The organism is Mesorhizobium sp. M0051 (genome assembly GCF_040323235.1).
GTDB lineage: Bacteria > Pseudomonadota > Alphaproteobacteria > Rhizobiales > Rhizobiaceae > Mesorhizobium.
In genome coordinates, this window is record NZ_JAMYUT010000019.1 from 1 (window position 1) to 111552 (window position 111552).

General features: G+C 63.1%; 110 protein-coding genes, 2 tRNA genes, 1 other RNA gene, 1 pseudogene and 2 riboswitches (1 of these 116 only partly in view). Of the genes and pseudogenes, 41 read left to right on the forward strand and 73 right to left on the reverse strand.

Features of this window, described 5'->3' with window-relative positions; translation table 11 throughout:
• Positions 1 to 162 precede the first annotated feature (162 nt).
• The 3 genes from NKJ90_RS19680 to NKJ90_RS19690 all read right to left on the reverse strand — a co-directional run bounded on the left by NKJ90_RS19680 (position 163) and on the right by NKJ90_RS19690 (position 2683).
• Positions 163 to 930, reverse strand: coding sequence for a CbtA family protein (locus NKJ90_RS19680; RefSeq protein ID WP_023757165.1), 768 nt, complete (start codon positions 928 to 930; stop codon positions 163 to 165).
• 15 nt (positions 931 to 945) lie between these two features.
• On the reverse strand, positions 946 to 1125 hold the full coding sequence (locus NKJ90_RS19685) for a CbtB domain-containing protein (protein WP_023757164.1): 180 nt from the start codon (positions 1123 to 1125) through the stop codon (positions 946 to 948).
• A gap of 36 nt (positions 1126 to 1161) precedes the next feature.
• Positions 1162 to 1358, reverse strand: a riboswitch (cobalamin riboswitch).
• Positions 1359 to 1483: 125 nt separating this feature from the next.
• Positions 1484 to 2683 carry an MFS transporter gene (locus tag NKJ90_RS19690; RefSeq protein ID WP_023757163.1) on the reverse strand — a complete coding sequence of 400 codons (1200 nt, stop codon included), beginning with the start codon at positions 2681 to 2683 and terminating at the stop codon, positions 1484 to 1486.
• Positions 2684 to 2907: 224 nt separating this feature from the next.
• Here NKJ90_RS19690 and NKJ90_RS19695 point away from each other — a divergent pair, with 224 nt between their 5' ends.
• Together NKJ90_RS19695 and NKJ90_RS19700 are read left to right on the forward strand one after the other, a co-directional pair.
• On the forward strand, positions 2908 to 3906 hold the full coding sequence (locus NKJ90_RS19695; RefSeq protein WP_023757162.1) for a heparan-alpha-glucosaminide N-acetyltransferase: 999 nt from the start codon (positions 2908 to 2910) through the stop codon (positions 3904 to 3906).
• Positions 3903 to 4379, forward strand: coding sequence for a methyltransferase family protein (locus NKJ90_RS19700; RefSeq protein ID WP_023757161.1), 477 nt, complete (start codon positions 3903 to 3905; stop codon positions 4377 to 4379). The genes NKJ90_RS19695 and NKJ90_RS19700 overlap by 4 nt, the downstream gene beginning before the upstream one ends.
• Before the next feature lie 38 nt (positions 4380 to 4417).
• On the opposite strand, the gene NKJ90_RS19705 is transcribed toward NKJ90_RS19700, so the two are convergent.
• The gene (locus NKJ90_RS19705; RefSeq protein WP_023757160.1) at positions 4418 to 5593 is read right to left on the reverse strand and encodes an ROK family protein; all 1176 of its coding nucleotides are present in this window, start codon (positions 5591 to 5593) and stop codon (positions 4418 to 4420) included.
• 114 nt (positions 5594 to 5707) lie between these two features.
• Between NKJ90_RS19705 and NKJ90_RS19710 the strand changes: the two genes are divergently transcribed.
• The 5 genes from NKJ90_RS19710 to NKJ90_RS19730 all read left to right on the forward strand — a co-directional run bounded on the left by NKJ90_RS19710 (position 5708) and on the right by NKJ90_RS19730 (position 12209).
• Entirely contained in the window at positions 5708 to 6979 is a 1272-nt protein-coding gene (locus NKJ90_RS19710) for an ABC transporter substrate-binding protein (protein ID WP_023757159.1), read from the forward strand.
• 117 nt (positions 6980 to 7096) lie between these two features.
• Positions 7097 to 7981: a carbohydrate ABC transporter permease gene (locus NKJ90_RS19715; protein WP_023757158.1), complete on the forward strand. Its 885-nt coding sequence runs from the start codon at positions 7097 to 7099 to the stop codon at positions 7979 to 7981.
• Entirely contained in the window at positions 7981 to 8832 is an 852-nt protein-coding gene (locus NKJ90_RS19720; RefSeq protein ID WP_023757157.1) for a carbohydrate ABC transporter permease, read from the forward strand. The genes NKJ90_RS19715 and NKJ90_RS19720 overlap by 1 nt, the downstream gene beginning before the upstream one ends.
• A 67-nt stretch (positions 8833 to 8899) precedes the next feature.
• Positions 8900 to 10039 carry an ABC transporter ATP-binding protein gene (locus NKJ90_RS19725; RefSeq protein WP_023757156.1) on the forward strand — a complete coding sequence of 380 codons (1140 nt, stop codon included), beginning with the start codon at positions 8900 to 8902 and terminating at the stop codon, positions 10037 to 10039.
• 25 nt (positions 10040 to 10064) lie between these two features.
• Positions 10065 to 12209 (forward strand): beta-galactosidase, encoded by a 2145-nt coding sequence (locus NKJ90_RS19730; RefSeq protein ID WP_023757155.1) that lies wholly within the window; start codon positions 10065 to 10067, stop codon positions 12207 to 12209.
• A gap of 41 nt (positions 12210 to 12250) precedes the next feature.
• Here the strand turns inward: NKJ90_RS19730 and NKJ90_RS19735 are convergent, their stop codons facing one another.
• The 3 genes from NKJ90_RS19735 to NKJ90_RS19745 form a co-directional block, all read right to left on the reverse strand.
• Positions 12251 to 12637 carry a MerR family transcriptional regulator gene (locus NKJ90_RS19735; RefSeq protein WP_006203215.1) on the reverse strand — a complete coding sequence of 129 codons (387 nt, stop codon included), beginning with the start codon at positions 12635 to 12637 and terminating at the stop codon, positions 12251 to 12253.
• Between the two features lie 113 nt (positions 12638 to 12750).
• A complete protein-coding gene (gene mgtE, locus NKJ90_RS19740) occupies positions 12751 to 14148 on the reverse strand; it encodes a magnesium transporter (protein WP_032906921.1) in 1398 nt (465 codons plus the stop codon).
• A gap of 215 nt (positions 14149 to 14363) precedes the next feature.
• Positions 14364 to 14448 (reverse strand) — tRNA-Leu (locus tag NKJ90_RS19745).
• Positions 14449 to 14626: 178 nt separating this feature from the next.
• Here NKJ90_RS19745 and lipB point away from each other — a divergent pair.
• Positions 14627 to 15370, forward strand: coding sequence for a lipoyl(octanoyl) transferase LipB (gene lipB, locus NKJ90_RS19750; RefSeq protein WP_023757153.1), 744 nt, complete (start codon positions 14627 to 14629; stop codon positions 15368 to 15370).
• A 21-nt stretch (positions 15371 to 15391) separates the two neighbouring features.
• Here the strand turns inward: lipB and NKJ90_RS19755 are convergent, their stop codons facing one another.
• The 24 genes from NKJ90_RS19755 to NKJ90_RS19870 form a co-directional block, all read right to left on the reverse strand.
• Entirely contained in the window at positions 15392 to 16639 is a 1248-nt protein-coding gene (locus tag NKJ90_RS19755) for a site-2 protease family protein (RefSeq protein WP_352486627.1), read from the reverse strand.
• 406 nt (positions 16640 to 17045) lie between these two features.
• Positions 17046 to 17729: an ABC transporter ATP-binding protein gene (locus tag NKJ90_RS19760; RefSeq protein WP_023757151.1), complete on the reverse strand. Its 684-nt coding sequence runs from the start codon at positions 17727 to 17729 to the stop codon at positions 17046 to 17048.
• On the reverse strand, positions 17726 to 19012 hold the full coding sequence (locus NKJ90_RS19765) for a lipoprotein-releasing ABC transporter permease subunit (RefSeq protein ID WP_023757150.1): 1287 nt from the start codon (positions 19010 to 19012) through the stop codon (positions 17726 to 17728). The genes NKJ90_RS19760 and NKJ90_RS19765 overlap by 4 nt, the downstream gene beginning before the upstream one ends.
• Positions 19009 to 20337, reverse strand: coding sequence for a proline--tRNA ligase (proS, locus tag NKJ90_RS19770; protein WP_023757149.1), 1329 nt, complete (start codon positions 20335 to 20337; stop codon positions 19009 to 19011). The genes NKJ90_RS19765 and proS overlap by 4 nt, the downstream gene beginning before the upstream one ends.
• 633 nt (positions 20338 to 20970) lie before the next feature.
• Positions 20971 to 21255, reverse strand: coding sequence for a DUF1467 family protein (locus NKJ90_RS19775; RefSeq protein ID WP_023757148.1), 285 nt, complete (start codon positions 21253 to 21255; stop codon positions 20971 to 20973).
• Positions 21252 to 21656 (reverse strand): methylmalonyl-CoA epimerase, encoded by a 405-nt coding sequence (gene mce / locus NKJ90_RS19780; RefSeq protein ID WP_023757147.1) that lies wholly within the window; start codon positions 21654 to 21656, stop codon positions 21252 to 21254. Before mce ends, NKJ90_RS19775 begins: the two co-directional genes overlap by 4 nt.
• A gap of 108 nt (positions 21657 to 21764) precedes the next feature.
• A complete protein-coding gene (locus tag NKJ90_RS19785) occupies positions 21765 to 23435 on the reverse strand; it encodes a ribonuclease J (RefSeq protein ID WP_352486631.1) in 1671 nt (556 codons plus the stop codon).
• A 118-nt stretch (positions 23436 to 23553) separates the two neighbouring features.
• Positions 23554 to 24375: a biotin--[acetyl-CoA-carboxylase] ligase gene (locus NKJ90_RS19790; protein ID WP_352486633.1), complete on the reverse strand. Its 822-nt coding sequence runs from the start codon at positions 24373 to 24375 to the stop codon at positions 23554 to 23556.
• Positions 24376 to 24380: 5 nt separating this feature from the next.
• Positions 24381 to 25817, reverse strand: coding sequence for an NADH-quinone oxidoreductase subunit NuoN (gene nuoN / locus NKJ90_RS19795; RefSeq protein WP_023757145.1), 1437 nt, complete (start codon positions 25815 to 25817; stop codon positions 24381 to 24383).
• 18 nt (positions 25818 to 25835) lie between these two features.
• Positions 25836 to 27341, reverse strand: a complete 1506-nt coding sequence (locus NKJ90_RS19800; protein ID WP_023757144.1) for an NADH-quinone oxidoreductase subunit M — start codon at positions 27339 to 27341, stop codon at positions 25836 to 25838.
• A complete protein-coding gene (gene nuoL / locus NKJ90_RS19805; RefSeq protein ID WP_023757143.1) occupies positions 27341 to 29314 on the reverse strand; it encodes an NADH-quinone oxidoreductase subunit L in 1974 nt (657 codons plus the stop codon). Before nuoL ends, NKJ90_RS19800 begins: the two co-directional genes overlap by 1 nt.
• A 10-nt stretch (positions 29315 to 29324) precedes the next feature.
• The gene (nuoK, locus tag NKJ90_RS19810) at positions 29325 to 29633 is read right to left on the reverse strand and encodes an NADH-quinone oxidoreductase subunit NuoK (protein ID WP_019858930.1); all 309 of its coding nucleotides are present in this window, start codon (positions 29631 to 29633) and stop codon (positions 29325 to 29327) included.
• A gap of 1 nt (position 29634) precedes the next feature.
• A complete protein-coding gene (locus NKJ90_RS19815) occupies positions 29635 to 30255 on the reverse strand; it encodes an NADH-quinone oxidoreductase subunit J (RefSeq protein WP_023757142.1) in 621 nt (206 codons plus the stop codon).
• Between the two features lie 232 nt (positions 30256 to 30487).
• Positions 30488 to 30979: an NADH-quinone oxidoreductase subunit NuoI gene (nuoI, locus tag NKJ90_RS19820; RefSeq protein ID WP_013531098.1), complete on the reverse strand. Its 492-nt coding sequence runs from the start codon at positions 30977 to 30979 to the stop codon at positions 30488 to 30490.
• On the reverse strand, positions 30979 to 32022 hold the full coding sequence (gene nuoH / locus NKJ90_RS19825) for an NADH-quinone oxidoreductase subunit NuoH (protein ID WP_023757141.1): 1044 nt from the start codon (positions 32020 to 32022) through the stop codon (positions 30979 to 30981). Before nuoH ends, nuoI begins: the two co-directional genes overlap by 1 nt.
• 2 nt (positions 32023 to 32024) lie before the next feature.
• On the reverse strand, positions 32025 to 34106 hold the full coding sequence (nuoG, locus tag NKJ90_RS19830) for an NADH-quinone oxidoreductase subunit NuoG (RefSeq protein ID WP_352486637.1): 2082 nt from the start codon (positions 34104 to 34106) through the stop codon (positions 32025 to 32027).
• Between the two features lie 73 nt (positions 34107 to 34179).
• On the reverse strand, positions 34180 to 34875 hold the full coding sequence (locus NKJ90_RS19835; protein WP_023757139.1) for a helix-hairpin-helix domain-containing protein: 696 nt from the start codon (positions 34873 to 34875) through the stop codon (positions 34180 to 34182).
• Between the two features lie 102 nt (positions 34876 to 34977).
• Positions 34978 to 36282 (reverse strand): NADH-quinone oxidoreductase subunit NuoF, encoded by a 1305-nt coding sequence (gene nuoF / locus NKJ90_RS19840; RefSeq protein WP_023757138.1) that lies wholly within the window; start codon positions 36280 to 36282, stop codon positions 34978 to 34980.
• 10 nt (positions 36283 to 36292) lie between these two features.
• A complete protein-coding gene (locus NKJ90_RS19845; RefSeq protein ID WP_023757137.1) occupies positions 36293 to 37582 on the reverse strand; it encodes an NADH-quinone oxidoreductase subunit E in 1290 nt (429 codons plus the stop codon).
• A complete protein-coding gene (locus NKJ90_RS19850; RefSeq protein ID WP_023757136.1) occupies positions 37583 to 38773 on the reverse strand; it encodes an NADH-quinone oxidoreductase subunit D in 1191 nt (396 codons plus the stop codon).
• 48 nt (positions 38774 to 38821) lie between these two features.
• Positions 38822 to 39211 (reverse strand): four helix bundle protein, encoded by a 390-nt coding sequence (locus NKJ90_RS19855; RefSeq protein WP_031259544.1) that lies wholly within the window; start codon positions 39209 to 39211, stop codon positions 38822 to 38824.
• Positions 39212 to 39232: 21 nt separating this feature from the next.
• A complete protein-coding gene (locus NKJ90_RS19860) occupies positions 39233 to 39835 on the reverse strand; it encodes an NADH-quinone oxidoreductase subunit C (protein WP_023757134.1) in 603 nt (200 codons plus the stop codon).
• A 4-nt stretch (positions 39836 to 39839) separates the two neighbouring features.
• Positions 39840 to 40421, reverse strand: coding sequence for a NuoB/complex I 20 kDa subunit family protein (locus NKJ90_RS19865; protein WP_023757133.1), 582 nt, complete (start codon positions 40419 to 40421; stop codon positions 39840 to 39842).
• The gene (locus tag NKJ90_RS19870) at positions 40412 to 40777 is read right to left on the reverse strand and encodes an NADH-quinone oxidoreductase subunit A (RefSeq protein WP_010910112.1); all 366 of its coding nucleotides are present in this window, start codon (positions 40775 to 40777) and stop codon (positions 40412 to 40414) included. The genes NKJ90_RS19865 and NKJ90_RS19870 overlap by 10 nt, the downstream gene beginning before the upstream one ends.
• Positions 40778 to 41095: 318 nt before the next feature.
• Between NKJ90_RS19870 and NKJ90_RS19875 the strand changes: the two genes are divergently transcribed.
• The 8 genes from NKJ90_RS19875 to NKJ90_RS19910 all read left to right on the forward strand — a co-directional run bounded on the left by NKJ90_RS19875 (position 41096) and on the right by NKJ90_RS19910 (position 51436).
• Positions 41096 to 42295 carry a winged helix-turn-helix domain-containing protein gene (locus NKJ90_RS19875; protein ID WP_023757132.1) on the forward strand — a complete coding sequence of 400 codons (1200 nt, stop codon included), beginning with the start codon at positions 41096 to 41098 and terminating at the stop codon, positions 42293 to 42295.
• A gap of 28 nt (positions 42296 to 42323) precedes the next feature.
• Positions 42324 to 42528, forward strand: a riboswitch (cobalamin riboswitch).
• A gap of 39 nt (positions 42529 to 42567) precedes the next feature.
• Complete coding sequence (locus NKJ90_RS19880; RefSeq protein WP_023757131.1) at positions 42568 to 43002, forward strand: DUF1636 family protein; 435 nt, start codon at positions 42568 to 42570, stop codon at positions 43000 to 43002.
• Positions 42999 to 44036: a cobalamin biosynthesis protein CobW gene (cobW, locus tag NKJ90_RS19885; protein ID WP_023757130.1), complete on the forward strand. Its 1038-nt coding sequence runs from the start codon at positions 42999 to 43001 to the stop codon at positions 44034 to 44036. The genes NKJ90_RS19880 and cobW overlap by 4 nt, the downstream gene beginning before the upstream one ends.
• 18 nt (positions 44037 to 44054) lie before the next feature.
• Positions 44055 to 47804 (forward strand): cobaltochelatase subunit CobN, encoded by a 3750-nt coding sequence (locus tag NKJ90_RS19890; protein WP_023757129.1) that lies wholly within the window; start codon positions 44055 to 44057, stop codon positions 47802 to 47804.
• Positions 47801 to 49285 carry a precorrin-3B synthase gene (gene cobG / locus NKJ90_RS19895; RefSeq protein WP_023757128.1) on the forward strand — a complete coding sequence of 495 codons (1485 nt, stop codon included), beginning with the start codon at positions 47801 to 47803 and terminating at the stop codon, positions 49283 to 49285. The genes NKJ90_RS19890 and cobG overlap by 4 nt, the downstream gene beginning before the upstream one ends.
• A 2-nt stretch (positions 49286 to 49287) precedes the next feature.
• Positions 49288 to 49920, forward strand: coding sequence for a precorrin-8X methylmutase (locus NKJ90_RS19900; protein ID WP_023757127.1), 633 nt, complete (start codon positions 49288 to 49290; stop codon positions 49918 to 49920).
• Positions 49917 to 50675, forward strand: coding sequence for a precorrin-2 C(20)-methyltransferase (locus tag NKJ90_RS19905; RefSeq protein WP_023757126.1), 759 nt, complete (start codon positions 49917 to 49919; stop codon positions 50673 to 50675). Before NKJ90_RS19900 ends, NKJ90_RS19905 begins: the two co-directional genes overlap by 4 nt.
• Positions 50672 to 51436 carry a precorrin-3B C(17)-methyltransferase gene (locus tag NKJ90_RS19910; protein WP_023757125.1) on the forward strand — a complete coding sequence of 255 codons (765 nt, stop codon included), beginning with the start codon at positions 50672 to 50674 and terminating at the stop codon, positions 51434 to 51436. Before NKJ90_RS19905 ends, NKJ90_RS19910 begins: the two co-directional genes overlap by 4 nt.
• Here NKJ90_RS19910 and NKJ90_RS19915 read toward each other — a convergent pair.
• Positions 51400 to 52176 (reverse strand): cobalt-precorrin-6A reductase, encoded by a 777-nt coding sequence (locus NKJ90_RS19915; protein ID WP_023757124.1) that lies wholly within the window; start codon positions 52174 to 52176, stop codon positions 51400 to 51402. The genes NKJ90_RS19910 and NKJ90_RS19915 overlap by 37 nt on opposite strands.
• A 1-nt stretch (position 52177) precedes the next feature.
• Here NKJ90_RS19915 and NKJ90_RS19920 point away from each other — a divergent pair, with 1 nt between their 5' ends.
• The 8 genes from NKJ90_RS19920 to NKJ90_RS19955 all read left to right on the forward strand — a co-directional run bounded on the left by NKJ90_RS19920 (position 52178) and on the right by NKJ90_RS19955 (position 58869).
• Positions 52178 to 53419 (forward strand): bifunctional cobalt-precorrin-7 (C(5))-methyltransferase/cobalt-precorrin-6B (C(15))-methyltransferase, encoded by a 1242-nt coding sequence (locus NKJ90_RS19920; RefSeq protein ID WP_023757123.1) that lies wholly within the window; start codon positions 52178 to 52180, stop codon positions 53417 to 53419.
• The gene (locus NKJ90_RS19925; RefSeq protein WP_023757122.1) at positions 53416 to 53802 is read left to right on the forward strand and encodes a cobalamin biosynthesis protein; all 387 of its coding nucleotides are present in this window, start codon (positions 53416 to 53418) and stop codon (positions 53800 to 53802) included. The genes NKJ90_RS19920 and NKJ90_RS19925 overlap by 4 nt, the downstream gene beginning before the upstream one ends.
• A complete protein-coding gene (cobM, locus tag NKJ90_RS19930) occupies positions 53799 to 54563 on the forward strand; it encodes a precorrin-4 C(11)-methyltransferase (protein ID WP_023757121.1) in 765 nt (254 codons plus the stop codon). The genes NKJ90_RS19925 and cobM overlap by 4 nt, the downstream gene beginning before the upstream one ends.
• Positions 54560 to 55378 (forward strand): uroporphyrinogen-III C-methyltransferase, encoded by an 819-nt coding sequence (cobA, locus tag NKJ90_RS19935; RefSeq protein WP_023757120.1) that lies wholly within the window; start codon positions 54560 to 54562, stop codon positions 55376 to 55378. Before cobM ends, cobA begins: the two co-directional genes overlap by 4 nt.
• Positions 55375 to 56688 carry a cobyrinic acid a,c-diamide synthase CobB gene (locus NKJ90_RS19940; RefSeq protein ID WP_023757119.1) on the forward strand — a complete coding sequence of 438 codons (1314 nt, stop codon included), beginning with the start codon at positions 55375 to 55377 and terminating at the stop codon, positions 56686 to 56688. The genes cobA and NKJ90_RS19940 overlap by 4 nt, the downstream gene beginning before the upstream one ends.
• Positions 56689 to 56691: 3 nt before the next feature.
• On the forward strand, positions 56692 to 57468 hold the full coding sequence (gene cobS, locus NKJ90_RS19945) for an adenosylcobinamide-GDP ribazoletransferase (RefSeq protein WP_352486640.1): 777 nt from the start codon (positions 56692 to 56694) through the stop codon (positions 57466 to 57468).
• Positions 57469 to 57507: 39 nt separating this feature from the next.
• Complete coding sequence (gene cobT, locus NKJ90_RS19950) at positions 57508 to 58518, forward strand: nicotinate-nucleotide--dimethylbenzimidazole phosphoribosyltransferase (RefSeq protein WP_352486641.1); 1011 nt, start codon at positions 57508 to 57510, stop codon at positions 58516 to 58518.
• 63 nt (positions 58519 to 58581) lie between these two features.
• Complete coding sequence (locus tag NKJ90_RS19955) at positions 58582 to 58869, forward strand: hypothetical protein (RefSeq protein ID WP_023757116.1); 288 nt, start codon at positions 58582 to 58584, stop codon at positions 58867 to 58869.
• A gap of 116 nt (positions 58870 to 58985) precedes the next feature.
• Here NKJ90_RS19955 and NKJ90_RS19960 read toward each other — a convergent pair.
• Positions 58986 to 59061, reverse strand: a tRNA-Lys gene (locus tag NKJ90_RS19960).
• Positions 59062 to 59167: 106 nt separating this feature from the next.
• On the reverse strand, positions 59168 to 60076 hold the full coding sequence (locus NKJ90_RS19965) for a PhzF family phenazine biosynthesis protein (protein ID WP_023757115.1): 909 nt from the start codon (positions 60074 to 60076) through the stop codon (positions 59168 to 59170).
• Between the two features lie 101 nt (positions 60077 to 60177).
• Here NKJ90_RS19965 and NKJ90_RS19970 point away from each other — a divergent pair, with 101 nt between their 5' ends.
• The 5 genes and pseudogenes from NKJ90_RS19970 to NKJ90_RS19990 all read left to right on the forward strand — a co-directional run bounded on the left by NKJ90_RS19970 (position 60178) and on the right by NKJ90_RS19990 (position 63772).
• Entirely contained in the window at positions 60178 to 61470 is a 1293-nt protein-coding gene (locus NKJ90_RS19970; RefSeq protein ID WP_023757114.1) for an efflux RND transporter periplasmic adaptor subunit, read from the forward strand.
• A 4-nt stretch (positions 61471 to 61474) separates the two neighbouring features.
• Complete coding sequence (locus tag NKJ90_RS19975; protein ID WP_023757113.1) at positions 61475 to 62188, forward strand: ABC transporter ATP-binding protein; 714 nt, start codon at positions 61475 to 61477, stop codon at positions 62186 to 62188.
• A gap of 104 nt (positions 62189 to 62292) precedes the next feature.
• Positions 62293 to 62855 (forward strand): annotated as a pseudogene (locus tag NKJ90_RS19980) (ABC transporter permease); the annotation flags it as partial.
• Positions 62856 to 63086: 231 nt separating this feature from the next.
• Positions 63087 to 63401: an ABC transporter permease gene (locus tag NKJ90_RS19985; RefSeq protein ID WP_352486659.1), complete on the forward strand. Its 315-nt coding sequence runs from the start codon at positions 63087 to 63089 to the stop codon at positions 63399 to 63401.
• A gap of 131 nt (positions 63402 to 63532) precedes the next feature.
• Complete coding sequence (locus NKJ90_RS19990; RefSeq protein ID WP_023757112.1) at positions 63533 to 63772, forward strand: hypothetical protein; 240 nt, start codon at positions 63533 to 63535, stop codon at positions 63770 to 63772.
• Here NKJ90_RS19990 and NKJ90_RS19995 read toward each other — a convergent pair.
• A complete protein-coding gene (locus tag NKJ90_RS19995) occupies positions 63769 to 64485 on the reverse strand; it encodes a hypothetical protein (protein WP_023757111.1) in 717 nt (238 codons plus the stop codon). The two genes, NKJ90_RS19990 and NKJ90_RS19995, sit on opposite strands and share 4 nt — an antisense overlap.
• 7 nt (positions 64486 to 64492) lie before the next feature.
• Complete coding sequence (locus tag NKJ90_RS20000; protein WP_352486642.1) at positions 64493 to 65605, reverse strand: endonuclease/exonuclease/phosphatase family protein; 1113 nt, start codon at positions 65603 to 65605, stop codon at positions 64493 to 64495.
• Positions 65606 to 65795: 190 nt separating this feature from the next.
• On the opposite strand from NKJ90_RS20000, the gene NKJ90_RS20005 reads away from it, so the two are divergent.
• A complete protein-coding gene (locus NKJ90_RS20005; RefSeq protein ID WP_023757109.1) occupies positions 65796 to 66392 on the forward strand; it encodes a BA14K family protein in 597 nt (198 codons plus the stop codon).
• Positions 66393 to 66474: 82 nt separating this feature from the next.
• Here the strand turns inward: NKJ90_RS20005 and ilvC are convergent, their stop codons facing one another.
• On the reverse strand, positions 66475 to 67494 hold the full coding sequence (gene ilvC / locus NKJ90_RS20010) for a ketol-acid reductoisomerase (protein WP_023757108.1): 1020 nt from the start codon (positions 67492 to 67494) through the stop codon (positions 66475 to 66477).
• Between the two features lie 19 nt (positions 67495 to 67513).
• Complete coding sequence (locus tag NKJ90_RS20015) at positions 67514 to 68170, reverse strand: TetR/AcrR family transcriptional regulator (RefSeq protein ID WP_023757107.1); 657 nt, start codon at positions 68168 to 68170, stop codon at positions 67514 to 67516.
• 153 nt (positions 68171 to 68323) lie between these two features.
• On the opposite strand from NKJ90_RS20015, the gene NKJ90_RS20020 reads away from it, so the two are divergent.
• Positions 68324 to 68758 (forward strand): anthrone oxygenase family protein, encoded by a 435-nt coding sequence (locus NKJ90_RS20020; RefSeq protein ID WP_023757106.1) that lies wholly within the window; start codon positions 68324 to 68326, stop codon positions 68756 to 68758.
• Positions 68759 to 68787: 29 nt separating this feature from the next.
• On the opposite strand, the gene NKJ90_RS20025 is transcribed toward NKJ90_RS20020, so the two are convergent.
• Complete coding sequence (locus NKJ90_RS20025; RefSeq protein WP_023757105.1) at positions 68788 to 69246, reverse strand: MarR family winged helix-turn-helix transcriptional regulator; 459 nt, start codon at positions 69244 to 69246, stop codon at positions 68788 to 68790.
• 144 nt (positions 69247 to 69390) lie between these two features.
• On the opposite strand from NKJ90_RS20025, the gene NKJ90_RS20030 reads away from it, so the two are divergent.
• Complete coding sequence (locus NKJ90_RS20030; protein ID WP_023757104.1) at positions 69391 to 70119, forward strand: glutathione S-transferase family protein; 729 nt, start codon at positions 69391 to 69393, stop codon at positions 70117 to 70119.
• A gap of 120 nt (positions 70120 to 70239) precedes the next feature.
• On the opposite strand, the gene NKJ90_RS20035 is transcribed toward NKJ90_RS20030, so the two are convergent.
• Positions 70240 to 70650: a winged helix-turn-helix transcriptional regulator gene (locus NKJ90_RS20035; RefSeq protein ID WP_023757103.1), complete on the reverse strand. Its 411-nt coding sequence runs from the start codon at positions 70648 to 70650 to the stop codon at positions 70240 to 70242.
• Between the two features lie 135 nt (positions 70651 to 70785).
• On the opposite strand from NKJ90_RS20035, the gene NKJ90_RS20040 reads away from it, so the two are divergent.
• The gene (locus NKJ90_RS20040; protein ID WP_352486643.1) at positions 70786 to 71679 is read left to right on the forward strand and encodes an SDR family oxidoreductase; all 894 of its coding nucleotides are present in this window, start codon (positions 70786 to 70788) and stop codon (positions 71677 to 71679) included.
• Positions 71680 to 71744: 65 nt separating this feature from the next.
• On the opposite strand, the gene NKJ90_RS20045 is transcribed toward NKJ90_RS20040, so the two are convergent.
• From NKJ90_RS20045 to NKJ90_RS20055, 3 genes are all read right to left on the reverse strand, one after another.
• Positions 71745 to 73664 (reverse strand): potassium transporter Kup, encoded by a 1920-nt coding sequence (locus tag NKJ90_RS20045; protein ID WP_352486644.1) that lies wholly within the window; start codon positions 73662 to 73664, stop codon positions 71745 to 71747.
• A gap of 171 nt (positions 73665 to 73835) precedes the next feature.
• On the reverse strand, positions 73836 to 75746 hold the full coding sequence (locus NKJ90_RS20050) for a potassium transporter Kup (protein WP_352486645.1): 1911 nt from the start codon (positions 75744 to 75746) through the stop codon (positions 73836 to 73838).
• Between the two features lie 98 nt (positions 75747 to 75844).
• A complete protein-coding gene (locus tag NKJ90_RS20055) occupies positions 75845 to 76585 on the reverse strand; it encodes a pyridoxine 5'-phosphate synthase (protein ID WP_023757100.1) in 741 nt (246 codons plus the stop codon).
• Positions 76586 to 76721: 136 nt separating this feature from the next.
• Between NKJ90_RS20055 and NKJ90_RS20060 the strand changes: the two genes are divergently transcribed.
• Positions 76722 to 77147 (forward strand): SpoIIAA family protein, encoded by a 426-nt coding sequence (locus NKJ90_RS20060; protein WP_023757099.1) that lies wholly within the window; start codon positions 76722 to 76724, stop codon positions 77145 to 77147.
• Here NKJ90_RS20060 and NKJ90_RS20065 read toward each other — a convergent pair.
• The 12 genes from NKJ90_RS20065 to NKJ90_RS20120 form a co-directional block, all read right to left on the reverse strand.
• Positions 77140 to 78267, reverse strand: coding sequence for an ATP-dependent DNA helicase (locus NKJ90_RS20065; RefSeq protein ID WP_023757098.1), 1128 nt, complete (start codon positions 78265 to 78267; stop codon positions 77140 to 77142). The two genes, NKJ90_RS20060 and NKJ90_RS20065, sit on opposite strands and share 8 nt — an antisense overlap.
• Positions 78268 to 78454: 187 nt before the next feature.
• On the reverse strand, positions 78455 to 78814 hold the full coding sequence (locus tag NKJ90_RS20070) for a nitrile hydratase accessory protein (protein WP_023757097.1): 360 nt from the start codon (positions 78812 to 78814) through the stop codon (positions 78455 to 78457).
• Positions 78801 to 79460 carry a nitrile hydratase subunit beta gene (gene nthB, locus NKJ90_RS20075; protein WP_023757096.1) on the reverse strand — a complete coding sequence of 220 codons (660 nt, stop codon included), beginning with the start codon at positions 79458 to 79460 and terminating at the stop codon, positions 78801 to 78803. The genes NKJ90_RS20070 and nthB overlap by 14 nt, the downstream gene beginning before the upstream one ends.
• Positions 79457 to 80062, reverse strand: a complete 606-nt coding sequence (nthA, locus tag NKJ90_RS20080) for a nitrile hydratase subunit alpha (RefSeq protein ID WP_023757095.1) — start codon at positions 80060 to 80062, stop codon at positions 79457 to 79459. The genes nthB and nthA overlap by 4 nt, the downstream gene beginning before the upstream one ends.
• A gap of 80 nt (positions 80063 to 80142) precedes the next feature.
• Positions 80143 to 83304, reverse strand: a complete 3162-nt coding sequence (locus NKJ90_RS20085) for an efflux RND transporter permease subunit (RefSeq protein WP_352486646.1) — start codon at positions 83302 to 83304, stop codon at positions 80143 to 80145.
• A complete protein-coding gene (locus NKJ90_RS20090) occupies positions 83301 to 84575 on the reverse strand; it encodes an efflux RND transporter periplasmic adaptor subunit (RefSeq protein ID WP_023757094.1) in 1275 nt (424 codons plus the stop codon). The genes NKJ90_RS20085 and NKJ90_RS20090 overlap by 4 nt, the downstream gene beginning before the upstream one ends.
• A 219-nt stretch (positions 84576 to 84794) precedes the next feature.
• Positions 84795 to 85115 (reverse strand): addiction module antidote protein, encoded by a 321-nt coding sequence (locus NKJ90_RS20095; RefSeq protein WP_023757093.1) that lies wholly within the window; start codon positions 85113 to 85115, stop codon positions 84795 to 84797.
• Positions 85115 to 85402: a type II toxin-antitoxin system RelE/ParE family toxin gene (locus NKJ90_RS20100; protein ID WP_023757092.1), complete on the reverse strand. Its 288-nt coding sequence runs from the start codon at positions 85400 to 85402 to the stop codon at positions 85115 to 85117. Before NKJ90_RS20100 ends, NKJ90_RS20095 begins: the two co-directional genes overlap by 1 nt.
• Before the next feature lie 67 nt (positions 85403 to 85469).
• The gene (locus tag NKJ90_RS20105; RefSeq protein WP_023757091.1) at positions 85470 to 86066 is read right to left on the reverse strand and encodes a LysE family translocator; all 597 of its coding nucleotides are present in this window, start codon (positions 86064 to 86066) and stop codon (positions 85470 to 85472) included.
• Positions 86067 to 86179: 113 nt separating this feature from the next.
• The gene (gene ilvN / locus NKJ90_RS20110; RefSeq protein ID WP_023757090.1) at positions 86180 to 86752 is read right to left on the reverse strand and encodes an acetolactate synthase small subunit; all 573 of its coding nucleotides are present in this window, start codon (positions 86750 to 86752) and stop codon (positions 86180 to 86182) included.
• An 84-nt stretch (positions 86753 to 86836) separates the two neighbouring features.
• Positions 86837 to 88618, reverse strand: coding sequence for an acetolactate synthase 3 large subunit (locus NKJ90_RS20115; protein ID WP_084025073.1), 1782 nt, complete (start codon positions 88616 to 88618; stop codon positions 86837 to 86839).
• Between the two features lie 257 nt (positions 88619 to 88875).
• Positions 88876 to 90093, reverse strand: a complete 1218-nt coding sequence (locus tag NKJ90_RS20120; RefSeq protein WP_245266385.1) for a DUF6600 domain-containing protein — start codon at positions 90091 to 90093, stop codon at positions 88876 to 88878.
• Positions 90094 to 90453: 360 nt separating this feature from the next.
• On the opposite strand from NKJ90_RS20120, the gene NKJ90_RS20125 reads away from it, so the two are divergent.
• On the forward strand, positions 90454 to 92256 hold the full coding sequence (locus tag NKJ90_RS20125) for an NAD(P)/FAD-dependent oxidoreductase (RefSeq protein WP_023757087.1): 1803 nt from the start codon (positions 90454 to 90456) through the stop codon (positions 92254 to 92256).
• A gap of 74 nt (positions 92257 to 92330) precedes the next feature.
• Here NKJ90_RS20125 and NKJ90_RS20130 read toward each other — a convergent pair whose 3' ends face one another.
• The 3 genes from NKJ90_RS20130 to NKJ90_RS20140 are packed head-to-tail and all read right to left on the reverse strand — an operon-like array spanning position 92331 to position 93779.
• Positions 92331 to 92858, reverse strand: a complete 528-nt coding sequence (locus tag NKJ90_RS20130) for a GNAT family N-acetyltransferase (RefSeq protein ID WP_023757086.1) — start codon at positions 92856 to 92858, stop codon at positions 92331 to 92333.
• A 44-nt stretch (positions 92859 to 92902) separates the two neighbouring features.
• Positions 92903 to 93211 carry a hypothetical protein gene (locus NKJ90_RS20135; protein WP_023757085.1) on the reverse strand — a complete coding sequence of 103 codons (309 nt, stop codon included), beginning with the start codon at positions 93209 to 93211 and terminating at the stop codon, positions 92903 to 92905.
• A gap of 4 nt (positions 93212 to 93215) precedes the next feature.
• Positions 93216 to 93779, reverse strand: a complete 564-nt coding sequence (locus NKJ90_RS20140; protein WP_023757084.1) for an XRE family transcriptional regulator — start codon at positions 93777 to 93779, stop codon at positions 93216 to 93218.
• A 155-nt stretch (positions 93780 to 93934) separates the two neighbouring features.
• Here NKJ90_RS20140 and NKJ90_RS20145 point away from each other — a divergent pair, with 155 nt between their 5' ends.
• Positions 93935 to 95767 carry an ATP-binding protein gene (locus NKJ90_RS20145; protein ID WP_023757083.1) on the forward strand — a complete coding sequence of 611 codons (1833 nt, stop codon included), beginning with the start codon at positions 93935 to 93937 and terminating at the stop codon, positions 95765 to 95767.
• 224 nt (positions 95768 to 95991) lie between these two features.
• Here NKJ90_RS20145 and NKJ90_RS20150 read toward each other — a convergent pair whose 3' ends face one another.
• Complete coding sequence (locus NKJ90_RS20150) at positions 95992 to 96783, reverse strand: GGDEF domain-containing protein (protein ID WP_023757082.1); 792 nt, start codon at positions 96781 to 96783, stop codon at positions 95992 to 95994.
• A gap of 130 nt (positions 96784 to 96913) precedes the next feature.
• Positions 96914 to 97858: a tRNA (adenosine(37)-N6)-dimethylallyltransferase MiaA gene (gene miaA / locus NKJ90_RS20155; RefSeq protein ID WP_352486649.1), complete on the reverse strand. Its 945-nt coding sequence runs from the start codon at positions 97856 to 97858 to the stop codon at positions 96914 to 96916.
• Here miaA and serB point away from each other — a divergent pair.
• Together serB and NKJ90_RS20165 are read left to right on the forward strand one after the other, a co-directional pair.
• Entirely contained in the window at positions 97848 to 98735 is an 888-nt protein-coding gene (gene serB / locus NKJ90_RS20160; protein ID WP_023757081.1) for a phosphoserine phosphatase SerB, read from the forward strand. The two genes, miaA and serB, sit on opposite strands and share 11 nt — an antisense overlap.
• Entirely contained in the window at positions 98732 to 99307 is a 576-nt protein-coding gene (locus tag NKJ90_RS20165) for a GNAT family N-acetyltransferase (protein WP_023757080.1), read from the forward strand. The genes serB and NKJ90_RS20165 overlap by 4 nt, the downstream gene beginning before the upstream one ends.
• Positions 99308 to 99353: 46 nt before the next feature.
• On the opposite strand, the gene NKJ90_RS20170 is transcribed toward NKJ90_RS20165, so the two are convergent.
• The 6 genes from NKJ90_RS20170 to NKJ90_RS20195 form a co-directional block, all read right to left on the reverse strand.
• On the reverse strand, positions 99354 to 100871 hold the full coding sequence (locus NKJ90_RS20170) for a DegQ family serine endoprotease (RefSeq protein ID WP_023757079.1): 1518 nt from the start codon (positions 100869 to 100871) through the stop codon (positions 99354 to 99356).
• A gap of 190 nt (positions 100872 to 101061) precedes the next feature.
• Positions 101062 to 101250, reverse strand: coding sequence for a DUF2065 domain-containing protein (locus NKJ90_RS20175; protein WP_023757078.1), 189 nt, complete (start codon positions 101248 to 101250; stop codon positions 101062 to 101064).
• A 6-nt stretch (positions 101251 to 101256) separates the two neighbouring features.
• Positions 101257 to 102225 carry a protease modulator HflC gene (gene hflC / locus NKJ90_RS20180; RefSeq protein WP_023757077.1) on the reverse strand — a complete coding sequence of 323 codons (969 nt, stop codon included), beginning with the start codon at positions 102223 to 102225 and terminating at the stop codon, positions 101257 to 101259.
• Entirely contained in the window at positions 102225 to 103346 is a 1122-nt protein-coding gene (hflK, locus tag NKJ90_RS20185; RefSeq protein WP_023757076.1) for an FtsH protease activity modulator HflK, read from the reverse strand. The genes hflC and hflK overlap by 1 nt, the downstream gene beginning before the upstream one ends.
• A gap of 167 nt (positions 103347 to 103513) precedes the next feature.
• A complete protein-coding gene (locus NKJ90_RS20190; protein WP_023757075.1) occupies positions 103514 to 104032 on the reverse strand; it encodes a dihydrofolate reductase in 519 nt (172 codons plus the stop codon).
• A complete protein-coding gene (locus NKJ90_RS20195) occupies positions 104032 to 105048 on the reverse strand; it encodes a DUF4424 domain-containing protein (protein WP_023757074.1) in 1017 nt (338 codons plus the stop codon). The genes NKJ90_RS20190 and NKJ90_RS20195 overlap by 1 nt, the downstream gene beginning before the upstream one ends.
• Positions 105049 to 105178: 130 nt before the next feature.
• Here NKJ90_RS20195 and cobF point away from each other — a divergent pair, with 130 nt between their 5' ends.
• A complete protein-coding gene (gene cobF, locus NKJ90_RS20200) occupies positions 105179 to 105964 on the forward strand; it encodes a precorrin-6A synthase (deacetylating) (RefSeq protein WP_023757073.1) in 786 nt (261 codons plus the stop codon).
• A 52-nt stretch (positions 105965 to 106016) separates the two neighbouring features.
• On the opposite strand, the gene NKJ90_RS20205 is transcribed toward cobF, so the two are convergent.
• From NKJ90_RS20205 to modA, 4 genes are all read right to left on the reverse strand, one after another.
• Positions 106017 to 106358, reverse strand: coding sequence for a winged helix-turn-helix domain-containing protein (locus NKJ90_RS20205; RefSeq protein ID WP_023757072.1), 342 nt, complete (start codon positions 106356 to 106358; stop codon positions 106017 to 106019).
• Positions 106359 to 106439: 81 nt separating this feature from the next.
• Positions 106440 to 107552 (reverse strand): molybdenum ABC transporter ATP-binding protein, encoded by a 1113-nt coding sequence (gene modC / locus NKJ90_RS20210; RefSeq protein ID WP_352486653.1) that lies wholly within the window; start codon positions 107550 to 107552, stop codon positions 106440 to 106442.
• Entirely contained in the window at positions 107549 to 108253 is a 705-nt protein-coding gene (gene modB / locus NKJ90_RS20215; protein ID WP_023757070.1) for a molybdate ABC transporter permease subunit, read from the reverse strand. Before modB ends, modC begins: the two co-directional genes overlap by 4 nt.
• A gap of 26 nt (positions 108254 to 108279) precedes the next feature.
• The gene (gene modA, locus NKJ90_RS20220) at positions 108280 to 109071 is read right to left on the reverse strand and encodes a molybdate ABC transporter substrate-binding protein (protein WP_023757069.1); all 792 of its coding nucleotides are present in this window, start codon (positions 109069 to 109071) and stop codon (positions 108280 to 108282) included.
• On the opposite strand from modA, the gene NKJ90_RS20225 reads away from it, so the two are divergent.
• Positions 109034 to 109267, forward strand: coding sequence for a hypothetical protein (locus NKJ90_RS20225; protein WP_156938472.1), 234 nt, complete (start codon positions 109034 to 109036; stop codon positions 109265 to 109267). The two genes, modA and NKJ90_RS20225, sit on opposite strands and share 38 nt — an antisense overlap.
• Before the next feature lie 39 nt (positions 109268 to 109306).
• On the opposite strand, the gene NKJ90_RS20230 is transcribed toward NKJ90_RS20225, so the two are convergent.
• Positions 109307 to 110101, reverse strand: a complete 795-nt coding sequence (locus tag NKJ90_RS20230) for a thymidylate synthase (protein WP_023757067.1) — start codon at positions 110099 to 110101, stop codon at positions 109307 to 109309.
• Positions 110102 to 110260: 159 nt separating this feature from the next.
• Positions 110261 to 110572 (reverse strand): DUF2853 family protein, encoded by a 312-nt coding sequence (locus NKJ90_RS20235; RefSeq protein WP_023757066.1) that lies wholly within the window; start codon positions 110570 to 110572, stop codon positions 110261 to 110263.
• Between the two features lie 168 nt (positions 110573 to 110740).
• Here NKJ90_RS20235 and ssrA point away from each other — a divergent pair.
• Positions 110741 to 111100: a transfer-messenger RNA gene (ssrA, locus tag NKJ90_RS20240) on the forward strand.
• A gap of 142 nt (positions 111101 to 111242) precedes the next feature.
• Here the strand turns inward: ssrA and NKJ90_RS20245 are convergent.
• Positions 111243 to 111552, reverse strand: partial view of a multidrug effflux MFS transporter gene (locus tag NKJ90_RS20245; protein ID WP_023757064.1) — the final stretch only. The gene runs 896 nt beyond the window's last position; 310 of the gene's 1206 nt are visible here — the last part of the coding sequence; the start codon falls outside the window, past its right edge; it ends in the stop codon at positions 111243 to 111245.

Below are 111552 nucleotides of genomic sequence, written 5' to 3' on the forward strand. Positions count from 1 at the left end.
GGGGGGGGGGGGGCCGGGGGGTGCCCCGCGTCCATCTACTCTTCCGGGGCGGCCCCGGCGTCTATTTGGGCCCCGCCCGCGCCCCGGGCGGGCGGTGGGTGGGGGGCGGGGGCGCCGCGCCCGCCCCCCCCACCGCCGATGAGGAAGGTCAGTGCCTTGCTGTCAGGCAAAGCTGTCGCGCAGGCTGGTCGCGGTGCCGGTGAAGCGGCCGCGGACCACGCCGACGACCGCGCCGAGCACCAGCCAGAACACCAGATTGGTCACTGTCACCGCCACCACGAACTGGTGGTGCAGGCCTTCGGGGATCGCCGTCTCGTAACTGCCGGGCTGCGGCGCGCCGACGATGTGCGGAGCGACGATCAAGGCCACAGCCAGGATCGCCAGCGGCAGCGACTTGCGGAAGGCGATCAGGCCGAGCCCGGCCGCGGTCATCGCTACGGTAGCCCACCACCAGATCTGGCGCTCGGTCAGATCGGCCGCTGGCATGGCCGGCAGTTCCGGCGGCAGGCCTAGGCCCGGCGCCAGCGTGAACACGGCAAAGCCGGCCAGCCCCCAGAAGACGCCCTGGCGCCAGCCACCGATGCCGCCGGCGAATTCGGAAACCGCGACCAGGATCAAGGCGAAGCCGATGCCGGTGACGATGTTGGCAAGCACGCTGAAGGCGAAACGTTCGAAACCGTCTGCCGGCGCCCAACCCTCGTCTTCGGCGGCCGGGGCGGCTTCCGCTGCCGGAGCGGCTGTGCTCATGGCATTGCTATCCGTTGGGGCCGGAACGGCATGGTCATGGTGATGCCCGCCGCCGGCCTGTTCGTAGACTTCCGCCTTCACGATCAGCGGCACGGTGGCGTAGGCCTGCATGCAGGCGAGAACGACACCGGCCACGAGCCCTGCGATCGCCGCAATGAACACGACGTTGCGAAACAGGTTCATGATGTCAGATCCTCGTCAGTGGCAGGGAAACGCCATCGAGTGGCGATAGTCGTGAGCCGCATTGTGGACCGCATCGATATGCGAGAAGCCGACAAAGCCCATCACGAAAACGCCGAGCAGCGCAGCAAGCGCGAGCTGCATGAAGCGCGACTGCGAGGAGACGGAGGCGCCGAGGGAGACGGAAGCAGTAGTCATGTCTTGTCCTTTCGCCCTCCACCCGAGGGCATCGAAGTCAGTTTCCTGTCGCCGGCAGGTCTCCTGGCTCGCGGATCAGCGCCCTTCCCCACCTTCCCGAAGAAGAAATCTTCAGTGGCATATGGAGAGGACTACCGCACACAGTTGCGGGGGCAGCCACGGCATTGGGCGAAACTCGCCCTCACCGCATTCCCTCTTGGCTCCAAAATGGAACCGACGACATTGCCGACTATAGGCAGAATCGTCGCCTCCAGCAAACCAAATTCCGGCGGCAACCATCGCGAATGCGTCGTGCCAGTGAGGGCCTCCGCTGCCGCAGGCACCTTGGCATGCGGCACTTCCACCAAAGCCCTGAAGATCAAAGCGATTTCGGCAGATAGCGCCACGTCACGAAGCCGCAGACCGCAGCCAGCAGGCCCAGCGTGACGAACACCGAGCCTAGGCCGAAAAACGCCAGCACCACCGAATAGACCAGCGGCGGCGTCAGTTCGGAAAAGTCGAGATAGGTCCGGTAGACCGCCGCCATCTGCGATCTTTCATAGGAGCGCACCGAGCGCATGAAGGCGGTCGAGCCGAGTGCGTCGAGCGCGATGGTGAAGAAGGCGCCGCCAAGCAGGAAGGCGCCGGTGAGCAGCGGCACGGTCTCGCCGACGAAGCCTGCCGCCAGCAGCATGGCCGACATGGCGAAATAGGCAAATGTCATCGTCCTGCGGCCGCCGAAGCGCTTTCCCGCCTTGCCCCAGAAGATGGCCATGAACAGCAGCGCGTTGCCGGCCGAAACCAGCACGCCGCCGGCCAGCTTGCCTTCGCCGGTGATGACCATGAACAATGGCCCATAGACGAAGAACGTCGTCCAGAAACAGGAGCGGCCGAAAGCGATCAGCCAGGCCAGTCTGAGCCTGGGCTGGGCGACGAAGCGGCCGATATTGGCGAGCGGGTTGACCGGGCGCGTCTGGCCCGGGCGGATCGACGGGTTCTCGCCGAGCCGGTAGGTCCAGAACAGCGCCAGCAAGGCCAGGGCGAAGATCGCCACGGCGCCATGCGCGGCATAGATGCCGAAGTGGGTGTAGAGGAAGATGCCGAGCGTCGGCCCGCCGGTCCACGCCAACATCGACCACGCCATGCGCAGCGATTCGGCCTGCATGAACTCGGTCTTGCGGATATGGTCCATGATGTAGAGGTTGAGCGTGATCGACAGCGCGCTGGCGCCCATCACGCGGCACAGCATGCCAGCCAGTTGCCCGGCAAGCGTATGGGTGACGAAGAACAGCGAGCCGATGGCCAGCAGGCAGGCGCCTGCCGTGTACACCCAGCGGCGGGCAAAGCGGCGGATCAGCATCGGCATGAACAGCGTCACTGACAGGCCGAGCATCGCCACGACGGTGTAGAGGATCGAAACGACCTGCTCGTTGTGCAGGATCTCGTAGGCCTGGATAGGGATGACGCTCGACACCGTGGCGCGGGCGAAGGATTCGACCGCATAAAGCGAGGCAAAGGTGCGCGCGTCCGCGGCCTTGAGGGCCGGCAGCCAGATCGGATGGCGCACATGGGTGGACATAGCTCTCCCCGAAGCAGATTTGCCGGGCCAAATCTGCGGTGGCGATGCCGACACCAATATGAGGAAACCGACGCACATCAGGCAAAAAGCGAAGTTGGCCAAAGGCTTTCCGCCACTGGCCTAAAGCGGCGCCTGATCCTGTCCGCGTTGTCAGACGCCCGGCCTTCTTTTGCCCGGTGCAACCGTGATAGTCGTTCTGCCTGGCTGAATCAGAATGCGAGACCATGACCATTCAAACGCCGACCGCACCCGTCCAGGATCGACCAAGGCGCATCGTCGTCATCGACATCGTGCGCGGCATCGCGCTGATCGCCATGGCGAGCTACCATTTCACCTGGGATCTGGAATTCTTCGGCTACACCGATCCGGGCCTCACCGCCTTTGGCTGGTGGAAGATCTACGCGCGCTGCATCGCCTCGACCTTCTTGTTCCTGGTCGGCGTCAGCCTGTACCTCGCCCATGGCAAGAAAATCCGCTGGAACGGCTTTTGGAAGCGGTTCGCCATGGTCGCCGGAGCCGCGATCGCGATTTCGATCGTCACCCGCATCGCCACCCCGGACGGTTTCATCTTCTTCGGCATATTGCACGAGATTGCGCTGGCCAGCCTGCTCGGCCTGCTGTTTCTTCGCCTGCCGGCTTTGCTGACCATGGTGGTTGCCGCGCTGGCCGTCGCGGCGCCGGTCTATTTGCGCTTCGAGGCCTTCGACCATCCATGGCTGTGGTGGGTCGGCCTGTCGGCGATCAATCCGCGTTCCAACGACTACGTTCCGCTGTTCCCGTGGTTCGGCGCCGTGCTTCTGGGCATAGGCTCCACCAGGCTTGCTGCGGGCGCGGGTGTCTTGACGTGGCTGGCGAACCTCAAGACTGGGCGCTGGGCCAACCCGCTGGTCTTCATCGGCCGGCACAGCTTGGCCTTCTACCTGATCCACCAGCCATTGTTGATCGGCTGCGTGTGGGTGTTCTCGCAGATCATGCCGGCACAGGTCGAAACCCCGCAGGTGAATTTCCTCAAAACCTGCCAGCTGTCCTGCGAGCAGTCGCGCGACACCGAGTTCTGTTCCAGCTACTGTGTCTGCATGCTCGATACGCTTGAGGGCGAGGCGACGCTTGATCGGCTCTACAACAACGACCAGACTGCGGAATGGAAAGCACACTTGTCCGACCTTGCCGGCATGTGTACCGCCAAAACCGACAGCAAGTTGATGGAGGAAGGGGTCAAATGACCGAGCAACAGCCGAAGGCGGGGCTCATACCGTGGCCGCCGCTGATCTACATCGCAGCCATCGCCATCAGCATTGCCCTTGGCCTGCTCTACCCCCTGCCCTGGATCGGCGACCTCCTGGGCGATATTCTTTTCGCGGCCGGCTGGGTGGCCCTGTTCGCCGTCGCCGCACTCTGGCTTACCGCGATCCGCACCATGATCCGGGCCAAGACCACGCTCAACCCCAACGCGGTGCCCGATCACCTGGTCACGTCAGGTCCCTTCGGCATCACCCGCAATCCGATCTATCTGGCCAACACGCTGCTGTTGATCGGCGTCGCCTTTGTCTCGGGGATAGCGTGGTTCCTCCCGCTGGCGTTCATCGCGGCCTTCGCCACGCAGAAGATGGCCATCGAGAGCGAGGAAAAGGTGCTGGCGGCGAAGTTCGGCAAGAAATACCGCGACTACGCGAAACGCGTGCGACGCTGGATTTGAGCAAGCCTTACCGCGGGCGTCGGAATTCGAGATATTGCCTATACGGCCGCGACTTCTCCAGGCCTGCTTTCGAAATCAAACAGCCGCTGGGTAGCGAGGGCGGCGGCGCCCCGCGCCCACGAATCGTCTGCCCAGTCCGGCGTGATCGGCGGTGGAGTCCACATTGCGTAACGCCGTAGCGCGTCGCGCATGGGCTCGAAGAGGTAGTCGCCGAAGCTCACCGCTTCGCCGCCGCCGACAATCACCTCCGGATCGATGATGTTGCAGAAGCTGCCCAGAAACCTGCCAATGCCTTCGCCCGCTTCGCGCAGCAAATTCACGGCCACCTCGTCACCGGTCTTGGCCGCTCTGACCATGTCGTAGCGGTCAACGTCGGCTGAGAGGCCCTTCGTCTCACGCCACCGCTTCACCAATGCTGGTTCGGAGAAGAACGTCTGAAGACATCCGCGGCGGCCACACTCGCATTGCGGCCCGTTTGGATCGTAGATGGAGTGCCCGATTTTGCCCGCGGCCCCGTTCGCGCCGTGATGGACCGAACCATCGATCACCACCGCGCAACTGATCCCGGCGCCGATGGCCAGCGCGCCGACAGTGCGGTGATGCCGGCCGAGACCGAACAATTGCTGCGCCAGCGCGAAAGCGTTGGTATCGTCGTCGGCCCACACAGGCACATTGACGAGATCGGCCAGCATGGCCGCTATCGGCACGTCGGTCCAATTGAACCGGTGACTGAGCCGGCAGACGCCATGGTCGATGACCCCGGGCACGGCGATGCCGATGCCGCTGAGCTGCGCCCCGGTTGGCGCGGCCCGATCGGCAAGCAACTGGCTGACAGCGGCGGCGCAGGCTTCTACCGTGCTTCGTGGCGACTGATCGGGCACAGCGACGCGTTTGGAGACAAGCGGTGTCGTGGCCAGGTCAGTCAGCACGCAATCGATCGCACCGACCATCAGCTTGAACCCGACGACAAGGCGGCCGGCATAATTGATGTTGATCGGGATTGGCCGCCGCCCCGGCGCTCCAACGCTGGCCTCTCCCTCCATCAGAATGTTCTCGTGCAACAGGTCGGTGACGACGAACGTCACCGCCGCCGGGCTTAGTCCGGTGATCGCGGCAATCTCGGCACGACTGATCGCCCCTTCCCTTCGCAGCAGGTTGAGAATCAGCCGGCGATTGATCGAGCGCGACGTCTGCTGGTCGCCTTTCAGTTTCATTCTTCCCTCATTGTTAATTTTGTAAATTAAATATTGACCGGCTCCATCTGCATACGCTACGACTCGCCGTGGTTCAATTGGAATCCGGCTGTTCTCAGGGAGGAGATAAAAGCCATGACCATCACCGCTACAATGCTATCCACGACAAGACGCCGATTCCTGAAGGGCACGGGCGCGGCGCTCGCTGCATCTGCCACCGGAAGCCTCTGCTTGCCGGCCCTGGCGCAGGCGCAGGAAATCACCATCATTTCCAATCTCAGCAACGCCGGGCAACGCGACATCCTGCACAGGCTGGCAGCCGAATACGAGGCGAAATCCGGCGCCAAGATCACCATCAACAACATGGACCACGAGGCGCACAAGACGGCGATCCGCAGCTATTTGGTCGTCGGCGCCCCCGACATCTGCTTCTGGTTCTCCGGCAACCGCATGAAGGCCTTTGTCACCAAAGGCCTGTTCGACGACATCTCCGATCTGTTCGCCCGCGAGAACTACAAGAGCGTGCTCGGCGCCACGACAAATGCAGTCACGGTCGGCGACAAGCAGTATGGCCTGCCGATGGGCGGCCTGCTTTGGGGTCTGTTCTACCGCAAGGATGTTTTTGCCGAACACAATTGGACGCCGCCGAAGACGTGGACCGATTTTCTCGCCTTTGGCGAGGCCGCGAAATCCGCAAGCATGATCCCGATGAGCATGGGTACCAAGGAGCTTTGGCCCGCGGGCGGCTGGTTCGACCATATGAACCTGCGCATCAACGGCCTCGACAAGCACATCGCCCTGATGGACGGGAAGGTCCAGTACACCGACCCGATGCTTACGCCCGTCTTCGACAAATGGAGCGAGCTGATCAAGGCCGGGTTCTTCTCGCCGAACCACAGTTCCTTCGGCTGGGAGCAGGCCGGCGCCGCCCTGGCGCAGAAGAAGGCCGCCATGATGGACCTTGGTGGTTTCGTCAGGTCCGCCTTCCCGGAGGCAGACCTCCCGCAGCTCGCCTACGCGCCGTTTCCCGAAATCATCCCCGGTGTCGCCAGATATGAGGATTTTTCGGTCAACTCCGTTCATGTTCCGGCCAACGCCAAGAACAAGCAAGGCGCGCGCGACTTCCTCGCCTATTTCTACAAACCGGAGAATCTCGGAGCCTTCCTCGCCGCCGAGGGAGCGATCCCGCCGCGCAACGACTGCCCACCCAGCAACGACCCGCTGGTCAACGCCGCCGTGGAAGAGCTGAAGAAAGTGGTCGGCACGTCGCAATACTACGATCGCGACACCGATCCGGACATGGCCCAGGAAGGCATGACCGGGCTTCAGGAATTCATGGTCAAACCCGAACGGCGCGATCAGATCCTCGAACGGCTGGAAAAGACCCGCAAGAGAATATTCAGCTGATGCTGTCGCTCAAAAGCGCGCAGCGGTTTTGAGACAAATTGAACGCAGCTTAGTCCTCCCGGACTTGACGGGCGCCGCTTGCCCTGGCGGCCCCGTCTCCTTTTTGGATGAATTCCCATGCCCCGCTTCTGGCGCAGACATCGTCATTGGTTGACGCCGGCATTGTTCCTTCTGCCGGGCCTCATCCTGTTCAGCCTGGTGATCCTTGCCGCCTCCGTCGAGACGGTCTGGATTTCGCTGCACGAATGGGACGGTATCGGCGCCAAGACCTGGGTCGGCCTCGCCAACTATGCCGAGTTGGCCGAGGACCCGCAATTCTACGTCTCGCTGAAGAACAACGTCATCTGGTTGCTGATCTTCATGCTGGCGCCGCCGATCGGTCTCGCGCTGGCGCTGATCGTCAACCAGCAGATCCGCGGCATGCGCATTCTGAAGTCCCTGTTCTTTGTCCCTCTGGTGCTGGCTACGGTGACCGTGGGTGTCGTTTTCGGCTGGGTCTATGATCCCACCTTCGGCTTGCTGCAATTGATCTTCGGCCTGTTCGGTGCCACCGCGCCGGCGCTGCTTTCCGACGAGAATTTCGCCACTTTCGCGGTCGCCGCCGCAGCTCTCTGGCCGCAGATCGCCTTCTGCATGGTTCTGTTCCTGGCGGGGCTGAACAACCTCGACGAGGATCTGATCGGCGCCGGACGCGTCGACGGAGCACGCGGCTGGCGCATGCTTCGCCACGTAGTCCTGCCGCAGTTGTCGCAGGTCGGCTTCATCGCCATCGCGGTGACGGTGATCGGTGCGCTGCGCTCCTTCGACATGGTCGCCGTCATGACCACCGGCGGTCCCTACGGCTCATCGACTGTGCTCGCCTACCAGATGTACGAGGAATCGATCTTTTCCTATCGCTTCGGCTATGGCGCGGCGATCGCCACGGTGCTCTTCGTGATTATGAGCGCCTTCATCGCCTGGTACCTGCACGGCCTCATCAAGGCCGAACGGAGCAATGCCTGATGTATCCGCGCCCGATCCCCGAAGACGCCAAGATCAAGCGCGGGCTCTACGTCGGCGGCGTGACGCTGGTCGTCGCGCTGTGGCTGCTGCCGCTGATTGCCGTCATGCTGACCTCGATCCGCTCCAATGAGGAATTGATGGCAGGCAATTACTGGGGCTGGCCACAGAAGTTCAGCCTGATCGAGAACTACACGGCGGTCTTCGAGCAGACCGCGATGCTGCGCTTCTTCCTCAACAGCCTGCTGATCACCATCCCCTCGGTGATCGGCGTGCTGATCTTGTCGACGTTGACCGGCTTCGTGCTGTCGCGCTATCCGTTCCGCGGCTCAAATCTCATTTTCGCGCTGTTCGTCGGCGGCAATTTCCTGCCGGCCCAGGTCATGATGATCCCGGTGCGTGACCTCATGGTCAGGCTCGGCCTCTACGACACGGTCTACGCGCTGATCGTATTCCACATCGCCTTCCAGACCGGCTTTGCGACGCTGTTCATGCGAAACTTCATCGCGGCACTGCCGGGCGAATTGTTCCAGGCCGCGCGCGCCGAGGGCGCGTCGCCCTTCCAGGTGCTGCGCCATGTGGTGGTACCCCTGGTACGACCGGCGCTGGCGGCGCTGGCCATCCTCACCTTCACCTTCATCTGGAATGATTATTTCTGGGCGATCGTGCTTACCCAGAGCGACGCCGTCAAACCCGTCACAGCCGGGCTGAACAATCTGCGCGGCGAATGGACGTCCGCCTGGAACATCGTCTCGGCGGCAACGATCTTCGTCGCCCTGCCGCCCGTGGTCATGTTCTTCCTGATGCAGAAGCACTTCATCAGCGGCCTCACCATGGGGGCGGTCAAGGGATGATTTTTGTTCGAGGAATTCAGGCCGCACCGTACGGACGCAACCGGTCAATACAGAAAGGCGGCGCGCGATGAGCAGCGTGGAACTGCGCAAGGTCGACAAGCACTACGCCGGCTATCACGCCTTGAAGGCGGTCGACCTGAGGATCGAAAAGGGCGAGTTCGTCGTCATGGTCGGGCCCTCCGGTTGCGGAAAATCGACATTGCTGAAGACGATCGCCGGGCTTGAGACCATCAACTCCGGCCAGGTCGTGATCAACGGGCGCGACGTCACCAGGGAAGAGCCCGGCGATCGCGGCATCGCCATGGTCTTCCAGTCCTATGCACTCTATCCGCACATGACCGTGGCCGAGAACATGGGCTTCGGCCTGCGGATGGCGAAACGCCCGAAGGCGGAGATCGACGCCGCCGTCAAGCGCGCCGCGCAGATACTTCGCCTCGAGGAGCAACTGGACAAGCGCCCGAAGCAATTGTCGGGCGGGCAGCGCCAGCGCGTCGCGATCGGCCGCGCCATAACGCGCTCGCCTGAAGTCTTCTTGTTCGACGAACCGCTGTCGAACCTCGACGCCGCGCTCCGCACGCAGATGCGGGTCGAGCTTTCCAGCCTTCACGCCCAGCTCGGATCGACCATGGTCTACGTCACTCACGACCAGATCGAGGCCATGACCATGGCGGACCGGATCGTGGTGCTGAATAAAGGGCGAGTCGAGCAGGTCGGCTCTCCTCTCGAACTCTACGCCAATCCGGCGAATATCTTCGTCGCCGGCTTTCTCGGCGCGCCGCGCATGAACTTCATCGAAGCGAGGGTGGAAACCGTCGGTGCGGGCGAGATCACGCTGACGGCGGCCGGAATGCCGGCGCTTGCCTTTGGCGGCATCGACGGCCTTTCGGCAGGCGACGCGGTGACCGTCGGGATCCGGCCGGAAAATCTGCACCTGGTCGAAGCGGCGAATGCACGCCAGGCATCGTTCCCAGGCCAGGTGCGATTGGTCGAACATCTGGGCCGGGAAACGGTTCTTTACCTCGACGCCTCTCCTCTTCAGGCGACCAATTCGGACAGCGGCACAGGCAATTTCACGGTCCAGCTCAACAAGGTGTCTCCGATCAGCGTCGGGGCCCAGCTCACCGCTGGCTTCGATCTCGCCGATGCCTATCTCTTCGGACCCGATGGCCGCACGCTGACGCCGCGAAAACCCGTCCCCGCAACCTGACCCCCGAATCCAAGAGTATCCTTGTATGCAGCGCAACAAGCCCGCCCCGCTTTCGGTATGGCGACCACTCAACCTCGACCGCTTCCTGCTGGGAGCGCCGCATTATCCCGAACATGTCGACGAAAGCAGCTGGCGGCGCGATGCCGAACGTATGGCTGCAGCCGGCGTCAACACGGTCCGGATGGGCGAGTTCGCCTGGCACATCTTCGAACCCTACGAAGGCAAGGTCGACTTCGGCCTGTTCGACCGCGCGATCGAGGTTCTCGCGAACGCAGGGATCGACACCATCATGTGTACGCCTACGGCCACGCCGCCGCGCTGGCTCACCGCCAACTATCCGGAGGTGCTGCGTGTCGATGTGAGCGGCCGCCCCGCAAGCCACGGATCGCGCCAACATGCCGACACCACCAGCCCGGTGTTCCGCGGCCATAGCCGGCGCATCACGCGCGCCATGGCCGAACACTACAGGGACAATCCCCGCGTCATCGGCTGGCAGACCGACAATGAGCTCAATACGACCGTTTCAGAATCGTTCGCGCCGGCGACACGGCTGGAATTCCAGAAATTCCTCCAGCACAAATACGGTGCGATCGGCGCGCTGAATTTCGCCTGGGGCGGCCATTTCTGGGCGACCGCCTACGACGATTTCTCGCAGATCGACCTGCCGCGCCCGCTGATGCCGTCCTATCCGAGCCCTGGGCATGTGCAGGACTACCACCGGTTCCTGGCCGCGGCGACGGCGGCTTTCCAGCACGACCAGGTCGAGATCCTGCGCGCCACCAATCCGGACTGGTTCATCTTTCACAATCTTGGCCAGCTCGCCGACATCGATTTCCGCGGCCAGTTCGGGCAAGACCTCGATTTCATCGGCTTCGATATCTATCCGATGCTGTACGACGAGATGAGGCGCACCGGTGGACATGCGGCCACCCAGGCGCTGCATCTCGACATCTGCCGCGCATACACCGGCAATTACATCGTGCCGGAGCAGGCTTCCGGTTTCGGCAGCCAGCCGGGTTTTTCGACAATGACGCCGGAGCCGGGAGAGATGCGCCGCATGGCAATGACGTCCGTGGCGCGCGGCGCTGACGGCATAATGTTTTTCCGATGGCGCCCTGCCCATTTCGGTGCCGAGATCTACTGGATGGGGGTCATCGATCACGACGATGTGCCGCGTCGCCGCTACGACGAGGCAAGCCGCTTCTTCCATGAGATCGCCGCCATCAAGGACCAGATCCTCGGCACCGTCGTGCGCATGGACCTCGGCATTGCCAGCGCCGATTTCGACAACCAGGAGGCGCACAAGACCTATCCTATGGGATTACCGAGCCCGCTCGAAGACGCCACGCTGTTGCATCGCTACTGCTACCAGAATGGCATTGCCTGCGGCTTCATCCACCCTGAGGACGATCTGTCACGGCTCAAGGCGCTCTATGTTCCGCATTGGGTGATGTGGAAGCAGGAATGGACTGCCCCGGTCGAGACGTTCGTCCGCAACGGCGGCACGCTGATCCTGTCGGCGTTGACCGGCACCCGAGACGAGAACAACCACATTGTGCGCGAGCAAGCACCCGGGCGCGAGCTTTCGGCGTTGAGCGGCGTCAGGGTCACCGAATTCGGCCGCCTGGTTCCGGAGGGCGGCACTGGGCTGTTCCCCTTGTTCCGGCAGGCCGCGATGGGCGCCTACGTGCCTCCGTCACCACTGCCGTCTTCGTCGGCAGAGCGCAAATATCGCTTCACCCTGGGCAACAGGCAGTTCGAGGCAGCCCACCTCTACGAGCTGCTCGAGGTCGAGCCGGACGCCGAGGTGCTGGGCACATGGTCGAACCGTTTTTGCGCCGGACAGCCGGCCATCACCTCTCGCCAACTCGGCCAGGGTCGCGTCGTCTATGTCGGCACCTATCTGACGCCCGAGCTTGCCGAAGCAATCGCCGATGTCGTTCTGGCCAAGGCCGGCGTGGTGCCCTTGCTGCCGGAACTGCCGGCCGGGGTGGAGGTGTCCATGCGCGAAACCAACGACCGTCAACTGATGTTCGTTTTGAATACCAGGGATACTTCCATCACCGTGCCGAACGTACCGCTGGGTATCGATCTCTTGACGGGCCGACCGGTTGGCGGCGATATTGAACTCGAAGCCTATGGCTGCGCGGTTGTGTCGCTCGCGCTGTGAGAAGACGCAGATTTGCCGGAACGACCGCGATCATTGGCCATTCAGGTGTTGACGCCAAGCTCCACCAACCGCTCGACGCAGGACTCTTCGGCCTGGTCGAGTTCGGCGAGCGTTTCCTCGAGGTCGCGACGCTTCTGCCTGAGGTCCTCGCGCTTTTCCTCGATGCGCTTGATCATCAGCTTGAGTTGACCGACCTCGCCGGGCGGCTCCTTGTACATCTGGATGATTTCGCGGATTTCGTTGATCGAAAAACCAAGTCTCTTGCCGCGCATGATTTGCCGGATGAGGTGGCGATCGGAGGGGCGAAACAGTCGTGTGCGGCCACGCCGCACCGGCTGCACCAGTCCTTCATCCTCATAGAAGCGCAGCGTCCGCGTCGATACGTCGAACTCGCGAGTCAACTCGGTGATCGAATAATATTCCCGCATTGTCACTCCCACACGCCGGAATCCCGACCAAACCCATGCCATGCCGGAATCGACATGGCGCCCCGCGCTAGCCTCGCACGGCGTTTACGTAAAAGTCAATTGAAGGGCGCACCTCAACGCACACCGAACCACCATGTGGCGATGCCCAGAAACGCAAAGAAGCCGACGACATCGGTAACCGTGGTGACGAAGACCGCAGAAGCGACCGCCGGATCGATCTTGAAACGGTCGAGCAGCAGCGGGATCAGGATGCCGGCGAGCGCGGCCACGAACATGTTGATGATCATCGCCGCCGCGATGATGCCGCCCAGATTGGGATCGCGGAACCAGGCTGCCGCGACGACACCGATCAGGATGGCGAAGATGATGCCGTTGATGAAGCCGACCCCCATCTCGCGGCGAATGATGCGGCTGGCGTTGTAGATGTCGAGATCCCTGGTCGCCAGCGCCCGCACGGTGACGGTCATGGTCTGCGAGCCGGCGTTGCCGCCCATGCCCGCGACGATCGGCATCAGCACCGCCAGTGCCACGATATGTTCGATCGTGCGGTCGAACAGGCTGATCACCGACGCCGCCAGGAACGCGGTCAAAAGGTTGATCAGCAACCACGGAACGCGCGAGCGCGAGGTCGAAAAGATACTGTCGGAGAGCTCTTCGTCGCCGACGCCGCCCATGCGCATCAGATCTTCCTCGGCCTCCTGCTGGATGACGTCGACGACATCGTCGATGGTCAGCACGCCGACCAGCCGCTCGTTCTCGTCGACGACGGCGGCCGACAGAAGATCGTACTGCTCGAATTCCCGCGCCGCCTCTTCCTGATCCATGGTGGCGGGAATGGCGTGCCGCGTCTCATGCATCACCTCCTCGACCTTGACCGAGCGCTTGGTGCGCAGGATCTGGTCGAGGTCGATGGCGCCAAGCAGCTTGAAGCTCGGATCGATGACGAAGATCTGGCTGAAACGCTCCGGAAGGTTGTTGTCCTCGCGCATGTAGTCGATGGTCTGACCGATCGTCCAGAACGGCGGCACCGCGACGAACTCCGTCTGCATGCGGCGGCCGGCGGTCTCTTCCGGATAATCGAGCGAGCGGCGCAGCCTGATCCGCTCGGTGAACGGCAGCTGCGACAGGATCTCGTCCTGGTCTTCCTGGTCGAGATCCTCGAGAATGTAGACCGCGTCGTCGGAATCGAGTTCCTGCACCGCCTGGGCGATCTGCGCATTGGGCAGATTGTCGACGATCTCCATGCGGATCGCCTCGTCGACCTCGGTCAGCGCGGAGAAGTCGAAGTCGGCGCCCAACAGTTCAACCAGCGCGCGGCGCTGGTCGGGGTGCAGCGCCTCGAGCAGGTCGCCGAGTTCCGATTGGTGCAGGTCGTCGACTTCACGCTTCAGCGCGAGCGTGTCGCGATCGGCGATCGCAGCACCGATCTGGGCCAGGAAGGACGAAAGAACGGCGCCGTCCTCGCCATAGATATCGGCTTGGTGTTCCTCGGCGGCCCTGGCGCCGGTCATCCGTTCGTCCTGGCCTTCCACCAGCGCCTCCCGCCATCGCAATCCCGGAAAAGGTGCAAATCAGGTCTAGAACATCGGGCCCAAAAGTGGAAACCGGTTTTGGGAGAATCCGATGTTCAATGAGGAAATGGCGTAAAGCGCGGGAATATCAAACGAAATGCGCCCTGCCCGCAGCAGGCGGAGGCTGGCACAAATCGGATTCTGGGAAGAGAAACTGGTGCGGTCGAGAAGACTCGAACTTCCACGGGTTGCCCCACAGCGACCTCAACGCTGCGCGTCTACCAATTCCGCCACGACCGCACGTGGTAGAGCCGGAACTGACCGGCTCGCGGCGTGTAGCAAATCGTTTCCGGCGAAACAAGTGCGCGGCACGCAATAATGTCAGGCGATTGGCATAACGTTCCACAGGATGGCAATGCAGGGCCGAACTGGACGTTTCGCCGGATTGGCGCCATATGAGGGCAACACGAGATACGTCATGCCAGAACGAAGCCAGATCGCCACGTCGTTCCTGCCGCTCCCCGGGTCGGCACCGGTCGAATGGCGCGTCGAACCGGGCCTCACCGCCTACCCCGATGCGCTTGCATTCATGGAGGCGCGCGCCGAGGCGATCCGCAGCGGCGCCGCCGGCGAAATGGTCTGGCTGGTCGAACATCCGCCGCTTTACACGGCCGGCACCAGTGCCCGCGGCGAGGATCTGATAGACGCCAACCGCTTCCCGGTGTTTGAAGCAGGACGCGGCGGCGAATACACCTACCATGGACCGGGCCAGCGGGTTGCCTATGTCATGCTCGACCTGAAGCGACGACGCGAGGATGTGCGCGCCTTCGTCGCCGCGCTCGAACAGTGGATCATTGGCACGCTCGCAGCCGTCAACGTGCATGGCGAGCGCCGCGAGGACCGGGTCGGTGTCTGGGTTGTGCGTCCAGATCGCCCTTCCCTGCCGGACGGCTCGCCGGCCGAGGACAAGATCGCGGCAATAGGCATCCGGCTGCGACGCTGGGTGAGCTTTCACGGCATCGCCATCAATGTCGAACCGGATCTCGACCATTTCAGTGGCATCGTGCCCTGCGGCGTGCAGGACCACGGCGTCACCAGCCTCGTCGACCTCGGTCTTCCCCTGACAATGGCCGACCTCGATCTCGCGCTGAAATCCGCCTTCGAGGATGTCTTCGGTCCCGCCACGGCATTGCCTGTCGAAGCCGCACGCAAGGCGGGTTGATTCTTCCTGATCCGGCACGGCTCAAGTTAGCTGAGCTGAGGCCCACAAGACGCCGTAGCCATGGATGGCGAACACCGCCAGCAGCGCCGCCGCCATGGCGAAGCGGTCGACGGTGCGGATCGGCTTCAGCTCGTGGCGCGGCTTGAACCCGCTGCTCATCGTCAGCAGGCTGAGAATTGAAAACACCGCCCCTGTAGCGAGCAGAAAGTTGGAGGAAAAGCCGGCCTGCCAACCCACCGCCAGAAAGGCCGAGAGCAGGAAGAACGAGGCCAGCGCCAGCACGATGGGCCCCGGACAGATCTGGCGCAGCACCTGGCCGCCGTCGAACTTCCACACCGGCACAAGATTGGCGATATTGAACAGGGCGGCGAAGCCAGCCAGCGTCGCCAGCAGCCCAGCCGCCAACCGATGCCCTTCCGCGCCGGCAAAGGTGCTCGCAGCGATTGCGATCGGTACCAGGAAGGCGGAGAAGCCGGCGCCCATCAGCGCCACGAAGGCGACCTCGAAACGGCTGTCATACGGCCGCCCACCGATGGCGATGCCACCGAGCAATGGAATGAAGATCATCCGTGCCCTGTTGTGGCCCATCAGCCGAAATGCAGCCATGTGACCGAGCTCATGCAGGGCGACAACCGACGTCAGGATCGCGGCCAATGCCAGCCCGCCGAAATGAAGCCCGAAGAACGGCCACAGGATCAGCGCGGAAAGACCGGCGAAGCCGACCTGGCTGAGCGGATGCTCGAACCAGCCGCCCTTGCGATACTGCCCGGTCCGCGCCCAGCGCTGCAGCTTGGAGAGTTCGCGGCGCATGGCGAAATAGCGGAACACCAGGAAGGCAACGCCGCGATAGCGATCGGTCTGGCTGAGCGTCACCCGCGTGCCGTTGCCCTCGGAAACAAGTTCGGCGGTTTCGCGATAATCCTTCCAGAACGAAGCGTCGAGCGCGGTGTCCTCGATGACGCGCATCGAAAAGCGGCATCCCTCTACGACGTCTTCAAACCGCGACTTGCGCTCGATCGGCTTGCCATCGCGGCCTTCCCAGGACAGCATGATTCGAGCCACGCCCTCGCCGTCCGGCCCTTCGGCCGAGAGTATCTCACCGGACCAGCCGGCATCGCTGCCGAGCGGCCACAGCGCCTGCCAGAGACGTTGCCGGTCCATCGCCACCAGACGAGACAGCCGGACCGTGCGCAAACCAAACGGCACGGTCATCAAGAGAAAGATCAGCCCGAGATTGCTGGCCAGAATGGCCGTGACGATGGGCGACACTTGGACGTTGCTCCCCTGTCTTTCAGATCACCCTATCGTCGCGGCGGCAAGAAAGGCTTAACGGGCGCAACGGTCTTGAGCGCGCAGGATCCGCGGCGCCGAATGCCGCCAAAATCACATGGCTCCGATCCAGATTGCCATGGAAACGAGGAAAGTGCTCATGCAAACCAGTGAGATGACATCCTGAACCAGATCGGTCATAACTCTCTCCTGTTGTTGATATGTTCGTATTTTGTTCTAGTTTTGTTCAAATGTCAACGTGCACAATCCGGCTGTCTCCGAAATTTTCGGGAGGTCGGATCGGCAGGGTTAAGAAAAGGTTGACGGGCGTGCGAGGGTGGCCCGGCGCCGACCAGGGCCCGTCGAGATTCAGATCAGGCCGGCATTATCTGAGTATCGCCGTGCCCTAGAGCGGCACCACTTTGCCGTCGGCCAGCGTGACGCGCCGGTCCATGCGCGACGCCAGCTCGTGATTGTGGGTGGCGATCAGCGCCGCGAGGCCCGATTGCTTGACCAGCGCCGCCAGCGCCTCGAACACATAGGAGGCGGTGACCGGGTCGAGATTGCCGGTCGGCTCATCCGCCAGCAGCACCAGCGGCGCATTGGCAACGGCGCGGGCAATGGCGACGCGCTGCTGCTCGCCGCCGGAAAGCTCGGACGGCCGGTGCGACGCGCGCTTGCCGATCTGCATGTAGTCGAGCAGCTGTGCCGCACGCTCCGCCGCTTCCTTGCGGCTCAGCCCTTTGATGAGCTGCGGCATCATGATGTTTTCCAGCGCGGAAAACTCCGGCAGCAGATGATGGAACTGGTAGACGAAGCCGACATCGTTGCGGCGGATCGCCGTGCGGTCGTCGTCGGAGAGGCGTCCGCAGGCGCGGCCGGCGAGGATGACGTCGCCGGCATCGGGGCGCTCCAAGAGGCCGGCCGTGTGCAACAGCGTCGACTTGCCGGTGCCCGACGGCGCCACCAGCGCCACCATCTCGCCGCGCTTCAGCGAGAAATCGGCGCCGTTGAGAATGGTGAGCTTGCGCGGCCCCTGGACATAGTGCCGCTCGACGCTCTTCAACTCGATAATGGCCTCGGCCATCACTCGTACCTCAAGGCTTCGACGGGATCGAGGCGCGCGGCCCGCCATGCTGGAAAAACCGTTGCCAGGAATGACAGGCCGAGCGCCATCAGGATGACATAGGTCGTCTCGCGCGGATCCATCTTCGCCGGCAGCTGGCTGAGGAAATAGAGCTCCGGGTTGAACAGCACCTTGCCGGTCATCCAGGAGAAGAACTGGCGGATGGATTCGATGTTGGTGCAGATCAGCACGCCGAGCAGCACGCCCGCGAGCGTGCCGGTCACGCCGATCGCTGCCCCAGTCATCAGGAAGATGCGCAGGATGGCGCCGCGCGACGCTCCCATGGTGCGCAGGATGGCGATGTCGTGGCCCTTGTCCTTCACCAGCATGATCAGGCCGGAAATGATGTTGAGCGCCGCCACCAGCACGATCAGCGTCAGGATCATGAACATGACATTGCGCTCGACCTGCAGGGCGGAGAAGAACGTCTCGTTGCGCTGGCGCCAGTCGACCATGTCGATCGGCCGCTGCGCTGCCGCCTCCACCTTCGGTTTCAGCGCATCGACGTCATCGGGATTGTCGACATAGATCTCGATCGTTTGCGCCCGGCCGTCCATGTTGAAATAAAGCTGCGCCTCGGAGAACGGCATGTAGACGATGGACGTGTCATATTCCGACATGCCGACTTCGAAGATCGCCGAGATCTTGTAGCCCTTCATGCGCGGCGTCGTGCCAATCGGGGTCACATCGCCGTCCGGCGAGATCAGGGTGATGGTGTCGCCGAGCGTCAGGCCGAGATTCTCGGCCATGCGCTTGCCGATGGCCACGCCCTCGCCCGTATCGAAATCGGCGATCGAGCCCTGCTTGATGTTGCCGGCAACGATGGCGATCTTGCCGAGATCCTCGCCGCGGATGCCGCGCACCAGCGCACCGGTTCCGCCGCCGACATTGCCCTGTGCCAGCACCTGGCCATCGATCAGCGGGATGGCGTATCTGACGCCTGATACACCGTTGATGCGGCCGGCGACTTGGGCATAATCCTCGAGCGGCGAATCGAGCGGCTGCACGATGAGATGACCGTTGACGCCGAGGATGCGTGTCAGCAGCTCCGCCCTGAAGCCGTTCATCACCGCCATCACCACGATCAGCGTGGCGACCCCCAGCATGATGCCGAGGAAGGAGATCGACGCGATCACCGAGATCACCGTCTCCTTGCGCCGCGAGCGCAAATAGCGCCAGGCGACCATGCGCTCGAAAATGGAAAAAGGCCCGGCGCCCGCCGATCTTGCCGCCACCGCTTCGCTCATGCGGCGATACCGAAGCGCTTTTTCGCATCCGCGATCGGCAGCGTCTCGCGCTCGCCGGTCCTGCGATTCTTGATCTCGATCTCGCCGGCAGCCACGCCGCGCGGTCCGACGATCACTTGCCACGGCAGGCCGATCAGGTCGGCGGTGGCGAACTTGCCGCCGGGGCGCTGGTCGGTGTCGTCATAGAGCACGTCCTTGCCGTCAGCGACGAAAGCGGCATGCAGCTCGTCGCAGACGCGGTCGCACTCGGCGTCGCCCGCCTTCATGTTGATCAGCCCGATGTCGAACGGCGCCACCGCCTCCGGCCAGATGATGCCGTTGTCGTCATGGCTCGCTTCGATGATCGCCGCGACAAGGCGCGACGGACCGATGCCGTAGGAGCCGCCGGAGACGAAATGATCCTTGCCGTCGGGGCCGGTCACCTTGGCGCCCATCGGCTTGGAATATTTGTCGCCGAAATGGAAGATGTGGCCGACCTCGATGCCTCGAGCCGAAACCTTGTCGTTCTCGCCGATCTTTTCCCAAGCCGCCTCGTCATGCATCTCGTCGGTGGCGGCGTAAGGCGTCGTCCACGTCTTGACGATGTCGCCGATCTCGGCGTCGTTGGTGAAGTCGGTCTTCTCTCCCGGCACATCGAGCGAAAGATAGTCGCGATGGCAGTAGACCTGGCTCTCGCCGGTATCGGCAAGGATGATGAATTCATGGCTGAGGTCGCCGCCGATCGGTCCGGTGTCGGCCCGCATCGGGATAGCCTGCAGGCCCATGCGCGTAAACGTCCTGAGATATGACACGAACATCCTGTTGTAGGCCGCCTTGGCGCCCTCGAAGTCGAGGTCGAACGAATAGGCATCCTTCATCAGGAATTCCCTGCTGCGCATGACGCCGAAGCGCGGCCGCACCTCGTCGCGGAACTTCCACTGGATGTGGTAGAGATTGAGCGGCAGGTCCTTGTAGGATTTCACATAGGCGCGGACGATCTCGGTGACCACTTCCTCATTGGTCGGACCGTAGAGCATGTCGCGGTCCTGCCGGTCCTTGATGCGCAGCATCTCCTTGCCGTAGTCGTCGTAGCGGCCGCTTTCGCGCCACAGATCGGCCGACTGGATGGTCGGCATCAGGATTTCCAGCGCACCGGCACGATTCTGCTCCTCGCGGATGATGCGGCAGACCTTGTCCAGCACCCGCTTGCCGAGCGGCAGCCACGAGAAACTGCCCTGCCCCTGCTGGCGGATCATGCCGGCGCGCAGCATCAGCCGATGCGAGACGATTTCAGCCTCGCGCGGATTTTCTTTCAGGATAGGCAGGAAATAGCGCGACAAACGCATGGACTGGTCCGTGAGTGAGGATCGCCGCGCGGGAATCGGCGCGGCACGGGCTTGCTTGCCCCGGCTTCATAGCCATTTCATGGCGGAATGGAAACCCGGACGCACCGGTCCGAAAATCGGAAATTGATTTTCAAAAATACGGCGCTGCTGCGAGTAAAACTGTTGCACTGTCCTTCGCGGATCGGGCAAACGCGCGGCGTTCCAAGGCGCCGTGATTGCGCCGCGCGCCTTACAGGTCGTTTCCCAAGCAACGCCTGCCGCACTATTGTGCAGCGCAGCACGAGAATGCCCGTTTCAAGGCAAAATTCTTCGTGACATTTTCATTCGCGTTAGGCTAATGTGCCCTCATAACCGAGAGGGTAGAAAAAAATCTGCTCTCCTACGCGGTCAAAGTCTTGGGAGGATGCGATCTAGGCGCGGTTACTCGCTGCCACCGGAAACCGGAAACAGATCGGACGCGTTTAAATTGCAAGGCCTTGTGCCTTGCATTTTTTTTGTGCAATCACCCGCTTAGCGCAACGAGTTGCCAAACTACCTTACCTTGCGGCAGCACTCGCGCAGCCGCAAACGGCACGGCATTCCTGTTCGGAACGCGCAGGATTCCAACTGGTAAAAACGCCCTTGCGGGGCGGTTTATTTGGTTGGGGTTTGGTTGAATTCCGGCACGATGTGCGGGATGTCGTTGAGGCTATATCCCAACCCATGCGTCAGGCCATAAAAAATGCCTATGAGGACGGCCGTGGCGAGGGTGGTGCGGATCACGGCGCGCAGCATATGGGGACCGCGCGGCGCGCTCGGAACCGTGCCCAGCGTCACATCATGATCGTCATCCTGCGTCTTCACACTGAACGGCAGCACGGCAAACAGCACCACCCACCAGGTCGCGAAAAAAAGGGCGGTGAACGAAACCCAGCTCATGATTGCTCCAGTTCGATCAGCGTGCCGAAGAAATCCTTCGGATGCAGGAACAGCACCGGCTTGCCGTGCGCGCCGGTTTTCGGGTTGCCGTCGCCGAGCACACGGGCGCCGGCAGCCTTGAGACGGTCACGCGCGGCCAGGATGTCGTCGACCTCATAGCAAAGATGATGCATGCCGCCGGAAGGGTTCTTCTCCAGGAAGGCAGCGATCGGCGACCCCTCGCCCAACGGCTCCAGAAGCTCGATCTTGGTGTTGCCGACATTGACGAACACCACCGTGACGCCATGCTCCGGCAGCGCCTGCGGCTCCGTCACTTCAGCGCCAAGCGTGTTGCGATAGGCGGCGACGGCAGCAGCCAGATCCGGCACGACAAGCGCGACATGGTTCAGGCGTTCGAGCATAGGTTTTCCTCAGGGCAATAGGCAGTAGGCAGTAGGCAGTAGGGAATGGTGATAGATCTGCATCTTTGTCATTTTTCCTCTGCTGCCTAATGCCTACTGCCTACTCCCTCATCTCGTCACAAACACCGTCACCAGCGGCTTCTTGCCCCAGGCTTCGTTGGCTGCGCCGCGCACGGCGCGCCGGACCGCTTCCTGCACAAGGTCGAGGTCTTTTCGGCGCTGACGGGGGATCGAGTCCACAGCGCCGATTGCCGCATCGATCATCAGGTCCTCCAGCGTCTCGCCACGGCCGTCGGCCTCGGCGACGCCGATGGCGACCAGGTCGGGATCGCCGGCAAGCTCATATTTGTCGTCGAGCACGACATTGACCGCGACATGGCCGGCAAACGATAGCTTGCGCCGGTCGCGGATGCCCATCGCCTGATCGGTGCCGATCAGCCTGCCATCCTTGTAGATGCGGCCGAACGGCACCTGGTCGATGATGGTGGCGGGACCGGGAGCAAGCCTGAGCATGTCGCCGTCGCGCACCTGCGCCACCTGGCCGATGCCCGAAGTCGACATCAGCGACCCCTGCCCCACAAGATGCGCCGCTTCGCCATGCACGGGAACGCCGATCTGCGGTCGAACCCATTCGTACATCTTGCGCAATTCGCTGCGCCGCGGATGGCCGGAGACATGCACCAGCGCGTCGCCGTCCTCGATGATCTTGATGCCGAGGTCGATGAGGCGGTTCTTGATCTCGAGGATCGCCTTCTCGTTGCCTGGAATGGTGCGCGAGGAAAACACCACCGTGTCGCCGGCTGTAAATGATACCGATTTCATCTCGTCGCGCGATAGCTTGGCCAATGCGGCAAGTGGCTCGCCCTGGCTGCCGGTGCAGATGATGACGAGGTTTTCGCGCGGGATGAAACCGAAATCCTCCTCGGCGATGAATTCCGGCAGCCCGTCCATATAGCCGAGTTCGCCGGCGACATCGATCACCCGCTTCAGCGAGCGGCCGAGCACCAGGCACTGGCGGCCGGCATCGCGCGCCGCCCTGGCGATGGAGACGATGCGGCCGACATTGGAGGAAAATGTGGTGACGGCAACACGGCCCTTGGCAGACTGGATAACACCTTTCAGTCCTTCGCCGACCGCGACTTCCGACGGCGACTCGCCTTCCCGCAGCGCGTTGGTCGAATCGCAGATCAGCGCCAGAACGCCCTTGTCGCCATAGGCGCGGAAACGCGCCTCGTCGGTCTTCGGCCCGATCGTCGGCTCCGGATCGATCTTCCAGTCACCGGTGTGGATGACGGTGCCGGCCGGCGAGGTGATCGCCAGCGACATCGGCTCGGGAATAGAGTGCGCGACCGGAATGGCCTCGATCTCGAACGGACCGACGGTGAATTTCTCACCTGCTCTGTAGATCGTCACCGGTATTTTCGGAGCCCCCTGCTCGCCTTGCCGCTTGGCTTCGAGCAAGCCGGCGCTGAACGGCGTCATCCACACCGGCGCCTTCAGCTTCGGCCAGGTGTCGAGCAGCGCGCCATAATGGTCTTCATGCGCATGGGTGATGACGATGCCGCGCAGATTGGCGAGGTTCTCCTCGATAAAGCGCGTATCTGGCAGCACGAGGTCGACCCCGGGGAGGGTGGCATCGGGGAAGGTCACACCGACATCGATAACGATCCACTCGCGCGCGCTCGGCGGACCGTAGCCGTAAAGAGCGAAGTTCATGCCGATCTCGCCAACGCCGCCGAGCGGCACGAAGACAAGGTCGGCGTTTTCCGCTTTCGCCATGATTTTTTCCTTCCTGGTCCTCAGACCAAGTCCATAAAGCAATTCCAGGAAAAGTGTCTAACGATTTTCCCACAGGAATTGCATGAAAACAAACACTTAGAGCCGCTAGCGAACGACCCTAGACGCGGGCAGACGCGACCGCGCCGAAATGCACGTCGCCGGCGGCAATCGTCAGAACAGAACCTTCATCGTCGCGGATCACGAAACGGCAGTCCTCGTCAATGGTTTCAAAGATCCCACGCACGACATTACCGTCAATTCTGACAGCAACCTGCCCACCGAGCCCCGCCGCGCGAGCCAACCAGCGTCGCCTGACGGCCGCAAGTCCGCGCCCCCCGTCCCACAACCGGGCATTCTCGCTCCAGGCATCCGACAGCGCCAGGAACAGTGTTTCCGCATCGCATGTCGCGCCCAGCGCGCGCAATGATGTTGCCGGATAGGGCAAATCCTCAGGGTATGCCACCACATTCACGCCGATGCCGACCGCCACCGCGAAACGGCCGCCTTCCAGGATCGCCGATTCCAGCAGGATGCCGGCCAGCTTGGCGCCGGAGGCAAGCACGTCATTCGGCCATTTCAGCTCGAAACGGTTCTTTCCCTCACTGCCGCCGTCGAGGCCGATGGCAATCCGGCCCTTCGGCACCACGGCGTCGAGCGCATCGGCCAGCGCCAGCCCGGCGACGAAACCCAGCGTCGCGGCAAGGCGAAGCTCGGCATTGGTGATGACGAGCAGCGTCGCCGCCAGATTGCCTTCGGGGGTCGACCAGACGCGGCCACGTCGTCCACGCCCGCTTTCCTGTTTCTTGGAAACAACCCACAGCCTGCCCGGGTCACCCGCCCTTGCGTGGTCCAGCGCCAGCGCATTGGTGGAGCCGACGCTGTCATGCGCCTCGAGCCGGAACCCTTCCGACGCCGAGGTTGGAGCCAGCCGAAACGCCATGCCGTCTAGAAAAACGTCTTGGCGGCGGCTTCGGCATAGGTGCCGATCGGTCCGCCGATCAGCACATAGAACAGCACGAAGGCGCCGGAGACGCCGAGCACGACACGCAATTCGCTCGCCATCGGCACGAAACCGCCGACAGGTTCGTCGAACCACATGATCTTGATGATGCGCAGATAATAATAGGCGCCCACGACAGAGGCCAGCACGCCGATGATCGCCAGCGCGTAGAGATTGGCATTGATGGCGGCGAGGAAGACGTACCATTTCCCCCAGAAGCCGGCGAGCGGCGGAATGCCGGCGAGCGAGAACATCAGGATGGTCAGGATCGTCGCCATGATCGGGTTGGTCGACGACAGGCCGGCCAGATCGCTGATCTGCTCGACATTGCCTTCCTTGCGCCGCATGGCGAGAATGAAGGCGAAGGTGCCGAGCGTCATCACCAGATAGATCAGCATATAGATGGCGACGCCGCGCACGCCGGCCTGGCTGTTGGCGGCAAGGCCGACCAGCGCGTAGCCCATATGGCCGATCGAGGAATAAGCCATCAGCCGCTTGATGTTGGTCTGGCCAATCGCGGCGAAAGCGCCGAGCGCCATCGACGCGATCGAGATGAAGACGATGATCTGCTGCCAGTCGGCGGCGATCGGCTTGAACGCGCCCATGGTGACGCGCACGATCAGCGCCATCGCCGCCATCTTCGGTGCCGCCGCCAGGAAGGCCGTCACCGGCGTCGGGGCGCCCTCATAGACGTCGGGCGTCCACATGTGGAACGGCACCGCCGAGATCTTGAAGGCAAGGCCGGCCAGCACGAAGACGAGACCGAAGACGAGGCCGAGCTGGCGCTCGCCGCTGCCCAGTGCCGTTGCGATCTCCTGGAAGCCGGTGTTGCCGGTGTAGCCGTAGACCAGGCTGATGCCATAGAGCAGCATGCCCGACGACAGCGCCCCGAGGACGAAATATTTGAGGCCGGCCTCGGTCGAGCGCAGATTGTCACGATTGATCGCGCACAGCACATAGATCGCCAACGACTGCAGTTCGAGGCCGAGATAGAGGCCGATCATGCCGTTGGCGGAGATCATCAGCATCATGCCGAGCGTGCAGAGCAGGATCAGCACCGGATATTCGAACTTGTCGAACCGTTCCGCCTTGGCAAAGCGCATCGACATAACCAGCGTCACCGCCGAGCCGACCAGCGCCAGCACTTTCATGAAGTGGGCGAAGGTATCCTGGATGAATGCATTGCCGTAGGCGCTGCCCTGCCCGGTTTGGAAGATCAGCCAGGCTCCGGCGATCACCAGCACGGCGACGGCAATGCCAGTCACCGTGTTGGCTGTGTTGGCGCGCGAATAGGCCCCGACCATCAGCAGCGCCAGGGCGCCGACGGCAAGGATCAACTCTGGCGTCGAGAGCGACAGGCTGGAGAGAAGGTCCGGCGTCATGTTTCGCAAAACCTCTGGTCAGTTCGCCGCCGCGGTCTGCGCGGCGCCGATGGATGCAGTGACATTGGTGACGAGCGACTTGACCGATTCAGCCGTCGCGTCGAAGACGGGTGCGGGATAGACGCCGAAGAAGATGACCAGCATGACCAGCGGGTAGATGATCAGCTTCTCGCGCGGCGACAGATCCAGCAGGTTTTTCAGGCTGTCCTTGGTCAGCGCGCCGAAGATCACCCGGCGATAGAGCCAGAGCGCGTAGGCGGCCGACAGGATGACGCCGGTGGCGGCGAAGAACGCCACCCAGGTGTTGACCCGGAACACGCCGAGCATGGTCAGGAACTCGCCGACGAAGCCGCTGGTGCCGGGCAGGCCGACATTGGCCATGGTGAAGATCATGAACACGGCGGCGTATTTCGGCATGTTGTTGACCAGGCCGCCATAGGCGTCGATCTCGCGCGTGTGCATGCGGTCGTAGATAACGCCGACGCACAGGAACAGCGCGCCGGAGACGAGGCCGTGGCTGAGCATCTGGAAGATGGCACCCTGCACGCCTTCCTGGTTCATGGCGAAGATGCCCATGGTGACGAAGCCCATATGGGCGACCGACGAATAGGCGATCAGCTTCTTCATGTCCTCCTGCATCAGCGCCACCAGCGAAGTGTAGATGATGGCGACGACGGAGAGCACGAAGACCAGCGGCGCGAACATCTCGGACGCCAGCGGGAACATCGGCAAGGAGAAACGCAGGAACCCGTAACCGCCCATCTTCAAGAGGATAGCTGCCAGGATGACCGACCCCGCCGTCGGTGCCTCGACGTGCGCGTCCGGCAGCCAGGTATGCACCGGCCACATCGGCATCTTCACCGCGAAAGAGGCGAAGAAGGCGAGCCATAGCCATGTCTGCATGTTGGCCGGGAAATTGTGCGTCAACAGAGTGGGGATGTCGGTCGTGCCGGACTGGTAGAACATCGCCATGATGGCGAGCAGCATCAGCACCGAGCCGGCCAGCGTGTAGAGGAAGAACTTGAACGACGCATAGACGCGCCGCTTGCCGCCCCAGACGCCGATGATGATGAACATCGGGATCAGGCCGGCTTCGAAGAAGACGTAGAACAGCACGATATCGAGCGCGCAGAACACGCCGATCATCAGCGTTTCGAGCAGCAGGAAGGCGATCATGTAGGCTTTGACGCGCTTCTCGATCGATTCCCACGACGCCAGGATGCAGAGCGGCATCAGGAAGGTCGTCAGGATGACGAACAGCATCGAGATGCCGTCGACGCCCATATGGTAGGAAATGCCGGAGTCGAGCCAGGCAACTTTCTCGACGAACTGGAAGCCGGACTGCGAATTGTCGAAACCGGTCCAGATCAACAGCGAGATGACGAACGTGAACGTCGTCGTCAACAGAGCGATCGCGCGGATGTTGCGGCGCGCGTTTTCACTGTCATCGTTGATGAACAGGATGAGCAGCACACCAACCAGCGGCAGGAAGGTGACCAGCGAGAGGATTGGCCAGGCGGTCATCAGAGCATCATCCAGGTGACGAGTGCGGCAACGCCGATCAGCATGGCGAAGGCATAGTGGTAGAGATAGCCGGTCTGCAGCTTGACCACGCGGTTGGTGACATCGACGACCCGCGCCGAGATGCCATCCGGGCCGAGGCCGTCAATGACGGCGCCGTCGCCGGTCTTCCACAGGAAATGGCCGAGGCGCTTGGCGGGCCGCACGAACAGGAAGTCGTAAAGCTCGTCGAAATACCATTTGTTGAGCAGGAAGGCATAGAGCCCGCGATGGTGGGCAACCAGATTGACGGGCATTTCCGGCGAGCGGATGTAGAACTTCCAGGCCACCGCGAAGCCGATCAGCATGGCGATGAACGGCGACAGTTCGACCCACAGCGGCAATTCGTGGATCTCGTGCAATATGTGGTTGTCCGGCAGCGTGAACAGCGACGCCTTCCAGAACTCGGCATAGCCTTCACCGATGAAGGCGCCGTGGAAGATAATGCCGGCAAACAGCGCGCCCGCGGCCAGGATGAACAGCGGCACCAGCATCACCGGCGGCGATTCATGGACGTGGTGCATCACCTCATGGCTCGCCCGCGGCTGGCCGTGGAAGGTCATGAAGATCAGCCGCCAGGAGTAGAAGGAGGTGAAACAGGCGGCGATGACCAGAAGGATGAAGGCCATGCCGGCGACCGGGTTGTGGCTGGCAAAGGCGCTCTCGATGATAGCGTCCTTGGAGAAGAAGCCGGCGGTGCCGATGACCGTCACCGGAATGCCGACGCCAGTCAGGGCCAGCGTGCCGATCACCATCATCCAGTAAGTGGTCGGGATCAGCGTCCGCAAGCCGCCCATCCTGCGCATGTCCTGCTCGTCGGAAACGGCGTGAATGACGGAGCCGGAGCCGAGGAACAGCAGTGCCTTGAAGAAGGCATGCGTGAACAGGTGGAAGATCGCCGCGCCATAGGCGCCGACGCCGAGCGCCACGAACATGTAGCCGAGCTGCGAACAGGTCGAATAGGCGATGACGCGCTTGATGTCGTTCTGCACAAGGCCGACCGTCGCCGCGAAAAAGGCGGTGAAGGCGCCGATGAAGGTGACAACCATCAGTGCCGAATGCGACAGTTCGAAAAGCGGCGACAGGCGCGCCAGCATGAATACGCCGGCCGTCACCATGGTGGCGGCATGGATCAGTGCGGAAACCGGCGTCGGGCCTTCCATGGCGTCCGGCAGCCAGGTGTGCAGCGGCACCTGCGCCGACTTGCCCATGGCACCCATGAACAAGAGCAGGCAGACGATCGTCATGGCCGCCTGCTTGTCCAGCGCATAGCCAAGGAAGGTCAGCACGGCGGCGCCTTGTGGCGCGCCTTCGGCCGGAACGAACGTAGCCGCATTGGCGAAGATAGTGCCGAGATTGACCGAGCCGAACAGCACGAACAAGCCGAAGATGCCGAGCGCAAAGCCGAAATCGCCGACGCGGTTGACGACGAAGGCCTTGATCGCCGCGGCATTGGCCGACGGCTTCTTGTACCAGAAGCCGATCAGCAGGTAGGAGGCGAGACCGACCCCTTCCCAGCCGAAGAACATCTGCACCAGATTGTCCGCCGTCACCAGCATCAGCATGGCGAAGGTGAACAGCGACAGATAGGCGAAGAAGCGCGGGCGGTTCGGATCGTGGTGCATGTAGCCGATCGAGTAGATGTGGACCAGCGCCGACACGGTGTTGACCACCACCAGCATCACCACCGTCAGCGTGTCGATCCGCAGCGCCCAGGACGCTTCCAGTCCGCCCGACTGGATCCAGCGCAGCACGGGCACGGTGAACACCTCGCTATGGCCGAAACCGACGGTGAAGAACGCGATCCACGACAGCACGGCCGCGATCACCAGGAAGCCGGAGGTGATGTATTCGGACGCCTTGGCGCCGAGCGACGTGCCGAACAGGCCGACGATCAGGAAGCCGAGCAGCGGAAGGAAGACGATGGCCTGATACATGGTGGTTCCGTCAACCCTTCATCATGTTCACGTCTTCGACCGCGATCGAGCCGCGGTTGCGGAAGAAGACGACGAGAATGGCAAGTCCGATGGCGGCCTCGGCCGCCGCCACCGTCAGCACGAACAGCGCGAACACCTGGCCGACCAGATCGCCAAGTGCAGCCGAAAAGGCGACGAAATTGATGTTCACCGCAAGAAGGATCAGCTCGACCGACATCAGGATGACGATGACGTTCTTGCGGTTCAGGAAGATGCCGAACACGCCGAGCGTGAACAGGATCGCCGATACGGTCAGGTAATGCGCGATGCCGACAACCATCTCAGAGCCCCTCGCCTGTCTTGACCTTGCGGATTTCCATGCCCGTCGCCGGCGTGCGGCCGACCTGGGCTGCGATCGACTGCCGCTTGATCCCCGGTTTGTGGCGCAGCGTCAGTACGATGGCCCCGATCATGGCGACCAGCAGGATGAGGCCCGAAATCTGGAAGTAATAGAGGTAGTCGGTATAGAGGATGTCGCCGAGTGCGGCCGTATTTGTCCGCGCCGCGAGATCCGGGATCGGCTTCGAGACCGTCGAGGCGAGCTGCGGCGCGAATGTATAGCCGCCGAGCACGACGATCAGCTCCGCTGCCAGGATCAGCCCGACCAGCGCGCCGATCGGCGCGTATTGCAGGGCGCCTTCCTTCATCTCGGCAAAATCGACGTCGAGCATCATGACGACGAACAGGAAAAGTACCATGACCGCGCCGACATAGACGACGAGCAGGATCATCGCCAGGAACTCGGCCCCGGTCAGCATGAACAGGCCGGCAGCGTTGAAGAAGGTCAGTATCAGGAACAGCACCGAATGCACGGGGTTGCGTGACGAAATGACCATGAACGCCGACGCCACCGCGACAAAGGCGAAGAGGTAGAAAAAGGCCGCCTCTAGTCCACTCAGCATTGGGGTTCCCCCAGGTTCCTGTCCGAACAGGACGCTCGTCCTGTTTCGATCTTTGCCACCGCCTCCGGTCGGCAAGTTGCGTGTTCCTAGCCCATGTTCCGATCGGGTTGAAAGACCCGAGCGAAAGAAACATGCGCCACTCAAAATTCCTGAGGATGATCAGGTCCGAAAAGTCTGCAACTTTTCGGGATCATCCTCTGGCCGAGGCCTCGCCCCGTCAATGCGTCAAATATCAGCGGTACGGCGAGTCCAGCGAGATGTTGCGCGCCAGTTCGCGCTCCCAACGGTCGCCATTCGCCAACAGCCTGTCCTTGTCGTAGTAGAGTTCCTCGCGCGTCTCCGTCGCGAATTCGAAATTCGGCCCCTCGACGATGGCATCGACCGGGCAGGCTTCCTGGCAGAAGCCGCAATAGATGCACTTCACCATGTCGATGTCGTAACGCACCGTGCGGCGCGTGCCGTCATTGCGGCGCGGCCCGGCCTCGATGGTGATCGCCTGAGCCGGGCAGATGGCCTCGCACAATTTGCAGGCAATGCAGCGTTCCTCGCCATTGGGATAGCGGCGCAACGCGTGCTCGCCCCGGAAGCGCGGGCTGGTGGGCCCCTTCTCGTGCGGATAGTTGATCGTCTCCTTCGGCGCGAAGAACTGGCGCATCGACAGGAAGAAGGCGCTGACGAAATCCTGCAGCAGCAGCGATTTTGCGGCTTGGGAAAGAGCGGACATCACGCAAACCCCGTGATCTTGAGGACGGCGGCGGTGGCGACCACCATGAACAGCGAGATAGGCAGGAACACCTTCCAGCCAAGCCGCATCAGCTGGTCGTAGCGATAGCGCGGCACGAAGGCCTTCACCATGGAAATGCCGAAGAACACGAAGCAGACCTTCAGCACGAACCAGATGACGCCCGGCACCCAGGTGAACGGCGCGAAATCGAAGGGCGGCAGCCAGCCGCCGAGGAACAGGATGGTGGCCAGCGCGCACATCAGTACGATGGCGACATACTCGCCGAGGAAGAACAGCAGGAACGGCGTCGACGAGTACTCGACCATGTGCCCGGCGACCAGTTCCGATTCGGCTTCCACCAGGTCGAAAGGCGGACGGTTCGTCTCGGCCAGTGCCGAGATAAAGAAGATGATGAACATGGGGAACAGTGCCAGCCAGTTCCAATCGAGGAAGGTGTTGGGCAGGCCAAGCCGCGTACCAAGCCCGTCATGCTGCGACAGCACGATTTCGGACAGGTTGAGCGAGCCGGCAGTGAGCAGCACGGTGACGATGACGAAGCCGATCGAGACTTCGTAGGACACCATCTGCGCGGCCGAACGCAGCGCGCCGAGGAACGGATATTTCGAGTTGGACGCCCAGCCGCCCATGATCACGCCATAGACCTCGAGCGAGGAAATGGCGAAGACATAGAGGATGCCGACATTGACGTTGGCGATCGCCCAGCCCTGGCTGACCGGGATGACCGCCCAGGCCGAGATCGCCAGCACGGCCGAGACCAGCGGCGCCAGCAGGAAGACGCCCTTGTTGGCGCCGGACGGGATCACCGGTTCCTTGAAGACGAATTTCAGCAGATCGGCGAAGGCCTGCAGCGTGCCCCAGGGGCCGACGACGTTCGGGCCGCGGCGCAATTGCACCGCCGCCCAGATCTTGCGATCGGCGTAGAGGATGTAGGCGACGAAGATCAAAAGCACGACGATCAGCACGACCGACTTCAACAGGATCAGCAGCGCCGGCAGCACGTAGAAGGAGAAGAAAGTGTCCATGCTTATTCCGCCGCCTGCTTGAAGCCGCTCTTGGCCAGCGCCGAGCATTCCGCCATCACGGCCGATGCCCGCGCGATCGGGTTGGTCAGGTAGAAATCCTTGACCGGCGAGGTGAAGGTGCCCTTGTTCAGGCGCCCGCCGAGCTTGGCCACTTTGGCGATGTCCTCGGCATTGCCGGCCGCGACCTGATCGATGCGGGCCAGGTGCGGGTATTCTCCGTAGAGTTTTGCGCGCAGTTGCGGCAGCGAATCGAACGACAGTTTCTTGCCCAGTACATCCGACAGGGCCCGCAGGATCGCCCAGTCCTCGCGCGCTTCGCCCGGCGCGAAGCCGGCGCGGTTGGTCTGCTGCACGCGGCCCTCGGTGTTGACATAGGTGGCCGACTTTTCGGTATAGGCGGCAGCCGGCAGGATGACATTGGCGCGGTGTGCGCCCTGGTCGCCATGCGTGCCGATATAGACGACGAAGGCGCCGCCGGTCTTGGCCATGTCGATCTCGTCGGCGCCGAGCAGGAACAGCAGCTCCATGTCGCCCAGCATGCCGGCAACATTCTTGCCGCCCTCGCCCGGCACGAAGCCGAGATCGAGGCCGCCGACACGTCCGGCCGCATTGTGCAGTACGGCAAAGCCGTTCCAGTCCGCGCGAGCAGCGTTCACAGCGGCGGCTAGTTTTGCCGCCTGGCCGAGCACGGCCGCGCCATCGGCGCGCGCCAGCGCGCCCTGGCCGACGATAACAAGCGGACGTGTCGCCTTCTTAAGCACCTGGAAGAACTTGCCGTTGCCGTCCGCCAGATCCTTCAGCGAATCCGGGCCGGCGCCCAGCTGTTCGTAGTCATAGCGCGTGTCGCCGACATCGCCGACGACACCGACCGGCAAATTGCCGATCCGCCAGCGCTTGCGGATGCGGGCGTTGAGCACCGAGGCTTCGTAGCGCGGGTTGGCGCCGATGATCAGCACCGCATCGGCCTGCTCGATGCCTTCAATGGTCGGGTTGAAGATATAGCTCGCACGGCCAAGCGCCGGATCGAGGGCGGCACCGTCCTGGCGGCAGTCGATATTTCTTGAACCGAGCGAGGCCATCAGCAGCTTCAGCGCGTAGATTTCCTCGACCGCGGCGAGATCGCCTGAAATGGCGCCGATTTTCTCGGGAGCGGTCTTCGACACCTCGTCCTTGATCGCGGCGAACGCCTCGGCCCAGCTTGCCGGAACCAGCTTGCCGTCCTTGCGCACATAGGGGCGGTCGAGGCGCTGCGTGCGCAGGCCGTCCCAGATGAAGCGGGTCTTGTCGGAAATCCACTCCTCGTTCACCGCTTCGTTGACGCGCGGCAGGATGCGCATCACTTCGCGGCCCCGGCTGTCGACGCGGATCGCCGAGCCGACCGCGTCCATCACGTCGATGGATTCGGTCTTGGTCAGTTCCCACGGCCGCGCCTGGAAGGCGAAGGGTTTCGAGGTCAGCGCGCCGACCGGACACAGGTCGATGACATTGCCCTGCAGCTCCGAGGTCATCGCGCTTTCGAGATAGGTGGTGATCTCGGCGTCCTCGCCACGGCCGATCAGGCCGAGTTCGGAGATGCCGGCGACTTCCGTGGTGAAGCGGACGCAGCGCGTGCAATGGATGCAGCGGTTCATCACCGTCTTGACCAGAGGCCCGATATACTTGTCTTCGACCGCGCGCTTGTTTTCATGATAGCGCGAGGAATCGACGCCGAAGGCCATCGCCTGGTCCTGCAGGTCGCATTCGCCGCCCTGGTCGCAGATCGGGCAATCCAAAGGATGGTTGATCAGCAGGAACTCCATCACGCCTTCCCTGGCCTTCTTGACCATCGGCGTGTTGGTGAAGATTTCCGGCGCCTCGCCATTCGGGCCGGGGCGCAGGTCGCGCACGCCCATGGCACAGGAAGCCTGCGGCTTGGGCGGTCCGCCCTTCACCTCAATCAGGCACATCCGGCAATTGCCGGCGATCGACAGCCGCTCATGGAAGCAGAAGCGCGGCACTTCCGCGCCAGCGTCTTCCGCCGCCTGCAGCAGCGTGTAGTGGTCGGGTACAGTGATCTCTTTCCCGTCGACCTTGAGCTTTGCCATTCGCCTCAAACCCCTGCGGAGTTCCCGCAATCTCTTTTTCCGGGCGTGGTCGAGACCACACCGGGCATTTCATTCACTTCGTGACGGCGAGCGCCGCCGCTTGGGCCGTCCACTCGTCGCGACCGATACGGCCGCCGAGCGACAGATAGTCCTCGACCCAGGCAACCTCTTGCGGCGTCCATGCCGCGATCTGGGCATACGTCCAGATGCCCAGGCCGTTGAGAACCTTTTCCAGCTTGGGACCGATACCCGATATGGCCTTGAGATCCGCCGGTTCTGCCGGCTTTTCCATCGCCTTGGGCTGTCTGAAATCCTCTGGCATCAGCACATCGGCGGCGTCGCCGGCCGCCGGGACGGCATTCGCCGCCGGCACTGCAGTGGCGGCTTCCTTCGCGGCAATGTCCGTGACTTCCTGGGCAAAGGACTGCGCTTCGGCAATCATGGTTTTCGCCGTCGCGCGCGCCCTGGTGGAGGACGGGCTCGGATCGTCGAACTGCGCGACGCGCGCCTCGAAATCATCGACGATCGGCTGCAGCAGCCGTTGCGAGGCCTCAGCCGCCCCCGAAAGCGCGCCCAGCCAGACGCCGAACGCGTGATTGGCGAACCCGAGGCCAAGCGCCGACATCGCCGCCGCACCCGCCACGGGGTGCACGAGAAGGTTGATGGCACTGGCCATCTCCTTCGGCATCATCCTGGTCAGGTCCTGGTTCATCTTCTCGAGCTGGTCCAAATTGGGCATCAGTGGATTGGGTGTCGAATACGGCGCCATAGATTCTCCTGGTCGTTTCTTCGTTCGCCCGCCCCGGTTGTCTCAGATCAGGCACTTGCCCGTATTTCGCTTCGGGCTCTCGCCCGCATTCAAAAAATTCTTCTATTCCGCCGCCACCATAACCGGCTCGGCCCGGTGCGCGTTGCGCGAAAACTCGTCGATGCGCCGCTCCACCTCGCCGCGGAAATGCCGCATCAGGCCCTGGATCGGCCATGCCGCCGCATCGCCCAGCGCGCAGATCGTGTGACCCTCGACCTGCTTGGTGACGTCGAGCAGCATGTCGATCTCGCGCTTCTGCGCCTCGCCGCGCACAAGGCGCTCCATCACCCGCCACATCCAGCCCGTGCCTTCGCGGCACGGCGTGCACTGGCCGCAGCTCTCGTGCTTGTAGAAGTAGGAAAGCCGAGCGATCGCCTTCACGATATCGGTCGACTTGTCCATGACGATGACAGCCGCCGTACCGAGGCCGGACTTGAGGTCGCGCAATGCGTCGAAATCCATCGGCGTATCTATGATCTGCTCGGCCGGCACCAGCGGCACTGATGCACCACCGGGAATGACCGCCAAAAGATTGTCCCAGCCGCCGCGGATGCCGCCGCAATGCGTCTCGATCAGCTCGCGGAACGGGATCGACATCGCCTCTTCGACCGTGCACGGATTGTTGACGTGGCCGGAGATGCAGAACAGCTTGGTGCCGACATTGTTGGGCCGGCCGAAGGACGAGAACCACGCCGCACCGCGGCGCAGGATGGTTGGCGCAACGGCGATCGATTCGACATTGTTGACCGTGGTCGGACAACCATAAAGGCCGACATTGGCCGGGAATGGGGGCTTCAGCCTGGGCTGGCCCTTCTTGCCTTCGAGGCTTTCGAGGAGTGCTGTCTCCTCGCCGCAGATATAGGCGCCGGCGCCGTGGTGCATGTAGATTTCGAAATCGTAGCCGGAGGTGTTGTTCTTGCCGATCAGCTTGGCCTCATAGGCCTCGTCGATGGCGCGCTGCAGCGCCTCTCGTTCACGAATGAACTCGCCGCGCACGTAGATGTAGGCGGCAATCGCGCCCATCGCGAAACCGGCGAGCAGGGCCCCCTCGACTAGCGTGTGCGGGTCATTGCGCAGGATGTCGCGGTCCTTGCAGGTGCCGGGCTCGGACTCGTCGGCATTGATGACGAGATAGCTCGGCCGGCCGTCGCTCTGCTTGGGCATGAACGACCATTTGAGGCCCGTCGGAAAGCCTGCGCCGCCGCGGCCGCGCAGGCCCGACGCCTTCATCTCGTTGACGATCCAGTCGCGTCCCTTCGCGACGATGCCCGGCGTGTTGTCCCAGGCACCGCGCGCCTGCGCGCCAGCCAGCGACTTGTCGAACAGGCCGTAGATGTTGGTGAAGATGCGATCTTTGTCCTGAAGCATTTTTCGTCCCTCAGACCGGCTTCTTGCCGAAGACGCGGATGTATTCGGCGACGCCGCCCTTGGCGAGCGCCTTGGCCTGCTTGACCCAGTCGTCACGCTCGATGCGGCCTTGGAAGGAGAGATAGCCGTCCACCCACTCACGCTCGACCTTCTTCCACGATGCGATCTGCGCGAAAGTGAAAATGCCAAGGGAATGCAGGATGCCTTCGATCTTCGGCCCGACGCCCGAGATCAGCTTGAGGTCGTCGACCAGTGCCGGCCTGTCGATGCCGGCTGGACGGTTCTTGTCCTCCAGCGACGGCTTGGAAGGCTTGGCGGCTTTCGCCGCCGGCACTTTGACTTCCGGTGCTTTGAAGGCGGTCGCCGGCTCGGCTTTGTTCTTCGGGCCGCTGCGCTGCTTGGAAACCTGCTCGACCTCGGGGTCCGCCTTGTTGGCATTGGCGGCCGAATGCAACGGTGCCGAAACGCTCGCCGCCTTTTCAACGGCCGGCGCCACTTTGACCGGCGAAGGCGATTTCAGCGCCGGGCTGGTTTCCGGCGCATCGGTTTTCGGCTTGCTGGCCTTCGACGGCGCAACCGGAGCGTCAGCTGCTACTGGCGCGACCGTGGCGATGATCGCATCAGGCGCCGCCTTGGCGGCCTTGGCCGCCTCCCTGGCCTCCCTATCGCGGGTCGACTTGAGAATCGCCTTTTCGCTCTTCAGGCTGGTGAGGCCGGAGGCCGGCTCCGAGCCCGTGCGGCCGTTCTGCGGCCCCGGCGTTACCGAGGCGCCCTTGCCCGCATCATAGAGGTCGATGATCTCGGCCAGCCGTTCGGGGGTGAGGTCTTCGAAAGTATCCTTGAACACCATGACCATCGGCGCGTTGACGCAGGCGCCGAGGCATTCGACCTCTTCCCACGACAAGGTGCCCTTGTCGTTGGTGTGGAACTGGTCGTGATGGATCTTTGACCGGCAGACATCCATCAGCGCTTCCGAGCCGCGCAACATGCAGGGCGTGGTGCCGCAGACCTGGATATGCGCGCGCGTGCCGACCGGGTTCAACTGATATTGGGTGTAGAAGGTCGCCACCTCGAGGCCACGGATACGGGGCATGCCGAGCATGTCGGAGATCGTCTCGATCGCCGCCTTCGTCACCCAGCCTTCCTGCTCCTGCGCCAGCATCAGAAGCGGGATGATGGCCGACGGTTCGCGGCCCTTCGGGTACTTCTTGATCCATTGCTTCGCCGCGGCCGCATTCGCGCGGTTGAAGGCGAAGGATGCTGGCTGGACGCTGGCTTCTGCGAGACGGCGGACTGACATTTAGCGATCGACCTCACCAAACACGATGTCGAGGGAGCCAAGAACGGCGGTGACGTCGGCCAGCATGTGGCCGCGACAGAGGAAATCCATGGCCTGCAGATGCGCGAAGCCGGGCGCGCGCAGCTTGCAGCGGTAGGGCTTGTTGGAGCCATCGGAGATCAGATAGACGCCGAATTCACCCTTCGGCGCCTCGACCGCCGCATAGACCTCGCCGGCCGGCACGCGATAACCCTCGGTGTAGAGCTTGAAGTGGTGGATCAGCGCTTCCATCGAGCGCTTCATCGCCTGACGCTTGGGCGGCACCACCTTGCCGTCGAGGTTCGACACTGGACCGGTGCTTTCCTTGCCCAGCAAGAGATCGACGCACTGGCGCATGATTTTTGCAGACTGGCGCATTTCTTCCATGCGCACGAGGTAACGGTCGAAGCAGTCGCCGTTCTTGCCGATCGGAATGTCGAAATCCATTTCCGAATAGCATTCATAGGGTTGCGACTTGCGCAGATCCCAAGGAGCGCCCGAGCCGCGCACCATGACTCCGGAAAAACCCCAGGCCCAGGCATCGGCCAGCGTTACGATGCCGATATCGACATTGCGCTGTTTGAAGATGCGATTGCCGGTCAGCAACTGATCGAGGTCGTCGATCGACTTCAGGAACGGGTCAATCCACTTGCCGATATCCTCGACCAGATTCTGCGGCAGGTCCTGATGGACGCCGCCAGGACGGAAATAGGCGGCGTGCATGCGCGAACCGGAGGCGCGCTCATAGAATACCATCAGCTTTTCGCGCTCGACGAAGCCCCACAGCGGCGGAGTCAGCGCACCGACGTCCATCGCCTGCGTCGTCACATTGAGGATGTGCGACATGATGCGGCCGATTTCGCAGTAGAGCACGCGAATCAGCTGCCCGCGCTTCGGCACGTCGATGCCGAGCAGGCGCTCAGCGGCCAGCGCGAAAGCGTGCTCCTGGTTCATCGGCGCGCAATAGTCGAGCCGGTCCAGATAGGGGATCGCCTGCAGATAGGTCTTGGCCTCGATCAGCTTTTCCGTGCCGCGGTGCAGCAGCCCGATATGCGGATCGACGCGGTCGACGACTTCGCCGTCGAGTTCCAGCACGAGGCGCAAAACACCATGCGCCGCAGGATGTTGCGGGCCGAAATTGATGTTGAAATTGCGGACGGAGGTTTCAGCCATGGATCGCCCTTGGCGATGAGTGAATGGTGAATGGTGAATGGTGAATGGTCATGCGCGTGCGCCATCCTGGTCCAGCGACCGGACGAACGAAACCAGCCTCTTGCCGAGTTTTGTGTAATTCGGTTCCAGCTTCGCCGCCTGCTCCTGGGACAACAACCCGATCCGTATGCACAGCATGGTATGTGTCTCCAATTCCTTCAACGAGCCTTGTGCGATGCGAAGAAACTGAATGAACGTTCGCCGCTGCGCGCGACCAAACCCCTCCGCGATATTTGCCGGGATTGAGACCGCGCATCGTCGCATCTGGGAGGTGATCCCATACAATTCCTCGCGCGGAAACGCGCGCGTCAAAACATAGATTTCCTCGGCGATATCCATCGCCTCTTGCCAGACGATGAGATCGCGATAGTCGCGTATAGTTTCCGGCGTCTTGTCCATTCACCATTCACTATTCGCCATTCACTGTTTCGCTTTTTCGTCCCCGGGAAGAACGTAATCCGTTCCCTCCCACGGGCTCAAAAAGTCAAAGTTCCTGAATTCCTGCTTCAGTTCCACAGGCTCGTAGATGACCCGCTTGGCCTCGTCGTCGTAACGCACCTCGACGAAACCGGTCAGCGGGAAATCCTTGCGCAGCGGATGGCCTTCGAAGCCGTAGTCGGTCAACAGGCGCCGCAGATCGGGATGGCCGGAGAACAGCACGCCGTAGAGATCGTAGGTCTCGCGCTCGAACCAGTCGGCACCGGGGAACACGCCGGTGATCGACGGCACCATGGTTTCCTCGTCGGCCTGCACCTTGACGCGGATGCGCACATTCTGCTTCGGCGACAGGAGATGATAGACGACGTCGAAGCGCTTGGCGCGTGACGGATAGTCCGCACCGCAGATGTCGATGATCGAGATGAACTGGCAGCGCGCATCGTCGCGCAGGAAGGTCATGACCTCGACCAGATCGCGCGGCTCGACGCGAATGGTAAGCTCGCCATAGGCGATATCAGCGTCATTCACGCGGTCGATCAGCTTCTCGCCGAGATAGGTCGACAGTTCGCTCAGGGATGCGGTCATGGATTTACCGTTCGATCGTGCCGGTGCGGCGGATCTTCTTCTGCAGCAGAAGAATGCCGTAAAGCAGCGCTTCGGCGCTCGGCGGGCAGCCGGGCACATAGATGTCGACCGGCACGATGCGGTCGCAGCCGCGCACCACCGAATAGGAATAGTGGTAGTAGCCGCCGCCATTGGCGCATGAGCCCATCGAGATGACGTAGCGCGGCTCCGGCATCTGGTCGTAGACCTTGCGCAACGCCGGCGCCATCTTGTTGGTCAGCGTGCCGGCGACGATCATGATGTCGGACTGGCGCGGAGACGCGCGCGGCGCGACGCCGAACCGCTCCGAGTCATAGCGCGGCATCGAGGTGTGGATCATCTCGACCGCGCAGCAGGCAAGACCAAAGGTCATGAACATCAGCGAACCGCTGCGCGCCCAGGTGATCAGCGCCTCTGTCGACGTAACGAGAAAGCCCTTGTCGGCCAGTTCGTTGTTGATCTCGAGGAAGAAGGGATCGTCTCCCCCTACCGGCCGGCCGGTATTGGGATCGAGGATACCTTTAGGCTTCGGCGCGACGAGGGTGCCTGAACTGTCGTTCAATCCCATTCCAGCGCTCCTTTTTTCCATTCATACGCAAAGCCGATGGTCAGCACCGCCAGAAACACCATCATCGACCAGAAGCCGAGCATTCCGATCTTCGAGAACGACACCGCCCACGGAAAAAGGAAGGCCACTTCCAGGTCGAAGATGATGAACAGGATCGACACCAGGTAGAATCGGATGTCGAACTTCATGCGGGCGTCGTCGAACGAGTTGAAACCGCACTCGTAGGCGGAAAGCTTTTCGGGATCGGGGTTGCGGTAAGCCACCAGGAAGGGTGCGGCCAGCAGCGCCAGGCCGACAACCAGCGCCACGCCGATGAACAGGACGATGGGCAGGTATGAGCTCAAGAGTGCGTTCATGCTCGGCTTTCCGTTGGCGCCAATCCACGTTGATTACAGCACCGGACCCTAATGCGGAAGCGTGACAGTTTAACCGCTGAACCGTTTTAAGGGCCTATGCTGCAACGCGGCGAGGGTTAGCGCAGCACTTCCAGCGAAGCAAGTCAAACCTTGTTCAAAACACTGACCTGGACGGCTTATCGCGGCAAACTGGTCCGATCCGCTCCTGTTTGATTTCCTTCGCCTTTTACTCCACTTTTCTCTCCTGACATGGTTGCCGCCAAAACCCTGCTAGCATTGTCCGGAATCACCCATCATCGCCCTCAGAGTGACGCCTGCATGAAGGAAAAGATCTCGCTCCCCATGGCCCGGCGCATCGCGCTTGCAGCCCAAGGTTTTCTCGATCCCCGCCCAACAGCTACGCCCGACCGCCGCCATTTTGCCCGCGTGCTGGCTCGAACCGGTCTGCTGCAGATCGATTCCGTCAGCGCGGTGGTGCGCGCTCATTATATGCCGCTCTATTCGCGCCTTGGCCCTTACCCTCTCGCCTTGCTCGACAATGCGGCCATGACGCGCAAGCGCACGGTCTTCGAATATTGGGCGCATGAGGCCTCTTTCCTGCCGGTCGAGACATACCCGCTGATGCGCTGGCGCATGCAACGGGCCGAGCGCGGCGACGAAATGTATCTGGGCCTCGCCAAATGGGGTCGCGAGCACGCCGCCTATGTCGAAGAGATCTACCACCAGGTCGTCGAGCGCGGCCCGACGGCCGCCTCCGCGCTCGAGGGCCAGAAGGGCTCGGGCGGCTGGTGGGGCTGGAGCCATGCCAAGCATGCCTTCGAATGGCTGTTCTGGGCCGGACGCATCACCACGGCGCACCGTCGCGGTTTCGAACGCTTCTATGACCTGCCGGAGCGTGTGCTGCCGCAGGCGATCCTCGATCTTCCGGTTCCGGCCGCCGAGGACGCGCACCGCGAATTGCTGCGCATTTCGGCCCGCGCCCACGGCATCGCGACATCAGGCGATTTGCGCGACTATTTCCGCCTCTCGCCGGCCGACATGAAAGGCCGGCTGGAGGAATTGGTTGAAACAGGCGAATTGCTGCCGGTGCGCGTCGAAGGCTGGGACAAGCCGGCCTATCTTCACAAGGATGCCCGTCTGCCGCGCAAGATCGAGGCCCGCGCCCTGTTGGCACCGTTCGATCCGGTCGTCTTCGAACGCTCGCGCACGGAGCGGCTGTTCGATTTCCACTACCGCATCGAAATCTACACGCCGGCCGACAAGCGGCAATACGGCTATTATGTCCTGCCGTTCCTGCTCGGCGACAGGATCGTCGCGCGCGTCGACCTCAAGGCCGACCGGCCGGCCAGTGCCCTGCGCGTCCATGCGGCCTATGCCGAGCCCGGCGCGCCGCCTGAAACCGCTGCTCAGCTCTTCGAGGAATTGAAGCAGATGCAGGGCTGGCTTGGCCTTGAGCGCATGGAAGTGACGCCCGCCGGTGACTTGGGTCCGGCGCTGGCCGCCATCGCCGTGTCGTAAGCCGCGTTGACACCGCCGCCTGCAAAAGCCTAAATCCGGTCCAGACGGTCTCCTCTCTTCAAAGGGAGGAGCTAAGAGGGAATGCGGTGCGGGACGAAATCCCAAATCCGCGGCTGTCCCCGCAACTGTAAGCGAAGAGCCAAGGCCGAAAGCCACTGGGGTGATCCCGGGAAGGCGGCTACCCAAGGCGATGACCCGCGAGCCAGGAGACCTGCCGTCTGCGACTATAGAATCCGATCGTCCGGCGGGTTTCCGGGCAAGGAGCACGATCTTTGGACCACGACAGCAGTTTTTCGGCTGGCACAGCGGATGTTTCGTCCGGCCATGATGATGCCTTGGCTGGCGTCACCGTGATCGTCTGCGCCTCCTGCCGCGATGAAACCGGCTCCGACGCCCATCCCCGCGCCGGCGAACTGCTGGCGGACGACACGCGCCGCGCCGCGACGGGCGACAACATTCGCATCAGCAGCGTTGAATGCCTCGGCAATTGCAAGCGGCGGCTCAGCGCCGCCATCCTGCGCGACGGCTGCTGGAGCTATGTCTTCGGCGACCTGACACCAACCAGCGGCGCCGATCTGGTCACTGGAGCCAAACTCTTCGCCACTTCGACGGACGGCCTGATCCCATGGCGCGGCCGCCCCGATAGCCTGAAGCGCGGCCTTGTTGCCCGCATCCCTCCCCTCGACCTGTTGAAGGACCTGAAATGACCGCTTCCGTCTCCCGCGTCCCCTGCACCGTCGTCACCGGCTTTCTCGGCGCCGGCAAGACGACGCTGGTCCGCCATCTCCTGGAAAACGCCGGCGGCAAGCGTATTGCCATCATCGTCAACGAGTTCGGCGACATCGGCATCGACGGCGAGATCCTGAAGGGCTGCGGCATCGACACCTGCCCCGAGGAAAACATCGTCGAACTGGCCAATGGCTGCATCTGCTGCACCGTCGCCGACGATTTCGTGCCGGCGCTCGACCAGATCCTCGCGCTGACTCCGAAGGTCGACCACATCCTGATCGAGACTTCCGGCCTCGCTTTGCCCAAGCCGCTGGTCCAGGCTTTCCAGTGGCCGAGCGTGAAAAGCCGCGTGACCGTTGATGGCGTCATCGCCGTGGTCGACGGGCCGGCATTGGCCGAGGGACGCGTCGCCAACGACATGGAGGCACTCCAGGCGCAGCGCGCCCAGGACGAGACGCTCGACCACGACGACCCGGTCGAGGAAGTGTTCGAGGACCAGATCGCTTGCGCCGACCTGATCATCCTGTCGAAAAGCGACCTGATGGACGCCACCGGCACCGCCCGCGCCAACGCCATCATCAACGAACACTCCGCCCGCGCGGTGAAGATCGTGCCGACGTCGCATGGCAAGGTGGATCCCTCCGTGCTGCTCGGCCTCGGTCTCGCGGTCGAGGACGATATCGAGAACCGCAAGTCCCATCACGACGGCGCCTTCGACCATGAGCATGACGACTTCGATACGTTCACCGTCGACATTGCCTCGATCGCCAATCCGGACGAATTGGCGAAACGCGTCGCCACGGCTGCCGAGGAAGAGAACGTGCTGCGTGTGAAAGGCTTCGTCGAGGTCGGCGGCAAGCCGATGCGGCTGCTGCTGCAGGCCGTCGGGCCGCGCGTCAACCACTACTATGACCGCGCCTGGACGGCGCAGGACGACCGCCGCTCGCGCCTCGTCGTGATCGGCCTCAAGGGGCTGAACCGCCCGGCTATCGAGCGTATACTCGCCGGCTGATTTCGGACACAGGTTGCGATGCACATCCTAACCACGACATCCGCCTCGCTCGACGACCTCGCCGAGCCGGTCGATCTGCGGCAGGCCCCGGCGGATATCGTGGCCCTGTCCTTCACCGACAGCGACCTCGCCGGACTGGCGGCAGCGTGGAAGGCTGACGCCGACCGCCTGCCCTCGATGCGGCTGGCGGCTCTGCGCGACTTGCGCCATCCCATGTCCGTCGACCTCTGGGTCGACAGCGTCGCCCGTCACGCCAAGATCATCCTCGTCCGCATCCTCGGCGGCTACGACTGGTGGCGCTACGGCTGCGACCAGCTTGCCTCGGCTGCCCGCGACCGCGGAATAAAGCTGGCGCTGCTGCCAGGCGAATGCCGCGACGAGGATCTGCGCCTGATCGAAGCCTCGACGCTGCCGCGCGAGGAACTCGACGGCTTGCTCGATTATTTTCGCGAGGGCGGCCCGGCGAATATGAGCGCGTTGGTGCGAAGGTTGGCGCGGCTGGCTGGGCAGGATGAGCCTGTCGTCGAGCCGGTCGCGGTCCCGAAGGCTGGGTTTTACGAGCCCGCACGCGGAGTTGTGGAGAAGCCGGACGCATCGAATGTTGGCGTTCCTTCACACCCCCCTCTGTCCTGCCGGACATCTCCCCCGCAAGGGGGGAGATCGGACTTCATCAAAGCCGGCGCTTCTCTCGCTTCATTGGAAACTGAGGCATCTACAACCTCGACAATTGGCGAAATCATCGATGACAAAGCAATCTCCCCCCTTGCGGGGGAGATGTCCGGCAGGACAGAGGGGGGTGTGACGGAACTCGACGTTGACAACGTCAACGCCCCAGTCGTGCCTATCTTGTTCTACCGTTCGATGCTGCTGGCCGCCGATGTCGCGCCCATCGACGCCCTGTTTGAGGCGCTCCGCCAGCGCGGCATCGCCCCGGTCCCCATCTTCGTCTCCAGCCTCAAGGATCCGGCATCCCTGGCGTTCGTGGAAACCGCGCTCCCCGCACTAAAACCCGCCGCCCTCATCACCGCTACCGCTTTCGCGTCCGGCGCGGAGCCCGGCATCGAAACCCTGTTCGACCGCGCCGGCGTGCCCGTCTTCCAGGTCATCGTCGCCACCACCCGACGCGACATCTGGCAGAACAACCAGCGCGGCCTCGCCCCCGCCGACCTTGCCATGCATGTCGTGCTGCCCGAGCTCGACGGCCGCATCCTCGCCGGCGCCATTTCCTTCAAGGGCGAAAGCGAGATCGATCCCGCGCTTGGCCATCGCGCCTTCGCCAACCGGCCTGAAGCGGATCGTGTGGCGCAAGTCGCGGACCGCGTCGCGGCCTTCATCCGCCTGCAGCAGACGCCACGCGCCGGGCGCAAGCTCGCCGTCCTGATCCCGGATTATCCGAGCGCCCCCGGCCGCACCGGCTACGCCGTCGGCCTCGACGTGCCGTCCAGCGTGTTGGCGATGCTGCATGACCTCAAAGAACAGGGCTATGGAGTTGACGGAATTCCGGAGACGCCGCGTGGGTTGCTAGGGCTTCTTGAAGGTAGCAAAGATGGGCTGGGGCTGGAGGATTATCTGGACTTCTCCAAGAGCCTGCCGGCTGCGGCTGTCGCTGCCATGGAGGCGGCTTGGGGGAAGGCAGAAGGCGAGACAGGTTGGTGTGAGGCACCCCCCTCTGTCCTGCCGGACATCTCCCCCGCAAGGGGGGAGATTGGCAGTGCCGTCGCCTGCACCTCTCCTCCAACGTTTGAGATTAGCGAAAGCGCAGATGACAGGTCAATCTCCCCCCTTGCGGGGGAGATGTCCGGCAGGACAGAGGGGGGTGCTCAGGCGCCTACCTTCGCCAAATTCCCCTTCCGTGCCGCCACCTTCGGCAACATTACCGTGGCACTCGCCCCCGACCGTGGCCGCTCGACCGACCGCCGCGCCGACTATCACGACCCGACGCTCCCGCCGCGCCATGCTCTGATCGCCTTCGGCTTGTGGCTGCGCAAATCGCTCGGCGTTCATGCGCTGGTCCATGTCGGCGCGCATGGCACGCTGGAATGGCTGCCGGGCAAGACGGTTGCCCTGTCGGAAAACTGCTTTCCCGAGATCGTCACCGGTCCCTTGCCCGTCATCTATCCGTTCATCGTCTCCAACCCCGGCGAAGCGGCACAGGCCAAGCGGCGCATTGCCGCCGTCACCCTTGGCCATCTGCCGCCGCCACTGACCGGTGCCGGGCTGGACGAGAATCAACATAAGCTCGAGCGGTTGGTCGACGAATATGCCCAGGCCGACGGGCTCGACCGCCGCCGCCGTGACCGCCTGGCCAAGCTGATCGTCGACGCCGCGCAGAAGACCGGCCTCGCCTCCGAAGCCGGCGTCGCAACGACCGACGCGCCCGACGAAGCGCTGCGCCGCATTGACGCCTGGCTCTGCGACCTCAAGGATTTCGCCATCAAGGACGGGCTGCACATCTACGGCCGCGCCCCCGAGGACGAGCCCGACGCCATGCGCCGCCAAAGTGCTGACGCGGAGAAGGCGGCATTGCTAGCGGCGCTCGATGGCCGCCACGTCAAGGCCGGTCCGGCCGGCGCGCCCGCGCGGGGACGCTCGGACGTCTTGCCCACCGGCCGCAACCTGTTCACGTCGGACCCGCGCACCATGCCGACGCCGACCGCCTATGATCTGGGCCGAGCGGCAGCGGAGGAGGTAGTACGCGGTTACATGCAATCGCATGGCGACTGGCCGCGCTCGCTGGTCATCGATCTCTGGGGCTCGGCTTCGCTGCGCACCGGCGGCGAGGAGATCGCGCAAGGGCTGGCGCTGATGGGCTGCCGGCCGCAATGGGACCCTGCGACCGGCCGTATCACCGGCATCGAAGTGCTGCCGCCGGCCACGCTTGGCCGCCCACGTGTCGACGTCACCTGGCGCATATCAGGCCTGTTTCGCGACATGTTCCCGACCCAGATCGCACTGATCGATGCCGCCGCCAACGCCGTTGCCGCGCGTGACGAGGAGGATTCGGAAAACCCGCTCGCGGCGAGGACCCGCGCCGATGGCAAGGTCAGCCCACGCATTTTCGGCACCTCGCCCGGCACCTATGGCGCCGGCGTCGAGGATCTTTTGTCCTCCGGCGATTGGGGAGTGCGCGAAGAGGTCGGCCGCGCCTATCTCGACGCGACCTCGCATGCCTATGGCGGCGCCGAGGGCGAAGGCATCTCGGCCCCTGGCGCCTTCGAGGGTCGCATCGCCGAAGCGGATCTTCTCGTCCACACCGGCGACGATCCAGGCCGCGACATTCTCGAAGGCTCCGCCGATGTCGCCTTCATCGGCGGCTTTTCGGCAGCCCTCGCAACGTTGGGCAGGAACGCCGACGTCATCGTGCTCGACACCACGGACCCGCAAAAACCGAAGCCGCGCTCGGTTGGCGAGGCGGTGGCCCGCGTCGTGCGCGCCCGCGCCGTCAATCCGCGCTTCATATCGGGCCAGATGCGCCACGGCCCGCGTGGCGCCTCCGAATTCGCCGAGACCGTCGACCGGCTGGTCGGCTTCGCCGAAACCACTCATGCCATATCGGGAACGCTGATCGAGGCCGTTCATGATGCGTATGTCGGCGATCCAGCCGTCCGCGCTTTCATCCTGCGCGAGAACCCCGCCGCCGCAAAAGTCATCGCCGAGCGCTTGCTGTCGGCGCGCCGGCGTGGCCTCTGGCATCCCTTGCGCAATTCCATAGACGACGATCTCACGGCCCTGATTGCCGAGGCGGAAGCGCTTGGGGTGGCGGCATGAACGCCTTCTCACGTCGTGGCGCCTGCCCAGCTCTGTCGGCACCTATGCAGACCGGCGACGGCTTGTTGGTGCGGCTCAACCCGGTCGCGGGAGGATTGTCGCCGAAGTTTTTGATCGGACTGGCCGAATCCGCATTGCGGCTTGGCAATGGCATCATGGAAGTTACCGCGCGCGGCAGCCTGCAGATACGCGGCCTGACGGCGGAAAGCGCAACCGTGCTGGCGGCGGAGGTCGATGCGCTGGGAATCGCGGTGCGCACCGGCGTGCCGGTCGAGACCGGGCCGTTGGCCGGCATCGATCCTCAGGAGATCGCCGATCCCCTGCCATTGGCGCAACGGATCAGGGCAGCGGTCGAAGAGGCCGGGCTGACGCAACGGCTCGGCCCGAAGATTTCGGTTGTCGTGGATGGCGGCGGACAACTGACGCTGAATGCGGTGACGGCCGACGTCAGGCTTGTTGCGATGCGGACCGATGCGGGAGTTCGCTGGCAGGTGTCTGTCGCGGGCGATGGGCAGAATGCGAAGCGGCTTGTCGCGGTGGAAGATGATACGGCACACGATATTGCTGTTGCCGTGCTCAGGATGGTTGCCGAGAAAGGCCGCGAGGCGCGCGCGAGGGATTTGTCGGAGAGGCAGTTGGCTTCTCTCGCAGGTTGGCATTCTATGGCGCCCCCCTCTGTCCTGCCGGACATCTCCCCCTCAAGGGGGGAGATTAGCAGCTTCGCTGTCCGCGCCCGCAGTTCAACATTGGTGATTGGCGAAAGCAAAGACGGGAGCGCGATCTCCCCCCTTGAGGGGGAGATGTCCGGCAGGACAGAGGGGGGCGCCGTAGAGCACTCTCGCCGGCCAATTGGCTTCTTCAACTTAAGCCACGCCATCGCCCTCGGCATCGGCCTCCCCTACGGCAGCATGCCAGCCGACAAGATCATCACCCTTGCCCAAAACGCCCTCACCCTCGGCACAACCGAAATCCGCCTCGCCCCCGGCCGCGCCCTGCTTCTCCTCGGCCAACCAACAGCCGCCAGCCAGCCCCTCCAAGACACCGCCGCCACCCTCGGCTTCGTTACTTCCCCCGCCGACCCGCGCACCCGCATTGCCGCTTGTCCTGGCACGCCGGCCTGCGCCTCCGGCCGGATCGCCACGCGCGACATCGCCGAGACGATCGCCGCCGAAAACGCCGACATTCTCGACTTCACACTGCATATTTCAGGCTGCGCCAAGGGCTGCGCCCACGCAGGCAAGGCAGCCCTCACTCTGGTCGGCGGCGAAAACGGAGCCGGACTTGTCGTGAACGCGACGGCAAAGGCTCTTCCTGCCGGCTACAGGCCGGGCTATGACGCCGCGCGCGGCATCAGCCGCGTCGCGGCAATGATCCGCAGCGCACGATATCAAGGCGAGACCGCCGCTGCTTGCCTGACAAGGCTCGGGCCGGCCGCTATCGCCGAGGCTTACCGACAGGCCCGAACTTACCAACAGGAATGAGCATGGCCGCCTACGACTATATCCATGACGGCACGGCGATATACGAGCGCTCCTTCGCGATCATCCGCGCCGAGGCTGATCTGTCGCGCTTCTCCGAAGCCGAGGCCGATGTCGCCGTCCGCATGATCCATGCCTGCGGCCAGGTCGAAGCATCAGGTCGTTTTGTGTTCTCCACGGATTTCGTTGCCGCCGCGCGCGCCGCTTTGGCGGCGGGCGCGCAGATTTTCTGCGACGCGGAAATGGTCTCGCATGGCGTTACCCGCGCCCGGTTGCCGGCCGGCAACGAGGTGATCTGCACCTTGCGTGACCCGCGCACGCCCGACATCGCCAAAGCGATCGGCAACACCCGTTCCGCCGCCGCGATCGACCTGTGGGGCGAGCGCATGGCGGGGTCAGTGGTCGCCATCGGCAATGCGCCGACCGCGCTGTTCTATTTGCTGGAAAAACTGCGCGACGGCGCGCCGAAGCCGGCGGCCATCATCGGCATGCCGGTCGGCTTCGTTGGTGCGGCCGAATCCAAGGATGCTTTGGCCGAGAATTCCTATGGCGTGCCATACGCCATTGTTCGCGGCAGGCTCGGCGGCAGCGCCGTGACCGCCGCGGCGGTCAATGCGTTGGCGAGGCCGGGCCTGTGAACGCACTCCCAAAAGGTCGTCTCGTTGGCGTCGGCACCGGTCCCGGCGACCCTGAGCTGCTGACGCTAAAGGCCGCGCGGGTCTTGGCCGAGGCGGATGTCGTGGCGTACTTCGCCAAGCGCGGCAACAACAGCAACGCACGCGCCATCGTCGAAGCGCAGTTCCGGCCCGAGATGACGGAATTGCCGCTGCTCTATCCCGTCACCATAGAGATCGACAAGGATCACGACGACTATCGGTCGCAGATCACGGCATTCTACGAGGACTCGGCCGAGAAGGTCGCCGAACACCTTCAGGCAGGCAGGATGGTTGCCGTGCTGTCAGAGGGCGACCCACTTTTCTACGGCTCATACATGCATCTGCATGTGCGGCTCGCCCATCGCTTTCCAACCGAGGTCATTCCTGGCGTCACCGCCATGTCCGGCTGCTGGTCGCAGACTGGTGTCCCGATCGTCCAGGGCGATGATGTGCTGACGGTTCTGCCGGGCACGATGAGCGAGTTCGAGCTGACACGCCGGCTGGCCGACACAGATGCCGCCGTCATCATGAAGGTCGGCCGCAACCTGCCCAAGATCAGGCGGGCTCTGGAAGCTACCGGCAAGCTGACGCGCGCCGTCTACGTGGAGCGCGGCACCATGGCTGGCAGTGTGTCCATGAAGCTTGCCGACAAGCAGGATGACAAGGCGCCCTACTTCGCCATCGTGCTGGTCGCCGGCTGGTCCGGCCGCCCCGGCGCCCTGGGAGGCAAAGCATGAGTGGCCGTCTCACCGTCATCGGCCTTGGCCCCGGCAATGCCGATCAGGTCACGCCGGAAGCCAGCCGCGCTGTCGCCGAGGCCAAATTCTTTTACGGCTACAAACCCTATCTCGACCGGCTGGAACTGCGCTCGGATCAGACCCGCGTCGCTTCCGACAATCGCGAGGAGCTCGCCCGCTCCAAGGATGCATTGGTCAAAGCCGCCGAGGGCCACGATGTTGCGGTCGTCTCCGGCGGCGATCCCGGTGTGTTCGCCATGGCGGCGGCCGTCTGCGAGGCGATCGAGGCTGGCCCGGCCGAATGGCGCGCGGTCGATGTCGCCGTCGTGCCCGGCATCACCGCCATGCTCGCGGTTGCCGCCCGTATCGGCGCCCCGCTCGGCCATGATTTCTGTGCCATCTCGCTGTCCGACAATCTGAAGCCGTGGGAGCTGATCGAGCTGCGCCTGCTGGCGGCGGCCGGTGCCGGCTTCGTCATCGCGCTCTACAACCCGATCAGCAAGGCGCGGCCCTGGCAGCTCGGCCGCGCCTTTGAATGCCTGACCGCGATCCTGCCCGGCACCACGCCAGTGATTTTCGGCCGCGCCGCCGGCCGCCCGGACGAGCGTATCGAGGTCTACCTGCTGGCCGATGTCGAAGCTGAAAAGGCCGACATGGCGACCTGCATCATCATCGGTTCGCCGGAAACCCGGATCATCAGGCGCGCGGAGAAGCCGGCGCTGGTCTACACGCCGCGTTCGGCAGCGGGCTCGACAAAATGATCGACCCCAAATTGATCAACAATGGCGGTCAGCGCTTCGACGGTTTCAGCCGAAGGGACATCCGGCAGATCAGGCCGTCGGACCATGACCACGTCGAGGCCAAGCGCCCGCGCCGCAGCGATCTTGCCGTATGTGGCCGCGCCGCCGCTGTTCTTGGACACGACGACTTCGATGCGATGCTTTTCGAGCAGCGCGCGCTCATCGGGCTCGCGAAACGGGCCACGGGCCAACAGATATTCGGCATCAGGCACGGCCAACGTGGGCTCGACCGGATCGACACTGCGAATGAGATAGTGGTGCTGGGGCGCGGCTTCGAAAACCGCAACCTCTTGCCGGCCGAGCGCAAGGAAGACACGGCGCGGCAACGGCCCAAGCGCCTGCGCGGCATCGCCAAACGTATCGACCAGCGTCCAACGGTCGCCTTCGACAGGCTCCCAGCCAGGGCGTCGCAGGGCAAGGATCGGCACGCCGGACGCGCGTGCGGCTTGCGCGGCATTGGCGGAGATCTGCGCCGCATAAGGATGCGTGGCGTCGATCATCAGGTCGACGCGCATCTCCCTGAGATAGGCGGCCAATCCATCGGCACCGCCAAAGCCTCCGGTTCGCACCGGCACGCCCTGTTCGACAGGGCTCTCGGTACGGCCAGCCAGCGACAGCGTGACCGAGGCACGCGCCGCCAGTTTTCCGGCCAGTTGCCGGGCTTCAGCGGTGCCGCCGAGGATCAGAATACGGTGGGTCATCATGCCTGCTGAGCGTCCGCACGGTGCCAGGGTCAACTCACGATGGCTCACCATCGTCGGTATCGGCGAGGACGGTTTAGCGGGTCTCGGCGACGAGGCCAAGCAGCGGATTGCGCAGGCGGAGATCATCTTCGGCGGCAAGCGGCACCTGGCGTTGGTCGCATCCTTCGCCAAGGGCGAAGCGCGCCCCTGGCCGGTTCCATTCGATGCCGAGATGGCCGACGTGCTGGCGCTTGCCGGCAAAAACGTCTGCGTGCTCGCCTCCGGCGACCCCTTCTTCCACGGCGTCGGCGCCACCCTCGCCCGCAAGGTCAAGCCCCAAGAGATGCATGTCATTCCCGCCCCGTCGGCCGTTTCACTGGCGGCCGCCAGGCTTGGCTGGGCGCTGCAGGACATCGAGACCGTGTCGCTGCATGGCCGACCGATCGACCTGATCCGGCCGCTGCTGCAGCCGGACGCCCGCATCCTGGCGCTGACCTCGGATGCCGAAGCCCCTGCGGCAATCGCTCGCCTGCTCACCGAACTCGACTTCGGTGCCTCGCCGCTGACTGTCCTGGAGGCGCTGGGCGGGCCAAACGAGAATTGGCGCACGGCCCGCGCCGACGCCTTCGACCTCGAAAACATCAATCCACTCAACGTGCTGGCTATCGAGATTGATCCTAGCCCGCAAGCGCGCGTGCTGCCGCTCACATCAGGCCTTGCCGATCATCTGTTCGACCATGACGGCCAGATCACCAAGCGCGAAATCCGTGCCGTCACCCTGTCGGCTCTGGCGCCGAGGCGTAGCGAATTGCTGTGGGACATCGGCGCCGGCTCCGGTTCCATCGGCATCGAATGGATGCTGGCCCACCCCTCGATGCGCGCCATCGCCATCGAGGCCGACCCGATCCGCGCCGCCCGCATCGGCCGCAACGCGACCGCCTGTGGCGTTCCCGGCCTTGTCGTGGTGGAAGGCAGCGCGCCCAAGGCGCTTGCCAGGCTGGAGACACCTGACGCGATCTTCATCGGCGGTGGCGGCAGCGACACCGGCGTCTTGAACGCCGCCATCAAGGCCTTGCGCGCCGGCGGCCGCCTCGTTGCCAATGCGGTGACGCTGGAGATGGAAGCCCTGCTTCTTGCCCAGCATACAAAGCTCGGCGGCGACCTTACCCGGATCGCCATATCCCGCGCTTCGCCCGTCGGATCGATGCAGGCATGGCGGCCGGCCATGCCGGTCACCCAATGGAGTTGGGTGAAGCCATGATGGTCGCGGGCATCGGCAGCCGAAAAGGTGTACGCGTCGAGGACGTGCTTGCCGCGATAGAAACCGCCCTGGAAGCGCATGGGCTGGCGATGACGGCTCTTTCGGCGCTGGCGACTGCCACGCTGAAGAAGGATGAAGAAGCCATCCCTGCCGCTGGCCGCGCGCTGCGTCTTCCAGTCATCGTCGTCGATGACTCAGCGCTCCAGGCCGCCTCGCCGGAAACGCTCAGCCATTCCGACCTCTCGCAGGATCTGGCCGGCACGCCATCGGTTTCCGAGGCATCCGCCCTTGCCGTCGCCGGCAAAGGCGCCAGACTGCTTGGCCCCCGCACGGTGCTCGGCCCGGTCACTTGCGCCATCGCCATCAGCGGAGACGCGCCATGACCGTTCATTTCATCGGTGCCGGCCCGGGCGCCGCCGACCTCATCACACTGCGTGGCGCAAGGCTTCTGGCCAGATGCCCGGTCTGCCTCCATGCCGGTTCAATCGTGGCGCCCGAGCTTTTGCAGCACTGCGCGCCGGGGACAAAACTGATCGACACCGCGCCGATGTCGCTTGATGAGATCGAGGCCGCATTTCTGGACGCCCATAATACCGGCCATGATGTCGCCCGCCTGCATTCCGGCGACCTGTCGGTGTGGAGCGCCGTTGCCGAGCAGATCCGCCGGCTGGAAAAGCATGGCATCCCCTACACGCTGACACCGGGCGTCCCCTCCTTCGCCGCCGCTGCCGCAGCACTTCGCCGCGAACTGACCATTCCCGAAGTTGCGCAAAGCCTGGTGCTGACTCGCGTCTCCGGCCGCGCCTCAAAAATGCCGCCCGGCGAGACGCTGGCGGGCTTCGGCCGCACCGGCGCCACGCTCGCCATTCATCTGGCTATCCACGCCATCGACCGCGTCGTCGCGGAGCTGACGCCGCATTATGGCGGCGACTGCCCGGTAGCGATCGTCTTCCGCGCCTCCTGGCCGGACGAACGCGTGCTGACCGCCACGCTGGCGACCATCGAAGCGCAGCTCGCCGCCGACCCAATGGAGCGTACGGCAATCATCTTCGTCGGCCGTTCGCTGGCAGCGGAAGGTTTTGGCGAAAGTTCATTGTACGACGCGCACTATCAGCGGCGTTTTCGCGGGCGGGACGGATTGTGAGCGGCAGCACCAAAGATACCGGCGAGAATGCCACGCTCGAAAAAGCCTTGTCGCGGCTGAATTTCAAACCGCGCCGGCTCGAGCCAGGCCATGTCTGGCTGGCCGGGGCCGGTCCCGGCGACCCTGGCTGCCTGACGCTGGAAGTGCTGGCGGCGTTGGCCGAGGCGGATGCCCTGGTCTACGACGCGCTGGTCTCACCAGATGTCGTCGCCGTTGCCGAAAATGCCGAGCTTTTCTTTGCCGGCAAGCGCGGCGGCAAGCCGTCGATGAAACAGGACGACATCACCGCCCTCTTGGTGCGGCTGGCGCGCGCTGGCCGTCGCGTCGTCAGGCTGAAGGGCGGCGATCCCTATATTTTCGGCCGTGGCGGCGAAGAGGCTCTGGCGCTCGCGCGGGAAGCTATCCCGTTTCGCGTCCTGCCCGGCCTGACCTCGGGGCTCAGCGCGCTGGCCGCCACCGGCATCCCGGCCACCATGCGCGGCATCAACAAGGCCGTGATCCTGGCCACCGGCCATGCCGCCGGCACCGATGACGATCTCGACTGGGCGGCAATCGCCCGCACCGGCCAGCCTGTCGTCGTCTATATGGGCATGGCCAATCTGCCGCTGATCGCCGCGGCGCTGCTCGATGGCGGGCTGGCGCCGTCGACGCCGGCGGCGGTGATCGTCGCCGCAACGACACCGCAGGAGCGGACGGTCGTCGCCACGCTGGCCACCATTGCCGAGGAAGCCGCTGCCGCCGGCCTTGCCTCGCCGGCGCTGATCGTCGTCGGCGGCATCGTCGCCATGCGCGCGGCACTGGCGGGGAACGCATGACGGCTCGCGCCATCATCATCGGCGCGCCGCGCTCGGGCTCTGGCAAGACCAGCGTCACCATCGGCATCCTGCGCGCGCTCACCCGGCGCGGGCTGAAGGTGCGGGGCGCCAAATCCGGTCCCGACTATATCGACCCAGGCTTCCACACCGCAGCCACCGGGCTTTCCGGCGTCAATCTCGACAGCTGGGCGATGCCGCCGTCGCTGCTCAACGCATTGGCAGCGCAGGCAGCCGACGACACCGATTTCGTCATCCTCGAAAGCGCCATGGGACTGTTCGACGGCATTCCGGCTTCGCAGGGGCGCAGCGGTTCGGCAGCCGACCTGGCGCGGCTCTACGGCCTGCCGGTGCTGCTGGTGCTCGATGTGTCCGGCCAGTCGACCACCGCGGCCGCCGTCGCCAAGGGCTTTGCCACCTATGATGCGGACGTGCGCATGGCCGGCGTCGTGCTCAACCGGCTGGGCAGCGAGCGGCACCGCCGGCTGTCCGGCGATGCCATCGAGGCGATCGGCCTGCCGGTCGTCGGCGCTATCCTGCGCGATCCGACCCTCAACCTGCCTGAGCGCCATCTCGGTCTTGTGCAGGCCGGTGAATATGACGACCTGATGGCACATCTCGACCGGCTTGCCGACATGGCGGAAAAATCGCTCGACCTCGACGCCATTATGGCCCTGGCGACACCCCTTACCCCGGCGCCCGGCGGCTTCGCCGACGCGCTGGCACCGCCCGGTCAACGCATTGCGCTGGCCGAAGATGCCGCCTTCACCTTCCTCTATCCGCATGTCGCCGCCTACTGGCGCAAGTCGGGTGCCGAAATCGTCCCGTTCTCTCCGCTCGCCGACGAGGCACCCGATGAAGATTGCGACGTCTGCTGGCTGCCCGGCGGCTATCCCGAGCTTCACGCCGGCCGGCTCGTAGCCGCCGCAAATTTCCGCGCCGGAATGGCAAGATTCGCCGCGACGAAGCCCATCCATGGCGAGTGCGGCGGCTTCATGGTGCTTGGCGAAGCGCTCGAGGCCGCCTCCGGCGAAACGCATGCGATGCTTGGCCTGCTCGGCCATTCCACCAGCTTTGCCAAGCGCAAGATGAACCTCGGCTACCGCGAGGCCCGGTTGCGTGCCGATTGTCCGCTGGGCTCAGCTGGCGCGCTGATCCGCGGCCACGAATTCCACTATGCGCAAATGACCGCCATCGGTAATGACGAGCCGTTGGCCGACCTTGCCGACGGCCAGGGCAATCCGATCGGCGCCTCGGGCTATCGGCGGGGCCATGTCAGCGGTACCTTCTTCCACGCCATAGCGAAGGGCTAGAGCATGAGGCTCCGAAACATCAGTCTGTCGCCTCGGCAGGTCCTCGACGACATCGCGCTTTGCCTGGTCTTCTTCACCCGTCTGCCGCTGCCCGTGTTCGATTTTCGCGGCCGCAGCCTTGCCGCAGCGATCTGGGCCGCACCGGTCACCGGCCTCGTCGTCGGCCTGATCGGCGCCATCGTCTTTGCCACGGCGGAACGGTTTGGCCTTGCCATAGCTCCGGCGGCCGCCCTTGCCCTTGCGGCTACCCTGCTCACCACCGGCTGCCTGCATGAGGACGGGCTGTCCGATGTTGCCGACGGCTTTGGCGGCGGCAAGTCGCGCGGCAAAAAACTCGAGATCATGCGCGACAGCCGCATCGGCGCCTATGGTGCTGCGGCGCTGGCTCTGTCGCTGCTGATCCGCTGGAGCGTCCTTTCGCAACTCGTCGACCCCACACAGGCGCTCTTCGCCCTCGTGGCCGCACACGCGGCCTCGCGCGGTCTGCTCGGCGCCTTCATGCATTTCTTGCCGCCGGCCCGGGCCGATGGCCTGTCGGCCGACGCCGGCGCCGTCTCGCGGGAAGCCGCCATGGCCGGCGCCGTGGTCGGTGCGATCCCGCTGCTCCTGCTCGGGCTGGGAGGCGCCGTTTTTGCGCTCATCCTGCTCGGCCTTTTGTTTGCCGCGTTCTGCGCCCTTTGCCTCAACCAGATCGGTGGCCAGACCGGCGACACGATCGGTGCCTTGCAGCAGGCGAGCGAAATCGCGGTGCTTCTCGTCGCTTCAGTAGCCCTTTCCTGATTCCCTTTGACCTGATTCTCTTTTGGAGACTTTGCCCCCATGCCCTTCAAATCACTCGATGGACTGCGCGCCGCTTGCCTCGAGCTGCCGGCTGGCAGCGACGCCGCGGCCAATGCCGTTGCGCGCCGCCAGGACACCCTGACCAAGCCGCAAGGCAGCCTCGGCCGGCTGGAGACGATCGCTGCATGGCTGGCGCGCTGGCAGAGCCGCGACATGCCAAAACTCGATCGCGTCAAGGTTTTCGTCTTCGCCGGCAACCATGGCGTCACCGCGCAAGGCGTGTCGGCCTATCCTTCCGAGGTCACCGTGCAGATGGTGGCGAACTTCGCCGGTGGCGGTGCCGCCATCAACCAGCTCGCCCGCATGGCTGGCGCCGAACTCGACGTCATTCCGCTCGATCTCGACCAGCCGACCGGCGACTTCACTCAAATGCCGGCGATGGATGAGAAAGCCTTCCTCGCCGCCGTGTCGGCCGGCTACGACGCGATGACCAAAGACCTCGACCTCGTCTGCTTCGGCGAAATGGGCATCGGCAACACCACGCCGGCCGCCGCCATTTCAGCCGCGCTGTTCGGCGGTGGTGCTGAAAAATGGACCGGGCGCGGTACCGGCGTCGACGACGCCGGCCTGAGGCGCAAGGTGGTCGCCATCGAAACCGGCCTGAAGCGCCACGCCGATTCTCTTTCCGACCCACTAAACGTCGCAGCCAATCTTGGCGGACGCGAACTCGCCGCCATTTTCGGCGCCACGCTGGCCGCCCGCCATCTGGGCATACCCGTGCTGCTCGACGGCTTCGTCTGCACCGCCGCCGCGGCCCCACTGGCAAAGCTGCATCCGACGGGGCTCGCCCACACGATCGCCGCGCACGTTTCGGCTGAATCGGGCCATCGTGGCCTGCTCGAAGCGCTCGGCCTGCCGCCGCTGCTCGACCTTGGCATGCGGCTCGGCGAAGGCTCCGGCGCGTGTCTGGCCGTCAACATCGTCCGTTCAGCGCTGGAGTGCCATACCCATATGGCGAGCTTTGCCGAGGCGGGTGTTTCGGAGAAGTAATCGTCGATTTCCCTGCTCAAGGCATACAAGCCAAGGGAACAGTAGTGTCGCCGGCGTCTTCCAATGGCCGGGATTCTCAAATATATCTTGCGGATGAAGAAACTTCATCCTGCCGCAGCTGCAGTGTTTATCGCCGGGGCGGTCGCCGCTGTACTCCGTCACAGCAGCTATTCAAGTCATGGCCCGATCGATACCGGCATTTTCGTTGTCTTCCTGGTCTTCTTCTGGTGGCTCATCAGCGATTTCTCAGGCGGGGAAGGTGGAGCTGATGTCAACGAAACTGCAAGCGCGAAAGAAAGTATTGCATTTCGATTCGGCAGGTTTCTGAGCCGCATTTCTCGACGCGGTTAGATCAGATCGCTTGAGGCCCACCATTGCTGGTTAAATATCGGGGCCAGACCATTGGCCCGAGACACGGTCAAACGCGTCTCGCTTTCAGGGTCTTTCCACCAATTTTTCGAAGAATTTGGTGGGTGCGCACAGGATTGAACTGTGGACCCGCTGATTAAGAGTCAGCTGCTCTACCAACTGAGCTACGCACCCACTCGGCCGGCAAAAACCGGCGTTGGCGGGCATATAGCCGCCACCATCGGTCATGTCCAGCCCTGCCGGAGTCATTTCCCGACAAATCGCTTTCAGCCCATCGCGATCAAACGAACAGCTTGCCCTCCGCCACCTTCACGGCATTGCCGCCGATGCGTGCGGAGGCCAGTTTTCCGCCTTCCACGTTCAATTCGAGGCGAATTCGCGATGGCCTGCCCATCTCCAGCCCCTGCTCGATCCACAGCTGCCAAATGCCGTCGGTCGGCGCGTCGAAATGCATGATGGCGCCGGCAAAAGCCGCTGCCGCCGAACCCGTCGCCGGATCTTCATACGATGGCGTGCCGGGCACGATCATGCGCACATGGAAGGCGCTTTCGTGGTTCACCGTCTCGCGGCAATAGACATACGGGCTGGCGAAGGCCCAATCGCTCTTGCGCGGCGCCAGTTCCGACCAGGCCTGGTTGTCCAGCCGGATTCGCCCCGCCGCCTCGAGATTGGCAACCGGAATGGTGACGTAAGGCACGCCCGCCGACCAGAACGCGACGCGATGATTCTCGAAGCCGATTTCGTGCGGCGTCAGGCCAAGGGCCGCACCGATAGCCTCCGGATCGGCCTCCAGCTTCAGCGGCTCCGGCAGCTTCGCCAGATCGAACTCGGCAAACGTCGCTCCATCATGCTTGCTGACTGCACAACGCACCGGGCCGATGTTTTCCTCCAGCACGAAGATGCCAGCGCCGCCCTCTTCCGCCAGTTCGGCCAGCGCTATCGCCGAACCCACTGTTGGGTGGCCAGCGAACGGCATTTCATAGTCGGGCGTGAAGATACGGATACGGTTTTTATGCTTGGGATTGTTCGGCGGCAGCACGAAAACCGATTCCGACAGGTTGAATTCGCGGGCGATTGCCTGCATCGCGGCCGTGTCCAATCCCTTGCTGTCCAGCACGACGGCCAAAGGATTGCCGGCCAGTCGCTCCGTCGTAAACACATCGTAAAGCAAGTAATTCCGGGTTTTCATTCCTGCCTCAATCCAAACATGGGCGAAATTTAATTTGATATTCGAACCATCAAGCCTGATCTGTGCACAGATCGGGACATTGCGCATTATAGGGGTCCAGCGTGGACCAGATTGTCAATCTGCCAAAGACGGAATCGGATACCACCATCGAGACGGCGCTCGGGCTGGACAAGCAAGGTTTGCGCAAGTCGCGCCGGCGCGGCTGGCTCTATGCCCTGCTGGCGCTGATCGTGCTCGCCGGCGGGCTTGGCGCCTATCAGTGGTATGCCGGCACGCCGGCCAGGATCGATTACACCACGGTGCCCGCCGCCAAGGCCGACCTCACCGTCGCGGTGTCGGCGACCGGCACGCTGCAGCCGCTCACCCAGGTCGACATTTCCAGCCAGCTCTCCGGCATCATCCGTTCGGTGTCTGTCGAGGAGAACCAGCGGGTCAGGAAGGGCGACGTGCTGGCAGCGCTCGACACCGCCAAGCTGCAGGTCCAGATCGAACGGGCTGAGGCCTCCGCCAAGGGTGCGGCGGCCAATGTCGAGGACGCCACGGTAACGCTCGCCGAAAACGAAAAGGCGCTTGTCCGCGCGGCGGCTTTGACCAAGCGCGGCATGGCGACCGACCAGTCGCTCGAAGCTGCGACCGCGACGCGCGACCGTTCCAAGGCGGCACTCGACAGCGCCACCGCCAATCTCGCCATCGCCAATGCCGATCTGAAATCGCAGCAGACCGACCTTGCCAACAGCACGATCTATGCGCCGATCGACGGCATCGTGCTGACGCGCTCGGTCGATCCCGGCCAGACGGTCGCCTCCTCCCTGCAGGCGCCGGTGTTGTTCATCATCGCCGCCGATCTCAGGAACATGGAACTGGTGGCTGCGGTCGACGAGGCAGACATCGGCGCGGTCAAGACAGGCCAGCATGCCCGTTTCACCGTCGATGCCTTTCCGGATCGGCCATTCGATGCCGAGATCCGCGACATTTCCTATGCCTCGGTGACCACCGACGGCGTCGTCACCTACAACGCGCGGCTGGAAGTCGACAACGACGAGTTGTTGCTGCGACCCGGCATGACCGCCACCGTTTCGGTCGTCACCAAACAGGCCAAGGGCGTGCTCACCGTGCCGGCCACGGCCTTTCGCTATCGGCCCACGGCGCCTGCCGCCCGCACGTGGAACCTGAGCGATCTGTTTACCGGCCGCATGGGTCGCCCCGGCGGCAATCGCCAGAGCCAAGCCCCGACGCCGCCCACCGACGGCTCGCGCACGCTCTACGTGCTGGAGAATGGGCGTCCGCGCCCGGTCAACGTCAAGATCGGCTCCACCGACGGCGAACTGACCGAGATCATTTCGGGCCTGGACGAAGGCGCTCAAGTCATCACAGCGTCGCAGCAGCGGAGCTGACACCGTGGCCGCGGGCGCGACCCTCATCACCTTCGACAAGGTCTGGAAAAGCTATGGCCAGGGCGAGGCCAGGGTGCATGCGCTGGCCGGCGTCGACCTTGCCATCCGCCGCGGTGAATTCGTCGCCATCATGGGGCCGTCCGGCTCCGGCAAGTCGACTGCGATGAACATCATCGGCTGCCTCGACACGCCGACGGCCGGAACCTATTCCTTCATGGCCATCGACGCCGGGCGGCTCGACCGCAACCGCCGCGCCATGCTGCGCAACCTCTATGTCGGCTTCGTCTTCCAGGGCTACAACCTGCTGGCCCGCACCACGGCGACGGAAAATGTCGAACTGCCGCTGATCTATCGCGGCGTCGCCGCCCGCGAACGCCGCGACCTTGCCATGCAGGCGTTGGCAGAGGTCGGCCTTGTCGGCCGCGAGCACCACACGCCGGCGGAACTCTCCGGTGGCCAGCAGCAGCGCGTGGCGATCGCCCGCGCCATCGTCACCCGCCCGACGCTGCTCGTCGCCGACGAGCCGACCGGCAATCTCGACACCGCACGTACGCACGAGATCATGGAATTGCTGACCCGGCTGAACAAGGAGCTTGGCCTGACCATCGCCATGGTCACCCACGAGGCCGACGTCGCCGGCTATGCCGAACGCACAATTCGCTTCCTCGACGGGCATGTCGCCTCCGACACCATGAAGATCGAGGTGGCACAACCATGATCTGGGAAACCGTCCGTCTCTCGCTCCGCTCGATCCGTCGCAACGTGCTGCGCTCATTCCTGACCTTGCTCGGTATCGTCATCGGCGTTGCCGCCGTTATCGCGATGCTGACCATCGGCTCTGGCACCACCGAAAAGGTCAAGGCCGACATCTCCAAGCTCGGCAGCAATCTGCTGGTCGTCCGCTCCGGCCGTCCGGCCGGCCCCGGAGGCCCGGGTGGGCTCGACCAGGTGGTGCGTCCGCTGGCCGAAAAGGACCTGGCGGCGCTCGTTGCGCATCTGACCGGTGCGCGCGCCATTTCACCGGCCTCGCAAAAGCAGGTCCGCGTCATCTTCGGCACCGAGAGCCTGACCTCGGGCGTCACCGGCACCGACAGCGCCTATCTCGACGCCCGCGACTGGAAGCTGGTGTCCGGCCGGCCGTTCAGCGATTCCGAGACCCGCTCGGGCACCGGCGTGTGCTGATCGGCGAGACGGTGCGCCAGCAATTCTTCGGCGCCGGCGACCCCGAGGGCGAGATCATCCGCGTCAACCGCACCTCCTGCAAGATCGTCGGCCTGCTCGAGCCCAAGGGCTATACCGGCTTCGGGCAGGACCAGGACAACGTCGTCCTGATGCCGCTGCATGCCTATCAGCGTCGCATCGCAGGCAACCGTGACATCGACAACATCTACATCGCCGCCGACGACCGCACGCCGACCAGCGAGTTGCAGCCGCGCGTCGAGGATATTTTGCGCGACGCGCGCCGCATCACGCCGGACCGCGAGAGCGATTTCGCCATCCGTGACATGACCCAGATCGCCGACGCCATGGCCAGCGCCACAACCACCATGACCGGCATGCTGGGTGCTGTCGCCGGCGTCAGCCTGCTGGTCGGCGGCATCGGCATCATGAACATCATGCTGGTCTCGGTCACCGAGCGTACACGCGAGATCGGCATCAGGCTGGCCATCGGCGCGCATGAAAAGCACATCCTCATCCAGTTCCTGGTCGAGGCGACGGTGCTGTCGCTGCTTGGCGGCATCATCGGCATCCTGATCGGCCTGGCGCTGGCCGGCCTCGCCGCGGTGACGCTGACCATCCCCTTCGCGCCAAGCCCCGCGGTCATCCTGCTCGCCGTCGGCTTCTCGGCGCTGATCGGCATGGTGTTCGGCTTCTTCCCGGCGCTACGCGGCGCCAGGCTCGATCCGATCGATGCGCTAAGGCACGAATAGGGCAACCCGATCGGAACGCACCCCGCGCCCGGCCCGCTTTTGCACAGGCTTCGACGTTCCCACCCCGCCCCGCCACTGTCGCCGCACCATTCGCGATGCTAGGCAATTCACCCTGGGTGGAGGAATAGCACATGAGCAAGAAGGCGCGCCTGATCCTGGCGATGGTTATCATCGAGGCCTTCCTTGCAGGCATCTGTTGGTATCTCGCCCGCTACGGCATGGCCAATCCCGACCGCGTCACACCAGATTTCCAGGCAGTCGTCGGCCAGACCATGGGGATGGCGATGGGCGGCTTGCTGGGCATCGGCGTAATCCTGTTCTTCGTCGCCGCCCGCAACGACCGCAAGGCGCAGGACAAGACGCAACGCTAATCCCTGCCGGCAAAATGCCAATCAATCAGCGGCTTCATGTGCGGCGACAGCCCTTGCGGCAGGTCGGCGGCATCACGGATGATCACCGGTCCCTCGATCTCCGGATCGATTTCGGTGGCGACGAAGGCGGAGATGCGGCGCGCGATCTCATCGGCGGGCGCCTTCGCGTGATAGCGGCGGAAGATCACCGTTCCGCTGTTGGTCGACAGGGCGTGGTAGCGCTTGCCGCGTTCGGCATTCGACAGGTCGAGTCCGGTTTCCTCGCGCACCTCGCGGATCATGTTGAAATCGACATCGACCAGCCCATCGCGAAAATCGAGCGGCTCGAACGAGCCGGCGGCGAAATAGACGTGGCCGGCATTGACCGTGTGCGGTCCCATGCGGATCGCCACCAGCGCGTTGTCGCCTGCCACCAGCATGGCATGCGCATAGGCATGCTCGGCGCCCGAATTCTCACGCCGTTTTCGCCACAGCAGGAAAGTCGAGTAATTGACCGCATGGCAGCGGCCGACGAGACGGTTGTCGCGGTACGCGAGTTGCGACAGCAGCACCACTATGCCATCGAACAGCGCCGGATTGGCGGCGATTTCGTGCTGCCAGTTCTCGGCGATGGCCCCTGCATTGTCCCAGGCGAAGGGATGTGGGCTGGGATCGAGCCTGACGTCGACGGCGTCGACCGGCAGGATGACATTGCGCGGCAGGTCGAAACTCATGGCCGCATCAAACGATGTCCAGGGTGATGGCCACCGGACAATGGTCCGACGCCTTCGGACGATCCCAGCCGGCGCGCGGAAAGCGATCCACCTCCTGGCCGGGTGGGAAAATCGTGCGCCAGGGCTGGCCGTTGCGGATGATGTCGGGAACAGCCGTAGCGTTGCTGGCGGAGAGCCCCTTCGACAGCAGGATATAGTCAAGCTGGCACAGATGCCGCTCTTCCGGTCCGCGTGTGTGATAAAAACTCCAGCGGTCTATCTCGGGCCGCCGCTCGACGACATTTTCGCAGAAGCCGCCCGCCGTCAGCACGTTGATGCAGGATAGGCTCTCGTCGACCACCTCGAAGCGGTAGCCGTCGATCGCATCGCCGGCGACCATCACGCGTTGCCGGTAGTCATTCATGTCGCCACAGATCGCCCAGCGCTTGTCAGCGGCATGGTCTTTGCCGAAGCGCTCCTCGATGATCCGCCGCACGGCCTGCGCCTCGGCGACGCGGACCGGCATCGTAGCCTCGCGCCCGTCAAACCCGTTGCGCGGCGAGCCCATCGATTTGAAATGCACGAGATAAAGCGTCAGCGGCACGCTGCCCACCGTGATGTCGATCTCCAGGCAATCGCGCCGGAAGATGCGCTCATTGGCCTGGTTGCCAAGTGCCGCCAACTCCGGCGTGTGCAGCCCGAACTGCTCGTAGGTGACATAGGCGTGGCTGGTCATGCGCACGAATTCGATCGGCTGGCCGTGCGCGGTTTCGTTGCGCATCATCACGGCAACGTCGATGCCGCGCGAATCATTGCCCGACGTGATGTATTTCTGCCGGTAGCCTTGTCCCACCATCTTGAACAGGTAACCGTATTCGAAGGCCTTCAGCGCCTCGATATTGTCGACCTCCTGCATGCAGATAATGTCGGCGCGGGTGGCCGCGATCGCCAGTGCCGTCAACTGGCGCGTGTCGTCGGACTGGGCGATGGCGCGTGCCTGCTCCAGCATCTTGTATTCCGCCTCGCTCTGGATATCGAACAGCGCCAACGTTCGATCTTCGTTGAGCTGGTTGCGATAGCCGGAAAAATCGAACCTGTTCATCAGGTTCTCGACATTGAAAGTGGCAAGGCGCAGCGACATGCCATGACCTTTGCCCGCAAGCGCTGCGGAAAACAAGGCCGCAGGACCACCCGTGGAGACCGGTTGGTCCTGGGCGCATACGCGCCATGGTTGATCGGAACCTTTCCGTTCATCCGCCGTTCAGATGCAAACATCCACATTAGGCCCATTCCTCGGGTAGGCGTGGGGCCTGTACTTCTTGGAGAGTGCAATGAATTCGCTCTTTTCGTCCACGATAACATCAGGACTGGTAGCGCTCAGTATCCTCTCCGGCACCACGGCACCGTCCGCTGCCGGCCCGATCATACAGCCGACACTGTCGATTCCCACCAGCACCGCGGCACCGGCGGTCACCCCGGTCCGCGAGGAATGGGCGGGCGGCAACAACCGTCCGTTCTACAGTGATAATTGGAGGTGGCGCCGCCATGATGGGCGTCGCCACTGGAACCGTGACAACTGGGACCGCGGCAACTGGAATGGATGGAACCGCGGCAACTGGAATGGCGGAGATGACTGGCGTTGGCGCCACGGTCGCCACCATTATCGCGGCGGCCGCTATTACGATGATGGAGCGGCCGCGATCCTGGGCCTTGGGCTGGGGCTCGGCCTCGGCAGCATGTACAACAACTACAACTACTATGACAGGTACTATGTCAGGCCGGCGCCGCGCCATTATTACCGCGCAGGACGGCTTTCGAGCGCCCATGTCCAATGGTGCTACAACCGCTATCGGTCGTATCGCGCCTACGACAACACGTTCCAGCCTTATAGCGGCCCGCGCCAGCAGTGCTACTCGCCCTATAGCTGAGCTGCAGCCGACCTACCGGCAGAATAAGGAAACGGCGCCACGAGGCGCCGTTTCAGATTCCAGCTGTATGTGCTGATTTCGCTTAGTTTTTCGCCTTGTCGACCAGCTTGTTCTTCGAAATCCAGGGCATCATCGCGCGCAGCTTGGCGCCGACTTCCTCGATCTGATGGCTGTCGTTCATGCGGCGGATGCCTTTGAAGCGTGACATGCCGGCGCGGTATTCCTGCATCCACTCCGATGTGAACTTGCCGGTCTGGATGTCCTTCAGCACGCGCTTCATCTCGGCCTTGGTCTCGGCGGTAATGATGCGCGGACCGGAGACGTATTCGCCCCATTCGGCAGTGTTCGAGATCGAGTAGTTCATGTTGGCGATGCCGCCTTCATAGATCAGGTCGACGATCAGCTTGACCTCGTGCAGGCACTCGAAATAGGCCATTTCCGGCGCGTATCCGGCTTCCACCAGCGTCTCGAAGCCGGCGCGGATCAGTTCGACCAGGCCGCCGCACAGCACGACCTGCTCGCCGAACAGATCGGTCTCGCATTCCTCGCGGAAATTGGTCTCGATAATGCCCGAACGGCCGCCGCCGACCCCGCAGGCGTAGGACAGCGCCAGGTCGAGCGCATTGCCCGAAGCGTCCTGGTTGACGGCGACCAGGCAGGGCACGCCGCCGCCCTTCTGGTATTCGCCGCGCACTGTATGGCCGGGACCCTTGGGCGCGATCATGACGACGTCGACCGTCGACTTCGGCTCGATCAGGCCGAAATGCACGTTGAGGCCGTGTGCGAAAGCGATCGCGGCGCCGTCGCGGATGTTCGGCGCGATCTCGTTCTTGTAGATGTCGGCCTGCAGTTCGTCAGGCGTTGCCATCATCATCAGGTCGGCCCATTTGGCGGCGTCAGCCACGCTCATCACCTTGAGCCCATCGGCCTCCACCTTCTTGGCGGTCGCCGAGCCAGCCTTGAGGCCGATTGCGATCTCCTTGGCGCCGGAATCCTTGAGGTTGAGCGCATGCGCCCTGCCCTGGCTGCCATAGCCGATGATGGCGACCTTCTTGCCCTTGATCAGGTTGAGATCGGCATCACGATCGTAATAGACGCGCATTTTGTCTTCCTTCCCGTTTTTATGAATCAGCCTTGCGGCCGGTTTTTGCTCCGAAAAGAGCGAGAAACTGCTGCGTCGCCCGCGCGGCATCGCCGCCGATCGCCGCCTCAGTCAATTCCAGCCGGTCGCCGAGCAGCAGACGTATCTGCACGTCACGGGCGACCAGCCCGAAAAAGGTGCGGAACGCCGTTTCGGCATCCGCGAAGTCGAGCCACCCGGCCTGGCGGCCGGCCTCAAGGACAGGCTTCAACCGCTTGGCCAGCGCAAAACGGCCATTCTCCAGCACCACGGCGCCGAGATTGTCCTTTCCCGATCCGGCATGGCCGACCGCCACACGATTGAGCGCGATCGAGGTGTCGCTCGAAATTACCTTCAGCCAGTCGGAAGCAAAGCGTTCCAGGCTTGCCGTCAGCGAGGCCAGATCGAGCCCCTTGCCGTCGACCGGCGCCACCCGCACTTTCGAGGCCTGCCACTGCACTGTCGCCGTCAGCAACCCGTCACGATCGCCGAACCATTTGTAGAGCGTTTCCTTGGAGCAACTCGCACGGCGCGCCACGGCGGTCATGGTCAGCTGGTCGCCCTCCTCGACCAGCAGCCGCAACGCCGCATCGAGAACGGCCTTCTGCCGCTCGGTCAGCGCTTGGCTGTTGTCGATCTCGGGTAGGATGTGCAACACGCTCTTCTCTCAAAGGCAAGGCTGGCCGGTTATCCCCGACCAGCCGTACCGTACGTTACGGTTCGCCTAATCTATGGCGTATTGTTTTGAGCCTTGCAAGCCCTATTTCTGTCTGGACGGCATCAGCGCCGGACGGCTTGCGCGGGAAAGAAGATGCTGATCGGGTTGCTTGCCTTGACGGTTGCCGCCGCGTTCTCCGGCGCTGCGATCTATGTCAGCGTCGCCGAGCAACCGGCGCGGCTTCGTCTCGATGACAAGGCGCTGCTGCAGGAATGGCAGCCTTCCTACAAACGAGGCGCCGCCATGCAGGCGTCGATTGCCATTGTCGCCTGCGTTCTCGGTCTGGTTGCCTGGTGGCAGGCCGGCGGTCTCGCCTTTCTGGTTGGCGCCGTATTGATCATCCTGCCCTGGCCATGGACGCTGATCGCCATGATGCCGACCAACAGGGTGCTGGGGGCGATGGACGCAGGCGCCGCCAATCCTCAAGCCAGGTCCCTGATCGTCAAATGGGGCAATCTGCATCTGGTTCGCACCGCACTTGGCGTGCTGGCGACGCTGGCGTTTCTCTGGGGCAGCCATCTGGCCTGACCTCGCCAGGTCGGCTCGGTGCCATGGCGTCAGTCCACGACGGGCGGATGACGCAGCCGTCCGAGCAGTGCCGAGACCATGGTCAACTCATCGGCCGAGAGTTTGGCACCAACCAGTTCGGCGATCGACCGTCCGTAGACAGCCCACATCCGGCGACGCGTCTCGCGGCCCTTGGCCGTGATGCGGATGGTCTGGCCGCGACCGTCATCGGCCACCGGCAGCTTCTCCACAAGCCCATCGGCCTCGAGCCGCGCCAGCAGCCGGGAGATGTTGTATTGCGCGAACAGAGTGCGCTCGATCAGCTGAAACGGTCGCACCCCGCCCTCGCCCGCCTCGGCGAGTTCATGCAGCACGTCATACCAGGCAAGCGGCGGCAGGCCAGCCGCCTTCAACGCCTCTTCGGCGCTTTCCATCAGCTGGCGCGAAACGCGCATCAGGCGGGCCCAGGCCTTGATGGCTTCGGGCGAAGGCGCGGCTTTCTCGGTCATGGCCCAGCATAGGCAATAGATGCAATTGCATCAAGCTTGACGATCGATGCGTATGCATCTAGATAGACGCAACTGCATTAACTATGGAAAGCCAATCCTATGAAACACGAAACCTGCAAACTCGCCGACATTGGGGCGAGTGAGATGCCCGACAAGCTCATTCTCGTCAGCCATCATCTCTGCCCCTATGTGCAGCGCGCCGCGATTTCACTGGCTGAAAAGGGCGTGCCGTTCGAGCGCGTCGATATCGATCTCGCCAACAAGCCGGACTGGTTCAGGGCGATCTCGCCGCTCGGCAAGGTGCCGCTGCTGCGCGTGCAGCGAAATGGCGAGGAAACGGTGATCTTCGAATCCGCTGTCATCCTCGAATTCCTCGAAGAGACTCAGGCCAGCCCCCTCCACCCCACCGACCCCTATACGCGCGCCCGACACCGTGCCTGGATCGAATTCGGCTCGGCAACCCTTAACGCCATCGGTCGGTTCTATTCAGCCTCGACCGAGGCCGGCTTCCTTGCCGAGTCCGGTTCATTGTCAGCGATGTTCGATCGTGTTGAGGCCGAGCTGGCGGAATGCATACGGAACGGACCATGGTTCGCGGGTGAGCGCTTTTCGCTCGTCGATGCCGTCTACGGCCCGATCTTCCGTTACTTCGATGCCTTCGACCGGATCGGCGATTTCGGCATCCTGGAGGGCAAGCCGCTCGTCCGGGCCTGGCGCAAGGCATTGAGTGAACGGGCGTCGATCAAGCACGCTGTGGCACCGGACTACCCGCGGGACCTGGGTGCGTTCCTGCAGGCAAAGGGATCGTACCTTTCGAGCCTCATTGGCCGAAGCGATCCGGCCACTTCGCCTCTGCAAGCCCGATCCGCCTGAACGGATCGATCACGGTTCCAGCCACCATCGAGGCGAGGAAAGCCGAATGGCCGGGACAATCCTTCAGCGGCCGGACGAAATCAGGTTGCGGATCGGGCTTTCTCCGGCTGACGGACCGGCTCAACCTTGGGCGGCATCAAAATCGGCGCGCGCTGTTCGCACCGCATCGTGGTTTAGTTCGGCCCACAGAATCAATTGATGAAAGGCGCCGAACATCGAGCGCCCGAGATCGGTCAGGCTGTATTCAACACTCGGTGGTTTGGTCGGGAACACCTCACGATGGACATAGCCATCGCGCTGCAAATCGTGCAGCGTCTGGGTCAGCATGCGTTGCGAAATATCGGGCACCAGGCGCCTCAACTCGCCGAAGCGATAGGGTCTTTCAGCCAGCGCCATCATCAGCAGCGATCTCCATTTGCCGCTGACGCCCTGGATGACATCGCGAACCGGACAATTGGCGAAATTGCCGCCGCCGGAGATGGCCTTGTAGACCTCCATCTTCGATTTCAGATTGATGACCTTGCCGTCCATGGCTGGTTCCCTGCCTGTGCCTACCTCCCGAAAAACTGCCTTCTTTACGGCGGTGGGTCAATTCCTATTTTAGTGCTGGTCTCTTTCGGAGACTAGCACTCGATCCGCCCTTGCGGCGCAACGTCAGGATCCCCCATGACCGAAACCCTTCTCGTCACCGGCGCCTCCGGCCAGCTTGGCCGCGGCGTCATCAACCATCTCTTGGACACGCACAAAGTTCCGCCGGCGAAGATCATCGCCACCACACGCAATCCAGAAAACGGGGCCGATTTAGCGGCGCGCGGCGTTGTCGTCAGGGCCGCCGATTTCAACGACGCGGCCTCGCTGGAAACCGCATTCAAGGGCGCCGACAAGGTGCTGATCATTTCGACCGGCGATCTCGATCTCAAAAGCGGCAAGCGCCTGAAACAGCACAAAAATGCAGTCGCAGCGGCCAAGAACGCCGGCATTTCGCATCTGCTCTACACCTCGATGCCCAATCCGGAGCCGGTGTCGCCGGTGCTGTTTGCCGGCGACCACTACGGCACCGAGCAGGCGATCAAGGCGAGTGGCATCCCCTACACGATCTTCCGCAACGGCTGGTACCAGGAGAACCTGTTCATGGCCCTGCCGCACGCGATCGCCTCGGGACACTGGTATACGTCCGCCGGCGAAGGCCGCATTGCGCACGGCGCACGCGATGACATGGCCGCAGCGATAGCCGCCGGCCTCGTTGGCGCCTCAAACGAAAGCAAGACCTACACGTTGACCGGCCCGCACGCCTACACCACGGCCGAGATCGCCGCCCTGGTGAGCGAGGTCACCGGCAAGCCGCTCAATGTCGTGCAGGTTCCGGATGAAGCCTTGACGGAAGGGGTGAAGGCAGCAGGCGTCCCCGAGGACTTCGCTGACGTCGTCGTGTCCTTCGACGCCAACACGCGCGCCGGCCGCATCGCCATGGTGACCGACGCGATCGAGACGCTTTCCGGCAGGACGCCAAAGACGTTGAAGCAATTTCTCGAGGCGAACAAAACCGCATTGGCGGGCTGAGGCGGCATTTTCACCGGTATGGCAGGGCTGTGCTGTCAGGCACAGCCCGTTTGGCAATCGCCTGTTTAGATCGCTACTTGTGTACCGATCTCAACGACACGACCGGTCGGGATCTGGAAATACTCCGTCGCGTCGGCCGCCGTGCGTGCCAGGCCGATGAACAACCGGTCCTGCCACACCGGCATGCCTGAATTGGGCGAGGCCTTGAGCGAGCGCCGCGACAGGAAGAACGAGGTCGTCATGATGTCGAACTTCCAGCCCTGCTTGCGGCAGATCGCCAGCGCACGCGGGATGTTGGGCTGCTCCATGTAGCCGAAGGTCAGCGTCACCCGCATGAACAGCTCGTTGACCGTCTCCATCTTGACCCGGTCGCTGTCGGGCACCACCGGCTGCGGCGCCGTCACCACCGAAAGGATGACGTTCTGCTCGTGCAGCACCTTGTAGTGCTTGAGGCTGTGCATCAGCGCGGTTGGCGCGCTGAGCGGATCGCTGGTCAGGAACACGGCGGTGCCGGACACCAGCTGCGGCTTCTTCTTCAACAGATTGCCGGCGAGGAAATCGAGCGGGATTTCGTTGCGGCGGGTCTTGTCGAACAGATAGCGGCTGCCGCGCACCCAGGTCCACATGCCCAGCACGATGGTGAAGGCCACCGCCAGCGAAGCCCAGCCCCCCTCGAATACCTTGACGATGTTGGAGGCAAAGAAACCGACGTCGATGAAGCCGAACAGCGCTGTCATGGCAACCGCCATCCACAGCCGCCATCTCCAGATCCGCGTCATGACCACAAACAACAGCACGGTCGTCACCAGCATGTTGCCGGTCACCGAGATGCCGTAGGCGGAGGCCAGTTTGCTGGACTCGCCGAAGCCGACGACCAGCATCATCACCACCAGCGCCAGCAGCAGATTGACGCGCGGCATGTAGATCTGGCCCGATTGTCTCTCCGACGTGTGCGAGATTTGGAGGCGCGGCAGCATGTTGAGCTGCACCGCCTGCCTGGTCAGAGAGAAGGCGCCTGAAATCACCGCCTGACTGGCGATGACGGTCGCGGCCGTGGCCAGCACCACCATCGGGATCAGCGTCCAGCCCTGATTCATTTCGAAGAACGGATGGCCGACGACGCCGTTCTTGGCCAACACGAAGGCGCCTTGCCCGGCATAGTTGAGCAGCAGACAGGGAAACACGATCGCCAGCCAGGCCAGCACGATCGGCTTGCGGCCGAAATGGCCAAGATCGGCATAAAGCGCTTCCGCGCCGGTGACGGCCAGGAAGATGGCTCCGATGGTGACGAAGGCCACGTCGGGCGAATTGATCAGGAAAGCGACGATATAGTGCGGGCTCACCGCCCACAGGATTTCCGGATCGGCGATGATGTGGTTGAGCCCGGAAAGGCCGATAGCCAGGAACCACACCGCCGTTATCGGGCCAAAGATCAGCGCGACGCCGCCGGTGCCGAACCGTTGCACGGAAAACAGGATCGCCAGGATGACCAGCGTCAATGGCACGACATAAGGCTGGAAGGTCGGCGTGACGACGTTCATACCCTCGACCGCCGACAGCACCGAAATCGCCGGAGTGATGACGGCGTCACCGAAAAAAAGCGAGGCCCCGACGATGCCGATGCCAAGCAACAGCGCAGAGCGCTTCGGAAAACTGCCGCGCGCCAGCGCCATCAGCGACAGCACGCCGCCCTCGCCGCGGTTGTCTGCGCGCAGCACGAACATGATGTATTTGATGGTGACGATGATCGTCAGCGACCAGATGATCAGCGACAGAACGCCCAGAATATCGCCGCGCTGGGCGACATTGCCGCCCGACGACGCCACCAGCGCCTCGCGGAAGGCGTAGATCGGGCTGGTGCCGATATCACCATAAACGACACCGAGCGCACCCAGCATCAGAACCTTGGTGCTGTGCTGCTCGACTTCTGGATGGCTCGATTGTTCGACGGGTTCTGCCTCACTACCAGTGTTGGTAAGGGCCATGGACGACACTCCGATAAGCGCGCGGTGCTCTACGCTTGCTGCGATGCAATATCAAGTGCCGTGGGGTAATGGCTGCCATGTCTGCTACGCGAGGCTCGTCGACTATCGGACATTCTCTGTATCGATCCACGCTACCGGCAGCACCCCTACGACGGTCCGCACCGGCATCGATCAGATCGCTACTTGGGTTCCGATCTCCACCACACGGCCGGTCGGGATCTGGAAATACTCCGTCGCATCGGCCGCCGTGCGCGCCAGGCCGATGAACAACCGGTCCTGCCACACCGGCATGCCTGAATTGGGCGAGGCCTTGAGCGAGCGCCGCGACAGGAAGAACGACGTCGTCATGATGTCGAACTTCCAGCCCTGCTTGCGGCAGATCGCCAGCGCACGCGGGATGTTGGGCTGCTCCATATAGCCGAAGGTCAGCGTTACCCGCATGAACAGCTCGTTGACCGTCTCCATCTTGACCCGGTCGCTGTCGGGCACCACGGGCTGCGGCGCCGTCACCACCGAGAGGATGACGTTCTGCTCGTGCAGCACCTTGTAGTGCTTGAGGCTGTGCATCAGCGCGGTTGGCGCGCTGAGCGGATCGCTGGTCAGGAACACGGCGGTGCCGGACACCAGCTGCGGTTTCTTCTTCAACAGATTGCCGGCGAGGAAATCGAGCGGGATTTCGTTGCGGCGGGTCTTGTCGAACAGATAGCGGCTGCCGCGTATCCACGTCGACATGACTAACCCCATAACGCAGGCAACGGTGATCGATACCCAGCCGCCTTCGAAGATCTTCACGACATTCGCCAGGAAGAAGCCGCTATCGATGATGCCGAACAGCAATGCCAGTGCCAGCGCCAGTGCCAGCCTCCATTTCCACAGCTTGCGCATGACTACGAACAGCAGGATCGTCGTCATCAGCATTTCACCGGTCACGGAGATACCGTAAGCGGAGGCCAGCGAACTTGAGCTGCCGAAGCCGACGACCAGCAGCATCACCCCCAGCGCAATGAGCAGGTTGACGCGCGCCATATAGATTTGTCCGAGTTTCATTTCGGACGTGTGCTGCACCTCGATACGCGGCAGAAGGTTCAGTTGAACCGCTTGCCGAGTCAGCGAAAAAGCGCCCGAAATCACCGCCTGACTGGCGATGACGGTCGCGGCCGTGGCCAGACCGACCATCGGCATCAGTGCCCAGTCCGGCAGCATCTGGAAGAACGGATTGGTCGGCCTGCCACCATTTGCGAGCACAAAGGCACCTTGCCCGAAATAGTTGAGCAGCAGACAGGGAAACACAATCGCTAGCCAGGCGAGCACGATCGGCTTGCGTCCGAAATGGCCGAGATCGACATAAAGCGCCTCCGCCCCGGTCACCGCCAGGAATACCGCGCCAACGGTGACGAACGCAGCTGTCGGCGTGCCAACCAGATAGGCAACCGCATAGTAGGGATTGACCGCCAGCAGGACCGACGGATCGTCCATCAGGTGATAGATGCCGGCGACGCCAATGGCCAGGAACCAAAACGCCGTCACCGGACCGAACACAGCCGCGACCTTTCCGGTGCCGAACCGTTGCACCGAGAACAAGATCGCCAGGATGACCAAAGTGATGGGCACCACATAGGCTTCCAATGTCGGGGTCACAACCTTCAGGCCTTCAACCGCCGACAGCACGGAGATGGCGGGCGTGATGATCGCGTCACCGAAGAACAGTGCCGCGCCGCAGAGCCCAATCCCGAGGATGAGTCGCGCGCCTTTTGGATAGGCGCTGCGTGCAAGCGACATCAAAGACAGCGTACCGCCCTCGCCCTTATTGTCGGCGCGCAGCACGAAGGCGACATATTTTATGGTCACGATGATGGTCAGCGCCCAGACGATCAGCGACAGGACACCCAAGACATCACCGCGCGTATCCGTGCCGGGAGAAGCGTGAAGCGCCTCGCGAAAGGCATAGATCGGGCTGGTGCCGATATCCCCATACACGACACCCAAAGCGCCCAGCATCAGAACCTTGGTGCTGTGCTGCTCAACCTCGGAATGGCCCGACTCGCCGGTTTCAGAGTCGCTACCGCTACTGGCAAGTGCCATGAACCACTCTCCGGTAAGCGTGCGGTGCACTAAGCATATTGCGATACGATATCAACTGCACACGATGGCTGCCATGCCTGCCATGCCAAGCTCAACCCCTACCAGCCGCAGGCCTTGAGAAATCGTCCCACCGTGCCAGCCATGCCATACTCCAACGCATCGGCTGTCAACCCGTGTCCGATCGACACTTCGGCCAATGCCGGAATGCGCTTGGCAAGCGCGGGCAGATTGCTAACCACCAGATCATGCCCGGCATTGACCTGAAGCCCGGCAGCAAACGCTGCATCGGCGGTTTTTCCTAGCCTTTCCAATTCCTTGGCCGCCTTGGCGGAATCCGAATGACAGCTTCCATACGGACCCGTGTAGAGCTCGATACGGTCGGCCCCGGTATCGCGCGCGGCAGCCACGCAACCGGGGTCCGGATCGGCAAACAGCGACACGCGAAAGCCTCCCTTCTTCAGCCGTTTGACGACCGGAGTAAGGAACGCAGCCTGGGCCGCGAAGTTCCAGCCGTGATCGGAGGTTGCCTGGGCCGGATCGTCCGGCACCAGCGTCACCTGTTCGGGCTGATGCTTTTCCACAAGTGCCAGGAACTCCTCGGTCGGATAGCCCTCTATGTTGAATTCGGCGCGCGGAAACTCGTCGTCGATCAGCGATCGGATCTCGGGCAGGTCGGAGTGTCTTGTGTGCCGCTCGTCGGGGCGCGGATGCACCGTCAGTCCGTGCGCCCCGGCCTGGAGCGCAATGCGGCCGAGGCCGGTGACGCTGGGCCACGGCAGGTCGCGCCGGTTGCGCAGCATGGCGATGGCATTGAGATTGACGGAGAGTTTTGCGGGCATGGCGATGGCCTCGGAAATCATTCGATGCGCCACCTATAATGCGTTTGACGGGAACAGTAATGCCTTCGGTGGGAACAGACTGGGGGTTTCGGGTGTTCCAAGAGCCTGATGAATGAGTCCGGGAAAGGACGCACCCATGAATTTTCTCGATGCCGTGCCGGCGATTCGCCGTGTCGAGACCACTCGTGACGACCTTTTCGCCATCGATGTCGTCGGGCACGTTTCCGCGGCCGACGGCGAAAACCTTTTCGGGTTGCTGGAGGCTGCCTATGCCCTCCACCAGCGCATCGACGTGCTGGTGCGCCTCATCGACCATGAGGGCGTCGACTGGGCCGATATCGCGGACGAGACCCTGAAGCAGGGCGCCATCCATGCATTGGAACATGTCGGACGTTGCGCGACGATAGGCGAACCGAACTGGATAGCGGACGCACAACGCTTTCTGCCGTCCTCGCCGCCCATCGAATTCAGGCACTTCAAGATCGAGGACGAAACCGCGGCCTGGCAATGGCTTGCTGCGCGGCCTGTCGGCGAGCGACAGCGTCCCGCCGCCTCTACCTGACGATCGTCAGCCGCTCCGCCGCCCGCGTAATGGCGGTGTAGAGCCAGCGCTGGCGGGTTTCCTTGAAGGCCCAGCTTTCATCGAACAGCACGATCTCGTTCCACTGCGAGCCCTGTGCCTTGTGCACGGTCAGCGCGTAGCCATAGTCGAAATCGTCGAATCGCTTCTTCTGCTGCCAGGGGATATCGGCGTCGGGATCCTCGAAAGCCGCCTTGAGCAACTTGATCTTGGCGACGCCGCGATCCGGATCGTCCTCTTCCGGCGAAACCAGCAGATTGATGCCTGGCTTCACCGTCTCGCGCGACGAGGTCATCACCTTCCACAGCGAGCCGTTGAGCAGACCCTTGGCCGGATCGTTGCGCAGGCAGACCAGCTTGTCGCCGGCCTGCGGATACTCGGCATTGAAGCCTTTGAGCTCGCGCAGTCGCTGATTGTAGCGGCGCCGGGTTCGGTTAGTGCCGACCAGAACCTGGTCGGCCTTCAGCACCAGCTCCTGGGTGACGTCTTCCTTGCCGATGACCTGCGCCGTGCCGTAGTCGCCACGCATGAACTCACGGCCCTCGCGCACGTCGAGCGCCAGCCGCAGGATCGGATTGTCGCGCGCCTGCCGGTGAATTTCGGTGAGCAGGAAATCCGGCTCGTGATCGGTGAAGAAGCCGCCACCCGAGATCGGCGGCAACTGGCCGGGATCACCGAGCACCAGGATCGGCGTGCCGAAACTCATCAGGTCGCGGCCAAGCTGTTCGTCGACCATCGAACATTCGTCGATGACGACCAGTTTCGCCCGCGAGATCGGGCTTTGCCGGTTGAGCGAGAAGGTCGGCGACATGGAGGTCTTGCCGGTGACCTCGTCCGACACCGATTCCTCGCCCTTGGGCCTGTAGATCAGCGAATGGATGGTGCGCGCATTGACCGCGCCCTTGGAGCGCAGAACCTGCGCGGCCTTGCCGGTGAAGGCGGCGAACTGCACCTGGCCGTCGACATGTTCGGCGAAATAACGTGCCAGCGTCGTCTTGCCGGTGCCAGCATAGCCGAACAGCCGGAACAGCTGCGGCTTTCCGGTCTTCAGCCAGCGAGCAACCGCTTGCAACGCCTCGTCCTGTTGGGGAGAGAATTCCATCAGCGCGAGAGACCGGATTCGCAAGGGAAAGACAAGACAGCCATCACCACCATCGACGGGTCGGGCGCCTCAGTGCCGCCGACAGGGTCAGGCTATCAGGGGCAAATCAGAACGTAAAGAGAACACACGATCTCGCTCGACGTCCTTGGGACGGGTTGCCGACCTATCGGGTCGGGCCGCCACGACCCTATCGGGCCGGGCCGGGATCGTTCTCCAGCAGGATCGGCTTGCCGTGCGGGGTGGCATGTGCGGCGCGTTCCCAGGACTCAGCCATCGCGTCTACATCCGCCTTGGCGGCCAGTCCCTTGGACGCAAGCAAGCCCTCCAGCGCTGCCAGCCAATGTTCGTAATAGTCATGACCGTCAGCCGCGGCACCTGGGTCCTTAACTTGCGCCGACAGCGCCTGCGCCCATTCGCTCCACGAAAACACACCCTTGTCGTGCAGCGCCACCGTCATGGCGAAGGCTTCGGCCTGCCATGGCTCGGCAAACACCGGGGCATCGATCCCCGGTGGCAGATCTGCGACGACGCCGTCACGCCGGCTCAAGATAGCTCTCCCAGGCGTCGATCGACACGCTCAGTGTCGGGTCGGCCCCCTCGCCCCAAATCTCCAACCCGTCGAAAACCACGGTGTAGACCCATTGCGGGTTTTCGCCGTGCCCATGCGCGTTGCTGTCGGGAAACACAAACCCGCCGCGCACCGCCTCGATCGTTCCATGCTTGCCGCGTGCGTAGCGCGGCAGCCGCGTGTGGCCGGTCGGGTTGAAGTTCTTGGTCCGCACGGCATCGCCGGCCTTGAACCGCGCCGCTTGCGCCACCGGCCGGTCGCAAGGACCGCCCTTGGCCAGCACTGCGGGCACGTTTTCCGCCTTCAGCACTCTTTTTGGTGTTGCCGCCGGATCGACCGCCCGGCCCTCGGCCAGGTCGCGCTCGCTGACGAAGCCATGGCGCTTGAGCAGGATCTCCAGCGCCTTGATCCAGATCTCGTAGTAGCTGGAGGCATAATAGTCGGCCGGATGCAGCGATTCCCGTGCATGCCGGCTCTCGTCGATATTCCACGCGCCCATGGCGCCGGCAGTCAGCGTCACGCCGAGCGCCCGCCTTTCCCAGGCGGCATGAAAATACGGCTCGTCCTTTTCGGGCGCGACCGGGCCGAACCCCATCTGTCCGCCGAGATCCTGCGGCCCGTTCATGCCGGCTGTCTCGCCAAGCCGGTGCCGATCATCGCGTTGCGGCTCACCAGGTCCGCCAGCTGTTCCTCGCTCCAGCCGTCGGTGCCCGCAGGCCGCATCGGCACGACGAGATAGCGCAGCTCCGCGGTCGAATCCCAGACGCGGATCTTCTTGGCCGTCGGCACCGTCAGCCCGAATTCCTCCAGCACCCCGCGCGGATCGATGACGGCGCGCGACCGATAGGGCGGCGCCTTGTACCAGACCGGCGGCAGGCCGAGCACCGACCACGGATAGCAGGAGCACAGCGTGCAGACGACGAGGTTATGCGTCTCCTCGGTGTTGAAGACAGCCTGCATATGTTCGCCCTGACGGCCGGCATAACCGAGCGATCCGATCGCCGCCGTCGCATCGCGTTTCAGCCAGTCGGCAAAGTCCGCGTCGGCCCAGGCCCTGGCCACCACCCTGGCGCCGTTGCGTGGCCCGATTTTTGTTTCATAGGTGTCGACGATGACGTCGATCGCCGCCGGATCGACCAGCCCCTTTTGAGTGAGGATGGTTTCCAGCGCGCGCACGCGGGCGGCAAACGGATCGAGTTCGTTGTCGTGGTCATGGTCGTGGGACATGGCGACAAATTACGTTTCCCGTGATGCCACCGCAAGCGCAACGCCTTGGGCCAGCGGCACATGGCGCTGGCCCTGCTACATCATTCGGCGGCCGCCCGCTGCGGTTCGGGCAGCATTTCCTGCTTGGCATCGAGTGGCGAGGGCTGGTCGACGTCTTCGACCGCGCTCCGATCGCCCTTGCGCTTCGACCAAAGCCCGACCAGCCAGCCCGAGAAATTCTCCATGTAGACATAGATCACCGGGGTCACGAACAGGGTCAGCGCCTGCGAGGCGAGCAAACCACCGACAACGGCAACGCCTAGCGGCTGGCGCAACTCGGCGCTGGCGCCGGTGCCCAGCGCGATCGGGAAGGTTCCCATCAGTGCCGCCAGCGTCGTCATCATGATCGGCCTGAACCGCATCAGGCAGGCCTTGTGGATGGATTCCTTCGCGGACATGCCATCACGTCGGAGCTCGAGCGCGACGTCGACCATCATGATGCCGTTCTTCTTGACGATGCCGATCAGCATCAGGATGCCGATCACCGCGATGACAGACAGATCCATGCCGGCGAAGCGCAAGGCAACGACGGCACCCAGCACAGCCGACGGCAGGCCGGTGAGAATCGTGAGCGGGTGGATGAAGCTCTCGTACAGGATGCCGAGCACGATATAGATGGTCAGGATCGCGCCGCCGACCAGAAGACCCTGGTTGGCTAGTGAGTCCTGGAAGGTCTTGGCCGTGCCGGCAAAGGTTGTCGAGATCGCCGTCGGCATGCCGATCTGCTCTTTGAGCGCGTCGATGCGCGCTACGCTGTCACCCAGCGCCACGCCCTGCGGCAGGTTATAGGAGATCGTCACCGCCGGAAGCTGGCCGAGCTGGTTGACGGTCAAGGCGCCTGCCGTGCGATCGACCCGGGCGAAGGCGCCAAGCGGAACCAGATTGCCGCTCGCCGTCCTCATCTGGATGGCGAGCATCCGCTCCGGCGACCATTCGATCTTGGGATCGAGCTCCGTGACGACTTCGTAGCTGTCGGCCGAACCGAAGATCGTTGAAACCTGATCGGTGCCGAAGCCGCCATAAAGGGCGGAGCGCAGCGTGGCAGTATCGATGCCGAGCTGGGCGGCCTTATCGCGATCCACCACCAGCGTCGCCTGCAATGCATTGTTCTGCAGGTCGCTGGTGACATCGGTGAAGTTCGTATGGTCGGCCGCCATCGCGTCATTCAGTTTCTGCGCCCAGGTGTCGGTTAGTCCGGTATCGAGCCCTTGAACCACGAGCTGGTAGGCGCTGGCCGACGACCGTGCGCCCAGCCTCAGGTTCTGCACCGGTTGCATGTAGGTCTCGATACCCGCCACGCCGGCCAGTTGCTTGCGCAGATCCGAAAGGACCTTGTCGATATCGGGACGCTGGTCCTTGCCCTTGAGCTGGACGAAGAGTTGCCCCTGGTTGAGCGCATTGTTGCCGCTGCCCGCCGACCACGCCACATGGTCGACATAGGGCGAATGCGAGAAGACGCTGGCGACCTGCCCTTGCAGCTTGGACATGGCGTCGAACGAGATGTCCTGACGCGCGATGGTGGTCACCGATATCTGGCCGATATCCTCCTGCGGGAAGAAGCCCTTCGGCGAGGCCTCGATCAGCCACACCGAGGCTGCCGCGGTTCCCATGAAGACGAGGAACACCAGGAAGGTGTGCCTCAGGCAGAAACTCAAGATCCGGTCGTAGCCGCGTGTAATGAGGTCCCGTTTATGGCCAGGGCCATGCTTGTCGCGGTCCGCCTTGCTGACCGACAGCAGGCGCGAGCACAGCATCGGCGTCAGCGTCAGCGATACGAACATCGACGCCAGGATGGCGACCGTCACCACGACGGCGAACTCGTTGAAGATGCGGCCGATAACGCCGCCCATCAGCAGCACCGGGATGAACACGGCCACCAGCGAGATCGAGATCGAGATGATGGTGAAGCCAATTTCGCGCGCGCCCTTCAGCGACGCATCGAAGGCCGACAACCCATCCTCCTCCATGTGGCGGAAGATGTTTTCCAGCATCACGATGGCGTCGTCGACGACAAGGCCGACCGCCAGCGTCAAGCCCATCAGCGATATGTTGTCGATGGAAAAGCCGAACAGGAACATCGCGCCAAGCGTGGCAATCAGCGAAATCGGCACCGCCACGGCCGGGATGATGGTTGCCGTCACCCGGCGCAGGAACACGAAGATCACCATCACCACCAGCGCTATGGTCAACAGCAGCGTGAACTGCACGTCGTCGACGGCCTGGCGTATCGAGGTCGAGCGATCGTTGAGCAGCTTGATCGAGGCAGCGCCCGGCATCTGGTCCTGGAAGGACGGCAGCATCGCCTTGACCTTGTCGACGACGTCGACCGTGTTGGCGTCGGGCTGGCGCTGCACCGCCATGATGATCGCGCGGGTGCCATCGTACCAACTTGCGGTCGTGGTCGTCTGCACCGAATCGACGACGCGCGTCACCTCGCCCAGCCGCACCGGGTGACCGTTTTTGGTGGCGATGATGATGTTGGAGAAACCGGCCGCGTCATTGAGCTGCGTGTTGGCGGTGATCGTGAGCTGCTGCTTGTCGTTCTGGAGCACGCCGAGCGGCGTGTTGCTGTTGGCGGACGCGATCGCCGCCTGCAGCTGATCGATCGAGATGCCGCGCGCGGCAAGCGCGGTCGGGTCGATCTGGATGCGAACGGCGTATTTCTGCTGGCCGAAGATCGAAACTTGAGCCACCCCGTCGATGGTCGACAGCGACGGCGAGATGACGTTTTCCGCGAACGCGTCGAGATCGGTCAGTGGAACCGTGTCGCTGACCAGCGACATCAAAAGAATGGGCGCGTCGGCCGGATTGACTTTGCGATAGCTCGGCGGCGACGTCATCTGCGGCGGCAGGGATCTTTGCGTCCGCGCGATCGCCGCCTGCACGTCCGCGGCGGCGGCGTCGATGTCCCGATTAAGCACGAACTGGATGGCGATCGAGGTCGAGCCAAGCGAGTTGCTGGTCGAGATCGAATCGATGCCCGCGATGGTGGCGAACTGCTTGATCAGGGGCGTCGCCACCGATGTGGCCATGGTTTCCGGAGAGGCGCCGGGCAGCGAAGCCGAGACGTTGACCACTGGGAATTCGGCACTCGGAAGTGCTGCCACCGGCAGGAATTTGTAAGCGAACAGACCGCCCAGCACGAGGGCGAACGACATCAGAAGGGTGGCGACAGGCCGGCGTATGCAAAATTCGGAGATCATCGAGCCGCCTCGCCGGCCTTGGCCGCCTCGGCCACCTTGGGCGCGGCAGCACCCGCCGCGGCGTTGCCTTCATGCACAGCGGCGCCGTCCTTCAGCTTCGTCTGGCCTTCGGTGACAACTTTCTCACCGCTTTTCAGCCCTTGGCTGATGGCGCTGTTCTCGCCTTCGGTCAGCGCCACCTGCACCGGGCGCATTTCGACGGTGCTGTCCGGCTTGACGACATAGACGAACGGCCCCTTCTGGCTAGGCTGGACCGCTACCGTGGGAACGGAGGTCATCCGCGGCATGATGCCGGCATCGAGCACGACATTCACATACTGGCCCGGCCACAGCGAAAGGTCGGCATTCGGAATGCTTGCCCGCGTGGCGATCGTGCCCGACGCGGTGTCGACGCTTGAATCAACGAAATCGAGCGTGCCCTTGCCGATCGGCGTCGGGTCGCCGTCCTTGGTCAGCGTCACTGCCCCTTGCTGCGGATTTGCGAGTGCCTTGTGCAGCAGCGCCAGGTTGCTCTCAGGAAGATTGAAGTTGACCTGCAGCGGGTCCATCTGGGTGATGGTCACCAGCGGAGTGGCCGTGCTGCTGTTGCCATTGCTGGTGGTGACGAGGTCGCCGACGGTGACGTTGACCGCACCCAGCCTGCCGGCAATCGGCGCCGTGATCGTGGCAAAGCCAAGCTGGACGTTGTCGGCGTCGATCGTCGCCTTGTCGGCATCGACGGTCGCCGCGGCAGCCTTCGCCGCAGCGACTGCCTGGTCATAGGTCTGCTGCGTGCCGGCCTGCTTGGCGACCAGGTCTTTGGCGCGCTGCAGATCGGACTGCGAGCTGGCGAGCATTGCCTGGTCCTTGGCGAGCGCCGCCTGGTCCTTGGCCAGTTGCGCCTTCAGCGCCCGGTCATCAAGCGAAAACAGAACGTCGCCAACCCTGACCATCTGCCCGTCCTTGACGTCGATCGAGACGATCTGGCTGGAGACCCGCGCATTGATGCTGACGACGGCTGGAGAGGAGACGAAACCGATCGCGTAACGCCGGATCGGGAAATCGGCGGTGGAGGCGACGGCCGAGAGGATCGAGGCCGAGCGGGCGCCACTGCCGCCACCTGCCGACTTGTCCCCCGCCGCCGGCTTGTCGGTTGCCGGTTTGTCCGCCGCCGCGACCTGCTTTGCGCCGGTAAGTTGCTGAACTCTGCTCAGCGTGCCCGGAGACAGATAGAGCCAGGCCGCGCCGACACAGGCGACCGCAAGCAATGAAAGAATGACTTTTCCACGCATCGACAAAAGGCCCTCTCTGTCCGACACGCCATAGCCAGGTGGTCGTATTCTAGCGCAACTCACGGCTCATTGCCGCGATTTCGCCGAATACATAGGACACGCCTTTGTCGGAAAAGGGCCAAAACACGGCATTACGAAGATTTAATGTGCACTGCACAATGGATGTGCAACACGGTCGATACGACAATTCAACATGGTGAGGCGATCACACGTGGCGGATTAGCCAGCGAGGCGCGCCTCGGCATAATTGTCCTTTGGTGCAGCTTCGGCCGTCAACCTGAGCCCGAGCGCCTTCATGACGCCGAGCAGGGTTGAAAGCTTAGGATCGCCCTTGTCGCTCAGCGCCTTGTATAGCGCCTCACGTGTGACGCCGGCGTCCTTGGCAATGGATGTCATGCCCCGAGCCCTGGCCACGTTGCCGAGCGCATGGGTGATAATGGCAGGATCGCCGTCTTCGAAGGCCGCCTCGATATAGGCAAAGATCGCCTCCTCGCTGTCGAGAAATTCGGAAGCGTCCCATTTGGTGGTTTCGATGGTCATTAGACCTCCTTCGCCATGCTGATGGCTTTCTTGATGTCGGCCTTTTGCGATGACTTATTACCACCGCAGAGCAGAATGATGATCGTGTTGCCTGTCTTGACAAAATAGACGCGATAGCCCGGGCCATAGTCGACCCGCAATTCGCCGATGCCGTCGAAGAACTTGGCATCGCCGAGGTTGCCAAGCTCGACACGATCGATCCGGACCTGAATGCGCGCCTTGGCCCGCATGTCCTTGAGGGATTTGAACCAGTCGGCGAATTCAGCGGTTTTGCGGACTTCGATCACGGGCATTTTGTAATCCACAATTCACATATAGTCAAACGAACGTGAATTGCCGTTCACAGAATTCCCGCTACCTCAGCATCGGCCAGAGCGTCGCCGCCAACAGCACGCCCATGGCGATGTTGAACCATTTCAGCCGCACCGGGTCCGACAGGAAACCGCGCAGCGCGGTGCCGAACCCCGCCCACACCGAGACGCTTGGCAGATTGACGACGGTGAAGGCCACGGCGATCAACACCACCGACAGGAATGGACGCTCAGGATTGGCGTAGACGGCCATGGCGGTGATCGCCATCACCCATGCCTTAGGGTTGACCCACTGGAACGCCGCCGCATCGACGAAGCGCATCGGCCGCGCCTTCACCTCGCCCTTGCCGTTGAGCGAGCGCGACATGGCGATCTTCCAGGCGAGATAGAGCAGATAGACTCCGCCGGCGATCTTCAATCCGATGTGCAGCGCCGGGAAAGCCGTAAGCACCGCACCCAGGCCAAGACCCACGGCGACCAGCAGCACCAGAAAACCGATGCTGATGCCCAGCATGTGTGGAACCGATCTGACGAGGCCGAAATTCACTCCCGATGCCAGAAGCATGAGGTTGTTCGGCCCCGGCGTGATCGAGGTTACGAAAGCGTAGACAAGCAGGGCAAGGAATGCGTCAAGCGACATGATATCCTCCCAGATATGTCAGCATTATTGTCGCTTCGTGAGGGCAGTGCAAAGGCCAGCGGCCGGCTCCTGGTCGAACCAGGCCCCCCGCCGAAACTGTCGATGCGGCGGGCTTACATCGCCTGTGGGCCGCGGTTCAACGCCGCCACGCCGGTGCGGCAGATTTCGACCAGGCCGAGCGGCTTCATGATGGCGATGAACTGATCGATCTTGGAGCCCTTGCCGGTGATCTCGAAGATGAAATGCTCGGTGTTGGCGTCGATGACGCTGGCGCGGAACGCGTCGGCCAGCCGCAGTGCCTCGACGCGGGCCTCGCCGGTACCGGCCACCTTGACCAGCGCCAGTTCGCGCTCCAGCGGCCGCTCCTGGCCGGATTCATGCGAACGCACGGTCAGATCGACGACGCGGTGCACCGGCACGATGCGCTCCAGCTGATGCTTGATCTGCTCTAGCACATGCGGCGTGCCGCGCGTCACGATGGTGATGCGCGACAAGTGCTTCTCATGTTCGGTCTCGGAGACGGTCAGGCTCTCGATGTTGTAGCCGCGCCCTGAAAACAGGCCGATGACCCGGGCAAGCACGCCCGGCTCGTTGTCGACCAGCACGGAAAGCGTGTGGTTTTCCGGCTTTTCGGTTTCCTTGGCGATGAAATAGGCGGAACCGGTCGGTTGTAGCTGTGCGTTCATGACATGAATCTCGATTTCAAGCTCTTGGATCTAATGCTCTGTTTGCGCACGGCTTCTTGCGACAGCCCTGCCCGGGTCTGCCGGCTACACCAGTTCCCTGCCTCTGGCGTCGATGGCGTTGGCCACCGCCTCGTCGGTCGCCTCGTCGGGCAGCAGCATCTCGTTGTGCGCCTTGCCCGACGGGATCATCGGGAAGCAGTTGGCGAGCGTCGCCACGCGGCAATCGAACAGCACCGGCTTCCTGACCGAGATCATCTCCCTGATCGCGTCGTCCAACTCATCCGGCTTCTCGCAACGGATGCCGTGCCCGCCATAGGCCTCCGCCAGCTTGACGAAGTCCGGCATCGCCTCGGTATAGGAATGGGACAGGCGATTGCCGTGCAGCAGCTGCTGCCATTGCCGCACCATGCCCATATACTGGTTGTTCAAGATGAAGATCTTGATCGGCGCGTCGTGCTGCACGGCGGCGCTCATTTCCTGCATCGTCATCTGCACCGAGGCATCGCCGGCGATGTCGATGACCAACGCGTCGGGATGCGCGATCTGCACGCCGAGTGCCGCCGGCAGGCCGTAACCCATAGTGCCCAGCCCGCCTGACGTCATCCAGCGGTTCGGCTTCTCGAAATGATAGTGCTGCGCCGCCCACATCTGGTGCTGGCCGACCTCGGTGGTGATGTAGGTGTCCATGCCCTTGGTCAGTTCATAGAGCCGCTCGATGGCGTATTGCGGCATGATCACGTCGTTGTTCATCTTGTAGGCGAGCGAGTCGCGCGCGCGCCATTTGGCGATCTGCTCCCACCAGGGATAGAGCGCCTTCTTGTCGGCCTTGGCGCTCGCCCGCCACAGCCGCACCATGTCCTCCAGCACCCGGCCGACATCGCCGATGATCGGCACCTCGGTGTGGACATTCTTGTTGATCGACGACGGATCGATGTCGATGTGGATCTTCTTCGAGTTCGGCGAAAACGCGGTCAGCCGCCCGGTGATACGGTCGTCGAACCGAGCGCCGATGCAGATCATCACGTCGCAATCATGCATGGCCATATTGGCTTCATAGGTGCCGTGCATGCCCAGCATGCCCATCCAGTTCTTGCCCGATGCCGGATAGGCGCCGAGGCCCATCAGCGTCGAGGTGATCGGAAAACCGGTGAGATCGACCAGCTCGCGCAGCAGATGGCTTGCTTCCGGGCCGGAATTGATGACACCGCCGCCGCTATAGATGATCGGCTTCTTGGCGCCGGCCATCAGCTCGACCGCCGCCTTGATCTTGTCCAGGTCGCCCTGGACCTTCGGCTGGTAGCTGGTGCGCGGCGCGATCTGCGGCGGGACGTAGAACCCCTTGGCGAACTGCACATCCTTCGGGATGTCGACGACGACCGGACCGGGGCGGCCGGTGGTCGCGACATGGAAAGCCTCGTGGATGGTCGCGGCGAGTTCGTTGACGTCCTTCACCAGCCAGTTGTGCTTGGTGCAGGGGCGCGTGATGCCGACCGTATCGCATTCCTGAAAAGCGTCGGAGCCGATCAGCGAGGTCGGCACCTGCCCGGTCAGGCAGACCAGCGGGATCGAATCCATCAAGGCGTCCTGCAGCGGCGTCACCGCATTGGTAGCGCCGGGACCGGAAGTCACCAGCATCACGCCGGCCCTGCCGGTCGAGCGCGCGTAGCCTTCCGCCGCATGGCCGGCGCCCTGCTCGTGGCGCACCAGGATGTGCTCGACCTCGTCCTGCTGAAAGATCTCGTCATAGATCGGAAGGACAGCGCCACCCGGATAGCCGAAGACGTGCTTGACGCCATTGTCCTTCAGCGCCTGCACCACCATTTCGGCGCCTGTCATCTCGCGCCGCTCGTTCTTTCCGTTGCTCATCGGTCTTGTCCCGTACTGTCCGCCGTCAGGCGATTGCTGGTCGTTTAGTCGTGTTTCAGGCAATAAAAAAGGCTCCCGAGGGAGCCTGTGTCTGCGCATGGGGGGTTTTCGCCCGGCGGTTACACCGCCTTGCCCATGCGCTTTCCTACGAGAATGAGTGCCGTCTTCATGGTGGCGGACACTAAGGGCGGGAAAGGCAGCCTGTCAACGGGAAAAATCGCGCAGGGACGTGCAGTGTGCCGGCGCGATTGCGGTGATCAGCCCGGCGCCTTGCAGCGGGAAACGCGCGGATCGCATTTGGACACCTTCCTGGCCTGCATCTTTGCCGGTGGACGGTGAGGCGCCGCCTTGGCCGGACCATGGTGCTGGGACATGCGCATGGCCAGTGCCTGCTGGTGCGGCCTTTGCGGCCCGGCCCCGCGTGTCAGGCGCTGGCTAGAAACCGACTTGGACGAAGCCGGGTTGGGCGGCGATTTTACAACGATGCGCCCATTGCCGGAGGTTTTGTCGGCATGGGCCTTGAGCGCATCGGCCTTCGCACGGTTGCGGGCGGCCATCCGCTTGCGCACGGTGTCACCCTGATTGCCCGCTGCCACCGCGGCCGGAGAAAGGGCCTTGTCGCCGATCGACGTCTTGGAGCCATGGCCCACCACAGTTTGCCCGTTTCCATTGGGTGCCGTGGCGACGGGCGTTCCATTGCCGGCCAGCCTCTTGATCTCCGCGCCCTTGGAAGCATCGAGCCTTCCACTGGCAAACACCCCTTTGGGAGGTGGAACCACTTTTGCCGCCCTGATCGATTCGATGACGGGCTTCGGCAATTGCTGCAGCCTGGGCCCGGCATTGATCGCAACGACCTGATTGCCGAGCCGCACACGCGGCGCGTTGTTGACCACGACAGTCTGATTGATGATCGTCGTGTTGCGTACGATGACGACGTTTTCCTGAACCGGCCGCACCACCCTGACCAGATCGACCGCGCCGATCGCCGCCACCGGCACGAAACACCACCAGGCATCGTCGAAGGCGACGTCGACATCGGGCGGCGCCGGCGCCCAGCCGACATCGTTGCCGCCCTGGCGCCAGACCACCCAGGCTGGTGCCCATTGATCGCCGGCTATCCACACCCAGCCGAAATCTGGATCATAGGCCCAACGGCCGTAGTGATAGACGACATCGCCAAACGGCTCGGTGGATTGCCAGTACCAGCCGTCGTCGGTCCAGACCCAGTGACCTTCGGTGTAGGGCCGCCATTCGGTACGGACTGTCGGAACCCAGACATCGCCGAAGCGCGCGGAGGTTCGCCATCCGCCATAGTTTGAAAGCCTTTCGCGGATGGTAACGGAAATTTCCGCCGCGTGAGCCTGAGTTCCGGGCAGTACCAGCGGGCTGGTCAAGGTCGCGCTCATGGCCATGACCAGAGCCATGGCAGCGACGCGTCCGCGCCGGCCGATAAAATGAACTGAAAATGCTTGCATAACGGGCTCCAGAGTTCCGCATCCAGAAAATCCGCGGGAACCGACCTGTTGCCCGCCACCGCTTCCCGGCTTCTCACCGATCGGTTGTCGTCAGCCCCGGTGACCGCATTGCGGCATATGACCATCAATTTTGCGCGACGGGCGTGGCATTGTCCCGACGTTCGGAATCGGAGCGTCCGTTCCCAACAGCTGGGTGTTCCAAAACCGCTTGGTGATCTCAATTTCCGGGTAAGCCATTGAAACCGCTGAAAACTATGGTGGGGCGTGACGAGGGCCACTATCTTTGCCGATACTTGATTGTTCGGCCGGCACGTCGGGCTGAGCCATCATGACGATCTGGATTTCACGGGAGGAACCCTGATGCTCGATAAGGCCCCAAACAAGAAACTGTCCGACCTGCTCGATCAATTCGGCGCCGCCCTGGCCGCCAATGACATCGAGAAAGCGATCGATTGCTTTCAGGAGGATTGCTATTGGCGCGACCTCGTCACCTTCACCTGGAACATCAAGACCATGGAAGGCCGCGACCAGGTCCGCGACATGCTGAAAAGCCAGCTGTCGAAAACCAAGCCGTCACACTTTGCCATCGCCAACGGCGAGGATGCGACCGAGAGCGGAGGGCTGATCGAGGGCTGGATCAGCTTCGAGACGGAAGTTGCACGCGGTTTCGGTCATGTCAGGCTGAAGAACGGCAAGATCTGGACGCTGCTGACCACGATGGTCGAGCTGAAGGGCCACGAGGAGCCGGCGGGCTTCGCGCGGCCGATGGGCGCCAAACATGGCTCGGGCAAGAACCGTCCGACATGGAAGGAAGAGCGCGAAAAGGAGGCCGCCGAACTCGGCTTCAAGACGCAGCCCTATACGGTCATCATCGGCGGCGGCCAGGGCGGCATCGCGCTCGGCGCGCGGCTGCGGCAACTGGGCGTGCCGACGATCATCATCGAGAAGAACGAGCGCGCCGGCGACAGCTGGCGCAAGCGCTACAAGTCGCTCTGCCTGCATGACCCGGTCTGGTACGACCATCTGCCCTATATCGACTTCCCCAAGAACTGGCCGGTTTTCTCGCCCAAGGACAAGATCGGCGACTGGCTGGAAATGTACACCAAGGTGATGGAGCTGAATTACTGGTCCTCGACCGAGGCCAAAAGCGCTTCCTATGACGACAAGAAGAAGGAATGGACCGTCGTCGTCCACCGCGACGGCAAGGACATCACGCTGAGGCCGAAGCAACTGGTGCTGGCGACCGGACAGTCCGGCAAGGCCAATCTGCCGAAATTCAAGGGCATGGAGACCTTCAAGGGGGATCAGCATCACTCCTCGAAGCATCCCGGGCCCGACGCCTATGTCGGCAAAAAGGCGGTTGTCATCGGATCCAACAATTCCGCCCATGACATCGCCGCGGCACTTTGGGAAGCCGGCGCCGACGTCACCATGGTGCAGCGCTCGACCACCCACATCTCCAGATCCGACACGCTGATGGAAATCGGGCTGGGTTCGCTCTATTCGGAGCAGGCGGTCCAGAACGGCATCACCACGGCCAAGGCCGACCTGATCTTTGCTTCGCTGCCCTACAAGATCCTGCACGAGTTCCAGATCCCGGCCTATGCCGAGATGAAGAAACGCGACGCGGCGTTCTACGAGGGACTGAAAAACGCAGGTTTCATGCTTGACTGGGGCGACGACGAATCCGGCCTGTTCATGAAGTATCTGAGGCGCGGCTCTGGCTACTACATCGATGTCGGCGCATCACAGCTGATCATCGATGGTTCGATCAAGCTGATGAGCGGCGTAGACGTCGAGGAGATCAAGCAGCATTCTGTTCTGCTCAGCGACGGGTCGGAACTGCCCGCGGACCTCATCGTCTACGCCACCGGCTACGGCTCGATGAACGGCTGGGCCGCCGATCTGATCTCCAGGGACGTCGCCGACAAGGTTGGCAAATGCTGGGGCCTCGGCTCGAACACCACCAAGGATCCCGGCCCGTGGGAAGGCGAGTTGCGTAACATGTGGAAGCCGACGCAACAGGAAGCGCTATGGTTCCATGGCGGCAATTTGCACCAGTCACGCCACTATTCGCAGTTCCTGTCGCTGCAGTTGAAGGCGCGGCACGAAGGCATCGCGACACCGGTCTACGGCCTGCAGCAGGTCCACCACAAGGGCTAATCGACCGCCATTCCAGTTGAGCATCATGAAGGGGGCACGGCTTGCACCCTGCCTCCTTCCTCGATTGGATAACCTTACGAGATTGGCCCGATACGCTTCCAGTAGATGAGCGTGCCCGTCAGCCCGCCATGCGGCTTCAGTGCATAGTCCGGTATCTCGCCGGTCAGCGTGAAGCCGAGCTTTTCGTAGAGCCCTGAAGCGCCCTCGTCAGCGGCCGTATCGAGAACCAGCAGCGTCCGCCCCTTCTCGACGGCAAGGCTCTCGGCCGCCCGCATCAGGCGCGTTCCCACACCCCTGCCCCGGTAGTCGACGCGTGTCATCAGCTTGGCGATCTCGGCCCGGTGCGGCTGGTTGGGCGGGCAGTCGAGCAGCAAGGTTACTGTGCCGACCAGGACCTCGCCGTCCCAGGCGCCAAGCACGGCTCTTTCCCCTCTTTCCGCCGCGGCCAGCGACTTCTCCCAGAATGCCCTGGCTGCCTGCGGCGCCAGTGGATGCATGAAGCTCACCGATCCGCCGGCCGCCACCGTCGCGACCAGCAATTCGGCCAGCTTGTCTTGCGTCTCGGCAGTCGGGGTCAGGGTTCCGATCTCGATGGAGTTCATGCTTATGAGGTCCTGTGGTTTGCGATAGGCGTGGCACATTGCCGTCAGTCCAGGCGGCGCACGCGGCGTCGCTTTCGCGCCGCCTTGATGGCGCTGATGCGTTCGGCGTCTTCGTGCCCGAGATGCCGCCCGCGCTCCAGAATCTCGAGCGTGTACTCCTCATAGGTCAGGCCCAGCCGCTCGGCCCGGTCCATGCGCAGCAGCAGGACCTCGCGGCTCGGCGCCTTCCATGCCTTGGCATGGGCGGCCTGCCAGGCAAGGAAGATATAGGGGTCGCCCTTGCCCCATGGCGGGCCCTTGTACTCATCAAGAGGCGGCCCCCCATTATGGGAGCGCTTTGGTATTCTCGCCATGATGTCAGGCCCTGACCAACGCGACGAGATAGTCGGCACCGCGTTCCAGGGCATGGAAGGTGCAGTCAGACGGCGGCCCGAGCGCCAGGCAATCGCCTGGCTCAAGCCGGTGCACCGTCTCACCTTCGACGAATTCGAGCCGCCCGGAAATCAGCCATATCTGCTGCTTGATGAATGCGTAGGAAGCGGCCGGAAAGCTGACTTTGGCGCCCGCCGGCAGCTGTACCCTGATGAGTTCGAGCGGCATGTCGCCAGCCGGCGACAGGTGCCGTCTGACATAGCCGGTGTCGGGGTCGCGCCACACCGGTTGATCGGCCTCGCGTAGCAGCCCGCCGCCTTGCAACTCCGCGCGCGCGATCAAGGTCGACAGAGTCAGGCCGAAGGCCGCCGCGATGCGCACCAGAAGGGCCGCCGTCGGACTGGTCTTGCCGCGCTCGATCGTGCTCAGCATCGCTTTCGAGACGCCGGAACGCTCCGCAAGCTCGGCCAGGGACCAGTCCCGCATGACCCTTTCGGCGTGTATCCTTCGGCCGATCGTCGAGGAAATATCGTTCGCTATATCATCCATATGTCCATTATAGCGAAATATCTGCGTCGCAAAAGAGGTGCCTCGCGACAATTTTCATGCCGCCATTAAGCCTCTCTACACCATCCGACCTCATCGGGCCTTAACCCCATTCCTGTAGGCTCGATGCTCCAGGGGAAATGGGGATTGGCCTGTCCATGTATGTCGAACGCGCAGCTTCTGTTGGAGAACCGACATCGCAGGAGCGCCGCGACGCCGAGCAGAACGACAGGCGCATCCTGGGCAATGTCGTGCAGTGCGACGGCGCACGCGCCACCATCAGCGCCTATGCGGACGATGTCGACGGCGCGGTGACCGGCCTGTGGACGGTCGGCAAGATGATTTCCATCAATCTCGGGCCCACGCGAACCGTCGGCCTGGTCTACGGGATCGGCAAGTCGGATCGCGCCTGGAGCAATGAGGGCCAGAACGCCATCGAGGTCAGCATCGAGCTGATCGGCGAAGTACGTGATGCAGCAGAGCCCGGCGGCAAGCCGGTCTTCGACCGTGGCATTACCACCTACCCACATATCGGCGCCGTCGCGCACCGCATCCGCACCCGTGACCTGCAGGCTGTCTATGACCTCGCCGGGCGTCATTCGATCACCATCGGTACGCTCGCGCAGGACGAAGCGATTGCCGCCAACATCGCCATCGACGATACGCTGGCGCGTCACTTCGCCATTGTCGGCACCACCGGTGTCGGCAAGTCCACCGCCGTCTCGCTGCTGCTGCGCAAATCGATCGCGGCGCGACCCGACCTGCGCATCCTGATCCTCGACCCGCACAATGAGTTCGCGGCGTCGCTGCCCGAATATTGTGTCAGGGTCGATTCCAAAACCTTGGATCTTCCGTTCTGGATGTTCACGCTGGAGGAATTCGCCGAGGTGCTGTTCCGTGGCCGCGAGACGGAGCCGGAAGAAATCGACGCGTTGCGCGACCTCATCCCGGCCGCCAAGAACCTTTACCGCAATCCGAATTCCGGCGCCTATCTGCGGCGCGGCAACGATGCGCTGACCGCCGATACGCCGGTGCCTTACCGGATCGCCGACCTCCTCAAGCAGATCGACGAGCGGATGGGCATGCTCGAAAGCAAGGCCGATCGCCCGACGCTCAGATCGCTGAAGACTCGCATCGAATCGGCGGCGGCCGACCCACGCTACCGCTTCATGTTCAACTCGCGCCTGATCGAGGACACCATTCACGAAACGATCGGCAACATCTTCCGCGTGCCGCATCATGGCCGCCCGGTGACCTGCTTCGAGATGGCCGGCATGCCGTCCGAAGTGGTCAATTCCGTCTGCTCGGTTCTGGCGCGCCTGGCCTTCGATCTCGCTTTGTGGAGCGAAGGCAAGCTGCAGCTTCTGTTTTTGTGCGAAGAAGCGCACCGCTACATGCCGGCCGATCCGCGCCTCGGCTTCGCGCCGACCAGGCACGCGCTGTCGCGCATCGCCAAGGAAGGCCGCAAATATGGCTGCTATCTTGGCGTCGTCACCCAGCGCCCGGGCGAGCTCGACCCGACCATCCTGTCGCAATGCTCGACCTTCTTCGCCATGCGGCTTGCCAATGAGCAGGACCAGGCGATCATCCGTTCGGCGATTGCCGACTCCTCTGCCTCGACGCTTGCCTTCTTGTCCTCCATGGGCCAGCGCGAAGCCATCGCATTCGGCGAAGGCGTGGCGACGACCATGCGGCTGAAGTTCGAAAAACTGCCGAGCGAGCTGCTCCCGGGCACGGCCAAGCGCGAACAGGCCGCCTCTTCGAAGTCAGGCGACGATGTCGATCTGGTGGCAATCGTCGAACGACTGCGCAACGTGCCGAAACCAACGCAGCAGGCGATGGCCTTCGCGGAAGTCGTCGATTCAGGCCGCCAGGCGGGCGATCCCGACTACCGCAAGCCACCCGCCACTCGCGCGCCATCGGACGACGATTTCGACATGCGCTACGGTCTCAAGCCCGCGACCTTCGGCCTGCGCCCGCAAAACGACTGAGCCTGCGGGCTCTGCTGTTCTGCCGGTTGAGTGAGAACGGCGCCAAGGTTCCAGGGCTCAGCTTCGTTGGCATGCCTGGGTAAATCCCGAAAGAGAATTCATCAGGCCGAGTTGCATGATGTGGCTTTTGAGAAGCCGGAGCGGAACGGACATTTAGTCCGTGAGCACCGGAAGTCGAGAAGGTCGCGTCAGGCGACCGGCCTCATGAATTCTTCTTCGGGATTTTAGGCGCAGACGCGGTTGCGGCCTTGCCTCTTCGCCTCATAGAGCTGGCGGTCTGCCCGGCGATAGAACTCCTCCGCCGTTTCGTTGCGGTCCCAGACGGCAAGCCCAACGCTGGTGGTGATCTTGAGGCGGACATTGCCCGACAGCACCGACATGTTGGCGATCGCCTTGCGGATCCGCTCGGCAAACTTGCCCAGAAGGTCGGCATCCATGTTGGGCGTGACCACGGCGAACTCCTCGCCACCCAAACGCGCCACCACGTCGTGGTAGCGTGTCATATCCTTGAGACAGTTCGCGACGGCCTTGAGCACCTCGTCGCCGACATCATGGCCGTGAGTATCGTTGACCTGCTTGAAATGATCGAGATCCAGGATCATCAGCCCGACTGGTTTTTCGATGCGCCGGAACTCCTCGAGATACTCCTTCAGCGCGTCATCGAAATAGCGCCGGTTCTGCATGCCGGTCAGGCCGTCGGTCAGCGCCGCATGCTCGAAAGTTTCCGAGCGCGCGCTGAGCGAGACCGTCATCGCACGTAGCTTGCCTTCTTCTGTCGCCTGTTTTCGGATCAGCGGGTAGATGAAGAAAATGCCGAAGAACAGCGCGGTGGCCAAAAGCACACCGGTCGCGAACAAAAGCTTGTTGAGATAAATGACCTTGTTCAGACCCGAAGCCGTATGCAACTCGGTGGCGAAGGATTGCAGAAGGCCATAGGCATGCAGCGTCACCAGGCCGGCGGCCAGGATCACGAAGATAAAGACGAAAAATGCTGATTCCGCCTTGTGGAAACGCATCTGCTCCCCGCTGGAAAAGTACCCCACTGACCTTATGGCATGGGAGGGCTTACGGAGGGTTAATTGGGACAACCGCAACGAGAACCTATCCTTGCAGATAAACTTTTTAGGTTGCAATTGAAACAGCCAATCAGATCGTGGTTTCCAGATCATCACCGGGGCGCAATCTCAGCCATTCCGGCCCCAGTTGATGCCTGAACCAGGTCGTTTGCCGCTTGGAATATTGCCTGGTGGCGATCTTGGCGCGTTCGATCGCCTCGGGAAAGCCAATCTCTCCCGCCATCGCGGCCTGCAGTTCACGAACGCCGATCGCCTTCATCGCCGGCAATTGGGGGTCGAGGCCAAGCGCCGATAGTCGTTTGACTTCGTCCAGCGCGCCCTTGTCCAGCATCTGGTCGAAGCGCTTTTCGATGCGGTCGACCAGCGCCGCCCTGTCCGGCTCGATGACGAAGAAATGCGCGGTCTCCCTGTCGATGAGTGGCTGGCCGCGTTCTGCCTGCCATTCCCGGATCGAACGGCCCGATGCGTCGAGCACCTCCAATGCCCGCACGATGCGCTGGCTATCGGTTGGCTTGAGCATCATGGCGGCCGCCGAATCCTCGCGCAGCAGCAGGCTGTGCAGCTTGACGGCGCCCTGCTCCTTCAGTTCGTAGCGCCACCGGTCCCGAACCCGCTGCGGAATATCGGGCATTTCCGAAATGCCCTCGGCCAACGCACGGAAGTAGAGCCCGGTACCGCCGACAAAAATTGCGGGCCGTTCGGAAAGCGCACCGTCGTCGATCAGCTTCATCACGTCGCGCAGCCATGCGCCGGTGGAATAGGCTGTGGCCGGGTGGACATGGCCGTAGAGAAAATGCGGCGCGCGGGCGAGGTCGGCCGCCTCTGGCCGAGCGGTCAGCACATCGAGCACCGAATAGCCTTGCATGGAATCGGCATTGACGATCACGCCGTCCTTGCGCTCGGCCAGATCGAGCGCCAGCGCCGACTTGCCGCTGGCGGTCGGCCCGGCTATCAGGATCGCGTTCTTCACGCGGCCCTCGTCCGCATGTTCGCCGGAATGTTCCATGCCGCTCATCGCCACGCTTGTTTCCCATCCCGCTGACCGCGCCTTGTCGCTGTCGCTTGCGAATATGGCGTCACGGTCAGTCGGCGCAAGCGCTGTTGTCTGGCTTGCCGAAGGAATTGCCTGCGATCTTGTGCTGCCTGAGATTGCTGACGCCGCCGACACGAGTGCCGCCTTGCGCACGGCACTCGCCACCGAGGCGGTCGACGTAATCGTCCAGCAGGCCGAGACCCGCCGCAAAAAGATCCTCATGGCCGACATGGACTCAACCATGATCGACCAGGAATGCATCGACGAGCTGGCCGACGAGATCGGCGTCAAGGATCGTGTCGCCACCATCACCGCGCGATCGATGAACGGCGAGATCGCTTTCGAACCGGCTCTGCGCGAGCGAGTGGCACTGCTGAAAGCCCTCGACGCCGCCGTGGTCGACCGCATCGTCGCCAATCGTCTGACGCTGGCCTCAGGCGGCCGCGCGCTGGTTCAGACCATGCGCGCCAACGGCGCCTGGACGGCACTCGTGTCCGGCGGCTTCGAGGTCTTCACGACGCGAATCGCGGCCATGCTTGGCTTCCACGAGAACCGCGCCAACCGCCTGCTCGAACAGGATGGCCGCTTCACCGGGCTGGTCGGTGAACCGATCCTCGGCCGCGCCGCCAAGGCCGAAGCGCTGATCGAAATTTCAGCGCGCCTTGGTCTGACGCCCTTTGACGTCATCGCCGTCGGCGACGGCGCCAATGATCTCGACATGATCCGCCTGGCCGGCACCGGTGTTGCGCTTCATGCCAAGCCGACGGTGGCGGCACAGGCAAAGGTTCGCATCGACCATGGCGATCTGACCGCATTGCTCTATTTGCAAGGCTACAGGCAGGAAGAGTTTGTGCAATGAAACCAATGCGTACCGAGCGCCTGATCCTGCGCAACTGGGAGGATCGCGACCGTGAACTGTTCCACCGGATCAACTCCGACGAACAGGTGATGGAATTCTTTCCGTTCCGCCACGACCGCGCCGCCACGGATGCCAAGATGGACGAGTGGCGAGGCGTGATCGACCGCGACGGCTATGGCTTTGCCGCCGCCGAGATCATCACCACCGGTGAGTGCATCGGCTTTGTCGGCATCACCGGAACCGACCATATGCCGTTCCTGCCAGCGGGTACCATCGAGATCGGCTGGCGGCTGGCGCCTGAATTCTGGGGCAAGGGCTATGTCACTGAGGCCTCGGAAGCCTGGCTGGACTACGGCTTCGAAACGCTCGGCCTTGGCGAGATCGTCTCCTTTGCCGTCGGGAACAACCGCCGCTCCACAGCCGTCATGGAGCGCCTCGGCATGACTGCCGACCCGTCCGCCGACTTCGACCACCCCGGCATTCCCGCCAGCCAGCCCGCGCTCAAGCGACATGTGTTCTACCGGCTCTCCCGCGCCGCTTGGGAGCAAAGAAGAAAAAGGGCGGCCCGCTAGCCGCCCTTCCATTCTAGATGAGAATTCTGCCGGATCCTTCCGGACTTCAGTCCATCCGGATCGTGACGAACCTGAGCTCGCCGGTCTTCGACGCCAGCATCAAGAGCGCATTCTTGCGTCCCTGTTCCTTCAAGGCGCCGATCCGGTCCATAACATCCTTGGGCGTGGCGACCGATTCCTGTGCGATCTCGGTAATCACTTCGCCCGGCTGGATACCGCGTTCGGCGGCAGCAGAGTCCTTGGTGACGTCGGTGATGACGACGCCGGAAACATCGCCCGCAATGCTGAACTTCTTGCGCGTCTCGTCGTTCAGTTCGCCGACCGTCATCCCGAGCACCGAGGCCGTGGAAACGGCCGGGGCCTTTTCACTCTTGTCCTGATCGGTGTTGCCACCCTGTTCGCCGCTGGCGAGCTTTTCGCCGTCCTCGAGCCGCCCGAGCGTCACTTTCACGGTCTGCTCGACGCCCTTGCGCACAATCAGCACGTCGACCGCCTTGCCGACCGGGCTTTCGGCGACGACGCGCGGCAGATCGCGCATTTCATGAATGTCCTTGCCGTCGAATTTCAGGATGACGTCGCCGGCCTGAACTGTGCCATTGTCGACCGGACCACCCTTGATGACGCCGGCAACCAGCGCGCCCTTGGCAGTCACCATGCCGAGGCTCTCGGCGATGTCGTCGGTCACCGGCTGGATACGCACGCCGAGCCAACCGCGCCGCGTCTCGCCGAACTGGCGCAACTGGTCGACCACGCCCGAGGCGAGCTGCGAGGGAATGGAGAAGCCGATGCCGATCGAGCCGCCGGACGGCGAAATGATGGCGGTGTTGATGCCTATGACCTCGCCGGCGCTGTTGAACAGCGGGCCGCCGGAATTGCCGCGATTGATCGCGGCATCGGTCTGGATGAAGTCGTCATAGGGGCCGGAATTGATATCGCGGTTGCGGGCCGAGACGATACCGACCGTCACAGTGCCGCCGAGGCCGAACGGATTGCCGATCGCCATCACCCAGTCGCCGACACGCATCTTGGTGGAATCGCCAAACTTCACCGCCGTCAGCTTGTGTCCTTTCGGATCGACCTTCAGCACCGCGACATCTGTCTTGGTGTCGGTGCCGACCAGCGTTGCCTTCAAGGTAATGCCGTCGGAGAAATTGACTTCGATGTCGTCGGCGTCGGCGATCACGTGGTTGTTGGTGACGACGATGCCTTGCTCGGCATCGACGACGAACCCGGAGCCCAGCGACTGCACTTTCTGCCCGCTATTGTCCTTGTCGCCGCCGCGGTTCTTGAAGAAATCGTCGAAGAAGTCCTGGAAGGGCGAACCCTCTGGCAGCTGCGGCATCGGCACGGCACCCGGACCTTCGGTACCCTTCACCGTCTGCGAGGTCGAGATGTTGACCACCGCGCCGAGCAGGCCTTGCGCCAGATCGGCGACCGAAGCAGGTCCGTCAGCGGCAAATGTCGGTGTCACGAAGGACGGGACAGCGACGGCGCTGACAAGAAGTGCCGCAGCGCCCGCGATGAACGTCCGCCGTGCCGCGCGCAAAATTATGTTGGATGTCATCGAGAAGCCTCCCGGTATTCCTGAAAAGAAAAGCGCTTCGACGAAAACGCCGCGTCGCGCCATGTTGGCAAAAAATACGGCACGTTTGCGGCTATGACTATCGGCAGAGGATAAATCATCCGTTATCCCCGGGATCGAGGCTCGTATCGCGGATCGAAACCAGTATCCCGAAAACCGAAGCTCACCGGCCTCATATGCCTCGCACCAGCCAGACGATCCCGACGCCGATGGCGATCGCAGCCAGCCCGGCAATCCGCAACGCATTCTCGGGCAGCGACAGCACTTCGGTTGCAAGCCTCCTGGCAAGGCCGGGAAAGCCGCCATAGACCAGACCCTCTATGACAAGGACGAGGCCGATGGCGGCGAGAAAATCCTGCACCGGCCGCTACTGGCCGGTACTGGGCTGTACCGCCGGGGCGGCAGGTGCCGTTGCCGGCGCGGTTGGCGCAGCCGACCCCGGCTTCGCCGGCGCCTCCTTGCCGTCTGGATCGCGGAAGAAGCGGAAGAACTCCGAACTCGGCGACAGCACCATCGTCGTCCCGGTGTTGTCCAGCGCCGTTCCATATGCGTTCATCGACCGGTAGAAGTCGAAGAACGCCGGATCGCGCTGATACGCTCCCGCGAAGGTGGCACTGCGCTGGGCTTCGCCCTCGCCGCGCAGGATCTCCGACTCTTTCTGAGCTTCGGCAACGATCTCGACCACTTCGCGATCGGCGCGGGCCGTGATGCGCTGTGCCGCTTCATTGCCCCGCGCCCTCAGCCGCGCAGCCTCAGCCAGACGTTCCGCCTTCATGCGGTCGTAGGTTTGTTGCGAAACCTCGGCGGTGAGATCGGTGCGACGAATGCGGACATCCTCTATCTGCAGGCCGAGCGACGTCGCGTCTGGCCTAAGCTGATCGCGGACTTCGCGCATCATCACGGCACGCTGTTCGGAGAGCGCGGCCTCGAAATCGCGCAGACCGTAGACGCGGCGCAAGGCAGCGTCGAGACGCGTCCTCAGTCGCGCTTCGGCCAGTTCGATCTGACCGGACACGGCGGAGCGGAAGACGCGCGGATCCGAGATGCGGTAGGCGATGAAGGCGTCGACCTCATAGAACTTGCCGCCCGACACCTGGACACGAATGTTGTCGAGATCAAAGCGCAGCACCCGGTTCTCGATCAGTTGCACCGTATCGGCGTCGAAGAACGAGAACGGCGCCTTGAAGTAGATGCCGGGCTCGCTTTTGACGTCGACGATCTCGCCGAACCTGAGCACAAGCGCCTGCTGGCGCGCATTGACCACGAAGACCGACGAATAGAGCAGGAACAGGATGACGGCCGCTGCGACGACGATGACGGGAAGACGGTTGGCCATCATTGGTTACCTCCCGTAACGCCACCAGGCGCGGCCGGTGCCTGCGCCTTCGGCTGCAATGCCGGCAGTGGCAGATAGGGAACGACACCTTGGCCGTTGCCCTGCTCGACGATCACCTTGCTAGAATCCTTCAGAACCCTCTCCATGGTTTCCAGGTAGAGGCGCCTGCGCGTCACGTCGGGCGCCTTGGCATATTCGTCATAGACCGAGATGAAGCGCTGTGCCTCACCTTCAGCCTCTTGCACGACCCGGTTCTTGTAGGCGGCCGCGTCTTCGCGGACCTGTGCGGCTTCGCCGCGCGCCTGGCCGAGCTTCTGGTTGGAATATTGGTTGGCCTGCTCGACAAACTTGTCTTCGTCCTGCTCGGCGCGCTGCACCTCGTCGAACGCATCGGCGACTTCGCGTGGCGGAGCCGCATCCTCGATCGAGACGGCATTGACGTTGAGACCGGCCTTGTAGCCGTCCAGCGTCGTCTGGATGATTTCACGCACCGAGGCGGCGATGCCCTGGCGGTCGTCGCGGAAGATGTCCTGCGCCGGCCGGCGGCCGACGGCTTCGCGCATGGCGCTTTCGGCGACCTGCCGCAGCATTCCGTCGGGGTCGGACACGTCGAACAGATACGACCTCGGGTCGGAGACCTGATAGGCCACCGAGAACTGCACGTTGACGATGTTCTGGTCGCCGGTGAGCATCAGCCCGGAGGTGTTGCCACTCGTCGCGCCACCGCCGCCGATATCGACGAGTTGCTCGGAGATCTTGGCCGTCTCGACCGTTTCGAGCGGCCACCAATGGAAATGCAGGCCCGGCTGCGACAGCTCGGCCTTCGGCTTACCGAAGCGCAGTTCGACCGCGACCTCGTCGGGCTGCACGGTGTAAACCGCCTTGAAGGCCCACAGCACCACGAGTGCCGCCGCGATCAGTGCGAAGATAGCCGGGCTTGCGCCGCCGCCACCCGGCAGGGCGCGCCGCAGCCGGTCCTGGCCGCGGCGGATGATGTCTTCAAGATCGGGAGGCGAGCCCTGCGGGCCGCTCGGTCCCTTTGGTCCCTGCCCCCAGGGTCCTTGATTGCCGCCGCCGCCCCATGGGCCGCCGCCACCGCCACTTTTATCGTTCCAGGGCATAAATGTCCTTTCGCTTGGAATTCCCTCAAGCGCCGGCATTTCGGCGCAAAATCCAGTATGTTCTTCTATAGGGACGCCGCGAGGCGCTTTCAACGCGATGCGCTGCCAGTTCGTCCGATTTGGTCCGGTCGCGACCCTTTGTCTTCCTTCGATGCCCTTTTTGTCATTCAAAGTCTCGCGCGCCGGCGCTCGTAAACCGAATAGCGCGTCGCGTGGCTGTCCTTTTCCCCGGCTGGAACGTCCTGGGAGCTGACGACGCGCCAGGAATCCGGGTCGATCGGCGGGAAATGCGCATCGCCGTCGACCGTTGCCAGTATATGGGTGACATGCAGCCGGTCGGCCAGCAGCAGCGCCTGGCCATAGATTTCGCCGCCGCCGATGACACAGACCTCGTCCACCCCGGCCATGCAGCGGCCGCGCACCGTTGCCAGCTGGATCGCGGCTTCGAGCGAGTGCGCGACCTCGACGCCGTCGGCGCGCCAGGCCTTGTCGCGGGTGACCACGATGTTCAACCTGCCCGGCAGCGGCCGGCCGATGCCTTCATAGGTCTTGCGACCCATGATGATGGGTTTGCCCATCGTATCGGCCTTGAAGCGCTTGAGATCGGTGGAAAGCCGCCAGGGCAACCCGCCGTCTCGCCCGATCACGCCGTTCTCGGCAATGGCAACGTATATTGCGACATGCATCAGTTGGCGTTCCCATCATTGCGATCCGACGGTTCGAGCAGAAGGATGTCGATGTCGTGCTCTGGATCGAAATCATCCGCCGTCATCTCGAATGTCGTCGGCCCGACCTTTTTGACATTGTCGCCGCAGAACGAGACCAGGGCCCTCGGATTGCCCTTGTCGACCGTCAGTTTGAACTTGCCGATCGAACCCGCTGCCCAGTTGCCGCCTGTGGTCAGGATATAGGCGATCCGATTTTCATAATACTTTGAATAGCCGTCGGCGTCGTCCTTGGCCGCCTTGCGCACCGCGTTCTCGAATGTGTCGTCCATGCAGTAGCGCGTCTTGTAGGTCGCGTACTGCCCCTGGAACTTGCCGTCGTAGAAAAAGCTGACCGAAGAGGTGCCGCCCACGCTCGGCTTGTAACGGTGGGAAACGTGGACGTCCTTGCTGGCCGGAAAGGTTGAGCGCCACCAATAGGTCGAACGCAATTGCCAGAATGGCGTGTAGACCTTCTTCGCCTCCGTACCGTCGCCGCCGGTGTCCTCGATGATGATGCCGCGGTTGACCCAGTCATCGGTAACCGCTTGAGGCAGCTTGGCCAGCGCCGCCTTCGCCGCGTCGCCGAAAGGATAAAACGGCACGTTCTGCGCCTTCAGATCGGCGCTGATGTCGATCCCGAGCGCGAACACCTTCTGCTCGAGCTGCGGCTTTGCCGGCGCGCCATCGATCGTCACCTCAAAGCCGAGGAAATTGTCGCTCTGATCGTTGGGCAGTGCCGGCCTCTCTTCGGGGTCGCCTTCGATGTCGGGCATCGGGAAGGCAACGATCGCGTCGACATCCCGATCGGTGTTGTTGTGGAAGACGTAGTCGACCGTCACCTTTTCCGGCGAGATGAAAAGATCCTCGCTTTGCATCGCCACCGCATCGCTGCGCGACAGGATCAGGCCGCCAGTGCCAAGTTCGGCAACTGAATCATTGGCGAATGCGGGCGCAGCCAGCAGGGCCAGCGCGGCGGTCAGAACATATCGCAACATGAAAGCCTCCTCGGCTGGAATGCTTACAGACCCTAGCCGTTTCACCGTGGCGTTTCAAAGCCCTTCCGTATCCGCGGGTAAGCCCAAGCGGTCTGGACTAACAGGTTCCGATCGGGCAGGAGTTCGCTCCATGCGCAAGCTTCTCGTTATCGGCATCGGCGCCGGCAATCCCGACCACATGACCGTGCAGGCCATATCAGGCCTGAACCAGGCGGACGTGCTGTTCATTCCCGACAAGGGCGCGAAAAAGAACGAGCTCGCCGACCTGCGCCGCCAGATCTGTGACCGCTTCGTCGCCAACCCGAAGTCACGCCGCGTCGAATTCGAGGTGCCGGTGCGCGACCTGCCAATAGAAGATGGGCCGGCCCCCTCCTATCGCTCGACGGTCGATGACTGGCATGAAGCCATCGCCTCGATCTACGAGGACCTGATCGGCGACGAGATTGCCGGGGATGGCTGCGGCGCCTTTCTGATCTGGGGCGATCCCTCGCTCTATGACAGCGCCTTGCGCATCCTCGAGCGGGTGCGCTTGCGGGGTAACGTGGCGTTCGAGCTTGAGGTAATACCCGGCATCACCGCCATTCAGGCGCTTGCCGCCAGCCATAAAATGGCGCTGAACCGGATCGGCGATTCCGTCCTCATCACCACCGGCCGGCGCCTGACGCAGGAAGGCTTGGCCGACAATGCCGGCAGCACCATCGTCCTGCTCGACGGCAAATGCGCCTTCAACACCCTGGAAGACAAGGACGCTGTCATCCATTGGGGCGCCTATCTCGGCACGCCGGACGAGATTCTCATCTCTGGCCGACTCGGTGACGTCGGCGCCGAGATTGAGAGAACCCGCGAAGAAGCCCGCCGGAAAAAGGGCTGGATCATGGACACATATCTGCTTCGCAAGCCTAGTGAACAGGACTAGTCCCTACTGCCTACTGCCTACTGCCTACTGCCTACTGCCTACTGCCCTCCACTCAGCCAGCATCGATCTCCGCCTGTAACGCCTCCATATGTGTGGCTGCAGCGGCAGAAGCCGCACGCTCGATGGCGCGGAAGCGGCTGACCACGGCGAGCCCCGCGCCCGTCAGTTGCGCGCCGCCGCCCTTGCGGCCACCGGTCTGTGCCGCCACCAGTGGCTTGCCGAATACCCGGTTCATGTCCTCCACCAGGTCCCAAGCGTGCTTGTAGGACATTTCCATGCCGCGTGCGGCGGCCGAGATCGAGCCGAAGGCGGCGATCTGCTCCAGGAGTTCGATCTTGCCCGGTCCGATGCGCCCGTCTGGATCGAGATTTATCCGCAAGCTCAACGACGGCATTTTTTCTCCTCCGCAGTCACGCCCAATCCCATACTAGAGACTTCCCGGCGAAACCGCTATTCCAAAAAGACATAGCGACGATCATCCGTCCGCCTCACCGGGCAGGCCGGCGCTGGTGCTGGCCCGGTCGAAGCTCACCGTCTTGACCACCGCGAAAACCTTGCCTCCGAGATGAAGCTTCAGCGTCCGCCGCGACTGTTCGGTGATGCGGGCAAGCACGGTTGCGCCGTTGCAGTCGATGCCGACGTCGACCGCCGGGCTCTCGCCGGAGCTTATCGCGGTAATGGTTCCCGGCAGGATGTTGAGCGCGCTGAGCCCTGCCGGATGTTCGGTGGCGATCATCACATCGCGGGCGCGTATGCGGATGCGCACAGCCGCCCCCGCCTTCATCGCCAGCCGTGGCACACGGATCTCACCAGCCGCCGATCCGAGCACGGTCATGCCGAAAGTCTCGTCGTGACGCAGCACCCTGGTGTCCAGCACGGCGCCCCCCTCGCCGCGTTCTTCCGCCGGCAACAGGTCGAGCCTTTGCATGACTGCCTCGGTCGGACCGCTGGCGATGACATGGCCTTGCGCCAGCATCACCACGTCGCTTGCCAGCCGCGCCACCTCGGCGACCGAGTGGCTGACATAGACGATCGGGATTTTCGTCTCGTCGCGCAGCCGTTCGATATAGGGCAGGATCTCAGCCTTGCGCGCCTCGTCGAGCGAGGCCAGCGGCTCGTCCATGAGCAGCAATCCAGGGCTGGCAAGCAGCGCCCGGCCGATTGCCACACGCTGCTTCTCGCCGCCCGAGAGCTTTGCCGGTCGCCTTTCCATGAGCGGGCCGATGCCAAGCAGATCAACGACGGCATCCATATCGGCATAGCGCTCCGCTGGCGGCGTGAACCAGCGGCCGTAACGCAGATTGCCGGCAACACTCATATGCGGAAACAGCCGCGCATCCTGGAAAACCACGCCGATGCGGCGCTTGTGCTTCGGCACGAAAAGGCCAGCATTGGTATCGACCAGCACGCGGCCGTCGACCTCGATGCGTGCCTTGTCGGGCCGGATCAGCCCGGCGATCATGTTGATCAGCGTCGTCTTGCCCGACCCCGACGGTCCGAACAGTGCCGTCAGCCGTCCGGCGCTTTCGAAGCGGGCGTCGATGGCAAAGCCGCCCAGCCGATGGCCGATATCGACGAGAACGCTCATTCGATGTCCATCCGCCGGCCGACACGCCGCGCCAGCACTTCCGAAGCCACCAGAGCGGCCATGGAAATGACGATGGAAATCAGCGTCAGCCGCAGCGCCCCTTCATCGCCACCCGGCACCTGCGTAAAGGTGTAGATCGCCGACGGCAACGTCTGCGTCTCGTTGGGAATGTTGGAGACAAAGGTGATGGTCGCGCCGAACTCGCCCATCGCCTTGGCGAAGGACAGGATCGCGCCGGCGATCAGCCCAGGCAGGATCAGCGGCAAAGTAATGGTTGCGAAGACCCAGGGAGGGTTGGCGCCGAGCGTTCCCGCCGCCGCCTCCATCTTGCGGTCCACCGCCTCGATCGACAGCCGGATCGCCCGCACCATCAGGGGAAAGCCCATGACGCCGCAAGCCAGTGCCGCACCCGTCCAGCGAAAGGAGAAAACAATGCCGAAATGGTCGGCCAAGAAGGCGCCGGCCGGCCCGCGCCGGCCAAAGGTCAGCAGCAGCAGATAGCCGGTCACCACGGGCGGCAGGATCAGCGGCAGATGCACCAGCCCGTTGACCAGGGTCTTGCCCCAGAACTGTCCTCGAGCAAGCAGCAGCGCGATCAATATGCCTGGCGGCAGGCTGGCGAGCATCGCCACCGTTGCCACCTTGATCGACAGCCGGATCGCATTCCATTCGTCGGGAGTGAGGTCCAGCAGCCAGTTCATATTGCGAGATGAAGCCCCTTGGAAACTCAGTTGCTCGGTGCGAGCACGGTAAAACCCTGATCCTTGAACAGCCTACCGGCCTTCGGCGACTGCAGGCATTTCAGGAAAGCCGGCGCATCCTTGTCCTTCGAATCGGCGATCTGGGCAACCGGATAGATGATCGGCGGATGCGAATCCCCCGGGAAGGTGCCTACCACCTTGACGCCCTTTTCGGCGTGCGCGTCGGTGGCATAGACGATGCCGAGGGCTGCCTCACCTGTTGAAACCAGCTTGAGCGCCGCGCGCACATTCTCGGCCTGCGCCACCTTGCCCTCGACCGAGGACCAGACGCCGAGCGATTCGAGCGCGGCCTTGCCGTACTTACCGGCCGGCACCGCTTTGACGTCGCCCATGGCGAGCCTGCCGTCGCCGATCAGCTTGGCGAGGTCAAAACCTTTCTCGATCTTGGTTTCAACCGCCGAGCCCTTCGGCGCCACCAGCACGATCTCGTTGCCGAGCAGCTTTACTTCGGTGTCCGGCTTGGTCAGCTTCTTGTCGGAGAGATATTTCATCCAGTCGAGGTCGGCTGAGATGAAGACGTCGGCTGGTGCCCCGCTCTCGATCTGCTTGGCAAGCGCCGAGCTTGCGGCATAGGAGACCGTCGCGGCCTCGCCGACATCGGCCTCGCAGGCCCTGTTCACCGCATCGAGCGCGTCCTTGAGGCTGGCCGCGGCAAACACCATCACCTTGTCTTCCGCATGTGCTGCCGGAACTGCCATCAACGTCGCCGAAAGACCGCCGATGGCGATCACCCTCGGTCCAAAACCTTTGCGCGTCATGGAAAGTTCTCCCTGGTTCGAATCCGATCTGCTCGAAGCCTGCCCACCGATATATCCGCATGAATATAACAAGGGAAGGCCCGGCAGCACCACTTCGCATCCCGGGATCGACATTGGCGGCGCCATCGTCACCGCTCGATCACCAAAGAGCCCGTCGGTGGACAACGCGTCGGACGTGATGGCCAGCATCGACTGATCGGCGCCTGATTTCAGGGTTGAGTAAAGCGCAGGGGTTTTAGACCGCGATCGGCGCCTTGATCGACGCGTCGGCGGCGTAGTTTTCCAGCCGGAAATCCTCGAAGCGGAAGGCAAACAGGTCCTTCACCTCCGGATTGATCCACATCGTCGGCAACGCCCTCGGCGTGCGCCGCAGCTGTTCGCGCGCCTGCTCGAAATGGTTGGAATAGAGGTGCGCGTCACCAAGCGTATGGACGAAATCGCCGGGCTTCAGCCCGGTCACTTGCGCCACCATAAGCGTCAGCAAGGCGTAGGAAGCGATGTTGAAAGGTACGCCCAGGAAGATATCGGCCGACCGTTGATAAAGCTGGCAGGAAAGCCGCCCTTCCGAGACGTAGAACTGGAACAGGCAGTGACAGGGCGGCAACGCCATCGCTTCCACCTCGGCTGGATTCCATGCCGAAACGATCAGCCGCCGCGATTGAGGGTTTTTGCGTATCTCCTTGAGAAGGTTTGCAATCTGGTCGATTGAGCCACCATGGCCGTCCGGCCAGGAGCGCCATTGCTTGCCGTAGACGGGGCCGAGGTCGCCATTCTCGTCGGCCCATTCGTCCCAGATCGAAACGCCATGGTCGGTCAGGTATTTGATGTTGGTGTCGCCGGCCAGGAACCACAGAAGTTCATGGATGATCGACTTGAGATGCAGCTTCTTGGTGGTGGTGACGGGAAAACCGCGCGCCAGATCGAAACGCATCTGATAGCCGAAGACGGAGCGCGTTCCGGTGCCGGTACGGTCGCCGCGATCGGCACCGTTATCCAGCACGTGCTGCAGGAGGTCGAGATACTGGCGCATCGGTTCCGGCTCGATTCGGTTGTCCAGCCATCATAGCTGACGGACAGGCGGCCGAACACCAGAAAGCAGCGCAAATCCTGCCCGAAGGTCGCCAGTCCCCAACAACATCATCGGCTGGCGCAAGGCTCGCGCCAGCCTCCGCAAATTGACGCGCGATCGTTAGAGGGAGCCGAGCTTGCCCAAATCCTTCGCAACCAGATAGTAGAAAGTCACCCGGCTTTTGGTGTTGTCGGCGGACATTGCCTTGCACGTCTTTTCGATGGCTGCATCGGCCTTGCCGGCATCGGCGATGCCGAGCTTCTTGGCAACCCAGTTGGTCCTGACGCGTTCGAGTTCCTTCGGATCGGTGCAGGACACCAGCGAGGAATCGCGGTTCCTGAGCGCAATCCCCAGATGCTTTACGATCTTTTCGACCGCATCCGCACTGGCGCCAACGTCGTATTTCTTCACGTCTGCAAGATAGTCGGTCATCAAAATTCCCCTCGTCGGCGCCACGGATCCGATCGATGAGGGTTGTGGCGCGCTGCTGCAACGTGTGCGCTAGGTCGGTAACTCCTCACCATAGCAAAGCTTCGGTGGAGACCGCGCCCAAGTCAACCCTTTGGAGACGCGGTTTGACACGGGACAAAGTGCCATTGCGGCCTTTCATTTCTCGCGATGGGCCCCTATATTCAGTTTGTCGGCTTGACCGACTATGGCGATAAATGGGCGATGAAATAAGCCGTTCGGACCCGGGGGCGGTACCCGGCGCCTCCACCAAAAGCCGCTGTTGGCGACAGAGCGGTTTTTGCTGGGGGCGAAATAGGATCGACGAAGGTGTAAAGATCGTACTTTTGCCCGGCATAGTACCACCGTTATCGGGCTAAACCTGTAGTTGCAAATGACAACTATGCGGAAGCACGTCTCGCCGCGTAAGCGGTGCGATAGCTTCAATTCAAGCCCTAGGGGTTCGCACTTCTAGGCGGGGTTCGGAGGTACCTGGCAACAGAAACCTCCACTTCTCCCCTCCTCCTTCAATTCTGCGTCACGCGCAACGGCAGCTTCCGGTTGAGGAGCGTGTCCGCTTCATCCACGGCGTAGCTGGCCTGCGGGCATGAAAAAGGCCGGACGAACCCGGCCTTTTTCATGCGTTTGCGCTTGCCTATTCCGCCGGGGCCTCGACCGTTTCGCGCGAACGGCCGAGCGTGACCTTGGCCAGCGTGAACGAAATCACCGCGCACAGCGTGATGCCGGCCACCATCGGCAGCGGCGTACCGTCGAAGAACACCCCGGCAACGCCCATTGCGAGGGCACCGATGGCGAAATGCAGCGTTCCCATCAGCGCCGAAGCCGTGCCGGCGATCTCGCCATGTTCTTCCATGGCCAACACCGAAGTGGTCGGGATGACCAGACCGAGGAAGCCGTAGCCGACGAACAGCAGTGCCGCCATCACGTCGAGCCGGTCGATGCCG

Coding starts and splice junctions, on each gene's coding strand:
- NKJ90_RS19680 (WP_023757165.1), bottom strand. CDS start 930: ATGAACCTGTTTCGCAACGTCGTGTTCATTGCGGCGATCGCAGGGCTC.
- NKJ90_RS19685 (WP_023757164.1), bottom strand. CDS start 1,125: ATGACTACTGCTTCCGTCTCCCTCGGCGCCTCCGTCTCCTCGCAGTCG.
- NKJ90_RS19690 (WP_023757163.1), bottom strand. CDS start 2,683: ATGTCCACCCATGTGCGCCATCCGATCTGGCTGCCGGCCCTCAAGGCC.
- NKJ90_RS19695 (WP_023757162.1), top strand. CDS start 2,908: ATGACCATTCAAACGCCGACCGCACCCGTCCAGGATCGACCAAGGCGC.
- NKJ90_RS19700 (WP_023757161.1), top strand. CDS start 3,903: ATGACCGAGCAACAGCCGAAGGCGGGGCTCATACCGTGGCCGCCGCTG.
- NKJ90_RS19705 (WP_023757160.1), bottom strand. CDS start 5,593: ATGAAACTGAAAGGCGACCAGCAGACGTCGCGCTCGATCAATCGCCGG.
- NKJ90_RS19710 (WP_023757159.1), top strand. CDS start 5,708: ATGACCATCACCGCTACAATGCTATCCACGACAAGACGCCGATTCCTG.
- NKJ90_RS19715 (WP_023757158.1), top strand. CDS start 7,097: ATGCCCCGCTTCTGGCGCAGACATCGTCATTGGTTGACGCCGGCATTG.
- NKJ90_RS19720 (WP_023757157.1), top strand. CDS start 7,981: ATGTATCCGCGCCCGATCCCCGAAGACGCCAAGATCAAGCGCGGGCTC.
- NKJ90_RS19725 (WP_023757156.1), top strand. CDS start 8,900: ATGAGCAGCGTGGAACTGCGCAAGGTCGACAAGCACTACGCCGGCTAT.
- NKJ90_RS19730 (WP_023757155.1), top strand. CDS start 10,065: ATGCAGCGCAACAAGCCCGCCCCGCTTTCGGTATGGCGACCACTCAAC.
- NKJ90_RS19735 (WP_006203215.1), bottom strand. CDS start 12,637: ATGCGGGAATATTATTCGATCACCGAGTTGACTCGCGAGTTCGACGTA.
- mgtE (WP_032906921.1), bottom strand. CDS start 14,148: ATGACCGGCGCCAGGGCCGCCGAGGAACACCAAGCCGATATCTATGGC.
- lipB (WP_023757153.1), top strand. CDS start 14,627: ATGCCAGAACGAAGCCAGATCGCCACGTCGTTCCTGCCGCTCCCCGGG.
- NKJ90_RS19765 (WP_023757150.1), bottom strand. CDS start 19,012: ATGAGCGAAGCGGTGGCGGCAAGATCGGCGGGCGCCGGGCCTTTTTCC.
- proS (WP_023757149.1), bottom strand. CDS start 20,337: ATGCGTTTGTCGCGCTATTTCCTGCCTATCCTGAAAGAAAATCCGCGC.
- NKJ90_RS19775 (WP_023757148.1), bottom strand. CDS start 21,255: ATGAGCTGGGTTTCGTTCACCGCCCTTTTTTTCGCGACCTGGTGGGTG.
- mce (WP_023757147.1), bottom strand. CDS start 21,656: ATGCTCGAACGCCTGAACCATGTCGCGCTTGTCGTGCCGGATCTGGCT.
- NKJ90_RS19785 (WP_352486631.1), bottom strand. CDS start 23,435: ATGGCGAAAGCGGAAAACGCCGACCTTGTCTTCGTGCCGCTCGGCGGC.
- NKJ90_RS19790 (WP_352486633.1), bottom strand. CDS start 24,375: ATGGCGTTTCGGCTGGCTCCAACCTCGGCGTCGGAAGGGTTCCGGCTC.
- nuoN (WP_023757145.1), bottom strand. CDS start 25,817: ATGACGCCGGACCTTCTCTCCAGCCTGTCGCTCTCGACGCCAGAGTTG.
- NKJ90_RS19800 (WP_023757144.1), bottom strand. CDS start 27,341: ATGACCGCCTGGCCAATCCTCTCGCTGGTCACCTTCCTGCCGCTGGTT.
- nuoL (WP_023757143.1), bottom strand. CDS start 29,314: ATGTATCAGGCCATCGTCTTCCTTCCGCTGCTCGGCTTCCTGATCGTC.
- nuoK (WP_019858930.1), bottom strand. CDS start 29,633: ATGGTTGTCGGCATCGCGCATTACCTGACCGTATCGGCGATCCTGTTC.
- NKJ90_RS19815 (WP_023757142.1), bottom strand. CDS start 30,255: ATGCTGAGTGGACTAGAGGCGGCCTTTTTCTACCTCTTCGCCTTTGTC.
- nuoI (WP_013531098.1), bottom strand. CDS start 30,979: ATGTCCGCTCTTTCCCAAGCCGCAAAATCGCTGCTGCTGCAGGATTTC.
- nuoH (WP_023757141.1), bottom strand. CDS start 32,022: ATGGACACTTTCTTCTCCTTCTACGTGCTGCCGGCGCTGCTGATCCTG.
- nuoG (WP_352486637.1), bottom strand. CDS start 34,106: ATGGCAAAGCTCAAGGTCGACGGGAAAGAGATCACTGTACCCGACCAC.
- NKJ90_RS19835 (WP_023757139.1), bottom strand. CDS start 34,875: ATGGCGCCGTATTCGACACCCAATCCACTGATGCCCAATTTGGACCAG.
- nuoF (WP_023757138.1), bottom strand. CDS start 36,282: ATGCTTCAGGACAAAGATCGCATCTTCACCAACATCTACGGCCTGTTC.
- NKJ90_RS19845 (WP_023757137.1), bottom strand. CDS start 37,582: ATGTCAGTCCGCCGTCTCGCAGAAGCCAGCGTCCAGCCAGCATCCTTC.
- NKJ90_RS19850 (WP_023757136.1), bottom strand. CDS start 38,773: ATGGCTGAAACCTCCGTCCGCAATTTCAACATCAATTTCGGCCCGCAA.
- NKJ90_RS19855 (WP_031259544.1), bottom strand. CDS start 39,211: ATGGACAAGACGCCGGAAACTATACGCGACTATCGCGATCTCATCGTC.
- NKJ90_RS19860 (WP_023757134.1), bottom strand. CDS start 39,835: ATGACCGCATCCCTGAGCGAACTGTCGACCTATCTCGGCGAGAAGCTG.
- NKJ90_RS19865 (WP_023757133.1), bottom strand. CDS start 40,421: ATGGGATTGAACGACAGTTCAGGCACCCTCGTCGCGCCGAAGCCTAAA.
- NKJ90_RS19870 (WP_010910112.1), bottom strand. CDS start 40,777: ATGAACGCACTCTTGAGCTCATACCTGCCCATCGTCCTGTTCATCGGC.
- NKJ90_RS19875 (WP_023757132.1), top strand. CDS start 41,096: ATGAAGGAAAAGATCTCGCTCCCCATGGCCCGGCGCATCGCGCTTGCA.
- cobW (WP_023757130.1), top strand. CDS start 42,999: ATGACCGCTTCCGTCTCCCGCGTCCCCTGCACCGTCGTCACCGGCTTT.
- NKJ90_RS19890 (WP_023757129.1), top strand. CDS start 44,055: ATGCACATCCTAACCACGACATCCGCCTCGCTCGACGACCTCGCCGAG.
- cobG (WP_023757128.1), top strand. CDS start 47,801: ATGAACGCCTTCTCACGTCGTGGCGCCTGCCCAGCTCTGTCGGCACCT.
- NKJ90_RS19900 (WP_023757127.1), top strand. CDS start 49,288: ATGGCCGCCTACGACTATATCCATGACGGCACGGCGATATACGAGCGC.
- NKJ90_RS19910 (WP_023757125.1), top strand. CDS start 50,672: ATGAGTGGCCGTCTCACCGTCATCGGCCTTGGCCCCGGCAATGCCGAT.
- NKJ90_RS19915 (WP_023757124.1), bottom strand. CDS start 52,176: ATGACCCACCGTATTCTGATCCTCGGCGGCACCGCTGAAGCCCGGCAA.
- NKJ90_RS19920 (WP_023757123.1), top strand. CDS start 52,178: ATGCCTGCTGAGCGTCCGCACGGTGCCAGGGTCAACTCACGATGGCTC.
- NKJ90_RS19925 (WP_023757122.1), top strand. CDS start 53,416: ATGATGGTCGCGGGCATCGGCAGCCGAAAAGGTGTACGCGTCGAGGAC.
- cobM (WP_023757121.1), top strand. CDS start 53,799: ATGACCGTTCATTTCATCGGTGCCGGCCCGGGCGCCGCCGACCTCATC.
- NKJ90_RS19940 (WP_023757119.1), top strand. CDS start 55,375: ATGACGGCTCGCGCCATCATCATCGGCGCGCCGCGCTCGGGCTCTGGC.
- cobS (WP_352486640.1), top strand. CDS start 56,692: ATGAGGCTCCGAAACATCAGTCTGTCGCCTCGGCAGGTCCTCGACGAC.
- cobT (WP_352486641.1), top strand. CDS start 57,508: ATGCCCTTCAAATCACTCGATGGACTGCGCGCCGCTTGCCTCGAGCTG.
- NKJ90_RS19955 (WP_023757116.1), top strand. CDS start 58,582: ATGGCCGGGATTCTCAAATATATCTTGCGGATGAAGAAACTTCATCCT.
- NKJ90_RS19965 (WP_023757115.1), bottom strand. CDS start 60,076: ATGAAAACCCGGAATTACTTGCTTTACGATGTGTTTACGACGGAGCGA.
- NKJ90_RS19985 (WP_352486659.1), top strand. CDS start 63,087: ATGCTGGTCTCGGTCACCGAGCGTACACGCGAGATCGGCATCAGGCTG.
- NKJ90_RS19990 (WP_023757112.1), top strand. CDS start 63,533: ATGAGCAAGAAGGCGCGCCTGATCCTGGCGATGGTTATCATCGAGGCC.
- NKJ90_RS19995 (WP_023757111.1), bottom strand. CDS start 64,485: ATGAGTTTCGACCTGCCGCGCAATGTCATCCTGCCGGTCGACGCCGTC.
- NKJ90_RS20000 (WP_352486642.1), bottom strand. CDS start 65,605: ATGTCGCTGCGCCTTGCCACTTTCAATGTCGAGAACCTGATGAACAGG.
- NKJ90_RS20005 (WP_023757109.1), top strand. CDS start 65,796: ATGAATTCGCTCTTTTCGTCCACGATAACATCAGGACTGGTAGCGCTC.
- ilvC (WP_023757108.1), bottom strand. CDS start 67,494: ATGCGCGTCTATTACGATCGTGATGCCGATCTCAACCTGATCAAGGGC.
- NKJ90_RS20020 (WP_023757106.1), top strand. CDS start 68,324: ATGCTGATCGGGTTGCTTGCCTTGACGGTTGCCGCCGCGTTCTCCGGC.
- NKJ90_RS20025 (WP_023757105.1), bottom strand. CDS start 69,246: ATGACCGAGAAAGCCGCGCCTTCGCCCGAAGCCATCAAGGCCTGGGCC.
- NKJ90_RS20030 (WP_023757104.1), top strand. CDS start 69,391: ATGCCCGACAAGCTCATTCTCGTCAGCCATCATCTCTGCCCCTATGTG.
- NKJ90_RS20035 (WP_023757103.1), bottom strand. CDS start 70,650: ATGGACGGCAAGGTCATCAATCTGAAATCGAAGATGGAGGTCTACAAG.
- NKJ90_RS20040 (WP_352486643.1), top strand. CDS start 70,786: ATGACCGAAACCCTTCTCGTCACCGGCGCCTCCGGCCAGCTTGGCCGC.
- NKJ90_RS20045 (WP_352486644.1), bottom strand. CDS start 73,664: ATGGCCCTTACCAACACTGGTAGTGAGGCAGAACCCGTCGAACAATCG.
- NKJ90_RS20050 (WP_352486645.1), bottom strand. CDS start 75,746: ATGGCACTTGCCAGTAGCGGTAGCGACTCTGAAACCGGCGAGTCGGGC.
- NKJ90_RS20055 (WP_023757100.1), bottom strand. CDS start 76,585: ATGCCCGCAAAACTCTCCGTCAATCTCAATGCCATCGCCATGCTGCGC.
- NKJ90_RS20060 (WP_023757099.1), top strand. CDS start 76,722: ATGAATTTTCTCGATGCCGTGCCGGCGATTCGCCGTGTCGAGACCACT.
- NKJ90_RS20065 (WP_023757098.1), bottom strand. CDS start 78,267: ATGGAATTCTCTCCCCAACAGGACGAGGCGTTGCAAGCGGTTGCTCGC.
- nthB (WP_023757096.1), bottom strand. CDS start 79,460: ATGAACGGGCCGCAGGATCTCGGCGGACAGATGGGGTTCGGCCCGGTC.
- nthA (WP_023757095.1), bottom strand. CDS start 80,062: ATGTCCCACGACCATGACCACGACAACGAACTCGATCCGTTTGCCGCC.
- NKJ90_RS20085 (WP_352486646.1), bottom strand. CDS start 83,304: ATGATCTCCGAATTTTGCATACGCCGGCCTGTCGCCACCCTTCTGATG.
- NKJ90_RS20090 (WP_023757094.1), bottom strand. CDS start 84,575: ATGCGTGGAAAAGTCATTCTTTCATTGCTTGCGGTCGCCTGTGTCGGC.
- NKJ90_RS20095 (WP_023757093.1), bottom strand. CDS start 85,115: ATGACCATCGAAACCACCAAATGGGACGCTTCCGAATTTCTCGACAGC.
- NKJ90_RS20105 (WP_023757091.1), bottom strand. CDS start 86,066: ATGTCGCTTGACGCATTCCTTGCCCTGCTTGTCTACGCTTTCGTAACC.
- ilvN (WP_023757090.1), bottom strand. CDS start 86,752: ATGAACGCACAGCTACAACCGACCGGTTCCGCCTATTTCATCGCCAAG.
- NKJ90_RS20115 (WP_084025073.1), bottom strand. CDS start 88,618: ATGAGCAACGGAAAGAACGAGCGGCGCGAGATGACAGGCGCCGAAATG.
- NKJ90_RS20120 (WP_245266385.1), bottom strand. CDS start 90,093: ATGCAAGCATTTTCAGTTCATTTTATCGGCCGGCGCGGACGCGTCGCT.
- NKJ90_RS20125 (WP_023757087.1), top strand. CDS start 90,454: ATGCTCGATAAGGCCCCAAACAAGAAACTGTCCGACCTGCTCGATCAA.
- NKJ90_RS20130 (WP_023757086.1), bottom strand. CDS start 92,858: ATGAACTCCATCGAGATCGGAACCCTGACCCCGACTGCCGAGACGCAA.
- NKJ90_RS20135 (WP_023757085.1), bottom strand. CDS start 93,211: ATGGCGAGAATACCAAAGCGCTCCCATAATGGGGGGCCGCCTCTTGAT.
- NKJ90_RS20140 (WP_023757084.1), bottom strand. CDS start 93,779: ATGGATGATATAGCGAACGATATTTCCTCGACGATCGGCCGAAGGATA.
- NKJ90_RS20145 (WP_023757083.1), top strand. CDS start 93,935: ATGTATGTCGAACGCGCAGCTTCTGTTGGAGAACCGACATCGCAGGAG.
- NKJ90_RS20150 (WP_023757082.1), bottom strand. CDS start 96,783: ATGCGTTTCCACAAGGCGGAATCAGCATTTTTCGTCTTTATCTTCGTG.
- serB (WP_023757081.1), top strand. CDS start 97,848: ATGCCGCTCATCGCCACGCTTGTTTCCCATCCCGCTGACCGCGCCTTG.
- miaA (WP_352486649.1), bottom strand. CDS start 97,858: ATGAGCGGCATGGAACATTCCGGCGAACATGCGGACGAGGGCCGCGTG.
- NKJ90_RS20165 (WP_023757080.1), top strand. CDS start 98,732: ATGAAACCAATGCGTACCGAGCGCCTGATCCTGCGCAACTGGGAGGAT.
- NKJ90_RS20170 (WP_023757079.1), bottom strand. CDS start 100,871: ATGACATCCAACATAATTTTGCGCGCGGCACGGCGGACGTTCATCGCG.
- hflC (WP_023757077.1), bottom strand. CDS start 102,225: ATGGCCAACCGTCTTCCCGTCATCGTCGTCGCAGCGGCCGTCATCCTG.
- hflK (WP_023757076.1), bottom strand. CDS start 103,346: ATGCCCTGGAACGATAAAAGTGGCGGTGGCGGCGGCCCATGGGGCGGC.
- NKJ90_RS20190 (WP_023757075.1), bottom strand. CDS start 104,032: ATGCATGTCGCAATATACGTTGCCATTGCCGAGAACGGCGTGATCGGG.
- NKJ90_RS20195 (WP_023757074.1), bottom strand. CDS start 105,048: ATGTTGCGATATGTTCTGACCGCCGCGCTGGCCCTGCTGGCTGCGCCC.
- cobF (WP_023757073.1), top strand. CDS start 105,179: ATGCGCAAGCTTCTCGTTATCGGCATCGGCGCCGGCAATCCCGACCAC.
- NKJ90_RS20205 (WP_023757072.1), bottom strand. CDS start 106,358: ATGCCGTCGTTGAGCTTGCGGATAAATCTCGATCCAGACGGGCGCATC.
- modC (WP_352486653.1), bottom strand. CDS start 107,552: ATGAGCGTTCTCGTCGATATCGGCCATCGGCTGGGCGGCTTTGCCATC.
- modB (WP_023757070.1), bottom strand. CDS start 108,253: ATGAACTGGCTGCTGGACCTCACTCCCGACGAATGGAATGCGATCCGG.
- NKJ90_RS20225 (WP_156938472.1), top strand. CDS start 109,034: ATGGCGATCACCCTCGGTCCAAAACCTTTGCGCGTCATGGAAAGTTCT.
- modA (WP_023757069.1), bottom strand. CDS start 109,071: ATGACGCGCAAAGGTTTTGGACCGAGGGTGATCGCCATCGGCGGTCTT.
- NKJ90_RS20230 (WP_023757067.1), bottom strand. CDS start 110,101: ATGCGCCAGTATCTCGACCTCCTGCAGCACGTGCTGGATAACGGTGCC.
- NKJ90_RS20235 (WP_023757066.1), bottom strand. CDS start 110,572: ATGACCGACTATCTTGCAGACGTGAAGAAATACGACGTTGGCGCCAGT.